This is a genomic window from Serratia sp. CC22-02, from assembly GCF_900182895.1.
Classification (GTDB): domain Bacteria; phylum Pseudomonadota; class Gammaproteobacteria; order Enterobacterales; family Enterobacteriaceae; genus Serratia; species Serratia nevei.
The window spans coordinates 629,249-744,108 of record NZ_FXUD01000002.1; the positions used below are offsets into that span (position 1 = coordinate 629,249).

The window sequence follows — 114,860 nt, forward strand, 5'->3', positions numbered from 1 at the left end:
CCCGCCGTTAAACCGCCGGGATCAGGACACGTGCTGCAGGAATTCCTGCAGACGCGGGCTTGGCGGATGGTTGATCAGATCGTGCGGGTTGCCGTCTTCGGCAATCCGGCCCTTATCGATAAAGATCAGGCGCGACGCCACTTTTTCGGCAAAGCCGACTTCGTGGGTGACGATGACCATCGTCATGCCTTCCTCGGCCAGATCCTGCATCACCTTCAGCACTTCGTGGCGCAGCTCCGGATCGAGCGCGGAGGTCGGTTCGTCGAACAGCATCATTTTCGGCTTCACCGCCAGCGCGCGCGCAATCGCCACGCGTTGCTGCTGGCCGCCCGACAGTTCGGACGGGTAGTGGTGGGCACGCTCCGCCAGACCGACCTTGGCCAGCAGCTCGCGCGCCAGCTTTTCCGCATCGGACTTCTTCGCGCCGCGCACGCGGATCGGGCCGAAGGCGACGTTTTCCAGCGCCGTCAGGTGCGGGAACAGGTAGAACTGCTGGAACACCATGCCGGCTTCCTGGCGGATCAACCGATCGTCCACTTTCGGATCGTTGGCTTTCAGGCCGTCGACGATCAGATCGCCGCTGGTGACTTCTTCCAACTTGTTGATGCAGCGCAGCAGGGTGGATTTACCGGAGCCCGACGGCCCGATGATCACCACCACTTCGCCTTTGTCGATCTTCAAATCGATGTTGTGCAGCACCTGGGTTTGGCCAAAATGCTTGGAGACGTTTTTAAATTCAATCACAGGATTTTCATCCTTCTTTCCAGACGACGCAGCACGAAGCTCAGCACCAGGGTAATAATCAGATAGATAACCGCCACGGCGCTCCAGATTTCCAGCGCGCGGAAGTTACCGGCAATAATTTCCTGACCCTGACGGGTCAGCTCCGCCACGCCGATCACGATGAACAGCGAGGTGTCTTTGATGCTGATGATCCACTGGTTGCCCAGCGGCGGCAGCATGCGGCGCAGCGCCAGCGGCATAATGACGTAGCGGATGGTTTCGCGGCGCGACAGGCCGAGCGCCAGGCCGGCCTCGCGGAAACCGTTATGAATCGACAGCACCGCGCCGCGGGTGATTTCCGCGATGTAGGCGCCGGAGTTGATCATGATGGTTACCACCGCCGCGGTGAACGGATCGATGCGCAAGTCGCTAAATGCCATCGGCAGGGCGAAGTAGATGAACATCACCTGTACCACGATCGGCGTGCCGCGAATTACTTCGATAAACACCAACGCGATGTGGTTGGCGATCCAACCGCCGTAGGTGCGGGCAAAGCCGGCGACGAGGCCGATGATCAGGCCGCCAATCAGACCGAGGACCGAAATCCACAGGGTCATTTTGGCGCCCTCTAACAAGATAGGAATGGCGGGCCAGATGGCGCTCCAGTCGAACTGCATGATATTTCTCCCGGTGATCCCAAACGTGGGTATCAGATACAACGAAGCGCAGGGGGTTAAGCGACCCCCTGTGCTTAAGTTAATAGCTTGCCAAATTCACAGCTTACTTAGGTTCGGTGCCGAACCACTTCTTGTAGATCTCGTTATAGGTGCCGTTCGCGCGCAGGGTTTTCAGCGCACCGTTCACCTTCTCGCGCAGCTCGTCGCTGCCTTTAGGGAAGGCGATGCCATACTGCTGTGCTTCCAGCGAATCGCCTACGGTTTTGAACTTGCCGGCGCCGGCCGTCTTAATGAAGTATAGGATGTTTGGCGTGTCGTGCAGCACCGCATCGGCGCGCTTGGTGCCCAGTTCCATGTAGGCGTTGTCGATGTTAGGGAACTGGCGCAGATCCTTGGTTTTGATGTGCTGCTTGGCGTAATCCACCGAGCCGGTGCCGCTCTTCACCGCCACCACTTTGCCGTTCAGATCGTCGATGCTTTTCACGCTGTTGTTGTCGGCGTTGACCATCACCAGCAGGCCGCTCTTGTAGTAGCCGTCGGAGAAGTCGATGGCTTTTTTGCGCTCATCGGTGATGGTGATGCCGGCCAGCGCCAGGTCGACGTTTTTGGTCTGCAGCGCCGGAATGATGCCGCCGAAGTCCATCGGTTTCAGGGTGTAGTCCAGCTTCAGCTCTTTGGCGACGGCGGCCCACAGGTCGATGTCGAAGCCGACGTATTTGTCGCCTTGTTTGAACTCAAAAGGAACGAAAGCGGTGTCGGTGGCGACCACCAGTTTGTCTGCTGCGTGGGAACTTACGGCAAAGGCCAGAGAGAGTGCGGCCAGGGAGACTTTAAAAATCGACTTCATGAGAGGAATTCCTGTACAGGTTGCGGATTACCCATTTTTTATATTGCAGTTGGTGCCATGAAAAAATCGTGCCATGTTTTCAACTACTATAAAAACAAAGAGTTAGTGCGTGATGTTGTGCCGGAAAGGCGAATTGTTATGGTTATGCACCAAGGTGAGGCACCAAAATGGTGCGTAAGAATTATCTTGGTGCACGGGGCTATCATTAACCAAATTTTGGCTGTGAAACAACCGTTCTTTAACGTTTTTGCTTCAATATTGATAACTAACTCTAACTTTCATGATGCACTGACGGTGCAAGCGGGGCCGCGAGGGCACAAAAGGGAGAGCAGATAATGCTAGCGCAACTGGCTGTCTTTGCTGCCGCGCCGATTGTACAGGCTGGCGGCCGCATGTTTTTTGTCTTGTTCGGTCTGGCAGGCGAGGCAAAAACGCACGCCCGTTAACGCCTTGCGGCGCGCCTCGGGGATCGCCTCTCCGCATTCCTGGCAATAGCGTTCGCTCTCGCCGTGCCCGAGCGCTTCACGCGCGCGCTGCACCGCATCGTCGACGGTGGAATCAATCTGATCTTGTACGGCGCCGTCCGCCGCCCAGCCGCTGGCCATCATTACCTCCTGACAAGGGAACCTTACCGTTTAATATGGGCCGTTTTTTGTACAATGCAACGGTCGCGCAAAAGAAAACAGGCCGGGCAAAGCCCAGCCTGTTCTGCCCGGAACGACGGGCGCTCTGCAACGCTTTCGCGTTATTCGATATTGGATTCGATGAACCACAGGAACTTGTCCAGATCGCGCGAGGCGGCGGTGAACATGTCGGCGGTGTCTTCGTCTTCCACTTCGGTAATCGCCTTGCGGATGTCATTCGCTACCGCGCCGTAGCGATCGGCCAGCGCTTTCAGGTGCTCCTGCACGCTGTGGATATTGGTCGGATAGCTTTTCAGCGGCGTGCGATCGTTGACCACCTGTACGGTGCCCAGTGCGACGCCGCCCAACTGCACCACGCGCTCGGCGAAGGTGTCCTGATGCTCGATGATGGCAGTGCGGAAGCCGTCCAGCATTTCATGGACCGCGATGAAGTTCGCGCCGCGCATGTTCCAGTGCGCCTGTTTGGTGATCAGCGAAAGATCGATAAATTGCACGACCTGATGGTTCAGCGCCTTGATGGCGGCCAGTTTGACTTTTTCGTCCAGATCGTTACGGGTATACAGCAGATCAGAAGATTTCGTTTTCACCAGTTTAGCGGTACTCATATCAGATATCCTCTTGATTAGTCGTTGTCCTATTTCGTTACGGGATCAATTATAGCAGGGGTATTTATTTTTGCCGTACGAAAATGGCTATTGCACAAATAGGATTAGCCTAATGGCAATATTTTAATGTGGCTTTTGTTTTTGATTAATGAAATTGATTTTTATTGGTTTTTTTGTTTTTTGTTGCAGGTTTATTATTTACCGCAGTGACGGTTTATCCCTGTTATTTTATTTTCATTGAGCATGCCGGCCTCAGAATAATATCCACTTTGTTATCGCGGTGTTAATTTTAAGCCTATTCAGATTGATAGCCGTAATTGATGCAGTTACAGTAGGGAGATTATCCCCTCTCTATGAGTGGCGAGTGATGAAAATTAACGTCGTCGGCACCAGCGGCAGCGGTAAAAGCACCCTGGCGCGTCAACTGGCGGAACGGCTTGACGTGCCCTATATCGAGATGGACAGGCTCTATTGGCGGCCCGAGTGGCAGGGAACGCCCGATGACGCATTCCTGGCGCGGCTTGAGCAGGCGCTGGCCGAAGCGGGCGAAGGCTGGGTGCTGGACGGCAACTACAGCCGCGCGCAGCCGATCAAGTGGCGCGAGGTCGACTATATCCTGTGGCTGGACTACGGTTTCGGACGCACGCTGTGGCAAGCCGTGCGCCGCGCGTGCCGACGCGCGGCCAGCAAACGTGAGCTGTGGCCGGGCACCGGCAACCGGGAAAGTTTTCGCCGTTCTTTCTTCAGCCGCGAGTCGATCGTACTTTGGACGATCCGCACCTACGCCAAAAATCGGCGAAAATACCTGGCGGAAATGGCCGGCGCCGGGCGCTGCTTCATACGCTTGCGCTCTCCCCGCCAGGCCGCCGATTTTTTACGGGCGTTGCCGCAGGGTCACAGCAGCAGGCGGTGATGGATCCTCACCACCGCTTTCTTGATGTGCTGCGGCCGCTGCCACAGGCAGCCGGTTTTGTGCGGCTCCATTTGGAAAAAGATCGCGAACATGCCGTGCGTCATGTGCAGCGTTTGCGGATGGCGTTTGATGTCCAGCAGCAGAAGGTCGCTATTTTCTGCGTGGGGCTGTTCGCGATGCCCGTCGCCCGCCAGACCGTATTCGATGCGCTCTTCACCGCTGATCAGCAGATGGAGCGCGATGTACTCCTGATGCATCTCGGCGCGCTTCTGCGCCGCCGGCGTAGTGGTCAGCGTCATGACATCCATAAAGATGTTATCGCCGTCGATCGGGTGATGGCCCGGGGCCAGTTCGGGCAGGTCGCATCGACGCAACTCGGTCAGGGTTGAAACCAGCGCCGGCGCGAGTCCGCGGCCGAAGCGTGGGTTGAACAGGCTGTTGTGAATCACTGTTATTCTCCATGTGAGCGAAAGTCCAAAGTGCCTGCGGTACAGGCTAAGGGGAAGTATGCCGACTTGTCACGAGGAAAACAGTTAACCCGCCTGCATTCCGGCGTTGCGGTCGGCAGGCGGGTTGGCGATCAGGAAAGGCTTTCGAGGCGCGGTTTAGGGCGGATGGTCAGGGCGGAGCCCATGGAGGCGGCGATGATGGCCGCCAGCGCCAGCCATTGCACGCCGCTCAGGTGTTCGCCGAGGAACAGCATGCCGGACAGCGCCGCCATGGCCGGTTCCAGGCTCATTAAGGTGCCGAAGGTGCGCGCCGGGATTTTGGGCAGCGCGATGATCTCCAGCGAATAAGGCAGCGCGGTGGAGAGGATCGCTACCGCCAGCGCCACCGGCAGAATATCGAGGTTGAACAGCACGCTGCCGGTTTGCCAGGCGCCGATCGGGCAGAACACCAGCGCGGCGATCAGCGAACCGAGCGCCACCGTGCCGGGGCCGTGATCGCCGCCGGCCTTCTGGCCGAAGATGATATAGACCGCCCAGCAGGCGCCGGCGCCGAGCGCGCAGGCGGCACCGAACGGATCGATCCCCCCCACGCCGTGGCCGAGCGGCAGCAGGAACCACAGCCCGGCGATCGCCAATGCCACCCAGAGGAAGTCGATCGGCCGCCGCGAGGAGAACATGGCCACCGCCAGCGGGCCGGTAAACTCCAGCGCCACGGCGATGCCGAGCGGCACGGTGCGCAGCGACAGGTAAAACAGGTAGTTCATCGCGCCGAGTGACAGGCCGTAAATCAGCAGCGGCAAGCGGCTGCCGGCGGCGAGGCGCATGCGCCACGGGCGGAAGATGATGAACAAAATCAGGGTGCCGATGAAAAGGCGCAGCGTGGTGATGCCTTCCGCGCCCACGATCGGGAACAGACTTTTGGCCAACGAGGCACCGCTCTGGATAGACACCATGGCGATGATTAACAGACAGATAGGCAGCAGCGCGGAGGGCGCTCTGCCGGAAGTAGGTAACGACATCCTTAACGGGCCTTTTATGCGCCGTTCCTCAGCCTTGAGAAAACGGTCGAAACGGGGATGCGAGCAGTGTAAATGAAATGCGAAAATCTGTCTGAGAAAAGCGCGCATCGCGGTGAAATCCGCCGATCCTCGGATGAGATGTGGCGGATTTGGTCAAAAAGTGCGCTTTTTCTTAAGAATTATCTGGATATTAAATAGGTGATTTTTGTCACAGAAAGCCGTAGAATACGGCCGAAAATAGAGCGAAAAGAAGAAGATACACTGTTCTTGAAATCTTCTGTTACACGATATAAAGCATTAGACACTCATTTCAAGGCAGAGTTTCACGCTAATTTTTGTTATATTTTCAAAGCATGAACAAATGGATGTACTTAATAATAAAACGCGTTTGAGGTGGTTATGAAAAAAATTGCATGTCTTTCCGCAGTAGCAGCTTGCGTATTAGCAGTTAGCGCAGGTACCGCATTCGCTGGTCAGAGCACCGTATCCGCTGGCTATGCGCAGGGTGATTTCCAAGGCGTTGCTAACAAGGCCGACGGTTTCAACCTGAAATACCGTTACGAGTTCGACAACAACCCACTGGGCGTAATCGGTTCCTTTACCCACCTGGAAAAGGACGGTTCTCAGGACGGTTTCTACAACAAAGCTCAGTACAACTCTATCTCTGCCGGTCCAGCATACCGCATCAATGACTGGGCGAGCATCTACGGTCTGGTTGGCCTGGGTTACGGTAAATTCACTACCAACGCTCAGAACGGTACTTCTCGTCACGACACCGCTGACTACGGCTTCACCTACGGTGCCGGTCTGCAGTTCAACCCAATCGAGAACGTTGCCCTGGATGTCGGTTACGAGCAGAACCGCATTCGTAGCGTTGACGTTGGCACCTGGAACGTTGGCGTAGGCTACCGCTTCTAAGTGTGTTCGTGCCTGCGGGCATGAACCTGCGGCAGATTTTGCCGCACCGATAAAAAATCCGCCTCCGGGCGGATTTTTTTTATCTGTTATCGGCCGCCTCGCCCCGTCGGCTGCGTTGAAAAGCGTGCGCTGCGGGCATCGCGCTCATAGCCTTGTGGTTCGGTCAATAGCCCGTACAGCTCGGGGCGGCGTCCGTAAATCCAGCGGCGGCCGGTGCTGAGCGGGATCAGCGTCAGATCGAGTTCGGCGCTGACCATCCGGTCTTCCGCCGCCCAGGTCTCTGCCACGATGCGGCCGTAAGGATCGAGGATCATCGCGTTGCCGGTGCGTATCTCATCGTCATCGCGGCCCACGCCGTTGCTGAACAGCAAGAACAGCCCGTTGTCGTGAGCGCGCGACGGTAGCCAGCGCATCAGCCAGCCGCGGCCGTGTTCGCCGCGAAAGGCGGCTTCTATCGCCTGCGGATCTTCCGCACGCCGTTGCCACAGCGCCTGCGGGATCGGCTTCATGCCGTGCGGGCTGCGCGAATGGGTGCCGCCGGTCTGGTGCGGGGCGATCAACACCTCCGCACCCAGCAGCGCCGTGGCGCGCACATTCTCCACCAGATTGTTGTCCCAGCAGATCAAGACGCCCACGCGCACGCCCCAGGGGGTATCGAACACCGTGTAGCGGTCGCCGCTGGCGATAGCCGGGTGTTCGAAGGCGTGCAGTTTACGGTGCACATGCAGCTCGCCGTCCGGCAGACAAACGGCATAGGCGTTGTAGCAACGGCCGTCGTCGCCCAGCTCGATCAGCCCGACGCCGATCGCCATGTTGTAACGCTCCGCCAGCGGGCGAATGCGCGCCAGAGAAGGGCTGCTCGCGATCGGCTCCGCCAGCGCGCGCACCTCGGCGTCGGACAGATGGCGCACGTGCCAATAGCCGGTGATGCACATTTCCGGGAAGGCCAGCAGCTGTATCTGCTGCTCGGCCGCCTCCGTGATAAAGCGTTCCATGGTCGACAGGTTGTAATTCTTATCGTTGGCGCGATGCTGGAATTGCACCGTGGCGGCGCGAAGTGAAGGGGTCATGGTGTCTCTCCGGTTGGGGTCTGCGTTGATTACAGCAGGTGGATTGATTACTGTATAATCAATTAAATTCCCTATTCGATAACCTGATGGAATGGATATAAAACAACTGCGCGCCCTGGTGGCGCTGGCCGAACAGGGCAACTATCGGCAGGCGGCGAGCCTGCTGTGCATCAGCCAACCGGCGCTGAGCAAGCAGATTCAAGCGCTGGAAACCCAGCTCGGCGTTCGGCTGTTCGAGCGTGGCCGACAGGGGGCGGTGCTCACCGCCGGTGGGCAGCGGCTCTACCCGGAGGCGCAGGCGCTGGTGGAACAGTACCAGCAGTTTCAGCGGCGCGCCCGGCGGGTAGCGCTCGGGGAAGCGGGGCGGCTGGCGCTGGGATTTGGCCTCTCCAGTTTTCATCTGGCGCCGCAGCTGGTGGCCGCCTTTCGCCAGCGTTTTCCCGAGGTGGTCATTGGGCTGGAGGACATGCCGTCGGAGCGGCAGTATCAGCTGTTGCTGCAGGGCGAGTTGCAGGCGGGGTTCGTGCGCTTACCGGTCACTACGCCGCTGTGCGGCGTGGCATTGCTGAGCGACCGGCTGGTGCTGGCCGCGCCGGGCGCGCTGGCGCTGCGGGCCGACGACCTGATGGCGCGTTTCAATCAGCTGCCGCTGTTGCAGCTGACGCCGAAACGCGGGCGCGGGCTGAGCGATCAGTCGCTGCGGTTTATCGCTGCTCACCGGTTGACGCCGAACGTGGTGCAGCAGGCCGGCGATATCCAGACGCTGCTGGCGCTGGTCGCCGCCGGCGTTGGCGTCGCGCTGTTGCCGCACAGCATCACGCACATCGCACCGGTTGGCATCGACATTCTGCCGCTGAGCGGCGAAGAGACGGAGTGGCAGGTCGGTATCGCCTGGGATCCGCAGCGCGCGGACGCGCTGCGGGACAACTTCATTCAGACGGCGTTGGCGGTGCAACGCGCTTAGGCATTCAAAGCGGGCAGTGCATCACGACGATCGGGCTCTGGTGATACTCGCTGCGGTGGCTTTCGCAGAAACCGACCTTTTTCGCCAGCGCCAGCGAAGCCTGGTTTTCCGGCGAGATGATGCAGACGGTTTTCTCGCCCGGCAGGTGCGTTTTACCCCAGGCCAGCGCCGCCCGCAGTGCCTCGGTGGCGTAGCCTTTGCCGTGCGCCGAGCTCACCAGCGTCCAGCCCATTTCCGGCGCATCGAGCGCCGGGGTAATGTCGCGAAGGAAGTTGGAAAAGCCGATGCTGCCGAGGTACTCGCCGCTCAGTTTGTCACGCACTGCCCAATACCCGTATCCCAACAGCGCCCAGTGGCCGACGTAGCGCATCAGGCGCCCCCAGGAGTCCTCCCGGTCGCGCGGCGTGCCGCCGATGTAGCGCACCACCTGCGGATCGGCCCACAATGCGGCCAGCGACTCGAAGTCGTCCAGCGTGTGCGCGTCCAGCCGTAGACGTTCGGTGATAAGCGTTGGCGCGGTGTTGATTACGGTCATGTTGCTGCTCCTGCACAGGGTGAAAGGCGATGAAAAACAACGGCGTTCAGTATGCCAGAGAAATCACATCGCCAGCCACAACGGCCGGGTGAACAGAAAGCCGCTCAAGACCGAGCAGGGTGGTCAGCTTCGTCCAGGTCTTGGGGCCAGCCGCCGCCGCACAAGAGGCCATCGAGCAAGCGGGGCTTGGGTTGCTGACGGCAGGGGAAGAGGAAATACGAACCGGAATCAGGATGAAAGTTCGCTATCGATGCCACTGGCGGGCGCTTCACTGGCTTCAGCACCGCCGCGTTCACGCCATTCGCGGCGCCTTTGTTCCCACCACTCTTCGTGGAAGGCCCGCATTTCTTTCAGGCGCTGTTCCTTAACGTGTTGCTGGTCAGTATGGGAGGTTATGGGGGGTACGCGGGATTTCGATGACATAGAGGCCGTCCTTTACAAACTCTACTTTGTATAAATAATGCCCTGTATGAGCGTATTTTTTCAACAAAAAATCATAAATTTTAGCCAATGCTGGCCTTAACGGTGCGCTGAAGATGATCCTGGCATGATACTGATAGGCAAACTTGAGAAGGGTTTCCCCGATTCCAGCTACGAATAAGCGTTCGCGTTGAAGAAGGGTGTAATACATTGCGGTATAGGTATCGAAAGCTGAGCGCTGATGCCTGTTTGCGTCGCTCAGCGCCTTAACATCATAAAACTCCAGAGAGAAAGCATTATTGAGGAGAGCCGTCTCCACATACACTGGGGCAAACCAATGGTGCATGCTTTGCCCAATTTTCTTGAAATCCAAATGATAGACGGCCGTTTTACCATCACCTTTTCTTACTGCAATCTGATACCTGTAGGTGTCTGCTATCCCTGTGTGTGACTCCCTCACATCAATCTCCATGATAAAATCCTTTTTACTATTATTTTTCCTATAGTTATCTCCGTTGTGACGAACAGATTATTAACCGCGGCGGAGAAGATCCTCCAGCCGCCGATGAGGCTTATGCGCAGCGCTGCGCAAAACTAAATGCCGCTGAACCAGTTGTAGCCCTGATCCTCCCAATACCCGCCTGGATTGACGTCGCTGACGAAGATCGCGGCGATATGTTTGGCGTTTTTGAACCCCAGCTTGGTTGGCACCCGCAGCCGCAGCGGGTAACCATAGTCCGCCGGCAGCGCCTTGCCGCCGAAATCCAGCGCCAGGATGGTCTGCGGGTGCAGCGCGGTGGCCATGTCGAGGCTGGAGTAGTAGCGATCGGCACATTTGAAGCCGACGTAACCGGCATTCAGATCCGCGCCGACGTGCTGCAGAAAGGTGCGTAGCGGCACGCCGCCCCATTGGCCGATCGCGCTCCAGCCCTCAATGCAGATCAGACGCGTGATCTGGCTTTGCTGCGGCAGCCGCTGCAGCTGTTCCAGCGTCCAGGGGGCTTTTTTCTCCACTTTCCCGGCGACCTCAAGCCGGTAGCCGGCGAGATCGATCTCGGGGACGTTGTATTCCGGGTAAAACGCGTTGAAAGGGAAAGGGTGGGTAATCTGATCGGGCCGGTAAGTTTGCGCCAGCCGCTGGCCGCTGAACAGCCAGGCCTGCACCCGGTCGTTCCAGCGCGACATGGCCCACAGCACCTTATCCACCCGATCGCCGTCTTGCAGGTTGCAACCGGTGAGCATGGCGATACCGCCCAGCGTCAGGCCGGAACGCAGCATCAGGCGGCGCTGCAGATTGACCAACTGCTTTTCTTGGTCCGGTTCCAGTTTTGGCGCGGTTGCCCGCGGCTTTTTCTCATTCATGTTTGCCACCCGTTATCATCGCCCACAGCGTTTTGGGCACGACGATCACCATAAAGACGTGGATCGCCACGAACAGGCCGATGCCGGCCATGGCGAAGAAATGCACGTAGCGCGCGAAATCGAAGCCGCCAAACAGGGCGACCAATCCCTGCAGCTGAACCGGCTTCCAAATCGCCAGCCCGGACAGCACCAGCAATAGGCCCAGCGCCAGTACGCCGAGGTACATCAGCTTCTGAATGGCGTTGTAGTGGCCATGCCGGTGGCGCAGGCGCAGCGTTAACGCCAGCCAGATATCCTGCCGCAGCGCGCCGACGCGCAGCGGCAACAGATCGCGGCGAAAATGGCCGCTGAACAGGCTCCACAGCAAATAGCAGACGGCGTTGAGCGCCAACAGCCACATCACCGCCAAATGCCAACCAATCGCGCCGCCCAGCCAACCGCCCAGCGTCATCTGTGGCGGAAAGCGGAAATCGAACAGCGGCGAGGCGTTATAGATCTCCCAACCGCTCATGAACATGCACACCATGGCGAACAGGTTGATCCAATGAGTGATTCGAACCGGCCAGCGATGCACCGGCCGCGACGCGTTGGTTTTCATGGTTTTCTCCGGTTACATCGGCGGCACGGTGCCGTCTTTGCCGGCGGAGATGCGGGTGGCGATGCGCTCGCCCTTATCGTTGACGGCGGAGAACAGCACGATGTGCACGCCCGGCTTCAGCAGGCTCAAATCGCCCGGATCCAGCGTCACGATCGGCACGTCTTCCGGCACGACGACGGTTTTCTGCTGGTTGCCGTAGGTGACGGTCAGGGTACGGCCGTTGGATTTCACCAGTTTGCCGACGGTGCCGTTGGTCATGGTGTCCACTTTGCCGTCGGCGGATTCCCAGGCCGAGTGCCCTTCGCCGGTGCCGCGCAGGCTGGCGGCGAATACGTGCACCTCCAGCGCTTTGAGCGTGCCGTCCGGCTGCGGCACGGCGGCGGTGCCGATAAAGCTGTCCGGTTTGATGTCGTCCAGCGTGGCTTTGGACACGCTGAGCACTTTGGTCTGATCGTTCAACTTGACGCTGAGTGTCTCGCCTTTGCGATCGGTCAGCTGCAGATTGCCGTCGGCCACCTGGCTGATGGTACCGCGCAGCGGCGCGATAACTTTGCCCGGCGTTTGGGCGGCGGCGGCCAAGCCGCTGGACAGCAGCAAGGTGGATAACAGTAAACCGGCTATACGATGACGGGTAATCATAACGTTCTCCTGAAATGAGTTTGCCGGTTAAGCATGGTTGAGCCATTGGGTCAGCGCCATGGCCGTTTGATGACATTAATGTCATCAAGTTTGTCCGCCGAAGCTGCTAGTATTTTTGCAGACGTAACGAGGTGGCGAGCATGCGAATACTGGTAGTTGAAGACGATATCGGCACAGGGGATTACCTGAAGAAAGGGCTGGGGGAAGCGGGGTACGGCGTCGATTTGGCGCGCAACGGCACCGACGGGCTGTTTCGCGCGTTGGAGCAGGATTACGATGCGATCGTGCTCGATGTGATGCTGCCGGGGCTGGATGGCTGGCAGATTATCGAGGTGCTGCGCAAGAAAAGCGACGTGCCAATTCTGTTTCTCACCGCCCGCGACGGCGTGCAGGATCGCATCCACGGCCTGGAGCTGGGCGCGGACGATTATCTGATTAAACCGTTTTCGTTTACCGAACTGGTGCTGCGTTTGCGCACCTTGCTGCGCCGCGGGCCGGCGCGCGAAGCCGATCATTACGCCATCGCCGATCTGCAGCTGGACGTGCTGCGCCGCCGGGCGGTGCGCCAGGATCAGGTGATCCCGTTGACCAACAAGGAGTTCATGCTGCTGCATCTGCTGGTGCGGCGCGAGGGCGAAGTGCTGTCGCGCACGCAAATAGCCTCTCAGGTGTGGGACATGAATTTTGACAGCGACACCAATGTGGTGGACGTGGCCATCAAACGCCTGCGCGCCAAAATAGACCGGCCGTTCGACGTCAAGCTGATCCACAGCGTGCGCGGCATCGGCTATGTTTGCGAGCCACGCTCGTGAGCGGGCGCACGTCACGTCGGCCGGTATCGCTGACGCTGCGCACCGCCACGCTGTTCGCACTGGTGGCCGCGTTGGTGGTGAGCGGGACGGGCGGGTATCTGTTTAGCGCCATGCGCCAGGAAATGACGCTGCGCAGCGATCTGCAGGTGACGGGGCGCGTAGAGTATTTCCGCCATCTGCTGGGGCAGCGCTTTCCTTTGGCTCGCCTGACCGCCAATAACGGCCTGTTTGAAAACATGCTGGGCAATGAACAGGACGTGCTGATTTTCCAAATCCCGGGACAAAAACCGCTCATCAACGTGAACCCGGCCGGGGTGGCATTGCCGCCGATCGTGCCGACGCCGGCCGGCCAGGCGCAGACGTTGGCCGCCGTGCGCGGCGGGGAAACGGCGCAGGGGGTGCCGCTGCGCGCGGCTTCAGCGATGGTGCGCCTGGAAGACGGCAGCCTGTTGCAGATCTCCGCCGCGCATGTGATGGTCAACGAACAGAAGATGCTGGCGCGCTACCTGTGGCGCATCGTCGCGGCGGTGGCGGTGGCTTTCCTGCTGATTGCGCTCCTGGGGTATGGGGTCATGCGCCGGGGATTGAAGCCGTTATGGCGCATGGCGGCGCAGGCGGCGCAGATTGCGCCCAATACGCTGTCGACACGCCTGAGCGAGCAGGGGGCGCCGAAGGAGTTGCAGCAGCTGACCCGTTCATTCAATGCGATGCTCGATCGGTTGAATGAAGGCTATCAGCGGCTGACGCAGTTTTCCGCCGATCTGGCCCATGAGATCCGCACTCCGGTAGGGGCGTTGATGGGCCAGTGTCAGGTGGCGCTTTACCAGCCCCGCAGCGTGGAGGAGTACGAAACCCTGCTGTCGAACAATATGGATGAGCTGGAGCGCATTTCCCGCATGGTGGAAAATATCCTGTTCCTGGCGCGCGCCGGCGAGGCGCAGTCTGCGCTGAACTACAGTCGGCTGGATGTGGCGCTGGAGCTGCGGCGGGTGGCGGATTATTTCGAGGGGCTGGCGGAAGAACGCGGCATCGCGCTGAGCTGCGCAGGTGAGGGAACGCTGAAGGCGGACGCGATGCTGTTCCAGCGCGCGTTGAGCAACCTGGTGGCTAACGCGGTACGTTATGCCGACGAGAACAGCCGGATCGTCCTGCGGGCTGAACGGCGCGCCGATGCCTGGTGGGTACAGGTTATCAATCAGGGGCCGCCGATCGCGCCGGCACAGCTGGAAAAGCTGTTCGATCGCTTCTATCGCGCCGATCCCGCGCGCAGCGCCGGCAATCATGCCAGTGGGCTGGGGCTGTCTATCGTGCGCGCCATCATGACGCTGCACGGCGGTGAAGTTCGCGCGCAGTGTTCCGATGGCCGGGGTTCTGCTTGCTTGACCTTTAGCCTGATATTCCCCTCATCAGTTCAATGAGCTACCGCGAATGTTTTCGCCTGTTGCGAAAAACGCGACAGGCGCCATTCGTAAGTTTTTCCTTTCATTATTGTTTCCCACCGCCTTGGCTGAACCCAAAATTTAACATTTGCGACGCGGCAAACGCGTTAATTCATCGGGCTAATGCGGATGGACTGCGGTCTGTGATTACGCTCAACATTCACGTGTTATTATTTTTTTATTAAAATTTAGTTCTGCGGTCTTTTTTTGAGATGATTTTCCTTAAAATTTATAATTTGCGACACAAAAAACTAACTTTGTGGTTTTTGGCGCGTCAATATATCAATGAATGAGGTGATTGGTTAACCTTTGGTTATGGTTTGCAAGAAAAATCCTATATAAACGATGGTGAGGTGACAAAGCGTATTTCGTGGCGTTAATTGAGTGGTTTTTCTTGCCTGTGCTTGGGTATTTTCGCGAATTACCTGATTAAATATTTATTTAATATTTCATTAACATTTGACGCCAAACTATAAATGATCGCTATAGTGAAAACATGTGAATAAAATGAAATATAGATTTAATGACCATATTCTCTTTGACGCAGACACCAGAACCCTTAGCCCAACAGATTTTTCTGACGATCCCATATCCATATCCAGTCCTTCCAAACGGTTGTTGTTGCTGTTGATTGCCCACCATGGCGAGGCCGTAGGGCGTGAACTGATATTCAAGAAGGTCTGGGACGATTACGGCATGGTGTCCAGCAATAATAATCTTAATCAGTGCGTCAGCAAATTGCGTCGGGTGATTAAAAACCTTGGCGTCGAGGATGAGGTCATTGTTACGGTTCCTAAAGTGGGCTTTATGTTGCGTGATGAGATTACCATCGAGTCTTATGAGGACGCGGAAGATATTCACGACGCGGAGCCTGCCGCGGCTGTGCCGGGATCTGCGTCCGCAGCGGCGGTCAATCCGGCGTCCGACACCGTCATCGACGGGGCCTCTTCTCATCTTGGTTATTCCCGCCGTGGGTGGCTGATGTTCAGCGCGATGGTTCTGGGGGGGATCCTCATGGCTATTGCTGTCACGGCCTATTTCAGCGGCTCGGGGGCCCGGCAGGAGAGCTACCTGGGAAAGTCGGGCAACTGTAAGGTTTTCATGTCGTTGCCTGATGCCTCGGCGACGGTCAACGCCAGCCTGAATCGGGACATTCTGGCTTACGCCGCGCACCAAACGGGAGAATGCAGCGGCGATGAGTTTTTGCTGGTGGTGCGCAGCAATCAGGTCAGGGCTTACATTTCCGGCATTTCCCGCTTATTCCTGCTGCGTTGCAAGATCTTGCGCGAACATAAAATGGAGATCTGTTCAGGATTGGAAAGCGACAATGCCGAGTTTATTAATTGACCATTGATCGCCGCTGCCCAACGCGATTGAAGGGCGGTGGATATGACAAAAATATTACAGTGTTGAAATAGAACGTTCGACTTTCATTTGGCGGGTTGCCGTGTGGCGCTTACGAGAGGTATTTCCCTTTCTCTACCGCTTTCTACCTCATTATGGTGATTATGTATGGTTAAAGCCGATTTCGGTGATGCGCTGCTATTTTTTGAACCCAGCTATTTAGTGAGAAGAGGAATGGAAGCATTTCTCGTTACCCAATCAAGTGACAGCTATTTTATCGACACTTTGAGGGAGCTGGAAGGGGTATTGAAAGAGGGAAAGCCTCGCGCGCTTATTATGGAGTTATATCATCAGAGAGAATATTTGTATGATGTATTACGATTCGTTCTGACGGCAAAAAATGTTTGGCCGGAAATTCCCTTGGTGATTTTCACCGCGGTAGAACACCCCGGTATATTAGCGTTGTTGGCGGCGGATGCGCGCATAGCGATAGTGGCAAAGGAGGAGCCATTGCATTGCCTGAGTGACGCCATTGCGGCTGCAGGTGAGTTCTCCGGCTATCGTTCCCCGCATATTCGCGCCCGGCTGGTGCATTCGGCAGCCGCATTATCTGACAGTGAATGGCGAGTTTTGGCCATGATGGTTGCCGGTGCATCTCCAGGCAGCATCGCCAACGTGACCCGGCGGAGTTACAAAACCATAAGCTCCCATAAACTGAATATTATGCGAAAACTGGGCCTCAATCAGGCCGGCTTTATGCGGCTTATTCTTTCCCTGAGAACCCGATACCCTTCCTGACACAGGGCGAGAAGCCCCCCTTTTTCTCTACAGCGGCCGATCTGGATTGGCTGCTGCCCCCTGCGTAAATCCAATCAATCTTTTCCCTCAGCGAACAACGCCGGCGCTGAAATTTTGCACGGCCATGGGAAGGGCGAACAGAGCGTACTTGTGGTTAAACAATAACCGCCTTGCAGGGGTTAAACCACAATGTGATTGTGCTTTCATCAAAGGCTTAACCCGCTTTTTAATGTGATTGATGGGGGTTAAAACATTAATTGCGGGATTTAAATCTAAATATTTGAACTTTAATAGTTAATGATTCTTTTTTGATCGGCCGGGGATATTCTTGTGGCGTCAAGCAGACTGGCTAAACGCAGTGATGCAAACGGCTGGCTGAGAATGGACGAAAGAAAGAAAACATATTCAACATTGAAGGGAGTTATACCATGAAGAAAATGACACTGGCTCTGGCGATCGTTTCCGCCTTTGCAGCGGTCAGCACTGCTCAAGCCGCCGACGTTACCGCTCAGGCGCTGGCAACCTGGTCTGCGACCGCCAAGAAAGACACCACCAGCAAACTGGTTGTGACGCCGATTGGCAGCCTGGCCTTCAACTATGCAGAAGGCATTAAGGGTTTCAACAGCCAGAAAGGCCTGTTTGACGTCACCGTGGAAGGCGATACCACGGCCACCGCTTTCAAACTGACCTCAAAACTGGTCTCCAATACGCTGACTCAGCTGGATACTTCCGGTTCTACGCTGGAAGTCGGGGTGAACTATAACGGTGCGGTGGTCGGGAAAACGGCTGAAACCACCATGATCGACACCACCGCCGGCATTTTGGGCGGCAATCTGAGCGCCCTGTCCAACGCCTACAACCAGGCCGGCCGCACTAGCGCGCAGGATCAGTTCACCTTCAGCATCATCGGCGCGACGTCAAACGGCACCACCGCCGTCACGGATTTCAGCACGCTGCCGGAAGGTATCTGGAGCGGCGACGTCAGCGTCGAGTTCAACGCGACCTGGACTTCCTAATCCCCCGAACGATCTGCATCTGGCAGGGGGGAGACCTCCTGCTATTTATCGCTCATCAACGCCAGTGGAATATCGCAATGACACGCTTTTCTCTCGCCGTCACCCTGATGTTAATGCTGCTGCGGCCGGCTTTGGCGCTCGATGTGGGTGAGATCAGCGCCTTCATGCCTGGCGACAGCGCGCGCCTGAGCAAGGAAATCAAAAACACCACCGACAGCGGCCGGCTGGTGACCATCAAGATCGAACGCATTTCCAGTCCCCTGGCCTCCGGCACGGTGATCCCGATGAGCAGTCGGGATGAAATGCTGCTGTCGCCCGCCAGCCTGATCTTGCCGGCCAACGCCAGCGATGTGATCCGCTTTTACTACAAGGGGCCGAATGATGCCCAGGAGCGTTACTACCGCATCGTTTGGTTCGATCAGGCGCTGAGCGAGGCGGGGCAAAATTCGGCTCGGCGTAATGCCGTGGCCACCACGTCGGCGCGCATCGGCACCATTTTGGTGGTGGCGCCTCGGCAGGATCGCTTCGCCTATCAGTTCGCCAACGGACGGATCAAAAACACCGGCAACGCCACGTTCAAAGTGGTGGCCTACGGCAATTGCAGGAACAAGCAAGACGGCAGCGACTGCAAGGAAAACTATTTTGTGATGCCGGGGAAGGATCGCGCCTTCAGCAAGGTTGACGTCAACGATAAAAAAGGACGCGTCGCGCTGTGGCACGGCGAACAGTTTATCCCGGTGAAGTAATGCGCGCGTTATCCACGATGGATGCAAAACAATCACGCAAGGAGTGGCATGTGAACGCTGTGCTGTTGAGAACGCTTTTGGCTGCCGGTGCGCTGGCGCTCCCGACGCTGTTGCCTGGCCGTATGGCGATGGCGGCCGGTTTGACGCAGATTAACGGCGTGCTGATCCCGCACACTTTCAGCCTGGCGTTGCGCGAGGGGATGAGTATTCCGCTGTTGTTGCATTATGAAAAGAGCGATGGCGTCAAAGACGACAGCCGCATCGGCCATGCCTTTCTCTACCTGGATCAGGACAGGCTAAAGATTCGTCGGGTGACGCTGGAGGATAACGACGACGGCGCCCGGCTGACGGCGGCGATTGCCGGCCAGCTGCAGGCTTTGCAGGATGCGCCATTCGATCGGCAGCAGCATATCCGGATCGCGGACGACGCCTGGCTGGCGCTGGATTTCCGGCAGCTCAACCTGCAGCTGGTAGTGAAGGAATCCGCGTTGGGGACGGTGCTGCGCGCCCGCTCCAGCGACATCGGCGCGTCCAGCGTGGATGCCGTAAGCAGCACGCTGGATTATAACCTCGGGGTCTACGATAACCGGGCCCGCGCCAGCGAAGGCAATACCTCCAGTTATTTATCGCTCAACAGCGTCACGGCGTTGCGTGAACACCACGTGGAGTTGAACGGTTCCATCTACGGTATCGGCAGCGGCGATGAAAACGCCACGCTGTACAAAGCAATGTACGAGCGTGATTTCGCCGGCCGCCGTTTCGCCGCCGGCATGCTGGACAGCTGGAATCTGCAGTCGCTGGGGCCGGTCACGACCATCAACTCGAGCAAGATTTATGGCCTGTCCTACGGCAACCGCGCCAACTCGACGGTATTCGATAATTCCCAATCGCTGACGCCGATCGTGGTTTTTTTCCCCTCGGCCGGCGAGGTGCATCTGTCGCGCGACGGGCGGCTGCTCAGCGTACAAAACTTCACGATGGGCAACCATGAAGTGGACACCGGCAGTTTGCCCTACGGTATCTATGACGTAGAGGTGGAGGTCGTGGTCAACGGCAAAGTGGTCGATAAACGCATGCAGCGAGTGAATAAATTGTTCAGCCCCAATCGCGGTGCGAATGAGCCGCTGGCCTGGCAATTCTGGGGCGGGATGCTGCGCATGGACGACTGGCGCGGCGAACGGGAACGCCACCGCCCGGCAAAGGACTCTTATTTGCTTGGCGCTTCGGCTACCGGCAATCTGCAAACGCTTAATTGGGCGCTGTCGGGGTATTCGTTTGACGGCAACGCCGTCGGCGAGAGCCGCGTCAGCCTGCCGGTGACCGAGTCGATTCAGATCAACCTGCAAAACATGGCGGCCTCCGATCGCTCCTGGAGCCTGGTCAACAGCGTCAGCGCCGCGTTGCCCGGCGGCTTCAGCAGCGTATGGATCAATCAGGAGAAAACGCAGATTGGCGATCGTCTGTTGCAAAATGACGCCTATAACCGCGCCGTTGGCGGCAGCCTTAATCTGGGGGCGCTGTGGTCTCCGCTGGGCACCCTGAGCGCCAGCTACAACGACGATAAGAAGAACGACAGTCACTATTACAACGCCGACTATTACCAGAACATCTTTACCGGCCGCTTCGGCACGCTGGGCGTCCGGGCGGGCGTGCAACGCTACAACAACGGCAGCAGCAACGCCAATACCGGCAAGTACATCGCGCTCGATTTTTCACTGCCGATGGGCAACTGGCTCAGCGCCGGCGTTTCCAATCAAAACGGTTACACCACCGCCAACCTGGCGGCGCGCAAGGACATCAAGGACGGGCCGATCCGCACCCTGGGCGCCAACCTGTCGCGGGCGATTTCCGGTGATACCCGCGGCGACAATCGCTTCAACGGTGGTGGCTATGCGCGCTTCGACACCAAGTATTCGGCCGGCACGCTCAACGTCAGCAGCTCCGCCGACGGCTACGTTAACAGCAGCCTGACCGCGAGCGGCAGCATGGGTTGGCAAGGGCGTGATATTGCCATCAGCGGCCGCAACGAAGGCAACGCCGGGATTATCTTCAATACCGGCATTGAAAACGACGGCCTGCTGACCGCACGGGTTGACGGCCGGATGGTGAAGCTGAGCGGCAATAAGAATTACCTGCCTTTGTCGCCTTACGGTCAGTACGACGTTGAGCTGATGAACAACAAAAACTCGGCGGAGAGCTTCGACATCGTCACCAAGCGCAAGAGCAAACTCACCCTGTATCCGGGCAACGTGGCGGTGATCTCGCCGGAGATAAAACAGATGGTGACGGTGTTTGGCCGCATCAAAGCGGAGGACGGCACGCTGCTGGCCAACGCCTATATCAAGAACCATATCGGCCGCACCCGCACCGATGAGAAAGGCGAATTTATCATGGACGTCGACAAGAAATTCCCGGTTATCGATTTTACCCACGGCGGCAATCAGACATGCGAAGTGGATTTGGATCTCAGCAAGGCGCAAGGCGCCGTGTGGGTCGGCGACGTGATCTGCACCGGGCTGAAAACCTATGCAGGCAATATGTCATCCGGGGAGTCTGACCATGAGAGCTAACGTTGCGCTGTTGTTGTTGGCGCTGGTCGCCCCCGCGCTGCAGGCGGCGGTCAGCCAGACCAACTGGCCGGATGCGGCGGTCATGAAATTTGTCTTCGTGGAGAACAACGCCGACGACAACTTTTTCGTCACGCCGGCCGGCGGGCTGGATCCGCGCATGACCGGCGCCAATAAGTGGACCGGGCTGAAATACGGCGGTTCCGGCACCGTCTATCAGCAGAGCCTGGGGTACGTGGATAATGGTTACAACACGGGGCTGAATGCCAACTGGCGCTATGACATGTGGCTGGAAAATGCGCCGATAAAGAATCCGTTCCTCGGCCTGCGCTGCATCAACTGGTATGCCGGTTGCAATATGGATACCAGCTTGATTCTGCCGCAGACCACCGACGAAAAGGGATTTTACGGCGCCGTGGTTACGCCCGGCGGCGCAAAATGGATGCACGGCATGATGTCGCCGAGCTTCTATCAGTATCTGAAGCAGATGGCGGCGGGCGAAGCTTTCAGCATGCAGATCAACGGCTGCCAAACGTCGGTGGCTTATGACGCCGCGGCCGGCGGCCGCTGTCGGGATCAGGCCAGCGGCAGCTGGTACAAGCGGACCGTCACGCACAGCAAGGCGGCCCACCTGCGCTTTATCAATACCAACGCCGTATCGGAGGTGTTCGTCAACAGCGATGGGGTGCCGATCATCGGCGAGGGCAATGCCGATTGCAAGAACCAGACCATCGGCGCTCGCTCAGGCATCATGTGCAAGATGGTCAGCTACGATTTGCAGACCGACGGCAGCGTGAGCAATACCTCGATTCATATTTTCCCGGCGATTAACCATGCGGCGCTGTCCTCAGCGGTGAACGCCGCCGATCTGCAGTTCAGTCTGAACGGCAACACCTGGAAAAACACGTCGGGCACCGGCAGCTACTATACGTTTAACGAGCTGAAGAGCAGCAACGCCGTCTATGTGTTCTTCTCCAGTAACTTCTTCAAACAGATGGTCGCGCTGGGGATTTCCGACAGCGGCACCCGCGATCTGATCAATTTCCGTTTTCAGAACACCACCTCGCCGGAGTCGGGATGGTATGAGTTTTCCACTTCAAACCAGCTGATTATCAAGCCGCGCGATTTCAGCATCAGCATTATTTCCGATGATTACGACAACAGCCCACACCGTGAAGGCTATGTCGGCCCGGCGGAGCCGGCGCTGGAGTTCGGCTACTTCGTGACCACCAGCGGCAAAACCGCCGCCGATCAGGTGAGGGTGATGGCGACCGGGCCGACTCAGGCGATCAATGGGGTGAACTATTGCCTCTTTTCTTCTGCGGATAACACTACCCAGGTGCCGTTCCCCGCCACACTCGGCATCACCACCAGCACCAACGGTCAGCAGAGCTTCGCCGCCGGCTGCGATGGCCAGTGGCACGACATGACCAATGCGCTCTGGAGCAGCACGCCGTGGAATGATATCTCCGGTGAAGTGGGGGTGCTGAACAAGACCCGCGTGACCTTTAGCATTCCGATGAACAATCCGATCTCGCTGAGAACCGTCGACGGCAACGGTTGGTATGGCGACGTCAGCGCCGCCGGTGAAATTCATGTCGAAGCCACCTGGCGCAACATCAATTAAGGGCAGGGCGTGAAACTTGTGCTGATAGGGTTGCTGTGTTTGTCCTTTCCCTTTACCGCCGCCGCAATCAATGTCGGTACCCTGACGTTTGCCATGGATCAGGATCGCTCATTCACCGCCAAACGGGTGTTGAATAATAACCGCAGCGCGCGCCTGTATCAGGTGAGCATTCGCGCCATCGATCGGCCGGGAGAGCGCGAGGTGCGCAGCCGGCCGGCGGACGGCGAGCTGCTGTTCGCGCCGCGCCAGCTGACGCTGCAGGCCGGGCAGGCGGAGTACTATAAGTTTTTCTATCGCGGGCCGCAGGATAATCGCGAGCGTTATTACCGGGTGTCATTTCGCGAAGTGCCGACCCGACTGTTCGAGCCGGGGCCGCGTCGGGGTGCCGGCGTCAACCTGGAGCCGATCGTGGTGATGGACACCATTCTGGTGGTGCGCCCGCGTCAGGTAAACTTTGCCTATCGGCTCGATACCCAGCGCGGTACGCTCACCAACACCGGCAACACCTACTTCAAGTTCCTGCTCAAGCCGGGCTGCAACAGCACGGATGAAGAGGGCGTCACCGAATACCTGCGCCCCGGCGATACGCTGACCCATGCCGGTATTCGGCTGAAGGGGCAGAAATTTATTATCTATAACGACAAATTTATCAGCGTCGATCGCAGCTGCCTCGATTAACGCGGCGGAATGGCAAAGCGGAAGCAGGCGCCGCTTTGCGCTTGTTCGATCAGCTGAATATCGCTGTCGTGCAGCTGCAGAATGCGCCGCACGATCATCAGGCCCAGTCCGCCGGAAGGGCGCCGGGCGCCGCTCAGGACAGACGGGCGCACGAACAGATCGGCGCGCAGCGTCTGCGGAATGCCGGGGCCGCTGTCGCTGACCTGCACCATCACTCGATCGTCCTGCCGCCACAGCCGCACGCCGATGTCGCCGCCGGGCGGCGTATGGCGAATGGCGTTGTCCAACAGGTTGGTCAGCACCCGCTCAATCATGCTGAGATCGGCGAACACCGGCGGAATGCCGGGGGGAATGTCGGCGTGCAGCCGCTGGTTGCGCGCCTCCGCCGCCAGCTCGAACTTTTGGAACACGTCCTGCAACAGCTCGCTGAGGGAAAAAGGCTCTTTCTGCGGTTTCACCACGCCGTACTCCAGCCGCGCCAGCTCGAACAGCTCCTGCGCCAGCTTGCCCACTTTGCGGCTCTGCGCCAGCGCGATCTCCAGATAGCGCCGCCGATCGGCTTCGCTCAGGGTGGCGGCCTTGACCGACAGCGTCTCCAGATAGCCGTGCAGCGAGGTGAGCGGGGTGCGCAGATCGTGCGAGACGTTAGCGATGAACTCACGCCGCAGCCGATCCTGCTGCGCCAGCGTTTGCCACTGTTCGGCAAGGCGCTGCGCCATGCGGTGGAAGGCCTGCTGCAGCTGGCTGACTTCGTCGCGCCCGGCCCGTACCGCCGGCAGCGCCGCGTAGGCCTGCACCGCCTCGATGCCGCCGCTGTCCAGCGCGCTGACCTGCCGGGTCAGGCGACGGATAGGGCGCGTTACCCAATAAAACGCGAAGCCGCCGGCCAGCAGGCTGAACAGCACCATCAGCCCGGAGGTCCACAGCGCCATCCTGACCGCCGAGTTGAACTGGGCGTTGCTGGCCAGCGCCGTGTACTCTTCGCCGAGCAGCACCACGTACAGATAGCCCTCGATCCGGCCATCGACCTTAAGCGGCGCGACGCTGAACACCTTGCGCCCGTCCACGCTGCGCGGATCGTCGCCATACACCGGCATCGGCGCGCCACCGAGCAGCGCCTGCAGCGGCGGCAACGCGACCCGCTGCCGCTTCAGATGCCCGGCCGGCGCGGCGTTGCCGATAATCGCGCCCTGCTTGTCGAGCAGGTAAACCTCAACGCTGGGGTTCACCGCCATCAGCTGATCGAACAGGGTATGCACCGCCTGCGGATCCGGCCCGTTCACCCCCAGCAGCGGGTTGCTGTCGGCGATATGCTGCGCCAGGTTGCCGGACAGGCGCTGGATCACCGCCTGGCTGTACTGGGTGCTGCTGCGCACCTGCATCCAGCCGGAAAAGGCGCAGCCGATGACGATCAGCAGCGCGAAGATCAGCGTGAGGCGTTGCGCTAACGTAAGGTTTTTCATGGCTCACTCTTGCGGCGCGGCCGCGAATTTATAGCCCATGCCCCACACCGTGAGGATGCGCTCGGGTTCCGCCGGGTTGCGCTCGATCTTGATGCGCAGCCGGTTGATATGGGTGTTGACGGTGTGCTCATACCCCTCGTGCTGATAGCCCCAAACCTGATTCAACAGGCTCAGGCGCGAGAACACCTGGCCCGGGTGTCGGGCGAAAAAGTACAGCAGGTCGAACTCGCGCGGCGTCAGCTCGACCGGCTGCTGGTGCAGGTGCACTTCGCGGGCGATGGGGTCGATGGTCAGATCGTTGAAGCTGAGCACGCCGGCGTCCATGCGCAGGTTGCGGCTCATCGCTTCCTGGCGGCGAAACAGCGCCTTGACCCGCGCCACCAGCTCCAGCATGGAGAAGGGCTTGGCCAGATAGTCGTCGGCGCCCAGCTCCAGCCCCAGCACGCGGTGCACCTCGCTGGAGCGCGCGCTGGTGATGATGATTGGCGTGTAACGCGTCATGGTGCGCGCCCGGCGGCAAATCTCCAATCCGTCCACGCCCGGCAGCATCAGATCGAGGATGAGGGCGTCCCAGCCGCCCTGTTCCAGCATCGCCATGCCCCGGTTGCCGTCGGCGGCGTGGCTGATGGCGTAACCCTCGTCGCGCAGATGCAGCTGCAGCAGTTCGGCGATGTCGCCGTCGTCCTCGACGATCAAAATTCGTTTTGGCTTGTCCATTCTCATTACCGCTGATTGCCCGTTTCTCTCTGAAGTCTACACAACCCCCACCGGCGGAGTTATCACATTTTATTTAACTTTGCGTGAGGTCTTGGGGAACAAATCCGGGGAATACTCGGCTCATCGCCTCATTGGTCGCCAGGAGTTCGCATGAGCCTCACTCTCACCCCGGAACAACGACAGACGGTGCATCCGCTGTGGCTGCGGTTGACGCATTGGCTGAATGCGCTGGCGATGCTGATCATGGTGACCAGCGGCTGGCGCATCTACAACGCCTCGCCGCTGTTCAACTTCAGCTTTCTCAATGAGCTGACGCTCGGCGGTTGGCTGGGCGGCGCGCTGCAGTGGCACTTCGCCGGCATGTGGCTGTTCGGCGTCAACGGGCTGTGCTACCTGCTGATCAACCTGGCCAGCGGGCGTTTCAAACGCAAGTATTGGCCGCTCAGCCCACGGCAGTTTCTCGCCGATATAGGTGCCGCGCTGCGCGGCAGGCTGCAACACGCCGACCTGCGCCACTACAACATGGTGCAACGCGTGGCCTATCTGTCGGTGATGATCCTCGGCGTGATGAGCGCGCTGTCCGGGCTGGTGCTGTGGAAATCGGTGCAGTTTCCGCTGCTGCGCACGCTGCTCGGCGGTTATGAGGCGGCGCGCTATATCCACTTTTTCGCCATGTCGGCGCTGGTGGCCTTCGTCGCGATTCACCTGGTGATGGTGGCGCTGGTGCCGCGGACGCTGCTGGCCATGCTGCGCGGACGCTAAGGAGTGAATGATGGAAAAGGATAAACAGATCATGACGATCATTGAAGGGCAGGCGATCGTCAAAGAAGCGCAGCGGCTGTTGAGCGCGCCTTCGCGCCGCCGCTTTCTGCGCAACGGCCTGACGCTGGGCGGCATCGCCATGCTCACCGGCTGCGATCTCAGCGATAACGCCAACGTCGAACAGGCGCTGAGCCGCATCTCTCGCTTCAACGATCGGGTACAGGGCTGGCTGTTCAATGGCGATCGCCTGGCGCCGGTCTACCCGGAATCGATGATCACCCGGCCGTTCCCGTTCAACGCTTTCTACGCCGAGGAGGACGCGCCGGACATCAACGGCGACGACTACCGGCTGGAGGTGGCGGGACTGGTGCAGGACAAACGCGCCTGGAGCCTGCCGCAGCTGCACCGCATGGCGCAGGTCAGCCAGGTGACGCGCCATATTTGCGTCGAGGGCTGGAGCGCCATCGGCAAGTGGGGCGGCGTGCCGTTCGCGACCTTTCTCAAGGCGATCGGCGCGGATCTGAGCGCCCGCTACGTCAGCTTCAAATGCGCCGACGATTACTACACCAGCATTGACATGGCTACCGCGCTGCACCCGCAGACGATTATTGCGCTGACCTATGACGGCCAGATCTTGCCGCGCAAGTACGGCTACCCGATGAAGCTGCGCATGCCGACCAAGCTGGGTTACAAGAACCCGAAACACATTCAGGTGATCGAGGTCACCAACCGCTTCCCGGGCGGTTACTGGGAAGACCAGGGTTACAACTGGTTTGGCGGCAGCTGAGGCGGCCGCCGGCCATTCTCCGGCACCCCGGTGCCTTTGACATGACGGAAGGAAATACCATGAAAAAGTTATTCGCAATGATGATGTGCAGCGCGTTGATGCTGGGCGTGGCCGGCGCCAACGCCGCCGATGGCATGAGCAAAGACGCGATGAAAAAGGACGGTATGAGCCAGATGTCGCACGACGGCATGGCCAAAGACGGCATGAAGAAAGCGTGCATGGGCAAGGAGTGCATGAAGAAAGACAAGATGGGCAAAGACGCGATGAAAAAGGATGGCATGGCGAAAGACGGTATGGCCAAAGACGGCATGAAGAAAGACGAAATGAAGAAGGACGCGATGGGGCACTAAGCCGCCGTACCCCGCGGCCGCAAGCGGGCGATCCGCGGCGGCCGTGGGCAACATAAGGAGAGAGGATGATGCTGGCGACATGGCTGCGGCGCTTTCAGCGCTCGAACGGGGACGTTATCTTTATGCGCGCGGCGCTGGTGGTGATCTTCGCCGCCTTCGGTTACGCCAAGTGGTTTGATTACGAGGCGCAGGGGCTGGTACCGCTGATCGGCAACAGCCCGCTGCTGAGCTGGATGCATCAGGCGTTCGGCATCCGCGGCGCCAGCTATGCGCTGGGCGTTGCCGAGTGGAGCTTCGGTTTGCTGCTGCTGGCGGGATTCTGGTCACGGCGGCTGGGGTTGCTGGGGGCGATCGGTTCGACGGTGACCTACCTGACCACGCTGACGCTGATCTTTTCCACGCCGGGGGCCTGGGAGCCTTCCGCCGGCGGTTTTCCGGCCATGGCCGGCGCCACCAGCTTTTTAATCAAGGATCTGGTGTTGCTGGCCGGTTCCCTGGTGCTGCTGAAAGCCGACTTGCCGGCCGAGCAGGCATAAAAAAGGGCGTAGCCTGGCTACGCCCTCTCGTGATTTATCGACCATCACATATCCGGGAAGGTCAGGGTGCCCCCCGGCGCTTCGCGATGAATGTGCAGGAAGTTCAGGTGCTTCTCGTACTGGTCGAGGATATCGCCAATCACCTGTTCCTTGCTGTAGTCCATCAGGTCGTTGCCCTGGGTGCCTTCCATCAGGAAGGTTTCCAGCCGGTAGTAGTGCGACTTGCCGGAGCGGGCGCGGTAGGTGAAGCCCGGCACCGAGTAGCGCATAGGCCAGATCTGATAGATAAAGTTCTGTTCCTCGCCCAGGCGCACCAGCAGCTCCAGGTGGTTCAGACGCTCGTCTTCGGTCGGCGGCACTTCGCTGAACTCCACTTTCGCGCCGCGCAACTCCAGCTCGCGCGCCACGTCCTGCATCGCCGGACGGCAGACTTTATCCAACATTTTCTGCGTGTACTGGGTGCCCGGGTAGTTCATCACCCGCGACAGACGCTGTTTCCAGTTGAGCACGTCGTGGCTGGAGACCGGCACCGGCGCCAGGGTACTGAGCGCACTGGCCTTGCGGTAGTCTTCCACCCGCAGCGATTTGTACAGCCCGGCCATCACGAAGAAGATCACGAAGCTGAACGGCAGGCCCATGATCACCGTGGTTTTCTGCAGCGCCGGCACGCCGTCGGTCATCAGCATGCCGATGGTCAGCAGGCCGATGGCCACCGACCAGAAAATCCGCAGCCAGTTCGGCGCATCATTATTGATGTCGGCCAGGCGCGAGGTGAAGTTGCCCAGCACCAGCGAGCCGGAGTCCGCCGAGGTGACGTAGAACAGCAGGCCGGTGATGGTGGCCACCGAGGCGCTGAAGGTGAAGCCGGGGTATTGCGCCAGCAGACTGTAGAAGCCGCGCTCCGGGAACTGCATCACTTCCTGCGCAAACTCGGCGTTGCCGTGAATGATCTGGTACAGCGCGCTGTTGCCGAAGATAGACAGCCACAGCAGGGTGAACACGAACGGTATGATCAGCGTGCCGACCACGAACTGGCGAATGGTGCGCCCGCGCGAGATTCGCGCCAGGAACAGGCCGACGAACGGCGACCACGCCACCCACCAGGCCCAGAAGAACAGCGTCCAGTTGTTCATCCACTCCACCGGCCGATCGAAGGCGAAGCTGTTGAGCGTCATGCCCATAAAGCGATTGACGTAATCGCCGACGTTGAGCACCAGCGCGTTGAGCAGGAACTCGGTGTCACCGAAGAACAGCACGAACAGGATCAGGCCCAGCGCCAGCAGCACGTTCAGCTCGGACAGGATGCGGATGCCCTTGTTGACGCCCGAGGTGACCGAGATGGTGGCCATGATCACCGACAGCAGGATCAGCGAGCCCTGCACCGTCAGGTTTTCCGGGATCTCGAACAGCACCTTGAGGCCGTAGTTGAGCTGCACCACGCCGATGCCCAGCGTGGTGGCGATGCCGAAGATGGTGCCGAGCACCGCGGCGATGTCCACGCTGTGGCCGATCGGGCCGTTGATGCGCTTACCGAAGATCGGGTACAGCGCCGAGCGGATGGTCAACGGCAGATTGTAGCGATAGCTGAAGTAGCCGAGGGCGATGCCCATCAGCGCATACATCGACCAGCCGGTCAGGCCGTAGTGGAACAGCGTCCAGACCATCGCCTGGCGCGCGGCTTCCAGCGTTTGCGCGTCACCTTCCGGCGGCATCATGTACTGGGTTACCGGCTCGGCGACCGAGAAGAACATCAGGTCGATGCCGATGCCGGCGGCGAACAGCATCGCCGCCCAGCTCATCAGGCTGAATTCCGGCTTGGACTGCTCCGGCCCGAGCTTGATCGAACCGAAGCGCGAAGCGGCGATAAACACCACGAACACGATGTACAGCGTCGCCGCCAGCAGGTAGTACCAACCGAAGGTGGCTGACACCCAATTCAGCGTGCGGGTGATCCACTGCCCGGAGAAGTCGGTGAAAAAGATGGTCATCAGCGAGAAGGCCAGGATCAGCCCCGCCGAGGTGAAGAAAACCACAGGGTTGAGGCGGTCCTGCTGCGGTTTGGAGGAGGTTTCGTGGGTTGTCATCGTCATCCTCTGAATTGAGAAAATCGTGCCGCTCCGCATTTCGGGGCGCGTTGGCCTCTGAAAAACGGGCGAATGAAGGCGGCGGCCGTCTCCGTAGAGGAGGGCCTGAATGATGCCGCTTTCGCCTGTTAATGAAGCGCCGGCGCGCTTCGCGGCGGGAACCGCTTACAGCCACTGATTTTGGTCAGATTCGTTAATTACCTCACAAAAATCAGCCAGTTCCACAACCAGATAGTACAAATTTTTAACCAGGCGGCAATAAAATATATGCAATTTTTATTGAACGTTCAATCAAAAAAAAGTTTAATAGTCCTCATGATGACCTGAATCACGGGCGAAACGGCAGTGAAATTTGCCCGCTGAGATAAGGCCGAAGTCGGTTTTGTGAGAGTCGAAATATGCCAAAGGTAGGAATGCAGCCAATCAGAAGGCAGCAGTTGATTGATGCCACGCTCGCCGCGGTAAACGAAGTGGGAATGCATGACGCCACCATCGCGCAGATCGCGCGGCGGGCCGGCGTTTCCAACGGCATCATCAGCCATTATTTCAAGGACAAGAACGGCCTGCTGGAAGCCACGATGCGCTATCTGATCAGCCATCTGGGCGAGGCGGTGAAGCTGCGCTTGCAGGCGCTGACCGATAACAGCCCGGCGGCGCGGCTGCAGGCGATCGTCGCCGGCAACTTCGACGACAGCCAGATCAACAGCGCGGCGATGAAGACCTGGCTGGCCTTTTGGGCCAGCAGTCTGCACCAACCGCAGCTCAACCGGCTGCAGCAGGTGAACGGCCGCCGGCTCTATTCCAACCTGTGCGCCGAGTTTCGCCGCGTCATGCCGCAGCCGCAGGCGCGGTTGGCGGCCAAGGGGCTGGCGGCGCTGATCGACGGACTGTGGCTGCGCAGCGCGCTGCGCGGCTCGGCGTTCAATCAGTCGCAGGCGCTGGCGCTCACGACCGAATACATCACGTTCCAACTCCGGGGGCAGACGCCGCCCGGAGGATAACCCAAGGAGATCCTATGTCCCGTTTTGGCTTGCAGAAGCTCTATATTCATGGCGCCTATGTAGACAGCACCGCTGGAAAAACCTTCAACGCCATTAACCCGGCGAACGGCGAAGTTCTGGCTGAAGTCCAGGCCGCCGGCGCTGAAGACGTCGATCGTGCGGTGGCCAGCGCGGCCAGCGGGCAGAAGGTGTGGGCGGCGATGACGGCGATGGCGCGTTCGCGCATCCTGCGTCGCGCGGTGGATATTCTGCGCGAGCGTAACGATGAGCTGGCGGCGCTGGAAACGCTGGATACCGGCAAAGCGATGTCGGAAACCACCGCGGTGGACATCGTCACCGGCGCCGACGTGCTGGAGTATTACGCCGGCCTGATCCCGGCCATTGAAGGCGAACAGATCCCGCTGCGCGAAACCTCATTCGTTTACACCCGCCGCGAACCGCTGGGCGTGGTGGCCGGTATCGGTGCCTGGAACTACCCGATTCAAATCGCGCTGTGGAAGTCCGCGCCGGCGCTGGCGGCGGGCAACGCGATGATCTTCAAACCGAGCGAAGTCACGTCGCTGACGGCGCTGAAGCTGGCGGAAATTTACACCGAAGCCGGCCTGCCGGACGGCGTGTTCAACGTGGTGACCGGCAGCGGCGCGGAGGTGGGGCAGTACCTGACCGACCATCCGGGCATCGCCAAAGTCTCTTTCACCGGCGGGGTGAAAACCGGCAAGAAGGTGATGGCCAACGCGTCGGGGTCGACGCTGAAGGAAGTCACCATGGAACTGGGCGGCAAGTCGCCGCTGATTATTTTCGACGACGCCGATCTGGATCGCGCCGTCGATATCGCCATGATGGCCAACTTCTACAGCTCCGGCCAGGTGTGCACCAACGGCACCCGCGTCTTCGTGCCGGCGGCGCTGCAGGCGCAGTTTGAGGCGAAAATCCTCGAGCGCGTGAAGCGCATTCGCCTCGGCGATCCGACCGACCCGCAGACCAACTTCGGGCCGCTGGTCAGCTTCGCGCATATGGAGTCGGTGCTGCGCTTTATCGAGAGCGGCAAGAACAGCGGCGCGCGCCTGCTGTGCGGCGGCGAACGCGTCACCCACGGCGAATTCGGCAAGGGCGCTTACGTGGCGCCGACGGTATTCAGCGACTGCCGCGACGACATGGAAATCGTGCGCGAGGAGATCTTCGGGCCGGTGATGAGCATTCTCAGCTACCAGAGCGAAGAGGAAGTGGTGCGCCGCGCCAATGACACCACCTTCGGCCTGGCTGCGGGCGTGGTGACCAACGATCTGGCTCGCGCACACCGCGTGATCCACCAGCTGGAAGCCGGTATTTGCTGGATCAACACCTGGGGCGAGTCAGCGGCGGAAATGCCGGTCGGCGGCTACAAGCAGTCCGGCGTTGGCCGCGAGAACGGCCTGACGACGCTGGAGCACTACACCCAGATCAAATCGGTGCAGGTCGAGCTGGGCGAATACGCCTCGGTATTTTAACTATCCCCGTCGTCTTTCAAGCTACAGCGTTGTTGGCTGCGAGCGCAGACCCCAGTCACTTACTTGAGTAAGCTCCTGGGGCTCTGCGCCCTTGCCGCCTAGCTGTAACTCGAAATCCATAGGGGATATATCTTTTTCGCATCCAAAACTGCCTTGTTATATTCAGCATGCGGAATTCAAGCCATTCGCATCATTCAGGCATACGAATATTTAGGAGATAATGAATGGAATTTGACTACATCATTATCGGTGCCGGTTCCGCCGGCAACGTGTTAGCCACCCGATTGACCGAGGATGCCGACGTCAGCGTCCTGCTGCTGGAAGCCGGCGGCCCGGATTACCGGATGGATTTCCGTACTCAGATGCCGGCCGCGCTGGCGTTTCCGCTGCAGGGCCGCCGCTATAACTGGGCGTATGAAACCGATCCTGAGCCGCACATGAACAATCGCCGGATGGAATGCGGCCGCGGCAAAGGGCTGGGCGGTTCGTCCCTGATCAACGGCATGTGTTACATTCGCGGCAACGCGATGGACTTCGATAACTGGGCCAAGGCGCCGGGTCTGGAAGACTGGACCTATCTGGACTGCCTGCCGTATTTCCGCAAGGCGGAAACCCGCGATATCGGCCCGAACGATTATCACGGCGGCGAGGGCCCGGTGAGCGTCACCACGCCGAAAGCCGGCAACAACGAACTGTTTCACGCCATGGTGGAAGCCGGCGTGCAGGCGGGTTACCCGCGCACCGACGATCTGAACGGCTACCAGCAAGAAGGCTTCGGCCCGATGGATCGCACCGTGACGCCGAAAGGGCGCCGCGCCAGCACCGCCCGCGGTTATCTGGATCAGGCGCGTTCGCGGCCGAACTTGAAAATCGTCACCCATGCGCTGACCGACCACATCGTGTTCGACGGCAAGCGTGCGGTGGGCGTTAACTATTTGCAGGGCGACAGCAATCAGCTGACCCACGCCAAAGCGCGGCGCGAAGTGTTGCTGTGCGCCGGCGCCATCGCCTCGCCGCAGATCCTGCAGCGTTCGGGCGTCGGCCCGGCGGCGCTGCTGAAAAGTCTGGATATCAACGTGGTGCACGATCTACCGGGCGTCGGGGAAAACCTGCAGGATCACCTGGAGATGTACCTGCAGTACGCCTGTAAGAAACCGGTGTCGCTGTACCCGGCGCTGCAATGGTTCAACCAGCCGAAGATCGGCGCGGAATGGCTGTTCAACGGCACCGGCATCGGCGCCAGCAACCAGTTCGAGGCCGGCGGTTTTATCCGCAGCCGCGCAGAGTTCGCCTGGCCGAATATTCAGTATCATTTCCTGCCGGTGGCGATTAACTACAACGGCAGCAACGCGGTGAAAGAGCACGGCTTCCAGGCGCACGTCGGCTCGATGCGTTCGCCGAGCCGCGGCCGGGTGCAGGTGAAATCGAAAGATCCGCGCCAGCACCCGAGCATTCTGTTCAACTACATGGCGACCGAGCAGGACTGGCAGGAGTTCCGCGACGCTATTCGCATCACGCGCGAGATCATGGCGCAGCCGGCGCTGGACGAGTACCGCGGCCGCGAGATAAGCCCGGGGCCGGAGGTGCAGACCGACGAGCAGCTGGACGCTTTCGTGCGCGAGCACGCCGAAACCGCCTTCCACCCGTCCTGCTCGTGCAAGATGGGCGAGGATGAGATGGCGGTGGTCGATGGTCAGGGCCGGGTGCACGGCATGGAAGGATTGCGGGTGGTGGATGCGTCGATCATGCCGCTGATCATCACCGGCAACCTGAACGCCACCACCATCATGATCGCCGAGAAGTTAGCCGATCGCATTCGCCAGCGCGCGCCGCTGCCGCGCAGCACCGCCGACTATTACGTCGCCGGCGATGCGCCGGTGCGCAAGCAGTAACCGATACGCCCTCTCGCCGTTGAGGGGGAGGGCCGCCGTAGCAAGCAACCCCTCTCCATATGCTCTTCCCCAAGGCGAGGGGGCAACTCCCTTTTATTCCTTATCCCATCATGCCGCCGGCAGCGAGATCGCCTGATCGAAACTGGTGGGCGTCGCCATACGCCACATGCGGGCATAGAACTCGCTTTTGATCTCCGGCTGCAGCAGCGCGCCCGGCTCCAGGTAGTAATAGATATCGGCGTACACCTTGATCTCGGTCGGCGTGATGCGGCGCAGCATATGGTGCGAGGTCAGCTGCTCCGGGCGGCTGACGCCGGCCGCCGCCAGCATGTCCGCCAGCGCTTTCACCGTATTTTGATGGAAGTGGTAGACGCGTTCCGCCTTGTTCGGCACCACCAGCGCCTTTTGCCGCAGCGGATCTTGCGTCGCCACGCCGGTCGGGCAGTGGTTGGTGTGGCAACTTTGCGACTGGATGCAGCCGACGGCGAACATAAAGCCGCGCGCCGAGTTCACCTAGTCGGCGCCGAGCACCAGCACGCTGGCGATGTCGAAGGCGCTGATGATCTTGCCGCTGGCGCCTACCTTGATCTGGTCACGCAGGCCGCAGCCTACCAGCGTGTTATGCACGAACAGCAGCCCTTCGCGCAGCGGCATGCCCATATAGTTGGAAAGCTCGAGCGGCGCGGCGCCGGTGCCGCCTTCCTTGCCGTCTACCACGATGAAATCCGGCAGGATGCGGGTGTGCAGCATCGCCTTGACGATGGCGACAAACTCCCACGGATGGCCGATGCACAGCTTGAAACCGACCGGCTTGCCACCTGACAGCTCGCGCAGCTGCTGGATGAAATGCATCATTTCCAGCGGAGTGGTGAAGGCGCTGTGCGACGCCGGCGAGATGCAATCGACCCCTTCCGGCACGCCGCGGGTGGCGGCGATTTCCGCATCCACCTTCTTCGCCGGCAGAATGCCGCCGTGGCCGGGTTTGGCGCCCTGGCTGAGCTTGATTTCAATCATTTTCACCTGCGGGCTTTGCGCCTGTTCGGCAAAGCGCCGCGGATCGAAATGGCCGTCGGCGGTGCGGCAGCCGAAATAGCCGCTGCCCAGCTCCCACACCAGATCGCCGTTGTTTTCCCGGTGATAGCGGCTGATGCTGCCCTCGCCGGTGTCGTGGTAGAAATTGCCCTTGGCCGCGCCGAGGTTGAGCGCGCGGATGGCATTGGCGGAGAGCGCGCCGAAGCTCATGGCCGAAATGTTGAAGATCGACGCGGAGTAGGGCTGGCGGCAGTCGGCGCCGCCGATGGTGATGCGGAAACTGGTTGGGTCGGCGGCTTCCACCGGCCGCATGGAGTGGCCGATGCACTCATAGCCGGTTTGATAGACGTCCAGCAGGGTGCCGAACGGCTTGTCGCCCATCTCGTTTTTCGCCCGGCGATACACCAGCGTGCGCTGGGTGCGCGAAAACGGGATCTCTTCATTATCCTGCTCGAGGAAATACTGGCGCAGTTCCGGACGGATGAATTCGAAGAAGAAACGCAGGCGGCCGATGATCGGGTAGTTGCGGCAGATGGCGTGGCGCTGTTGCGTGAGATCGTAGATACCCAGCACCATCAAGCCACCGCAGGCCAGGGCCGGCAGCCAGAACCACGGATGGTTGCGCATCATGATTAAGAAAACCAGGGTGAGCAAGATGCTCAGCACAAAGCAGGTGTAGCGGCTGAATAAGGACGACTTCATAACATCTCCTGATGTTTATTTTAATCCACACGACATGACTCACGGATAATCCGTGTGCAAATCGTAGCCAACAGGAGAGGATGTTGTGTGTCTGTTGCTGCTTTGTCGCTGGTTGTTACATTAATTTAACTTGGCGGGGGCGAGCCGGTTGCCGCGCGGCGTACCGCGCAACAAGCCAGGGCAGGTTATTTGCCGGCGACGAAGATGGTGCTCATGCTGCGCAGCCGCAGCTTTTTCATCGCGCTGTATTTCTGCGAGAAGATGGTTTTTGGGTGCGTACCGCGCTTTTCCGCAATGTGCAGCAGGCTGTCGCCGCGCAGCAGATTGAAGATAACGTCGCTTTCCGCCGGGCTGAGCTCGCGGGTTTTCTGCACTCTGATGCCGCCCGGTTCTTTGCTTTCCAGCAGCCGCTGGATTTTTTCCTGCAGCGAATAAAGCGGAATGCGGGTGGAGACCAACTCGACGGAAATCCCCAGGATCGACAACAGTTTCACCACGCGCTCGTCGTCATAGAACACCAACAGGCGCGTTTTGCTGTTGTACTGCTGGTGCAGGGACACCAGGCTTTCGATCACGTTGACGCTCTGTTCGAGGTTTTGCGAGGTGAAAATCAGCGCGATATCGTGCTTGGTGATCTTCTCTGCTTTGGCGCCGCCGTGCATGAAATCGGAAAACAGGCGGATATCGTACGCGCCGTAGTGTTTCTTCAGCAGCACCGACAGGCCAACATAGCTGTACTTACACTCACTAATCACAAGAACGTTGTTTTTAGACATAGGGCAAACACCAATACCGAGTTAAAAGTATTCAGCTGTAAGAAGCGAGTTCAAATCCTTGATGCTGGATTCCTTCCACAGCTTTCCCTGCAGTGCGTAATATGGCATTTCATCCAGCCATTTCTTGTGTTCGGGAGTTTCAACTCCTTCGATAATTACCTTGTAATGATTAAGGTAAAAGAAGCGCAGTAACGCGCGCATCAAGCCCTCGCCGCCGGACTTTTTCATGAAGTCCCAAAGCAGAAAACGGTCGAGCTTAACGAAGCGGAACTGGCTGTTGTACAACGCGGAAAAACCCGCATAGCCAGAACCAAAATCATCGAGCCAAAATGAATAACTATTCAATGACGGATCGCCGTGCACGCGATCTTTCACCAGCCGGGTTGAATTCTCGCTGATCTCGAAATGAATACAGCGCATAGCGTTAATTCTTTCGGCAAAGTGAGTATTCGCCAGCGATTGCAGGGAATAATCGTCAACATTCAAAGTGGCTATCACTTGGTTTTCATGAAACCAGTGTTTGTATTTATCGATCAGATTGATCTGATCCATCAAAATCTCAATCCGAGTGGCACTGTCGGCGTGGCGAAAGAACTGTTCAGGAGAAAAATGGGCATATTCGCTATTAAACGTAAAGCGAGACAGACATTCAACGGCCAGCAATTGTCCCGATTTCGCGAACATTGGCTGAAAAACATAATTAATGCCGTTATTTTTCTCTCTGAAAGAACCGCTCATTTCCCAATCCTTGGATTGATATTTAACTTGTTGATTTTAAATGATTAAAAAGAAAGTTACTCCGGGTTTATTGGTAAATTTCTTATTTAAAACGTCAGGATGGCCGAAGCGTGTCGACAGACCATTTAACGCGTAATTCGTGCCAAAGTCCAAACGTCGCAATCTGTTACTAAATGTAAATATTCGGGATAATATTCTGATTTTCAGGCCTTAATGCAAAATCTTGAACTCTGCAGCTTTCCCAAACACAGATTATTCCTATTCATATGAATCGTCAACATCGATCGATAGGTATCCGCCGATAGTTTATTCCTATCAAGAGGGGCCTTATGAATGTTTTAAACGATTTAACATTAAGAATATGCTTAGTCTATATTTCGTCCGGCAATGAGTTCATCGAGGCAACGCTCCTTTTCAGCAAGGGAGTGCTATCGCTGAGTGTATGCTCAGTGGCGGCAATATATATATAAGCCCGCCACTGAATCGATTATTTTATTGTTCTATGGAGCTGGAAATGAAAAAAGTATTATTGCCTTTGGCTGCCCTGGTATTGTCTGCAACTGCTTCCAACGCAATGGCAGCAAGCGGCACTGTTAAATTCACCGGTGAAATCAAACAGTCTACCTGCCAGGTAACTAGCGATACTCAGAATAAAGAAGTTTACCTGGGTACTTACCCAACTTCTGCTTTCCAAAACGTGGGTGACAAATCTGCATCTAAAGCTTTCCAGATCTCTCTGGAAAAATGTGATGCCGGCGATTACAGCCTGCGCTTCGACGGTAACACCGTTGCCGGCAACCCAGACCTGCTGTCCGTAAGCAACGTGGGTGGCACTGGCACTGCAGCTACCGGCGTGGGTATCGAAATCACTGACAACAACGGCAAGCCATTCGCTATCGGCGACGGTTCCAACATCAAAGACGACGTAGCGAAAGTCACCATCGCTGCTGACGGTAAAGCGACCTTCAACCTGCAGGCTCGTTACCGTTCATTCGCTGCAGTGACCGCGGGTCTGGCTAACGCCACCAGCCCGTTCACCATCGAATACAAATAATCGTCTTTCAGGACACACACGGCCAAGGATGGCCCGTAGAGGAAACCGATGAAAAAGTTCTTTGCTGCTCTGCTGATGCTGGGCGCCTTTAACAGCTACGCCGGTATCCAGGTAGATGCCACTCGCGTGATTTATAAAGGCGATGACAAATCCGCCTCGCTGCCAATCCATAACGATGCTTCAGAAGCTTATATGGTGCAGACCTGGCTGGACACCGGTGACAGAAACCAAGTGCCGAAAAATCTGCCTGTCGTTGTCGTTCCACCGATTCTGAAATTGGACGCCGCTAAAACTGCAGTTCTGCGCTTTATCTATTCCGGTACGGGTTTACCTCAGGATAAAGAAACTCTGCTGTGGATTAACGTGCAGGAAATTCCACCGGCACCGAAGCAGGAAAACGTGCTTCAGGTTGCGGTGCGTACCCGAATCAAACTTTTTTACCGGCCGGTGGCGTTGAAAACGACGCTGGACGAGCAAGTACAAAACTTGCGTTGGCAGCGTGAAGGTTCACGTCTGCAAGTGATTAACGATGGCCCGCTGCATATCACCTTTGGGGCGCTGCATTTGAAAAACAGCGCGGGCAAGACCGTGGATGTGGACGCCAATATGGTGAACCCGAAAGATCGCTTATCGATCAACATCCCGGCGGGCGTCAGCGTCGGCAACAAGATTGCTTTCAGTTATATCAACGATTTTGGCGGTAGAACGGAAGTCAAGGACGTTCCAGTACAATAAGAGAGACAGGGAATGGCAAATCAACGAAAAGTAGCAGGCGGAACGACGCGGCTGACACAGCTGATCCGAATTGCAATCATTGCCGCCAGTGCGCCGATGTTATGGAGTGAAGCGGCGCTGGCAGAGTTTAACATGTCGTTTATTCACGGCGATGAAAACCTGAGCAACGCGGAAGCGGTCGCCCAGGGCGATGCTTTGCAACCGGGCGTTTACCCATTCGACATCTACGTCAACCTGACTCAGGTCGATCATAAGGATGTTACTTTTCGTCAGGCTAAAGGCCAGGCCGCGTCTCAACCCTGCCTGAAAGTTGAAGACCTGCGCAACTACGGCATCAAACTGCCGGAAACGCTGCAGGCCGGCAGCTGCGTTGATCTGCCTGCGTTGATTAAAGACGCCACCGTCAGCTATGACGCGGCGGTGCAGCAGATCAACATTTCCGTGCCTCAGACCATGATGGATCTGAGCGCTATCGGCGCGATCCCGCCAAGCATGTACGATGAAGGCATCAACGCGCTGTTCGCCAACTATAACTTCAACTACAACAAGAACAGCTATCGCCGAGATGACGCCGACGACAGCGAGTACATGTTCCTCGCGTTGAACAGCGGCCTTAACCTGGGCAGATGGCGCCTGCGCAACAACTCCACCTGGGACAAACAGAGCGGCAGCAGCAGCAACTGGACTAACGTCTCTTCCTGGGCCGAGACCGACATCGTGCCATGGCGCAGCCGTTTGGTGATGGGGCAGGCGAGCACCAACAACAGCGTGTTCAACAGCTTCCAGTTCCGCGGGGTGCAACTCTCCAGCGTTGACGACATGCTGCCGGACAGCCTGCGCGGTTATGCGCCGGTGGTGCGCGGCGTGGCGGCAACCAACGCCCGCGTCGAAATTCGCCAGAACGGTTACGTCATCTACAGCACCAACGTCGCGCCGGGTCCTTTCGAGATCCACGACGTCTATCCGCATACCAACAACGGTGACCTGCAGGTCACCGTGAACGAGGCCGACGGTTCGCATAAAACGTTCAGCGTCGCCTACTCTTCCGTGGCCAACATGCTGCGAGAAGGCATTTGGAACTTCCAGCTGACTGCCGGTAAATACCACACCGGCGATGGCGGTTATCAGCCGAAGCTGATCCAGGGCACCGCGGCATACGGCATGAACTATGGCCTGACGCCGTTCGGCGGCGCCATCATCGCCGAACACTACCGTTCCGCCGCCGTGGGTATCGGTAAGAGCCTGGGATCGTGGGGTGCCATCTCCGTGGACGGTTCGATCTCCGATACCGAGCTGGCGAACGGCGATCGCAAACAGGGGCAGAGCTTCCGTTTCCTGTACTCCAAGTCGCTTAACCAGATGGGTACCAACTTCCAGTTGGCGGGCTATCGCTATGCGACTTCCGGTTATTATGATCTCAGTGATGCGGTCCAGGAGCGCAACCGCTGGCGCAACGGCTTTTATGCCAACGATTATTGGGATCCGAACGATCTGCAACCGGGCCAGCCTTCCTGGAGCAACAACCAGAAACGTACCCGATACACTGCGCGCTACGGCAACAAACGCGAACGCGTCGAGCTGTCGCTCAGCCAGCAGCTGTGGGCGGGCGCCAGCCTGTACGCCAACGTGAGCCACCAGAACTACTGGGGCGTGTCCGGCAACGATCGCACGATTCAGCTGGGCTACAACGATGGCTTCAAGCGCATTTCCTACGGCGTTTATCTGCAGGATACGCGCGGCCAGTACGGTTATTCCGATCGCAGCGTGAACTTCACGATGTCGATCCCGCTGGATTGGGGACAGAACAACAACTCAACCACTGCCAACTTCAGTGCGGCGCACAGCAAGCAGAGCGGCGACAGCTACTCGACCGGTATCAGCGGCACCATGCTGGACGACCGTCGCATGAACTACTCGGTCTCCACCGGGCATACGCAGTCCTCCGGTCAGAGCAGCAACCTGAACCTGGGCTACAGCAGCAGCATCGGTAACATCGACGGTAGCTATGCCTATAGCTCGAAATACCGTCAGGAAGGGCTGGGCCTCTCCGGTGGCCTGCTGGTGCACTCCGGCGGCGCGACCCTGACGCAGCCGTTGCAGAACACCATCTTGCTGGTGGAAGCGAAAGATGCCAAAGGCGTGCGTCTGGAAAACCAGCCGGGCGTGACCATCGACCGCTTCGGTTATGCAGTGGTGCCGTCGGCTACCGCTTACCGCTACAACTATGTTGCGCTGCGTACCGAAGACTTCGGCCCGGGCCTGGATGTGCCGGTGGCCAGTAAACAAGTGGTCCCGACCGAGAAATCGGTGGTGAAGGTGAGCTTCGATACCTTCAAGGGCGTCAGCCTGCTGATTCACGCTCGTCTGGGTGATAACGGCTATCCGGCCATCGGTGCCGGCGTGTTCAACGAGTCCGGCCGCAACAGCGGTACCGTGGGCCTGAACGGCGCGACCTATGTCTCCGGGGTGAAAGCGGGTGAAAAACTGACGATCAAATGGGGCCCGAAAGCCGACCAGCAATGCGTACTGCCGATCCCGGTGAACGTGGGCGACAAACAAGTGGCCATGGGATATCAGGAACTGACCCTGCAATGCCAAAAACTGTAAGGTACACCATGAACTTGAGCAAATTAGCACGTAACACACTTCTGTCGGTGGTGGGGCTGGCCGGGTTGGCGATGGCGCAACAGGCGTCGGCGATGCAGTGCCGCTTCGGCAACTCGACCGGCAATAGCAAGCCAACCGGCAGCGTGACGCAGGATATTGACGTCGGCCGTCCGATCGTGCTGGCCGCCAGCGACTTTGTGGCGGGCAACCTGATTTGGCGTTCGCAGAACTTTACCTCCACCTTTACCTGCTGGGATACAGATAGATTCCCACAGGGGGAAAACGCCTACATTTACTGGAACCCGCAAAACTCGTTCGGGGCGCTGGATAAATCGTTGTCTATTGGGGTGTCTATTAATGGCATCGACTATGATTCGGTCAACCTGCTGCAAAGCGGCAAGACGCCGACCGGTCCAAATCTGGGGCCGGGTACGATCCGCACTAACGGCAGAAGCCCGGCTGCGCCGCAGGCGGTGACGGCCACCTATTCGGTGTATATCAAGGCTACCGGGGTGAAACCGCCGGCGGGCAACTTCCAGCCGCTGGCGCGCGCGTCGCTGTTCCAGATTGACGGCGTGGGTGGCCTGAACGCCACCAAAGACAGCAACTTTAACGCCTATATCAAGGGGCTGGACAAGATCCGCGTGATCCAGTGCAACCCGCAGATCACCGTGTTGGCCAACAACGGCGCCAGCGTTGATTTCGGCGTGCTGACGACTTCCAGCGCCAAAACTGGCACTATCGCCAAGCAGGTGCCGTTTGATATCAAGGCCAGCCTGAGCGGCGGCGAATGTGCCGGCCAGTCTTTGCAGGCCAGTTTCAGCAGCACCAACGCCGATCCGTCAGACAACACGCAGATCCTGCCGACCACCAAGCCGGGCGTAGCGATCTTCCTGACTCAGCAGCGTGATACCAATAAAAAACCGATCCCACTGCAAACCAACGTGGATTTCGGCGGCGTGCTGCAGGATAAGCAGAACGAAGTGAAAGAGACCTTTATCGCGAACCTGAAGTGGTTGACCAATACGCCGAAGACCGGGGTGTTCAACGCAACCGCCAACGTCGACGTCACCTTCAAATAATCCGGTGTCGCTTCAATAAAAAAGGGGGCAGTTCTCGCGAACTGACCCCTTTTTTGTGCCTTATGCCGTGCCGATTAACGCAGCCCCATCCAGCTGGTGCAGACGCCTTCCGGCGGCTTGCCCGCATACCAACGAGGCAGCGTAGGGGCATCGTGGCGCGGTTCGGCCTCCGCCTCTACCGGCTGCGCCGGCCATTCCGCGACGTCCCAGCGGGTGGTGCGGCGATAGACTGCCGGGGTTTTGCCAAACTGTTTCTTGAAGGCGCGTGAGAACGAAGGCTGAGAGTCGAAATGGTATTGCAGGGCGATATCCAGGATCGGGCGTGGGCTGGAACGCAGCGCCTGCGCCGCCTGCGAAAGACGCCGCTCGCGGATATAGCTGCCGAGCGCGTGGCCGGTGGTGCTGCGGAACATGCGCTGCAGGTGCCATTTGGAGTAGCCCGATTTGGCGGCGACGTTATCCAGCAGCAGCGGCTGGTCCAGATGAGTTTCAATCCAGTCTAGTAAATCGTGAATGATATTGACGCGATCCATGGTTTTAGTTCTCCCGCAAAAACGACATTCAGGTCACAGTGACTTAGCTTAATTATCCAAGAATATGCTTTGATAATAGGCGTGAGTGCGCCGTTACGCAAGGGTAAACCGGGGGTAAAAAGGTGGCCAAAAATGCTCTTTGAACGGCAGGGGGATAAAAGAAAGGCCGCATAAAGCGGCCTTTTCAGCAGGAAACGAGTGGAAAATCAGTTAGTTTCCGGCTTCACTTCAATGTAGTTCAGACCCAGTACGCTGCTGGTGTAGCCGCGGATCTTGTTGGTCATCTCGATATCGCCGTTCAGCTTGTGGCCGTAGGACGGGATGATCTCTTTCAGCTTGCTCTGCCATTCCGGCGTCGCCACTTTGTCTTTGAACACGGTTTCCATCAGGTGCAGCATGATTGGCGCAGCGGTGGAAGCGCCCGGCGAAGCGCCCAGCAGAGCGGCGATGCTGCCGTCTTCAGAGCTGACGACTTCGGTGCCGAACTGCAGCACGCCGCCTTTATCTGCGTCTTTCTTGATGATCTGTACGCGCTGGCCTGCGGTCCACAGCTTCCAGTCTTCCTGCTTGGCGTCCGGGAAGTACTCTTTCAGCGCGGCGAAGCGATCGTCGTCGTTCATCATCAGCTGGCCGACCAGGTATTTCACCAGATCGAAGTTATCCAGACCAACGTGGGTCATCGGCATCAGGTTCGAGGTGCTCAGCGAGTGCATCAGATCGAACAGCGAACCGTTCTTCAGGAACTTGCTGGAGAAGGTGGCGAACGGCCCGAACAGCAGCACGCGCTTGCCGTCCAGCATGCGGGTATCCAGGTGTGGCACGGACATCGGCGGCGAACCTACGCTGGCCAGGCCATACACTTTGGCCAGGTGCTGGTTGGCGATCGCCGGGTTGGTGGTGACCAGGAACTGGCCGCCGACCGGGAAGCCGCCGTAGCCGTCGGCTTCTGGGATGCCGGATTTCTGCAGCAGGGTCAGGGACGCGCCGCCGGCGCCGATGAACACGAACTTGGCGTTAACGGTGGTTTCTTTACCGTCGCGGTTCAGATCGGCAACGGTCACGCTCCAGGTCTGGTCGGCGTTGCGCTTGATGTCGCGCACTTCGTGGCTCAGGTTCAGCTTGAACTTGTCGCTGGTGCTCAGCGCGTCAACCAGCTGGTGGGTGATCACGCCGAAGTTAACGTCGGTACCCAGCGGCATGCGGGTCGCGGCGATTTTCTGCGCCGGATCGCGGCCGTTCATCACCAGTGGCGCCCACTGTTTGATTTGCGCAGGATCTTCGGAGTATTCCATGCCGCGGAACAGGGTGCTGTGCTGCAGCGCCGCGTAGCGTTTACGCAGGAAGTTGACGTTGTCGTCACCCCACACAAAGCTCATGTGTGGCACGCTGTTAATGAAGGATTTCGGATCTTTCAGGACAGCGTTCTTCACCTGATAAGACCAGAACTGGCGGGAGATTTCGAAAGACTCGTTGACCTTCACCGCCTTGCTGATGTCGATGGTGCCATCGGCTTTTTCCGGCGTGTAGTTCATTTCGCTAAAGGCGGAGTGGCCGGTACCAGCGTTGTTCCAGCCGTTGGAGCTCTCTTCCGCCACGCCGTTCATGCGCTCGTACATGTCGATGGTCCAGGTCGGCTCCAGCTCATGCAGATAGGTACCCAAGGTCGCGCTCATGATGCCGCCGCCGATCAACACCACGTCGACGGTTTTATTCTTCTCTTCAGCCGCTGCCTGCTGCGTAACGCTAAACAGGCTGAGACTGAAAATCAGGACGAGTAATTTTCTCATTGAATTAAATCTCTTGTGTGTAAATTCTACTCATTGCAGGTGAAAGAATTTAGCGGGAGTTACCCTGGAAAATAATGAAGCCGACCGCCCGGCGTGAGCCGATAGGCAGCGATAATGCCTTTTTGTTAATAGGGTTTTTAACGAAAAGTGAACTATTGCAGGCCGTCCGGATGCAAATTGATCGGTTCACGTTACTGGCGGGGTATTATTGTTTGCGAGAATGTTAAAAACTACTTTTGTAACTAAAAAAAATGAATATAAGCAAAAAACGGCCGGTTGCTGTCGCAGGAATAAACAGAGAGGGGAGAAAGGCCGTATAACCGCGTTATTTTCAGGGGTTAATTGTCGCGCAATTAAACGTTATTTCGTTATCACACAATAATTGCGGTTAAATTGCAAATACGCATCGGTAACCAATAATAAATGGCCGCCGTTGCGGGCGGCCAGGATTCACAAGGCGGTTACTTGATGCCCATCGCATCGCGCATGGTGAAGAACAGATCGGTCTGATCGGTCAACCCCACCACATTGGCGGCGTGCGGGCCATAGGCCGCGACGCGCAGCTGGGTGCCGGTGTGCCCCTGCGATTCTTCTTCCGAGTTGCCGTAGCTGAGGGTCATCGGCGCGCCGTCTTTGGTGGTCAGTGTCTGGGTCAGGCCCGGCGCTTTGGCGTCGGCGGCGACGATCTGGCTGGAGTGCGCGTGGTCGGCGGTGACGATCACCAGCGTGTTGCCGTCGGCGCGGGCGAAGGCCAGCGCTTTTTGCACCGCTTCGTCCAGATCGACGGTTTCACCAATCTGCCCGCACGGGTTGGCGGCGTGATCCTGCTTATCGATCGACGCGCCCTCTACCTGCAGGAAGAAACCGTTCGGGTTGTCTTTCAGCAGCGCGATCGCTTTTTCGGTCATCGCCGCCAGCGTTGGCGTGGCCGCGGTGCGCGCCGGGTTGTTTTCGCAGGTTACCGCCGGCTTGTCGAGGTTGCCGTGATAGCTGGCTTTCGGCCCCAGCCAGCGCACCGGCATGTTGCCGTCGGCGAACAGGCCCAGCAGCGGTTTTTGCTGATTGGCCAGGGTAACGGCCTGCAGTTCATCCGCATTGCTCACCCACTGGTAACCCTGCGCTGCCGCCTGGTCCTTCAGAGATTTTCCTTGCCATTCGCCGCTTTTCGCCAGTTGGTTGAAGGATTTCGCGCCGCCGCCCAGCGTGACGTCGGCGCGGGTTTTCAGCAACTGCTCGGTGATGGAGCCGCGGCCGCCGTTTTCCAGCGCGTTAGCAGCGCATTTCTCGCTGGTTTCCTCCGGGCCGTAGCATTTGCGCGAGGTGACGTGCGACACCAGCGCCGCCGGCGTAGCGTCCTGCAGTTCGGCGGTGGAGACGTTGCCGGTGGCCTTGCCGGCCGCTTTGGCGATCTCCAGCAGCGTTGGCTGGTCTTTGCCGTTCACGTCCACGCCGAGCGCGCCGTTATAGGTTTTCACCCCGGTGGCCCAGGCGGTGGCGGAGGCGGCGGAGTCGGTTACGTAATCCGGTTTGTGGGTTTTCTTGTCCAGCGAGTAGTGGGTGTATTGCCCGGTCAGCGGCAGAGCGTCGATACCCTTGAAGTAACCGCCTGCGCCTTCGGCGTAGTTACGCGCGGCGGTGATCTCGGAATCCCCCATGCCGTCGCCAATCAGCAGGATCACGTTTTTCACCGTTTTGTCCGACAGCGACGCCTTCAGCGCGGCGGTCTGATCGCCGGCCAGACGACGGGCACCGCCCGGCTCGGTGAGGGTGCCGCGCGCGGCGCGCTCGGTCAGGCCATCGGCATTGGCCGAGGTTTCCGCCGCGATGGCGGAAGAACAGAGCAGGGCGGACAGCACGGCGCCGGCGATCAGGGATACAGCAGGTTGCATGGGGTAAGCTCCTTGTCGTAATACAACAATGTAAATAACATCAAATTGTTACGTAAGGAGAGTAGAGCAGAGGGATGACAATTTTATGACAGCGAAAGACGGGATGGCCCGGCGGCCACCCCGTTTGGCGTCAGGCCGCGCGCGCCGGGATAGACAGCCCGCGCTGCACCGCCGACCGCGCCAGACCTCGCTCCAGCCACTGCGCGACGCGCGGGAAACTGTCGAACTCCACCAGCTCGCGCGCCTCATAAAAGCCGATCAGGTTACGCACCCAGCCCAGCAGCGAGATATCGGCGATGGTGTAGTCCGCGCCCATGATCCAGTCGCGGCCTTCAAGGCGCGTTTCCAGCACGCCGAGCAGGCGTTTCGATTCGTTCTTGTAGCGCTCCAGCGGCCGTTTGTCTTCATACTCGCGTCCGGCAAACTTGTGGAAGAAACCGAGCTGGCCGAACATCGGGCCGACGGCGGCCATCTGGAAGAACACCCACTGAATGGTTTCATAACGCTGCGCCGGATCCTGCGGCAGGAAACGGCCGCTCTTTTCCGCCAGGTAGAGCAGAATGGCGCCGGATTCGAACAGCGGCAGCGGTCGGCCGCTGGGGCCATCGGGATCGATGATCGCCGGGATCTTGCCGTTCGGGTTCAGCGCCAGAAATTCCGGCGTCCAGGTTTCGTTGTTGCCGATGTCGATCAGGTGCGCTTCATAAGGCAGGCCGATCTCTTCCAACATGATGGATACTTTGACGCCGTTCGGCGTCGGCAGGGAATAGAGCTGCAGCCGTTCCGGGTGCTGAGCCGGCCAGCGTTTGACGATCGGGAATTGGGTGGAATCGAGCATGGAAACTCCTCGGGTTGGCGGGGTCGCTTAAGCGTACCCCTTGAGTATTGCAGTAAAACTACCCCGCCGCCGGGTTACACCGTGAGCTCAAAATGTGCGGCCAGCGCTTTTTTACCGGCGGGAGTCAGCTGCAGCTCGCGGCTGTCGAGCCGGCGGACGATCCAGCCGCGTTGAATAAAGGCGGCCAGCAGCGCGGCGCCCAGTGCGCCACCGAGGTGAGATCGGCGTTCGCTCCAGTCCAGGCAGCCGCAGGCGAAGCGGCGGCGGGTGGGGGCGGGGGAGCAATCGACGCCCAGCCGCGCCAGCGCGGCCTGACCGACGTCGCTTAACCGGTAGTCTTCCTCACCGCTCAGCCAGTTCAGCGCATGCAGCCGATCGTGCAGCTTCACCGCCACCTCGCCCGCCATGTGGTCGTAGCAGGTGCGGGCATATTGCAGCGTGGTGGGCGTGCTGCTTTTCACCGACGGGCGCGGTACGCCCGCCAGCGCCATCAGGCCTTCCAGCGCTTCGGCCACCGGCTGACCGGCCAGCCGGAAATAGCGATAGCGCCCCTGTTTGACGCAGGCGATCAGCCGCTGCTCCAGCAGTTTCGCCAGATGCGCGCTGGCGGTGGACGGGGCGACCTCGACCGCCGCGCTGAGCTCGGTGGCGGTGTAGGCGCGCCCATCCATCAACAGGCACAGCATGCGTGCCCGGGTGCGGTCGGCGATGGCGGCGCTCAACGCCGCTAAACGATCTTCTATGTCGATGTTATGCATACTTCGAGGTTAGGCGAAGTATGACTGCGCGTCCAGCGCTAGCCTGTGGTTATCGCCATCTGGTACCGAGGGAGAAAACCATGTCCGTATGTCCTTATGCCGCCGCGCTCGCCGCCGAGCCGCAGATGCACTATCGCGCCTTGCCGCCCCTGAGCTGGGATAGCGCATGGCAATGTTGGGTGGCCACTACGCCGCAGTGGGTGAGGGAAGCGCTGCTCAATGCCGATCTCGGCGTGCGGCCGGCCGATGAGCCGGTGCCGGCGGCCTTGCTGGAGACGCCGATGGCGCCGCTTTTCGCCGGGCTGGCGCGAATGCGCGACGGCGAGGAGCATCGCACGCTTAAGGCGGCGCTGCAGCGGGCGTTAGCTTCCTGCGACGATACTCTGATTCAGCAAACCGCGGCACTGTGCGCGGCGCGGTTAGCGTCAAAGGCCCCCGAGGCGGCGGCGATCACCCGCTTTAACTACGGGTTGCCGGTCTGCACCCTCGGCGCATTGTTGGGCGCGCCTGAAGCGCAGTGGCAACATCTTATCGACGACAGCCTGGACTTTGTCCGCTGTATCGCGCCCGGCGGCACGCAGCAGCAGCTGGCACGCGGCATTGCGGCGGCGCAGCGGCTCTGTGCCCGGCTGGCGACGGGGAATGGCGTGCTGCGCCAGGCCCTGGTGCGGGAGATCGGCGACGCCCGGCTTGTGTCGGCCAATGCGCTCGGCCTGCTGTTTCAGGCCTGTGAGGCGACGGCGGGCTGGCTCGGGCAGGCGTATTTGCTGGCACGGCAGAACGGCGAAGTGGACACCGCGCTGGATCGGGTGCGGGCGCTGACGCCACCTATCCAAAACACGCGCCGTTTCGTCTTACGCGAGACGCAGCTTGCCGGTTGTACGCTGCGCGTGGGGCAGACCGTCTTGCTGTTGCTCGGCACCGACGGCGAACTGGCCTTCGGCGCAGGGGCACACCGCTGCCCGGGCGAACGCTGGGCGAGGATTATCGCGCGCTGCGGCGTGGCGCATCTGTGTTCGCTGAATATTGATGAGCGGGCGTTGGAATCGGTGCGGTGGCGCCATTCCTACAATGCACGCGTACCTGAGTTTTACCGTTGAGAGGAAACGATAATGATCGCCGTGATTTTTGAACTGCAGGCCGCCGACGGGCAGCGTGATACCTATCTGGCGCTGGCGGCAGAGCTGAAGCCGCTGCTGGCGCAGATCGACGGATTCATTTCCATCGAGCGCTTTCAAAGCCTGGCCGATCCTGCGCGCCTGCTGTCGCTCTCCTTCTGGCGCGACGAGGCAGCGGTGCAGCAGTGGCGCAATCTCGAGCAGCACCGGGCGGCGCAGGCGCGCGGCCGTGGCGAGGTGCTGGCGCAGTATCGGCTGCGGGTGGCGGAGGTGGTGCGGGACTACGGGTTGGAGAAACGCGATCAGGCGCCGCAGGATAGCCGTGGCTATCACCGCACCTGAAGAAAGCCCGCCGGCGGCGGGCTTTCTTCGTCCGTTATTTCGCTTCGCTGCCCACCTTCATCGCCCCGGCGTAGCTGGCGCCCATCCCCCAGGCAGCGCCGTGGTCGCGGGCGATCTGCAATACGCCTCCCGCCGTGGCTTTGCGGCTCCAGTCCTGCTGCCATTCCAGCATCAACGCCACCCAGTTGATGGGCGTGGCGCCCGCCTGTATCAGGCGCTGCATGGCGTTGTTTTGGCTGTCTGGCGTAATGTCGCCGGTGACGTCCGACAGAATATAAACCTCATATCCCTCGCCCAGGGCGGACAGCGCCGGCAGCATCACGCAGCTGGCGGTCCACAGCCCGCCGATGATGATTTTCTTGCGGCCGGATTGTTTGATCAGATCCACCACGCGCCGATCCTGCCAGACGTTGATGGCGGTGCGATCGTACACCTGCAGGTCCGGGCGTGCCTGCGTCACCGGCTGGAATACCGGCCCGGCGAAGCTTTTGGCGTTGGCCGAGGCCAGAATGGTCGGCACGTTGAACACCTTGGCGGCCTTGGCGATACCGGTGGCGTTATTCACCAGGTTGGTTTGGTCGATAGAGGAAATGGTCATGCCGAACATGTCCTGCAGATCGACCAGCAGCAGCAGACTGTTCTCGGCCGTCAGCGGCTGCACATAACCCGCCTGGCGGCTGTCGGCGGCGGGGGATTGCGCCAACGCGGCGACGGGGGCGGCGGCGGCGCTCAGGCCGAGCATCAGGGCGAACAGGGTCTTTTTCATTATTAACTCCATGATTATCAGTAGATTAAATTCACTTCCCACTCAGGGAAGCGGTTGAATAAAGTCTACTGAGGTTGTTGAGGTTAATAATCTGTGTTTTATTGAATTTATAATTAACCAATAGGACATAATGTGGACGTGCTACTGACGATGCGCGCCTTTCGCCGCGTGGTTGAGCGCAACAGTTTTTATAAGGCGGCGGAGGATCTGGCGATCACGCCGGCGGCGTTGAGCAAGCAGATTAAGCAGTTGGAGAGCCGGTTGGGTACGCTGTTGCTGGTGCGCACCACCCGCAGCATGAGCCTGACCGAAGCCGGGCAGCTCTATTACCAGGAAGCCTGTCGGTTGCTTGGCGAGTTTGACGCGCTGGAGCAGACGGTTGCAGCCAGTGCGCAGCAGGTCTCCGGCACGCTGCGGGTCAATGCGCCGCTCTCGTTCGGCCTGACGGTGCTGTCGCCGCTGCTGCCGCCGTTTATGCAACGCTACCCGCAGCTGCAGGTGGAACTGACGCTGGACGACAGGGTATTGGACGTGGTGGCGGCCGGTTTCGATATTTCCTTGCGCATTCGCCGACGGCTGCCGGATTCTTCCCTCAGCGCCCGAGCACTGGGTGAAGTGCACCAGCGAATTTGCGCCGCTCCCGACTATTTGGCACAGCACGGCGTGCCGCAAACGCCGAATGACTTGCCGCGGCACAGCTGTCTGGCCTATTCCCTGGCGGAAAGGCCGGGGCAGTTGCAGTTCACCGCCGGCGAGGAGAGCCTGAGCGTGACGTTCACTCCCCGGTTGATCGCCAACAACAGCCTGATGCTGCGGGACATGCTGGTGGCGGGACTGGGCATCGGTTCGCTGCCGTCGTTCGTGGCGGATCCCGAAATCGCCGCCGGCAGGCTGGTGCGGCTGTTCCCTGAACAGATTGCCGAAGCGCATCAGGTCTTCGCGGTTTACCCGACGCGCCGGCATGTGCAGCAGAAAGTGAGTTTATTCACCGAGTTTGTGCGAGAACAGGGATTGATGACGGCGAATTGACAACGGCGCGCGGTTGTCATATTCCTTAGTTATGAAAAGATCCTATCGCCCATTCGCGCAAATTATTATCACCCTTCTCCAAAGGGTGGGATAGCGCGTGTGTCGCCAATAAAAAACCCGCCGGCAAGGCGGGTTTTTTTATCCCCTTCCGGCAACGACCGGAGAACGGCATGAAAACCTACCCTGCAGTTTTACACCTGATGTGCGGCAAGGCCGGCGCAGGCAAATCGACGCTGGCGCAGCGTTTGGCGCAGCAACCGCAAACGCTGTTGCTGGTCGAAGATGCGTGGCTGGCGACGCTGTATGAACAGGAGATGGCCAGCCTGCAAGACTATGCGCGCTGTTCCGAACGGTTACGGCGGGCGCTGGGCGGGCACCTTGTTCAGCTGCTGCGCGGCGGCTGGTCCGTGGCGCTCGATTTCCCGATGAATACGCCGGACAGGCGGCGCTGGGCCAAAGCGTTGGCGGAGGAAGCCGGCGTCGCGCACTGCCTGCATTTTCTCGACGTCAGCCATGCGCAGTGCCTGAGCCGGATAACGCTGAGAAACGCGCGCGGCGAGCATCCGTTTACACTGAGCGAAGCGGAGTTTGAGCGCCTGGCACAGTACTTTGTTCCCCCGACGGAAGAGGAAGGGATGACCGTCTTGCGTTATGGCGAACAGAACTGAAAACCGGCGCCATGACGGCGCCGGCAATAGGGTTAGGATTCGGCGTTAAACGCGTTGTGGAAGGCGACTTCCGCACACGGCAGCGCGCCCTGGAAGGCGATGGCGCGGAAGTAGTCTTGCGGCACGCCCGGCAGGGTCAGCGCGGTCTGCGCCTGGAAGCCGAAACGGCCGTAATAGTTCGGATCGCCCAGCACCACGCAGCCTGCGGCGCGCCGTTCCTGCAGCTCGGCCAATAGCTGGCGGATCAGCCGGCTGCCGATCCCCCGGTTCTGACTGGCCGGCAGCACCGACACCGGCGCCAGCCCGTACCAACCGGCGGTGCCGTTGCTGAGTATGACCGGCGAGACGGACGCGTGCCCGATCGGTGTGCCATTGTGCTCAGCGACCAGCGACAGGGTGAGAGCGCCTGCCGCACGCAGCGCGTTGACGATAAACTGCTCGGTGTGGCTGCTGTGTTCGGCATGCAGGAACGCGGCGGCGGTCAGGGTGGCGATGGCGGCGATGTCGGCCGGCGTTTCGTGGCGTAAAGTGATGTTCATGGTTGTATCCTGATTAAATAAGGCTGAGCCGACCGGGCTACCTGCCCGGCCGGTATCGATGATTAACGGTTATCCAGCTGCGCACGCACGGCCTTGAGCCCGGCGAAGGTGACGCGATAAGGGCGCCCCTGGCGAGAGAGGATCAGGCGTTTGGTTTTGAGTTTGGTGAAGACGGCCAGCGAGCAGTCGGCCAGGCCGAGCCCTTCGCGGGTGTAGCATTCGACGTGGGTGACGCGACCGGCGTCGTTGCGGGTGAAGGCGATATAGCCGCCTTTGGCCAACACGTGCAGCACGCGTTGTTCCGCTTTGGAAATGTTCATGTTGGGAGATCCTGTAATAACCCCAGATACGCGCATCCCCGCGCAAACGCGCGTCGGATACGTCAGAGTCCCTCGCCATACGGCAAGGAAGCGACTATCGGGTGGTTACAATCTCCAACATACAGGCCTCGGGCAGTGAAAAACGCCAGGACGGCGTTTCAGCGCAGTTAATGTAGCCAATGGCCGGTTGGCTGTCAATTTGCCGGCGGCGCGGGCCGCCGGCGCAAGGCCAATCAGAAAGGCTTGGTCGGCAGGTACTTGCCGTCCAGGGTGATCACCGCGCGTTCGCCGCCGTCCGGATCGGCGACCTTTTTGATATCCAGCTTGAAGTTGATGGCGCTGATGATGCCGTCGCCGAACTGCTCGTGCACCAGCGCTTTCAGCGTGGAGCCGTAAACCTGCAGCATTTCATAGAAGCGATAAATGGTCGGATCGGTCGGCACGCCGCCGGGAATGCTGCCGCGCAGCGGGATGGTTTGCAGCAGCAGCACCGCCTCTTCGTCCAGCCCCAGCTTGGCCGCTACCGTGCGCGCCGCCGGTTCCGGCAGCGCATGCTGCCCCAGCAGCGCGGCGGTGACGAACGCCAGGCTGAGACCGGTGCCCTCGGCCAGCGCGTCGAAAGTCAGGTTATGGCGGATCTTGGCGGCCATAATGGTGTCGGTGAGCGCTTCGCGCGGGGCGGCGTTATGCAGAGAGTGTGTCATGTTAGCTCCTTTTGTTGGCTTAAAAACGGGCGATCGCCGGGGTGGCGGTCACGTCGGGATGGGTGGCGAGCGGCACGAAGCGGCGGGTTTCGCCGTCCAGCGCCTCGATAGCGCCGCTGGCGATGTCATAGACCCAGCCGTGCAGCGTCAGGCGGCCCTGATCCAGCGCCAGGGCGACGGAAGGGTGCGTTTTGATGTTGTTGAGCTGGGCGATGACGTTTTCGCGCACCATCGACGCGACCCGGGCCTCGTCGGAGGCGTGCGGATAAGCCTGATTGACCGCCTTCGCGGAATCGGCGTAACGCAGCCAGCCGGCGACCGTCGGCAGGTGCTCCAGACACTGGCAGGTGGCGATGGCGGTCATCGCGCCGCAGTCGGAATGGCCGCAGATCACGATATCCTCCACGCCCAGCGCGGCGACGGCGTACTCGACCGAGGCGGTAACCCCGCCGGGTTCGGGGCCGAAAGAAGGCACGATGTTACCGGCGTTGCGGATCACGAACAGATCCCCCGGCTCGCGCTGGGTGACCAGCTCCGGTACCAGGCGGCTGTCGGAACATGAGATAAACAGGGTGCGCGGGTTTTGGCGGGTCGCCAACTGCTGAAACAGCGCCGTGCGTTCAACAAAGGCTTCGCGCTGGAACTTCAGGAAGCCTTCAATGACCTCTTTCATCCGTTTCTCCATTGGGTGTCGTTATGCGATGGCGGCATGATGAACGCTTCTGGCTATAGGGTCTAAGACCCATTTATAATGCTGGCTATAGGTTTTACTAATAGCTGAGGCGCTATGCTGCTGCGACACATCCGTTATTTTCTGGCCGTTGCCGAACAGGGCAACTTCACCCGCGCCGCCGAAGCGCTGCACGTCTCGCAACCGACGCTGTCTCAACAGATCAAGCAGCTGGAAGACACACTGGGGGCGCCGCTGTTCGATCGCAGCGGCAGAGCCGTGCGCCTGACCGACGCCGGTGAGGCGTGGATGCGCTATGCGCGGCTGGCGCTGCAAGATCTGGACGCCGGCGCGCGGGCGATCCATGACGTGGCGACGCTGGCGCGCGGCCATTTGCGGCTGGCAATGACGCCGACCTTCACCGCCTATCTGGTGGGGCCGACGATCGATGCGTTCTACCGCCGCTACCCGGGGATTACCCTGAGCATTGAGGAGATGGCGCAAGAGCGAATTGAGGCGCTGCTGGCGCAGGATCGGCTGGATCTGGGCATCGCCTTCGAGATGGCGCAGTCGGCGGAGGTAGAAGCGACGGCGTTGTTCAGCGAGACGCTGGAGCTGATGGTCGGCGCCGACCATCCCCTGGCGTCTCATCGCCGGCCGCTGACGCTGGCGGAGTGGCAACATCTGCCGCTGGCCTTGCTGAGCGGCGACTTCGCCACGCGGCAGTTTATCGATCGCTACTGCACGCAGCTGGGATTTCGGCCGCAGGTGGCGGTGGAGGCCAACGCGCTGGGCGCCATCGTCGAGATCGTGCGGCGCGGGCAGCTCGCCACGCTGCTGCCGGCCGCCATTGCGCGCGAGAACCGGCAGTTGAAAAAAGTGGCATTGGCCAACGCCATGCCGGTGCGGCAGGCGGTGTGGCTGCAGCGCAAAGGCGCTTACCGCAGCGCCGCCGCGCAGGCGTTTATTGCCGTCTTGCAGGAACAGGGCGTTACGCCAACGCCCCCCAGCGCTGCGTCATCCCCAGCAGATGCACCAGCCCGAAGCCGAGGCAAATCAGCGAGCTGACGACGATAAAGCGCTGGCTGCGGCCGGTATCGCGCAGGGCGAAGGGGCCGGCGACGCCGCGCAGCAGGTAGATGAAGGTAATGATAAACAGCGCGGGCCGCAGCAGCGGCAGCGGCGCGATCAGGCCCGCGCCGGAAAGCGCATACAGCGACCAAATAAACAGCACCAGCGCGATACCGGCGGTGACGACGGCCGGGAACTTTTTACCCGCTTCCGCCGCCTTAATGAAGCGATCGCCGGCGCCGCATAGCCGGTAGCCGCGCGGCCCGGCGGCGATCACCCAGATATGCAGCAGCGCGGCGATGGCGCTCAGCGCGGCGCCGATCAGCAGCGCGGTGTTATAGAGGTGCGGCATGGTAGCGCTTCCCTGTCAGAAAAGTGGTTGGCATGAAGCGTAGACCAGAAAAGGCGAATTAACCGAACGTAACAGGGAAGAGGAGCAAGTAATGAGACTGGCGACGGGTATGCTGAGCGCATTGGCGCTGTGGAGCGGGCTGGCGATGGCGCAACCTGCGGCGCTGACGCTGCCCAGGGAAGACGGTTCGAGAATTCATTACTATCTGGACGCCGCGGTGCCCGGGCAATCGTCGGCGGCGCTGTTGGTGATCCTGCAAGGATCGGATTGCAACAGCGTGCGGCATATCCGCCTGCTGGCGCCGTTGCGGCAGGTGTTACCCGCCGCAGACCTGCTGACGGTGGAGAAATACGGCATCGACGACCGGTTGCCGTACCGCGAAGAAGTCCCGCGGCAGGATTGCCCGGATGCTTTTGTGCAGCATGACACGCCGCAGCGGCGGGTGAGTGATGTCACCCAGGCGCTGCAGGCGGTGATTGCGCGCAACGGCTATCAAAAGGTCGTGGTGCTGGGAGGCAGCGAAGGGGCGGTGATCGCCAATCTGGTGACGGCCTCCTCGGGCCGGATTGACGCCACCCTCGCGTTCAGCGGTGGCGGGCGCCGGTTTATCGACGACGTGCGCCACAGCGCTGCCGGCGCGCCGAAGGAAGAGGTGGCCGGGCTGAACGCATTTTTACAGCAGGTGATGACGGAGCCGCCGTTCCCCCTGAACGCCAGCGATCATGGCTATGACTGGTGGCATGGCATGCTGAACATCGATCAGCTCGCCACCCTGCGCAGCATCAAGACGCCGGTGCTGATCGTGCAGGGCGACCAGGATCGCGCCGTTTCGCCAGGTGCGGTCGGGAAAATGATCGGCGAATTGCGGGCCGACGGTAAAACGAATATCACCTACCTGAATTATCCGGCATTGGACCATGTGATGCGGCGTGAAAATGGCACCAGCGAGATGGCGCGGGTGGTGGCGGACATGCGCGACTGGCTGGAGAAAACGCTGCGCTGACCGGCCACCCATGGGCCTTACTCGGTGTGGCGCTCCCGGAACAGCAGAGTGGCTATCAGGCTGACGGTCAGCATACCGGTCACGTACCACGCCGGCGCCAGCGGGTTGCCGCTGACATCCAGCAACCAGGTAACGATCAGCTGCGCCGAGCCGCCGAACAGCGTCACGCCGAAGGCGTAGATCATCGAGGTGCCGGTGGCGCGCACGTGGCGCGGCAGCGCCGAGACGATCAGCATGGTGCTGGACAGCATGTTGATGCCCAGCGCGCCGATCAGCAGGATGCGGAAGACGATCGCCAGCCACAGGGTTTGCGTGGCGCTGAGGAACCAGAAGGTTGGGTAAATCAGGATCAGTGCCGCAAAGATCGAGAACAGCAGCGGCCTTTTGTAATTCTGGATCCGATCGACATAGCGCCCGGCGTAATAGACCGCCACGATTTGCACCACGGAGGCGATGCAGCTGAACAGATAGGCGGTCGGGCCGGCGATGCGGTAGGTCTGCATCATGTAGGTCGGCATGTAAAGCAGCACCACATAAACCATCACGGTGCCGGACATGATGACCAGCACACCCAGCAATAGGTCTTTAGCATGGTTGCTCACCAGAGCCCATACCGGATTCAGCGGTACCCGCGCACGATCCGGCTGTTCGCCGCTGTAGGTCTCTTCCAGGTGCTTACGGATATAGACGCCGACGGGAATGATCAGCAGGCCGATGATGAACGGCACGCGCCAGCCCCAGGCATACAGCGCCTCTTCCGACAGAAAATAGGTGAGCGCCAGCCCGCAAGAGGCGCCGAGCAGGGCGCTGACGCCCTGGCTGATCGCCTGCCAACTGACGAAAAAGCCGCGCTGATTGGCCCCGGCGGACTCCAGCAGTAGCGTAGTCGCTGAGCCCACTTCACCGCCGGCGGCGAAGCCCTGAATCAGGCGACCGACTACGATCAGCACCGGCGCCAGAACGCCGATTTGCGCATGGGTTGGCGCGAAGGCAATCAGGGCGGTGCCGACGCCCATCAGCACGATGGTCATCAGCATGGCGGCCTTGCGGCCGATCCGGTCGGCATAGGCGCCCAGCACCATGCTGCCCAGCGGGCGCATGATAAAGCCGACGCCGAACACCGCCACCGACATCAACAAAGAGCCGTAGGCGCTGTCGCTGGGAAAATAGAGTTTGCCGATGATGGCGGCAAAGAAGCTGTATACGGTGAAGTCGAAAATCTCCAGGCCGTTGCCCAGGCTGGCGCCGACAATGACTTTGTAATTTACCGCGCCTTTCTCTGCCGTTTGGCTTTTGGGCAAGGTTTTTTCAGCAGTGTTCATCGTTATCTCTCGCGATAGGTGGACGGTGTGTTGTTATTATTTTCTGGCCGTGGTGGCATTATCCGGGACGGCGATAACCGCCGCCCGAAGCGGCAACAGAATGGCAACGTCTCCTTTACATATACTTGTATGTACAACCCTGTGCAATATGAGGGCGGTTAACGGGATAACGCGGGTTTGATTTTTTTAAGATTTTGTATTTATATGTTTTTTTTGAATTTATAACGTGTGGCAGTGAGGTGATTTAGTGCCGATTTAGTGAGCTGTAGCGCATTAATCATCGAAAAAATCCTGGCATTTAAGAAGGGGGTCACAAAATGTCGCGTATAGCAGAATATGTGGCGATAGTCGGCAAGAAATAGAATTAAATAGAAGTGTGTTGACTGTATCAATGATTCTCAAGAGGTATTCAGGTGCGATTTATTCTTACCTGGTGCGGTATCTGGCGAGAATGTATTTCATTTTTTATTTTAATTAATACCGATAATTAATATGTTTTGTGAATTTGTTCGAGCTATTGTACGGTTTGCTGAGCGAAGCCTCCCCGTGACCTTTCATCGGTATTATCCAACGCAGGTATGATTCATCCGTCGGCGCCGCTCAAAATGTCACCAAAACTTCCCGCGATCTCTGCACCCCGTTGTGGCATAATGCGCGCCAAATCACATTCCCTATGTATAAAGAGCGAGCGCTGTGTTAAGCACCAACAACATCACCATGCAGTTCGGCAGCAAGCCGTTGTTTGAAAACATCTCTGTTAAATTCGGCGGCGGCAACCGTTACGGCCTGATCGGCGCCAACGGCTGCGGCAAGTCCACCTTTATGAAAATCCTCGGCGGCGATTTGGCGCCGACCGGCGGCAACGTGTTCCTCGATCCGAACGAGCGCCTGGGTAAACTGCGTCAGGATCAGTTTGCCTTCGAACAATACAGCGTGCTGGACACCGTGATCATGGGCCACACCGAGCTGTGGGCGGTGAAGGAAGAGCGCGACCGCATCTACGCCATGGCGGAGATGAGCGAGGAAGACGGCTATAAAGTGGCCGATCTGGAAGTCGCCTACGGCGAGATGGACGGTTACACCGCCGAAGCGCGCGCCGGCGAACTGCTGCTTGGCGTCGGTATTCCGGTGGAACAGCACTACGGCCCGATGAGCGAAATCGCGCCGGGCTGGAAGCTGCGCGTATTGCTGGCGCAGGCGCTGTTCTCCGATCCGGAAATCCTGCTGCTCGACGAACCGACGAACAACCTGGACATCGATACCATTCGCTGGCTGGAGCAGGTGCTGAACGAACGCAACAGCACCATGATCATCATCTCGCACGACCGTCACTTCCTGAACATGGTCTGCACCCACATGGCGGATCTGGACTACGGCGAACTGCGCGTTTACCCGGGCAACTACGACGAATACATGACCGCCGCCACCCAGGCGCGTGAACGTCTGCTGGCCGACAACGCCAAGAAGAAGGCGCAGATCAACGAGCTGCAATCGTTCGTCAGCCGCTTCAGCGCCAACGCCTCCAAATCCAAGCAGGCCACCTCGCGCGCCCGCCAGATCGACAAGATCCAGCTGGAAGAAGTGAAGGCCTCCAGCCGCCAGAACCCGTTCATCCGTTTCGATCAGGACAAGAAGCTGTTCCGTAACGCGCTGGAAGTGGAAGCGCTCACCAAGGGCTTCGACAACGGCCCGCTGTTCAGCAAGCTGAACCTGATGGTGGAAGTGGGTGAGAAGGTTGCGGTGCTGGGCGCCAACGGCATCGGTAAAACCACCTTGCTGAAAACGCTGGTGGGCGACGCGCAGCCGGACAGCGGCACCGTGAAGTGGTCGGAAAACGCCCGCATCGGTTACTACGCGCAGGATCACGAATACGAGTTCGACGATACCCTGACCGTGTTCGACTGGATGAGCCAGTGGAAGCAGGAAAAAGACGACGAGCAGGCGGTGCGCAGCGTGCTGGGCCGTTTGCTGTTCAGCCAGGACGACATCAAGAAGAAAGTGAAGGTGCTGTCCGGTGGCGAGAAGGGCCGCATGCTGTTCGGCAAGCTGATGATGCAGCGCCCGAATATTCTGGTGATGGACGAACCGACCAACCACCTGGATATGGAATCCATCGAATCGCTGAACATGGCGCTGGAGATGTACGAAGGCACGCTGATCTTCGTCTCCCACGACCGTGAGTTCGTCAGCTCGCTGGCGACGCGCATTCTGGAAATCACCCCGAACAAGGTGATCGACTTTACCGGCAACTACGAAGACTATCTGCGCAGCCAGGGCATCGTGTAACCCTCGCGGCAACGCATCAGGGCGGGAATTATCCCGCCCTTTTTTTATCCGTCATTCCCCGCCGCACACCTCGCAGTGCGGATCCTTCGGCAGTTTCATCTCGCGGAACTGCATGCTCATCGCATCGAACATCAACAGCTTGCCGCGCAGCGGCTGACCATAGTCGGCCAGCAGCTTGATGGCTTCCATCGCCTGCAGGGTGCCGATAGTGCCGACCAGCGGCGCCATCACGCCCGCTTCGACGCAGGTGAGAGCGCTGTCGCCGAACAGCCGGCTCAGGCAGCGGTAGCAGGGCTCGCCCGGTTGATAGGTGAACACGCTGAGCTGGCCTTCCATGCGGATCGCCGCGCCGGAAACCAGCGGCCTCTGCTGCGCGTGGCACAGGCGGTTCAGGGTGTCGCGCGCCGCCACGTTGTCGGTGCAGTCCAGCACCAGATCGCAGGCGGCGATCTCTGCCGCAACCGCCTCATCTTCCAAACGGCCGTCGATCGCGTCGATGCGGATATGTGGATTGATGGCGCTCAGTTCCTGCCTGGCGGAGGCGACTTTGCTCTGGCCGATGCGAGCGTCGCGGTGCAGGATCTGGCGCTGCAGGTTGGAGAGCGAGACGGTGTCGAAATCCACCAGTACCAGATGGCCGACGCCGGCCGCCGCCAGGTAAGGCGCGGCGGCGCAGCCCAGCCCGCCCAGCCCGGCGATCAGCACGCGGGCGGCCTTCAGCTTCTCCTGGCCGTCGAAGTCAAAGCCGCGCAGCACGATCTGGCGGTTGTAGCGCAGCGCTTCGGCGTCGGTCAATTCCGGCAGCATGCTCAGCTCCTCAGCAGGGCGTTGAACGGCTCGATCTCCACCGTTTCGCCTACCGCCACCGAACCGCGTTCGCGCTCCAGCACGATGAAACAGTTGCCCTGGCTGTAGGAGCTGAAGACGTGTGAGCCCTGGTGGCCGGTGGTGCTGACCTCCAGTTCGCCCGCGGCGTTGCTGCTGAACACGCCGCGCTGGAAATCGAGGCGGCCCGGCGATTTCTTCAGCGGCGTCAATGCGCGCGCCCGCAGGCGCGGCGGCAGGCGCCAGTCGCTGTGGCCGGCCAGCTTCGCCAGCAGCGGCTGCACCAGCTGGTAGAAGGTCAGGGCGGCGGAAACCGGGTTGCCCGGCAGGCCGCAGAACCAGGCGTGGCCCAGCTTGCCGAAGGCGAAGGGTTTGCCGGGTTTGATCGCCAGCTTCCAGAAGCTAACCTGGCCCAGCTCGTCGAGCATCTGTTTGGTGTAGTCGGCCTCGCCGACCGAGACGCCGCCGCTGCTGATGACCACGTCGGCCTGGCTGTCCGCCCGTTCGAAGGCGGCGCGCAGCGCATCGCGATCGTCGCGGATAATGCCGAGATCGAGCACCTCGCAGCCCAGCTGTTCCAGCATCAGGCGCACCGCGAAACGGTTGGTGTCGTAGATTTGGCCCGCCTGCAGCGGCTGGCCGACCGGCTGCAGTTCGTCGCCGGTAGAGAACACCGCCACCTTCAGCTTACGCATTACCTGCACCTCGGCGACGCCAAGCGAAGCCAGCAGCGGCAGCTGCGCGGCGCCCAGCTTCACGCCGGCCGGCAACACGCTCGCGCCCCGGCGAATGTCTTCACCCGCCAGACGGATATTCTGGCCGGCTTCAACCGGCGCGGTAAAACGCACGCCCTGGTCGCTCACCTCGGCCTGCTCCTGCATGACCACCGCGTCCGCCCCGGCCGGGATCGGGGCGCCGGTCATGATGCGCACGCAGCTGTTGGCCGGCCATTGGCCGTCGAACGGCGCACCGGCGAAGGCCTTCCCGGCGACCGGCAGCGGCGCATTGGCCGCCAGGTCGGCGAGGCGCAGCGCATAGCCGTCCATCGCCGAGTTGGCGAACGGCGGCACGTCGAGCGGCGAGACCACCGGCGCGGCGGTGATGCGGCCGGCGGCGGCGGTCAGGGCAACGGATTCGGTCTGCTGCAGCGGGGCGATCTGCCCGAGCATTTTTTCCAGCGCTTGCTCCAGGGAGATGAGATCGGAAGTATGGCAATGATCCATAAAGGGAACTCCGTAATCAGGGTGCGCTAAAATAGCGACAAAGTGCGGGTATTATGGCAGAGAACGCCGGGGGGGAGAACGGGTTATGCTTGCCATCTTTCGTACTGCGGCGCCGGGGCGAACGGGTATAAACTGCGCAAAACAGAGGAGAATCATGATGCATAAACAGGTTATCGAGTTCTGGTTCGACGAGATCGAACCGATCATGTGGTTTAAAAAGGACGACGATTTCGATCGTCTGCTGCACAGCCGTTTCGGCGAAATCTGGCGGGCAGCGGCGGCGGGGGAGCTGGCGCACTGGCGCGACACCATCGAAGGGCGCCTGGCGGAGGTGATCGTGCTCGATCAGTTCAGCCGCAACCTGTTCCGCGGCACGCCACAGTCGTTCGCCTGCGACGGCATGGCGCTGATCCTGGCGCAGGAGGCGATCCGCAGCGGCGAGTGCGAACGGCTGAGCCGCGAGCAGCGTGGCTTCCTCTATCTGCCGTTCATGCATTCGGAATCGCCGCTGATCCACCAGCAGGCGCTGGTGCTGTATACCGAGCTCAACAACGGCGACCAGCTGGAGTTCGAGCTGCGGCATAAGGCGATCATCGATCGTTTCGGCCGCTACCCGCATCGCAATGCGATATTGGGGCGCACCAGCACGCCGGAAGAAGAGGCCTTTTTACAACAGCCTGGATCAGGCTTTTAATCGTTGGATCATCTGCGCCCGGCCGGGGGAAAAACAGCAGGCCGGGCGCCGCAATAAGCGTTATTCAGCGCGAACGTTTATTTCCTTACGCCATGCCGCTATTTCCGCACGTGAAATTACCAATAATCTCAGCCGCAGGATCGGCGGTTTGCCGTTTTTTATAACCTGCTGTTTTTATTCCAATAAGCTATTTCAAGGTGCGAAACGGTCTAAGCGCGCTACGCTAAAAGCGGGGCGTGGACGTTATGCTGTACTTCCACTGCAGGACTAAATAGAGTCGAAAAAGACTGAATAATAATGATACCGCGCTCAGCTTATTCGCTGCGCAACGGCGGGATTAACACAGGGTGTCAGGCAAATGAGCAAACCAGTGATTGCCATTCATGGCGGCGCGGGCGCAATTACCCGGGCGGCGCTGAGTGCGGAAAAAGAACGGCTGTATATCCAGGCACTGTCCGAGATCGTGGCCGCCGGGCAGGCGATACTGGCGCAGGGCGGCAGCGCGCTGGACGCGGTGACCGAAGCGGTGCGGCTGCTCGAAGAGTGCCCGCTATTCAACGCCGGTAAAGGATCGGTGTTCACTCATCAGGGCACCCACGAGCTGGACGCCTGCGTGATGGACGGCCGCACCTGCGATGCCGGCGCCGTCGCCGGCGTCAGCCGCATCCGCAACCCGGTGCTGGCGGCGCGCGCGGTGCTGGAAAACAGCGAACACGTGCTGTTTGCCGCTGAAGGCGCCGAGAAGTTTGCCGCGGCCCACGGCCTGGAACTGGTCACCCCCGATTTCTTCTTTACCCAGGAACGTTTCGATCAGCTGCACCGGGCCCAGGCGGAGCAGGGCCGGGTATTGCTCGATCACGACGGTGCGGCGCAGGCCGGCGAGCCGCTCGATCCCGATCGGAAATTCGGCACCGTCGGCGCGGTGGCGCTGGATGCGTTGGGCAACCTCGCCGCCGCCACCTCCACCGGCGGCATGACCAACAAGCAGGACGGGCGGGTAGGCGACACGCCGATCATCGGCGCCGGCTGCTATGCCAACAACGCCACGGTGGCGGTCTCCAGCACCGGCACCGGTGAAATCTTCATGCGCGGCGTGGCGGCCTATGACGTCTCCGCCCTGATCGAGTATGGCGGCCTCAGCCTGCAGGCCGCCAGCGATCGGGTGGTGATGGAGAAGCTGCCGGCGCTCGGTGGCAGCGGCGGCATGATCGCCGTCGATCGCCACGGCAATCTTGCGCTGCCGTTCAACTGCGAGGGGATGTATCGCGGTTTTGGCTATGTCGGCGATGCGCCGTCCGTCGGGATTTACCGCTAAGCGTTCACCGGGAGGGTGCATGACCGACGTTTCACTTCGACCCGCCGCTGGCGGCGGGCCGTCATTGCCGCCGCAGCGGGTGCTGACGGTGCGCGATCTGAGCATCAGCTTTCCTCAACCGGACGGCGCCGTGGCAGCGGTGCGTAACCTGTCGTTCGATCTCGATCGCGGCGAGACGCTGGCGATCGTCGGTGAGTCCGGCTCCGGCAAATCGGTGACTTCGCTGGGGCTGATGCGGTTGGTGGAGCAGGGCGGCGGGCGCATCGTCGGCGGCGGCATGACGCTGCGCCGGCGCGACGGCGCGCTGCTCGATCTCGCTCAGGCCTCGCAGAGCACGCTGCGCACGGTGCGCGGCGCCGACATGGCGATGATCTTCCAGGAGCCGATGACCTCGCTCAACCCGGTATTTCCGGTCGGCGAGCAGATCGCCGAATCGCTGCGCCTGCATCAGGGCATGGACCACCGCAGCGCGCGCCAGGAGGCGCTGCGCATGCTCGATCTGGTGCGTATTCCGGAGGCCAAAGAGGTGCTGGGGCGCTACCCGCACCAGCTTTCCGGCGGCATGCGCCAGCGGGTGATGATCGCCATGGCGCTCTCCTGCAAACCGGCGCTGCTGATTGCCGATGAACCCACCACCGCCCTCGACGTCACCATTCAGGCGCAGATCCTGCAGCTGATCCGCGTGCTGCAACAGGAGATGCAGATGGGGGTGATCTTCATCACTCACGACATGGGCGTGGTGGCGGAGATCGCCGATCGGGTGCTGGTGATGCGCCGCGGCGAACAGGTGGAACAGAATCGGGTGCGCGAGCTGTTTGCCGCGCCGCAACAGGCCTATACCCGGGCGCTGTTGGCGGCGGTGCCGAAGCTGGGGGCGATGGCCGATCGGCCGCTGCCGGCGAAGTTTCCGCTGCCGGGCAGCGAGGAGGATACGGCGCCGCAGGATACCGTACCGCCAGACGCTACGCCGATCCTGCGAGTGGAGCATCTGGTTACGCGCTTTGATCTGCGCGGTGGACTGTTCAATCGGGTCACTCGCCGGGTGCACGCGGTGGAAAACGTCAGTTTCGATCTTTACCCCGGCGAGACGCTGGGGCTGGTGGGCGAGTCCGGCTGCGGCAAGTCCACCACCGGGCGCTCTCTGCTGAAGCTGGTGGACAGCCAGAGCGGCACTATCACCTTCGCCGGGCGGCGGATAGACCAATTGAAGGGGCCGGCGCTGCAGCACCTGCGGCGCGATATTCAGTTCATCTTTCAAGATCCTTACGCCTCGCTCGATCCGCGCCTGACGGTCGGTTTTTCCATCATGGAGCCGCTGCTGGTGCACAACGTGATGCGCGGCCGGGAGGCGGAGCAACGGGTGGCCTGGCTGCTGGAGCGCGTCGGCCTGCTGCCGGAGCATGCGCGCCGCTACCCGCACGAATTTTCCGGCGGCCAGCGCCAGCGTATCTGCATCGCGCGTGCGCTGGCGCTGAACCCGAAAGTGGTGATCGCCGACGAGGCGGTCTCGGCGCTGGACGTGTCGATTCAGGCGCAGATCGTCAATCTGTTGCTCGATCTGCAGCGCGAGTTCGGCATCGCTTTTCTGTTTATTTCACACGACATGGCGGTGGTGGAGCGCATCAGCCACCGGGTGGCGGTGATGTACCTCGGGCAGATCGTCGAGATCGGCCCACGGCAGGCGGTGTTCGACAATCCGCAGCACCCCTACACCCGCAAGCTGATGGCGGCGGTGCCGGTGGCCGATCCCGCTCATGCCCACAAACGGCAGCCGCTGCCGGCAGATGAGATCCCGAGCCCGGTGCGCGCGCTGGGCGATGAACCCGTTACCGCACCGCTGGTGCAGGTTGGCGCCGGGCACTTTGTCGCCCGCCACCCGATCGCCGGTGCTTTTTAAAGACCTCAGGAGAGACAAGCGACATGAAGCACACATTCAAACGCAATGCGCTGTTGGCCGCCGTACTGCTGGCGGCGGGAACCGGCCCGGTCTGGGCGGCGAAGGACGCGGTGATCGCCGTGGCCTCCAATTTCACCACCCTCGATCCTTACGACGCCAACGACACGCTGTCGCAGGCGGTGGCCAAGTCTTTCTATCAGGGGCTGTTCGGCTTCGACAAGGACATGAAGCTGGTGAACGTGCTGGCGGACAGCTATGAGGTCAGCAAAGACGGCCTGACCTACACGGTCAAACTGCGCCAGGGGGTTAAATTCCACGACGGCACCGCGTTCAACGCCGAGGCGGTGAAGGTAAACCTCGATCGCGCCAGCAACCCGGACAGCCACCTCAAGCGCTACAACCTGTTCAAGATGATCGACAAAACCGAGGCGGTGGACGCCAATACGGTGAAGATCGTGCTGAAGGCGCCGTTCTCGGCGTTCGTCAACAACCTGGCGCACCCGGCGGCGGCGATCATCTCGCCGGCGGCGCTGAAGCAATACGGCAAAGAGATCGGTTTCCACCCGGTCGGTACCGGGCCGTATCAGTTCGTGACCTGGAACCAGACCGATTTCGTCAAGGTGAAGAAGTTCGACGGCTACTGGCAGCCGGGGCTGCCGAAGCTCGACAGCATCACCTGGCGCCCGGTGGTGGATAACAACACCCGCGCGGCGATGCTGCAGACCGGCGAGGCGACCTTCGCCTTCCCGATCCCTTACGAGCAGGCCAAGGTGCTGGAGGGCAACGCCAAGTTGGACGTGGTGGCAGCCCCGTCTATCCTGCAGCGTTACATCAGCATGAACGTCACCCAAAAGCCGTTCGACAACCCGAAGGTGCGCCAGGCGCTGAACTACGCCATCAACAAGGACGCGCTGATCAAGGTGGCGTTCGCCGGTTACGCGGTGCCGGCGGAAGGCCCGGTGCCGCCGGCCATTGACTTCGCCGCCCGCTATAAGCCGTGGCCGTACGATCCGGCCAAGGCGCGCGAGCTGCTGAAAGAGGCCGGCTACCCGAACGGCTTCACCACCACGCTGTGGTCTTCCCACAACCACAGCACCGCGCAGAAGGTGCTGCAGTTCACCCAGCAGCAGCTGGCGCAGGTGGGGGTGAAAGTGACGGTGACGGCGATGGATGCCGGGCAGCGTGCGGCGCAGGTGGAGAGCGTCGGGGTGAAGGACACCGGGGTGCGGCTGTTCTACACCGGCTGGTCGGCCTCGACCGGGGAAGCGGACTGGGCGCTGTCGCCGCTGTTCTCTACCCAGGCGGCGCCGCCGAAGCAGTTCAACACCGCGTTCTACAGCAACCCGCAGGTGGACAAGGATCTGACCGACGCGTTGGCGACCACCGATCGCGCCGAGAAGCAGAAACTGTATCAGGACGCGCAGGATCGCATCTGGGCCGACGCGCCCTGGATCTTCCTGGCGACCGAACGTCTGTTGTCGGCCAACAGCAAACAGCTGAGCGGCTTCTACGTGATGCCGGATACCTCGTTCAACTTTGATAACGCCGATCTGAAATAAGGCGCCCATCCCCGCCTGCGGCCAAGCGGCGGCGGGCGGGGGAAGGAATGAGATGCTCAATTATTTTCTGAAACGACTGCTGGGCCTGATCCCGACGCTGCTGATCGTGGCGGTGCTGGTGTTCCTGTTCGTCCACCTGTTGCCGGGCGATCCGGCGCGGCTGGCGGCGGGGCCGGAGGCCGACGAGGCGGTGGTGCAGCTGGTGCGCAAGGATTTGGGGCTGGATAAGCCGCTGCCGCAGCAGTTCGCGCACTTCTTCGTCAACGCGCTGCGGGGCGACTTCGGCATCTCGATGGTGTCCAAACGCCCGGTGAGCGAAGAGATCGCCTCGCGCTTTATGCCGACCTTCTGGCTGACCGTCACCAGCATGCTGTGGGCGGTGGCGTTCGGCTTGGCGATCGGCGTGGTGTCGGCGGTGTGGCGCAACCGCTGGCCGGATCGCCTCGGCATGACGCTGGCGGTGTCGGGGATCTCGTTCCCGGCCTTTGCGCTCGGCATGCTGCTGATGCAGGTATTCTCGGTCGAGCTGGGGTGGCTGCCGACGGTGGGCGCCGACAGCTGGCGGCACTACATTCTGCCTTCGATCACCCTGGGGGCGGCGGTGGCGGCGGTGATGGCGCGCTTCACCCGCGCTTCGTTCGTCGAGGTGCTGCAGGAGGACTACATGCGCACCGCGCGCGCCAAGGGCGTGCGGGAAAGCGTGGTGGTGATGAAACACGGCCTGCGCAACGCGATGATCCCGGTGGTGACCATGATGGGGCTGCAGTTCGGCTTCCTGCTCGGCGGTTCGATCGTGGTGGAGAAGGTGTTCAACTGGCCGGGGTTGGGGCGGTTGCTGGTGGACTCGGTGGAGATGCGCGATTACCCGGTGATCCAGGCTGAGGTGCTGCTGTTCTCGCTGGAGTTCATCCTGATCAACCTGCTGGTGGATATGCTGTACGCGGCGATCAACCCGGCGATTCGTTATCAATGAGGACGCGGCATGATTAAGCATTGGCGGCGCAACGCCGCACTGAAGGCGATGCCGCTTATCGACCCCAACGCGGTACGCACGCCGTGGAGCGAGTTTTGGCGGCGTTTTCGTCGCCAGCGGGCGGCGCTGGTCGCCGGCCTGCTGGTGCTGCTGCTGATTGCGGCGGCGCTGCTGGCGCCTTATCTGGCACCGTTCGATGCGGAAAACTATTTCGATTACGACCGGCTGAACGAAGGGCCTTCGCTGATGCACTGGCTGGGCGTGGATTCCCTCGGGCGCGATATCTTCAGCCGCATCCTGATGGGCACGCGCATTTCGCTGGCGGCCGGGGTGTTCTCGGTGCTGGCGGGCGGGGCGATCGGCACCCTGCTGGGGCTGCTGGCCGGCTACTATGAAGGCTGGTGGGATCGCCTCACCATGCGCGTCTGCGACGTACTGTTTGCGTTTCCCGGCATTCTGCTGGCGATCGGCGTGGTGGCGATCATGGGCAGCGGCATGGCCAACGTGATCGTTGCGGTGGCGATCTTCAGCATTCCGGCCTTCGCCCGCCTGGTGCGCGGCAATACGCTGGTGCTGAAGCACCTGACCTATATCGAATCGGCGCGCAGCATCGGCGCCTCGGACTGGACCATCATCCTGCGGCACATCCTGCCGGGCACCCTGTCTTCGATCGTGGTCTATTTCACCCTGCGCATCGGCACCTCGATCATCACCGCCGCCAGCCTGTCGTTTCTGGGCCTGGGCGCCCAGCCGCCGACGCCGGAGTGGGGGGCGATGCTCAACGAGGCGCGCGCCGATATGGTGATCGCGCCGCACGTGGCGATCTTCCCCAGCCTGGCGATATTCATCACCGTGCTGGCCTTCAACCTGTTGGGCGACGGATTGCGCGATGCGCTCGATCCGAAACTGAAGGGGTGAGGGTATCGCTGAATTGGCATACCCCTGTTTACGAGTATAATTGATGAAAATTTGACCCGCGTATATTACAGGGATGAGGTATGGATATGGCAAATAACAATGTGACGAAAAAGACAGTCAACGTAACCATCGATCGCGACCTTTTCCAGCGCGCAAAATCCCTGGGCGTCAATGTGTCATCCGTATTGACAGACGCATTGAGCGTCCGTGTCAGGGATATTGAGATTCAACAGTGGCGCGAGCAAAATCGCGCGGCGTTAGAAGAACTTAATCGTATCACTGAAGAAAATGGTTTGTTGTCTGATGAATATCGGACATTTTGAATATGCAGTTTACCGTATATGACAATACGTATCCGGCATCAGCCTATCCCTACTTACTGGACGTTCAAAGCGATCTTATTGATGCCTTCTCGACCCGGTTAATGATCCCTCTTTATGCATTGGATAACGTCAGGGTTAAAATTTCTGCACGCCTGTGCCCGGAGATTGAGGTAAACGGCGAAAAGTTTCTCGTTATGACCCATGAGATGGCTGCCGTACGTATTTCACAGCTCGGCAAGGCCGTTGGTAATGCCAATGAGCACAGGAATCAAATAAAGCTGCCATCGATTTTCTGATTGATGGTTTTTAAATAAATCCGGGCGTTTTATTAACCGCCCGGATTTTTTTTATTAACGGAACAGGTGCTCGGCGTGGAAGCGCAGGTGATCCTCCACGAAGGTGGCGATGGTGAAGTAGCTGTGATCGTACCCCGGCTGAATGCGCAGCGTCAGCGGCCAGTCGCGCTGGCGCGCCAGCTCCGCCAACCGCGCCGGCTGCAGCTGGTCGGCCAGGAACTGGTCGTCGTCGCCCTGGTCGATAAGGACCGGCATTTTTTCCGCGCCGCTGGCCAGCAGATGGCAGCTGTCGTACTGCAGCCACTGGCTTTCGTCGCTGCCCAGATAGGCGGTGAACGCCTTGCGGCCCCACGGCACCTGGCACGGGTTGACGATCGGCGCGAACGCCGATACCGAGCGGAAGCGCTGCGGATTGCGAAACGCCATCATCAGCGCGCCGTGGCCGCCCATCGAGTGGCCGAAGATCGACTGACGATCGCTGACGCTGAAATGCTGTTCGATCAGCGCCGGCAGTTCGGCGCTGATGTAGTCGTACATGCGGAAGTGGCGATCCCACGGCGCCTGGGTGGCGTTCAGGTAGAACCCGGCGCCCTGGCCCAGATCGTAGCCTTCGTCGTTCGGCACTTCGTCGCCGCGCGGGCTGGTGTCCGGCATCACCAGCACCAGACCCAGCTCGGCGGCGATGCGCTGCGCGCCGGCTTTCAACGTGAAGTTCTCGTCGTTGCAGGTCAGCCCTGACAGCCAGTACAGCACCGGCGGCGGGTTGTCATCGCGCGGCGGCGGCAGGTAGATGCTGAATGTCATGTTGCAATTCAGGCTCTGCGCCGCGTGGCGATAGCGCTGTTGCCAGCCGCCGAACATGCGGTGCTCTTCGAGAAGTTCCAATGACAGCGTCATCTCTGCCTCCTGGCTTATTGGTCGAAGTGGATGACGGAACGGATCGATTTGCCTTCGTGCATCAAATCGAACGCTTCGTTGATCTGCTCCAGCCCCATGGTGTGAGTGATAAAGTCGTTCAGCGCGAATTCGCCGTCCAGATAGCGCTCGACGATGCCCGGCAGCTGCGAACGGCCCTTAACGCCGCCGAACGCCGAACCACGCCAGACGCGGCCGGTGACCAGCTGGAACGGACGGGTCGAAATCTCTTCGCCGGCGCCTGCGACGCCGATGATCACCGATTCGCCCCAGCCCTTGTGGCAGCACTCCAGCGCGGAACGCATCACGTTGACGTTGCCGATGCACTCGAAGGAGAAATCGACGCCGCCGTCGGTCAGCTCGACGATCACTTCCTGAATCGGCTTGTCATAGTCTTTCGGGTTGATCAGATCGGTGGCGCCCAGCTTGCGGGCCAGATCGAACTTGCTGGTGTTGATGTCAATGCCGATGATGCGGCCCGCGCCGGCCATCTGTGCGCCGATGATCGCCGACAGGCCGATGCCGCCCAGGCCGAAGATCGCCACGGTGTCGCCCGGTTGCACTTTGGCGGTGTTCATCACCGCGCCCATGCCGGTGGTCACGCCGCAGCCCAGCAGGCACACTTCTTCCAGCGGCGCTTCCTTGTTGATTTTCGCCAGTGAGATTTCCGGCACCACGGTGTACTCGGAAAAGGTGGAGGTGCCCATGTAGTGGAAGATTGGCTTGCCGTCCTTGAAGAAGCGAGTGGTGCCGTCCGGCATCAGCCCTTTGCCCTGGGTGGCGCGGATCGCCTGGCACAGGTTGGTCTTGCCGGATTTACAGAATTTGCACTCGCCGCACTCCGGGGTGTAGAGCGGGATCACGTGATCGCCGACCGCCACGCTGGTGACGCCTTCACCGACCGCTTCCACCACGCCGCCGCCCTCGTGGCCGAGGATCGCCGGGAACACGCCTTCCGGATCTTTGCCGGACAGGGTGTAGGCGTCGGTGTGACAAACGCCGGTGGCGACGATCCGCACCAGCACCTCGCCTTTTTGCGGTGGCATCAGCTCGACCTCTTCGATCTTCAGCGGCTGGTTCGGGCCCCAGGCAACGGCGGCGCGGGTTTTGATCATCTCCATCATAGTCTCCTCAGTGGTTTTCTTTTTAAATCAGGCGATATCGACAACGTCTGATAAATCGTTGGGGGTGCTTTCATCAACAGCGGCGGTTTCCGTCTGTTCAATAATCAACTCTTTCAGCGCGCGCACGTTCGGCCCGAACGCGTCGCGGCGCCACAGCAACCAGGTGGCGGTGTCGGCCACGTCCGGCGGCAGGGTGTGAACCCGGACCCGCTCATGGCCCGGCAGCAGGCTCAGCACCGAATGCGGGATCATCGCCAGCCCGGCACCGCTGGCGACGCAGGCCAGCATGGCGTGATAGGACTGGATCTCCATAATTTGCCCCGGCCGCGCGCCTTCGCGCTTGAACCAGGCCTCCAGCCGCAGGCGGTAGGAGCAGCTGGCGCGAAAGGCGAACAGCGTTTCGCCATTGGCGTCTTTGGCGCTGTGGATCGGCGCGTGATCGAGACAGGAAATCACCACCATATGTTCAGGATAGGCGATGCAGCCGTTCAGCTCGTCATAGGGTACCGGGCCGTCGACCAGCGCCGCGGCCAGCGTGCCGGCGCGCACCCGATCGGCGATTTCGCCGGAGGTGCCGGTGGTCAGCGACAGCGAAACCTGCGAGAAGCGCTGGTGGTAAGCCGCCAGCAGCGAGGGCAGGCGGGTGGCGGCGGTGCTCTCCATCGAGCCGAGGGCGAAGTTGCCCGCCGGTTCGCCGGCGTGGGTGATGCTCATCGCCTCATCGCTCAGTGCCAGGATGCGGTTGGCGTAGCACAGAAAGTTATGGCCCATCGGCGACAGGCGCAGGCGCTGTTTTTCGCGGATAAACAGATCGGCGCCCAGCTCCTGCTCGAGCTGGCGCAGCCGGGTGGTCAAATTCGACGGCACGCGGTGCAGCTGCTCGGCGGCGCGGGCGACCGAGCCGGTTTCCGCCACGCAGCAGAACATGCGAAGCTGGGTCAGATCCATAATATTCTCGTTTCGTGATGAACTTGATAACTATTATTCAGTTTTTGTGAGTTTAATACTGCGGCATGATACTGGCAACTTTCTTTTAACCTTTTGGATACCGGTATGGCTTTACGTATTGCCTTGAGCGGTTTTGCCGCGCTGATCGTCGCGATGGGCATTGGCCGCTTCGCTTTCACTCCCCAGGTGCCGCTGATGATCGCGGAGCACCAGTTCAGCCTCACCGGCGCCGGGCTGGTGGCGGCGATCAACTATTTGGGCTACCTGTGCGGCGCCTACGACGCGATGCGCGCCACGCGCCACGTCGAGCGGCGCCTGTGGTTGGGCGTATGGGGCGCGATGGCGCTGACGCTGCTGTCGGCGCTGGCGCAGGATGAATGGACGCACGGTGCGCTGCGCTTCGTCATCGGCTGGGCCAGCGGTTGGGCGATGGTGCTGGTGGCGGCCTGGACCAACGAGCGGTTGGCGCACTACGGCCGGCCGGCGCTGAGCGCGGCGGTGTTCGCCGGGCCGGGCGCCGGCATCTTCCTCAGCGGCATGCTGGCGGTGGGCATCAACACGCTGGGGCTGACGGCAGCGCAGGCCTGGCTGGTGTATGGCGGGCTGGCGCTGGTGTTGGTCGGAGGGATTAGCGCCTTTCTGCCGCGCAGCGGCGAGCTGCATCGCCCGGACGTGGCCCCGGAGCCGCTGCTGCTGACGCCGGCGCTCAAACGCCTGGTGTGGAGCTACAGCCTGGCCGGGTTCGGCTATATCCTGCCGGCGACGTTCTTGTCGCAGATGGCGGCGGCACGTTTTCCCGGCAGCCTGTTCGCGCAGTTCGTCTGGCCGGTGTTCGGCGGCGCGGCGGTGCTGGGGATCGTTATCGGCATTTTGACTCGCCATCGGCTGACCACCCAGAGCCGGCTGGCGATCACGCTGTGGATACAGGCGCTGGGCGTGCTGAGCGCCGAAGTGGTGCCGGGCGTGGCCGGCCTGGCACTCGGGGCGTTGCTGACCGGCGGCGGTTTTCTCTGTGTGGTGCAGCTCGCCCTTCAGCACGGCCGTGAACTGGCGCCGCGCCATGCGCGCTATATGGCCGGGTTGCTGACCACCGGTTATGCGATCGGCCAGCTGGTTGGGCCGATGCTGTCGGCGCTGTCGACCGCCATGACCCATCGGCTGGAGCCGGCGTTGTACGTGGCGGTGGCGGCGCTGTTGGTGGCCGGTGCGCTGGTGGTGAATACCCCGGCGCGGCGGCTGGCGCAAAAAACGGCGATGCGCTGATTAAAATCCATACAAAAAGCGTGGGATCCCGCAGCCGGCCTGATTGTGCTAAATGCGAATATTTCACCTGCGGATGAAGCACTATCACTGGATAATCGCCGCGCTCTCATCTACAGTGGGGGCAAAATCTTGACCGGGTTCACGTTATCCATCACGAAAACTCTGCCGTCACGAGAGCAAGCAATTCGCCGGCCGCACGCCCTACCAGGCCGCCGGCGGGTTCCGTCCGCAGGAGAACAAGTACATGACATCATTAAGTAAAGAAGCCGCGCTGGTGCATGCGGCGCTGGAAGAGCGTGGTCTGGAAACGCCGCTGCGCGGGGAAGTGCTGGATCGCGAAACGCGCAAGCGCCGCATCAAAGAGCACATGACCGAAATCATGCAGCTGCTGAATCTCGATCTGTCCGACGATAGCCTGGCGGAGACGCCGCATCGCATCGCCAAAATGTATGTCGACGAGATCTTCTCCGGGCTGGACTACGCCAACTTCCCGAAAATCACCGTCATCGAGAACAAGATGAAGGTGGATGAGATGGTGACGGTGCGCGATATTACGCTGACCAGCACCTGCGAGCACCACTTCGTGACCATCGACGGCAAGGCCACCGTGGCCTATATCCCGAAAGACTCGGTGATCGGCCTGTCGAAGATTAACCGCATCGTGCAGTTCTTCTCCCAGCGTCCGCAGGTGCAAGAGCGCCTGACCCAGCAGATCCTCGTGGCGCTGCAGACGCTGCTCGGCACCAATAACGTGGCGGTATCGATCGATGCGGTCCATTATTGTGTCAAGGCGCGCGGCATCCGCGACGCGACCAGCGCCACCACCACCACCTCGTTGGGGGGGCTGTTCAAGTCCAGCCAGAATACCCGTCAGGAGTTCCTGCGCGCGGTGCGTCATCACCAAGGGTGATGGCATTGCGGGGCGACCCGCACGACGACAACAGGCGCCTGCGGGCGCCTTTTTCATGAGCGGAAGACAGCGATAAAAAATGAACAGTCACCCTCTGCCGCGCATCGCCACGCTGGACTGCGTGCGCGGCATCGCCATTCTCGGCATTTTATTGCTGAACATCAGCGCCTTCGGCTTGCCGAAGGCCGCCTATCTCAACCCGGCCTATCTGGGCATGCCGTCGTCGCGCGACGCCTGGACCTGGGCGCTGCTCGATCTCTTCGCCCAGGCCAAGTTCCTGGCGATGTTCGCGCTGCTGTTCGGCGCCGGGCTGCAAATGCTGCTGCGGCGCGGCAAAAGCTGGATCCGCGCGCGGCTGTCGTGGCTGGTGCTGTTCGGCCTCGCGCACGCCATCTTCCTGTGGGACGGCGATATTCTGCTGGCCTACGGGCTGATCGGCCTGGTGTGCTGGCGCATGATCCGCGAAGCCAAAGAAACCTTCCAGCTGCTGAAAACCGGCGTGGTGCTCTATCTGATCGGCGTAGCGGTGCTGCTGCTGCTCGGCTTCGTTTCGCATGGTGAGCCGGGCAGCTTCTGGCAGCCGGGCGTGGCGGAGCTGCAGTACGAGAAGTTCTGGAAGCTGCAGGGCGGTTTCGAAGCCTGGCGCAGCCGCGCCGATCTGCTCTCGTCCAGCCTGCTGGCCATCGGTGCGCAGTATGGCTGGGAGCTGGCGGGGCTGATGCTGTTCGGCGCCGGGCTGATGCGCAGTGGCTGGCTGCGCGGCAGTTATTCCTCCGGTTATTACCTGCGGCAGGCGGCGTGGTTGCTGCCGCTTTCGGTGCTGATCCAGCTGCCGGCGGTGGCGCTGCAATGGCAGGTCCACTGGGACTATCGCTGGAGCGGTTTCCTGCTGCAGGTGCCGCGTGAGCTGGGCGCCCCGCTGCAGGCGATGGGCTATCTGGCGCTGTGCTACGGTTTCTGGCCCGCGCTGTCGCGCATGCGCATCGCCCACTGGCTGACCCTGGTGGGGCGCATGGCGCTGAGCAATTACCTGCTGCAAACGCTGATCTGCACCACGCTGTTTTATCGCTTCGGCCTCTATGAGCAGTTCGACCGGCTGCAGCTGTTGGCGTTCGTGCCGCTGGTCTGGCTGGCCAACCTGGCGTTTTCCGCACTGTGGCTGCGTTACTTCGCTCAGGGGCCGATGGAATGGCTGTGGCGCAAGCTGACGCAGCTGGCCGCCGGCGCAGCGGAACCCAAAACGCAGAAGTGAGCGCCAGCCGGCAGGTTAAAAAAATGTATGTAAACGTTTTCTTTCCTGTGACGTAATTCACGCGAGCAGCGGGTCAATCGGGGTAGGATAGCGCCACCGGCCACTACCCCGATTTCAGGATCCCGCATGCCTCCAGTTCATCCGATCACCATTCGCGACGTGGCGAAACGCGCCGGGGTCTCCGTGGCGACCGTCTCCCGCGTGCTGAACCACAGCGCGCTGACCAGCAAGGAGACGCGTGAGCAGGTGCTGCAGGCGGTGGCGGAGCTGGGCTATCGCCCCAACGCCAACGCGCAGGCGCTGGCGACCCAAAGCAGCGATACCCTGGGCGTGGTGGTGATGGACGTCTCCGACCCGTTCTTCGGCGCGCTGGTGAAAGCGGTAGACACGGTGGCGCAGAAACACCACAAATACCTGCTGATCGGCAACAGCTATCATCAGGCGGACAAAGAGCGCCACGCGATCGAAGTGCTGATCCGCCAGCGCTGTAATGCCCTGATTGTCCATGCCAAAGCCCTGAGCGACGCCGAGCTGATCGGCTTTCTGGAGCAGGTGCCGGGCATGGTGCTGATCAACCGGATTATCCCCGGCTATGAGCCGCGCTGCGTCGGGCTGGATAACGTCTGCGGCGCGGAAATGGCGATGCGTCTTTTGCTGTCGCAGGGCCATCGGCGCATCGGTTATCTGGGCTCCAATCACCCGATCGAAGACGGGCCGCTGCGCCAGCAGGGCTATGCGCAGGCGATGGCCGCCGCCGGGCTGGCCACGCCCGACAACTGGCGCGCCTACGGTTCGCCGGATCTGCAGGGCGGCGAGGCGGCGATGGTGGAACTGCTGGGGCGTAACCTGCAGCTGAGCGCGGTGTTCGCCTACAACGACGCCATGGCCGCCGGCGCCATGGCGGTGCTGAAAGAAAACGGTATCACAGTGCCGCAGCATTTCTCGCTGATCGGCTTCGACGACATCCCCATCGCGCGTTACACCAGCCCCAAGCTCACCACGGTGCGCTATCCGATCGTCTCGATGGCCACGCTGGCGACCGAGCTGGCGTTGCAGGGCGCAGCAGGCCTGGCGGAGCCGCAGGCCGCTCATCTGTTCATGCCGACGCTGGTACGGCGCCATTCTGTCGCCCCCTGGCAAAGTGAGGCGACGGTCACTCTCTGACGATTTAATCTTGTGTAACCGTTTTCAATCTGTGAGAAAATTCACAGAATATTAACATCGCGCCGTCTATGCTCTAGGCGTTTTCTGGCGCAAAGGCCCTTGCCGCTGCAACCTTTACCTCGCGCTGACACAGCATTTCTCGGAAATAACAAGATCCACGGACGACAGGTGTTGAGTGGAAATCGCCTGGCCTGGGGTGTGCGCACTGCCGGGGACCATTGGCTCAAAGACGAGTAATACCCTACACAGAACCGGAGACTGACAATGAATAAGAAGGTTTTCACCCTGGCCGCCATGGCCGCAGCCATGATGTTTGGCGCCGCAGCCCATGCTGACACCCGTATTGGCGTCACGATTTACAAGTACGACGACAACTTCATGTCGGTGGTGCGCAAGGCTATTGAGAAAGACGCCAAGGCTTCACCGGACGTCACCCTGCTGATGAATGACTCGCAGAACGACCAGTCCAAGCAGAACGATCAGATCGACGTGCTGCTGGCCAAGGGCGTGAAAGCGCTGGCGATCAACCTGGTCGACCCGGCCGCGGCGCCGGTGGTTATCGATAAGGCGCGCGCAAACGATATCCCGGTGGTGTTCTACAACAAAGAACCTTCCCGCAAGGCGTTGGACAGCTACGACAAGGCGTATTACGTCGGCACCGATTCCAAAGAATCCGGCGTGATCCAGGGCGAGCTGATCGCCAAACACTGGAAAGCCAATCCGGCCTGGGATCTGAACAAAGACGGCCAGATCCAGTATGTGCTGCTGAAGGGCGAACCGGGCCACCCGGATGCCGAAGCGCGCACCACCTACGTGGTGAAAACGCTGAACGAAAAAGGCATCAAGACCCAGCAGCTGCAGATGGATACCGCGATGTGGGATACCGCGCAGGCGAAGGACAAGATGGACGCCTGGCTCTCCGGCCCGAACGCCAACAAGATCGAAGTGGTGATCGCCAACAACGACGCCATGGCAATGGGCGCGGTGGAAGCGCTGAAAGCGCACAACAAGACCAGTATCCCGGTGTTTGGCGTCGATGCGTTGCCTGAAGCGCTGGCGCTGGTGAAATCCGGCGCGATGGCGGGCACGGTGCTGAACGACGCCGACAACCAGGCGAAAGCCACCTTCGAGCTGGCGAAGAACCTGGCGGCGGGCAAACCGGCCACCGAAGGCACCCAATATAAAATCGAAAATAAAGTCGTGCGTATTCCTTACGTCGGCGTAGATAAAGACAACCTGTCTCAGTTTGTTAAATAAGAATTGAGATCCCGCTAAGACCCCGCCGGCGGCGCCAACACCAGGAATACCGCCGGCGGGGATGTTTACGACTGCAAGATCGTTAAGCCAGGTGTATTTATGGCCGATAGCTCACGCGAATTTCTGCTGGAAATGACGGATATCTGTAAGTCATTTCCCGGCGTCAAAGCCTTGGACAATGTCAATTTACGCGTCCGCCCGCACTCGATTCACGCCCTGATGGGGGAGAACGGCGCGGGTAAATCGACGTTGCTGAAATGCCTGTTCGGCATTTACAAAAAAGACAGCGGCAGCATTGTGTTTCAGGGCCGGGAAATCGATTTCAAGAGTTCGAAGGAAGCGCTGGAGCACGGCGTTTCCATGGTGCACCAGGAGCTGAACCTGGTGCTGCAACGCACCGTGATGGACAACATGTGGCTGGGGCGCTACCCGACCAAAGGCCTGTTCGTCGATCAGGAAAAAATGCTCAAAGACACCCAGGCGATCTTCGACGAGCTGGATATCGACATCAACCCGCGCGAAAAGGTGGGCAACCTGTCGGTGTCGCAGATGCAGATGATCGAGATCGCCAAGGCGTTCTCCTACGACGCCAAAATCGTCATCATGGATGAACCGACCTCTTCGCTGACGGAAAAAGAGGTCAATCACCTGTTCACCATCATCCGCAAGCTGAAAGAGCGCGGCTGCGGCATCGTCTATATCTCGCACAAGATGGAAGAGATCTTCCAGCTGTGCGACGAGATAACGGTGCTGCGCGACGGGCAGTGGATCGCCACCCAGCCGCTGGAAGGGCTGGATATGGACAAGATCATCGCGATGATGGTCGGCCGTTCGCTCAGCCAGCGCTTCCCCGACAGGCAGAACACGCCGGGTGAGGTGATCCTCGAGGTGAAGAACCTGACGTCGCTGCGCCAGCCCTCGATCCGCGACGTTTCCTTCGATCTGCACCAAGGCGAGATCCTCGGCATCGCCGGGCTGGTGGGCGCCAAGCGCACCGATATCGTCGAGACGCTGTTCGGCATTCGCGAAAAGGTGGCGGGCACCATCAAGCTGCACGGCAAGGCGATCGACAACCACAGCGCCAACGAAGCGATCAACCACGGTTTTGCGCTGGTGACCGAAGAACGCCGTTCCACCGGGATTTATGCCTACCTCGACGTGGGCTTCAACTCGCTGATCTCCAATATCCGCAATTATAAAAACAAGCTCGGCCTGCTGGATAACGCGCGGATGAAGAGCGACACCCAGTGGGTGATCGACGCCATGCGGGTGAAAACGCCGGGGCATCACACCCATATCGGCTCGCTGTCCGGCGGCAATCAGCAGAAGGTGATCATCGGCCGTTGGCTACTGACGCAGCCGGAGATCCTGATGCTGGATGAACCGACGCGCGGCATCGACGTGGGCGCCAAGTTCGAGATTTATCAGCTGATGACCGAACTGGCGAAGAAGGGCAAGGGGATCATTATCGTCTCGTCCGAAATGCCGGAGCTTTTGGGGATCACCGACCGTATTTTGGTGATGAGCAATGGTCAGGTTGCGGGCATCGTTAACACCAAACAGACCTCGCAAAATGAAATCTTACGTCTCGCCTCCCTGCACCTTTAAGGATCGGAATTATGAACGCGCTAAATAAAAAAACCTTATTTACCTATTTCAAGGAAGGCGGCATTTACGTGGTGTTGCTGGTGCTGCTGGCCATCATCATCATTCAGGATCCGACTTTCCTCAGCCTGATGAACCTGAGTAACATCCTGACGCAGTCTTCGGTGCGCATCATCATCGCGCTGGGCGTGGCGGGGCTGATCGTGACCCAGGGCACCGACCTGTCCGCCGGGCGGCAGGTGGGGCTGGCGGCGGTGGTGGCGGCCACGCTGCTGCAGTCGATGGATAACGTCAACAAGGTGTTCCCGCACATGGAAACCTGGTCGATTCCCCTGGTCATCCTGCTGGTGTGTGCGGTCGGCGCGGTGATTGGCCTGGTTAACGGCCTGATTATCGCCTATCTCAACGTGACGCCGTTCATCACTACGCTGGGCACCATGATCATCGTCTACGGCATCAACTCGCTGTATTACGATTCGGTCGGCGCTTCGCCGGTCGCGGGCTTCGATCCGAAGTTTTCCACCTTTGCCCAAGGCTTCTTGCGCTTCGGCGACTTTAAGCTGTCGTACATTACCTTCTATGCGCTGATCGCCATCATATTCGTCTGGATCCTGTGGACCAAGACCCGCTTCGGCAAGAACATCTTCGCCATCGGCGGCAACCCGGAAGCGGCCAAGGTGTCCGGGGTCAACGTGCCGTTGAACCTGATCATGATCTATGCGCTGTCCGGCGTGTTCTACGCCTTCGGCGGCCTGCTGGAAGCGGGGCGCATCGGCAGCGCCACCAATAACCTCGGCTTTATGTACGAGCTGGATGCCATCGCCGCCTGCGTGGTGGGGGGGGTCTCCTTCGCCGGCGGGGTGGGTACGGTGTGGGGCGTGGTGACCGGGGTGATCATCTTCACCGTCATCAACTACGGCCTGACCTATATCGGCATCAACCCGTACTGGCAGTACATCATCAAGGGCAGCATCATCATCTTCGCCGTGGCGCTGGACTCGTTGAAATACGCCAAGAAGAAGTAGATTTATCTGCCTCGCAGACCACAAGGCCGGCCTATTGCCGGCCTTTGTTTTGGGCGTTTGCCGCGTCAGGGCTGTTTGGCTTTCTGCTTCTCTTCTTTCAGCTTGTGCTCCAGCTCCACCAACTGTTCCGGTGAAACTGCGGGATAGCCCTGGGCGTCTTCCGGCACGGTGTGCATGGCGGAGATCGGGATCAGCGGGCCAAGGAAGCGCGGTTCGCGCTTGAGGATGTACAGATCGGTCAGCGCGCCCAGGCGAGCGAAGATCTCGCGGGCGCGCACCGTCATCATGTCTTTCGGCGACGGCACCGCGTAGCACTGCGCCTGAATGCCCATGTGCAGGGCGATGAACAGCGCGCGCTCGCAGTGGAAGCGCTGGGTGATGATGATGAAATCGTTGGTGTCGAACACCTTGCGGGTGCGCACGATGGAGTCCAGGGTACGGAAACCGGCGTAGTCCAGCACGATATCGCTCGGCGCCACGCCGGCGGCGATCAGATCGCGACGCATGGTCATCGGCTCGTTATAGCTTTGCTGGGCGTTGTCGCCGCTCAGCAGCAGGTATTTCACCTTGCCGCTGTTATAGGCGTTGATCGCCCCCTGAATGCGGTAACGGTAGTACTGGTTGATCACCCCGGTGCGGTAATACTTGGCGGTGCCGAGCACCACGCCGACCTGGCGGTGCGGCAATTCCTGCAGTTCGTCGTAGACGTAAGGCGCGGTTTTCCAGCTGATCCAGCGATCCAGCGCAATAGCCGAACCCATCAACACCGCAATGATGATGAACAGGCTGATGATCAGGCGTTTCCACATGTTGTTGCCTTACGCGCGCCGGGCTGAAAAAGATGGATCAAGGCTACTTTACCTGACCGATCGACGCAAGACGCGAACCGCCTGAAGCACGCGCAACGCCGCATTTTTAGGCGGTTTTGTCGCACAAAAAAGCCCGGCGGAGCCGGGCTGGGTCAATTTAGCGCGCCAGTTAGAACGAGGTGCGCTTGTAGCTGCGGTACTGCGGCCGCCAGAAGTTGTGCTCGATGGCTTTCGACAGCGCGTCTTCGGAGGTGACGATCGCCACGCCCTGCAGCTGCGCCGCTTTACCCACTTCCATGGCGATGCACTTCGACACGCCCTGAATATCGTCGATATTCGGCAGCAGTGCGCCGTGGCCGTCGGTGGCCAGCGGCGAACAGTCCGCCAGTGCGCGGCTGGCGGCCATCAGCATGGCGTCGGTGACGCGGGTGGCGCCGGAGGCCAGCACGCCGAGGCCAATCCCCGGGAAGATGTAGGAGTTGTTGCACTGGGCGATCGGGTACAGCTGCTCTTTATAGCTCACCGGCGCGAACGGGCTGCCGGTCGCCACCAGGGCGGCGCCGTCGGTCCAGTTGATGATGTCTTCCGGGCGGGCTTCCACGCGCGAGGTCGGGTTGGACAGCGGCATCACGATAGGGCGTTCGCAGTGCTTGTGCATCTCGCGGATCAGCTCTTCGGTAAACAGCCCCGGCTGGCCGGACACCCCGATCAGAATGGTCGGCTTGGCGTTGCGCACCACGTCCAGCAGCGAGATGGCGTCGCTGGCGGTTTCCCAACCGGCCAGGTTGTCGCTCTTCTGTACCAGCTTGCTCTGGAAATCGAGCAGGTTCGGCAGTTTGTCGGTCAGCAGGCCGAAGCGGTCGACCATGAATACGCGGGCGCGCGCTTCGTCTTCGCTCAAGCCTTCGGACTTCATCTGCGCGATGATTTGCTCGGCGATGCCGCAGCCGGCGGAACCGGCGCCGAGGAAGGTGACTGTCTGATCGCGCAGCTGGCTGCCGGCGGCGCGGCTGGCGGCGATCAGGCTGCCGAGGGTGACCGCGGCGGTGCCCTGGATGTCATCGTTGAAGCAGCAGATCTCGTCGCGATAGCGGTTCAACAGCGGGGTGGCGTTGTTCTGCGCAAAGTCTTCGAACTGCAGCAGCACGTTCGGCCAGCGGCGTTTGACCGCCTGAATAAACTCTTCGACGAAGGCGTGGTACTCCTCGCCGGAGATGCGCGGATGGCGCCAGCCCATGTACAGCGGATCGTTGAGGCGCTGCGGGTTGTTGGTGCCGACGTCCAGCACCACCGGTAGCGTGTAGGCCGGGCTGATGCCGCCGCAGGCGGTGTACAGCGACAGCTTGCCGATGGGGATGCCCATGCCGCCGATGCCCTGGTCGCCTAGGCCGAGGATACGCTCGCCGTCGGTGACCACGATCACCTTGACGTTCTGCTTGGTGGCGTTTTGCAGCATGTCATCGATGCGATCGCGGTTCGGGTAGGAGATGAACAGCCCGCGCGCGCGGCGATAGATATCGGAGAAGTGTTCGCAGGCCTCGCCGACGGTCGGGGTGTAGATGATCGGCATCATCTCGCTCAGGTGCGAGTCCAGCAGGCGGTAGAACAGGGTTTCGTTGGTGTCCTGGATGTTGCGCAGGTAGATGTGCTTGTCGTTGTCGTTCTTGAAATCCTGGTACTGACGGTAGGCGCGTTCCACCTGTTCTTCGATGGTTTCCACCGCTTCCGGCAGCAGGCCGTGCAGGTTGAAGTGGCTACGTTCTTCCTCGGTGAAAGCGCTGCCTTTGTTCAGCAGCGGAAATTCCAGCAGAATCGGGCCGGCGTAAGGGATGTAGAGCGGGCGTTTGCTTTCGTATTCTAGTTCCATCAGTTTTACTCTTCACGTATCAGATAACTTTATTGCCGACGATCCTAAGAGATAAAGAGAAGATGTACAGCATTTGTTGCCAGATGATGAACCAGGTTGGCGTAATTATCGACAATCAAATGATTTTTTAACTAAAGAAAGTCTCTCTGGCGGCGTTGGGGCATTGTATTTGGCGGGCGGGGCTGTTAGCGGCGGAACCGGATGGCTCCGCCGTGGTGCGCTTAGAACGCGGCGCGGCTGACGTTTTGGCAGCCCAGTGCCGCCAGCGTGGCGCGGGTGGCGTCCCACTGGCTGAGGATTGCCTCTTGCGGTTCGACCAGCACGGCGCGGCGGATGTTCAGGCAATCGCCGCCGGAGAGGTTCAGCAGGATCAGCGCGGCCTGCAGCGGCGGCAGGCTCGGGTTGAAGGCGGCGTTTTCTGCATAGCGGCCGGCGTAGAGGTTACCGTCCTGCGTTTCCAGCGCCACGCCGCTGTGGGCGTTGCTGTACGGTGCGTGGCTCTGATTGGCCGCCGCCAGCGCCGCCTGCGTCAGCGCATCGTCCAGCGCCAACCGATGGCCGTGATCGACCTTGTCCATCAGCAGCGAAGCGATATCCAGATCTTTCGGGCCGAAGGCGTCCGGCAGATAGTCCGCCAGCGTGGCCGGCGCGCGGCCCGGCAGACGGATCTGCAGTTCGCCGCCGCTGTTCAGTTCATTCATAAACTGACGGCAGTGGCCGCACGGCGTGTAGTTGACGGTGACCGAGGCCAGCGCCGGCTCGCCGCGCAGCCAGGCATGGGTAACCGCGCACTGTTCCGCATGCACGGTTTGCTGCAGCGGTGCGCCGCTGAATTCCATATTGGCGCCGAAATAGAGGTTGCCACTTTGCCCGCGTGCGATGGCGCCGACGTGGAAGTGCGATATCGGGGTTAACGAGCAGGCCGCCGCCAGCGGCAGCAGCGCGAATGCCAGCGCGTCATCGTCCAACCCGCAGCCTGTGCGGATCGCCGCAGCTTGCTCGGCCGTGAACATCGCCGGAAAGTCAGGCGCGTCCAGATAGGGCCGCAGGGCGGATTGCAGTGTCGCAGGCAGTGCGCTGAACGCGGTGTGAAAACGCGGATGCATAGAAAGTCTCTCTACAGGTTAACGGGATAACATTCTAGGCAGGCCAGAGACATTAAAGTGTGATTAATGTCTCTTAATTGGTGAAATTAATGCAATGAGATACATAAATGCGAGATGTATCGCATGTTTCACCCTGTTCAACCAAACAGGTGCAGCAGCACCGGGAACAGGAACGGTGCCAGCAGCGAGGTGATGATGCCGCAGATCACCAGCGCCAGCGAGCCGAAAGCGCCTTCCTGGTAGTCCATCTCCGCGCAGCGTGCGGTGCCCAGAGCGTGGGATGCGGTACCCATCGCCAGACCGCGCGCCGAGTGGGTGGTGATTTTCAACAGGTTGAACAGCGTATGGCCGAACACGGCGCCGAGGATACCGACGAAAATGACGCAGACCGCGCTGATCGCCGGAATGCCGCCGAGCGAGTCCGCGACGGCCATGGCGATCGGCGTAGTGACCGATTTCGGCAGGATAGAGGCGGCGATTTCCGGCGTGGCGCCTAGCCACAGGGCGATGGCGCCGCCGCTGATCATGGCGGTCAGGCTGCCGATGAAGCACACCGCGATAATCGACTTCCAGCGCGCGCGGATCTGGTGCAGCTGTTCATACAGCGGGAAGGCCAGCGCGACGACCGCCGGCTGCAGCAGATCGTTGAGGATTTTGCTGCCCTGAAAGTAGCGCTCATAGGGGATGCCGGTGAGCAGCAGCAGCGGGATGATCACCGCCATGGAAACCAGCAGCGGGTTGAGCAGCGGCATGTTCAGCTTGCGCGCCAGCCAGCGCGCGGCGAAATAGACCGCCAGCGTCAGCGGCAGCGACCACCAGATTTCATGGATCATGGGTTGCCCTCCGTGTCATCGGGCTTACCGGCGATGCGGCGCTCGCGGTGAAAATAGTGTGAGGTATAGCCGACCACCACCAGCACCATCAGCGTGCTGATGAGGCAAGAGATAACCAGTGGGCCCAGATGCGCGACGATCTGGTCGTAGTATTTCATCACCCCGACGCCGATCGGCACGAACAGCAGCACCATGTAGCGGATCAGCAAATGGCAGCCGGGTTTAACCCATTTGGCCGGCAGGATCTGGGTAGAGAGCAGGGCGAACAGCAGCAGCATGCCGAGGATGCTGCCGGGAATGGCGAACGGCAGCAGCGCCGCCACTGCGTTGCCGACGAACAGACAAAGGTAGATGAGGAGCAGGGCTCTCAGGTATTTCCAGCACAGTGTGAGCACGTTGGCCATTGTCTTTTCCCGTTTAACCGATGCATTCATCATACAATTAAACTGTGAGCCATGCCACAGATCGCACCATGAATTCTCGCTATGGATGCCATGCCCGTTCGGCGGGTTGACAGCCCGCAATCGCCGGTACGCGTGGTTTCAGCGCGTGTCTTCGGCGGTTGCCGCCGCGTGTTCCGCCAGCCGGTGGCCGAGGAAGAAAAACAGCAGGCTGAGCAGCGCGGCGACGATCAGCATCACGAACATCAACGGCGGCGCAGCATAGCTGAGCAGCACCCCGCACAGCACCGGGTTGATGGCGCCGCCCAGCGCGCTGAGGTTCTGTACCCCATAGTAGCTGCCTTTCAGGTGCGGCGGCGCGATAAAGTCGATGAACATGTATTCCACCGGGATAACGATGATTTCGCCGAGGGTAAACACCGCCATCGCCGCCAGCCACAGCCAGACCGTCTGGCCGGCCACCATAAAACCGAGCAGCCCGACGATGAAAAACAGCGTGCCCAGCGCCAGCCAGCGCAGCATGTTTTCCTGACGCATGCCGCGGCTGAGCAGGTATTGCAGGGCGATGACGATGCTGGCGTTGACGATCATCACCAGCCCGATGATTTTGTAGGCGAACTCGGCGCTGGAGACGGTGATCAGGTACTGCGACAGATAGCCGGTGAACTGACCGAACACGACGGCGCCCAGGGTACTGCCGAGAGTGAAGTAGATCAGCCGCCGATCGCTACGCAGGATAGTCACCGTCTGGCGGAAGTTGGGGAGCGCCGCGGGGGCGGCGGCTAGCGTTGCGCGCTGTTCCCGACCGCGCAAGCGCAGGCTTAGCGTCGCCACCGTCGCCAGCGCCAACCCACCCGACAGGTAAAACGGCAGCAGTGGGCTAAGCCCGGCCACCAGAACGCCGAGCGCAGAACCGATCGCCCAGCCGACGTTGACCAGCGTGTAGTTGATTGAAAAAGCCTTGATGCGCTGCCCGACCGGCAGCCAGTCGGCGAAGCAGGCCTTAATGGTGATGCTCAGCACAGAATAACAGGTATGCAGGATCGCCAGCACCACGATCACGCCGCCGGGGCGCGGGATCCAGGGAAGGGCGAAGAAGCTCAGCGCAAACAATAAAATCGACAGCAGGATCAGGCGGTTCTTGCTGAATTTGTCCACCAGATAGCCGCCGTACAGGCTGGCAAGGATGCCGAGGGTCAGGCTGACGCCCAGGATCACGCCCACGCTCTTCGGCAGCAGATGGAAATGCTCGGTGAGATAGATGGTAATGAACGGCAGCGTCACGCCGCGGCCGATGGTCAACACCAGCGAACTGGCCAGCAGCATGTTAATCAGCGAGGGGAATCCCTTCATTCGAAGCCTGTGTATGCATACAGTTATTGGGCAATGCAGATAACATAGCGTATTTTGGCGAGGACGGAAGGGGAAAGCCGAAAATTAGTTTAAAAACAGAGGCTGCGTCGGCAGCCTCGTCAAAAACAGCATTATTTACCGTGTTCGGCCTGCAGCGTGGCGAACCACGGCTGCACGAAGTCGCTGCTGCTGCCCCAGCCGGGGATGATCTTCGCCAGCCCGGCGACGTTGACCGGCCCCGGCTGCGCCAGCAACAGCGCCTGCGGAATGACCGTCGCTTTGAACTGATAGCTGTCCGGCGTGCTTTCACCGGCAATCTTGTTGGCCACCAGGCGCAGGTTGACTGCACCGATAAGTTTCGGATCCACCGCCACGCTGACCTGCCACGGGCTGCCGGCTTCGCGCATCAGTTGTAAGTCCTGGTTGGAGATATCGATGCTGTACAGCTTGATCTCGGTGCGGCCGTTCTCTTTCAATGCCTTGTAAGCGCCCTGGGTGAAGGCGTCCCAGGTGCCCCAGATGGCGTCGATCTTGCCTTTCGGGTATTTCGCCAGCACCGCGCCCACTTTATTGGCGGTATCGCCCTGTACGTCGGAGGAGACCGCGCCGATCGATTCCAGCTCGTGAATGCCCGGATGCTGTTTCAGCAGCTGCTGATAGGCGGCCTGGCGGCGTTCCATCGGCGGGAAGCCGGCTACCCAGAGTTTGATGATGTTGGCCTGGCCGTTGAAATCCTTCACCAGCTGGCCGAAGGAGGCGTTGGCCAGCGAAGCGTCGTCCTGCTGCGAGACGGTGACGCCGGGAACGCTGCCGCTGACGTCGGTATCGAAAGCCGCGACGGCGATGCCGGCCGCCGCGATGCGTTTGACCAACTCGGTGGAATAGGGGGCTCGCCCCTGCGAGAGAATGATGCCGTCATATTTCTGGCTGATAGCCTGGTTGACGAAGTCCTGGAAGCGCGCGTCGTCGCCGTTGCTGAGGAAGGTGTCCACCTTGAAGCCCAGCTTGCGTCCTTCCTGAATGGCGCCCGCCAAAAATTGCGTGGTGTTGTCGTCGGATCCGAGGTTGCGGATCACCGCGATGCGCACCGGCCCCTGATGCTGAGCGATGGCGGCCGGCACGGCGGCGTTTTCTGCCGCCTGCAGCGGCAGGGCGGCCAGCAGGCTGAGGGCGAGCAGCGAAGTCTTGAGATTTCTCATTATTATAGGCTCCAAAAAAGCGGGTAAACGGTCCCGGTGAAGGTCTGTTATAGCAGTCTTTCTGTCTGGACGTCTATTTGTTGTTGCGGAGCATCATAGCGAGATGCGGCAGGCGAGGGAATCAGAGCGGTTATGACTTTTTCTTACTGTTTATAACGTCGGGTTTGAGGCATTAAAAAAGGGCCGAGCAAGCTCGACCCTTGATGTAACGCGCCGGCGCGGTTACTTGACCTGCATACCAGGCTGCGCGCCGCTGTCCGGGCTCAGCAGGAAGATCTCTTTCCCGCCGGGGCCCGCTGCCATCACCATGCCTTCCGAAACGCCGAAGCGCATTTTGCGCGGCGCCAGGTTAGCGACCATGATGGTCAGGCGGCCTTCCAGCGTTTTCGGATCCGGATAAGCGGAGCGAATGCCGGAGAAGATCTGGCGTGATTCGCCGCCCAGATCCAACTGCAGCTTCAGCAGTTTGTCGGAGCCTTCGACAAAGTCGGCGCTTTTGATCAGGGCGATGCGCATGTCCACCTTGGCGAAGTCGTCAAAGGTGATGGTTTCCTGAATAGGATCATCGGCCAATGGACCGGTCACCGGCTTGGCGGCGGCCATGTCTTCTTTCGAGGCGTTGACCATTTCGCTGACCTTGTCCAGATCGATGCGGTTGAACAGCGCTTTGAATGCGTTCACCTGGTGGCCCAGCAGCGGCTGCGGGATTGCGTCCCAGCTCAGCTCGGCGTTGAGGAACGCTTCGGCGCGTTCGGTCAGCGAAGGCAGCACCGGCTTCAGGTAAGTCATCAGCACGCGGAACAGGTTGATGCCCATCGAGCAGATGGCCTGCAGATCGGCGTCGCGGCCTTCTTCCTTCGCCACCACCCAAGGTGCCTGCTCATCCACGTAGCGGTTGGCCAGATCGGCCAGCGCCATGATTTCGCGGATCGCGCGGCTGAACTCGCGGCCGGCGTAAGCTTCGGCGATGCTCTGCGCCGCGTCGACGAAGGTCTGGTACAGCGCCGGATCGGCCAGGCTGTCGGCCAGCTTGCCGCCGAAGCGTTTGTTGATAAAGCCGGCGTTACGTGACGCCAGGTTCACCACCTTGTTGACGATGTCGGCGTTTACGCGCTGCACGAAGTCTTCCAGATTGAGATCGATATCATCAATGCGTGAAGAGAGCTTGGCGGCGTAGTAATAGCGCAGGCAGTCGGCGTCCAGATGCTGCAGGTAGGTGCCGGCCTTGATGAAGGTGCCGCGCGATTTGGACATTTTGGCGCCGTTCACCGTCACGTAGCCGTGCACGAACAGGTTGGTCGGTTTGCGGAAGTTGCTGCCTTCCAGCATCGCCGGCCAGAACAGGCTGTGGAAGTAGACGATGTCCTTGCCGATAAAGTGATACAGCTCGGTGGTGGAATCTTTGCGCCAGAACTCGTCGAAGTCCAGATCGCCGCGCTTGTCGCACAGGTTCTTGAAGGAGCCCATGTAGCCGATCGGCGCGTCCAGCCAGACGTAGAAGTATTTACCCGGCGCATCCGGGATCTCGAAGCCGAAGTAAGGCGCATCGCGGGAGATGTCCCACTGCTGCAGGCCCGATTCGAACCACTCCTGCATCTTGTTCGCCACCTGCTCTTGCAGCGCGCCGGAGCGCGTCCACGCCTGCAGCATTTCGCTGAAGGCCGGCAGGTCGAAGAAGAAGTGCTCGGAGTCGCGCATCACCGGCGTCGCGCCGGAAACCACGGACTTCGGATCGATCAGTTCCGTCGGGCTGTAGGTGGCGCCGCACACTTCGCAGTTATCGCCGTATTGATCCGGCGATTTGCATTTCGGGCAGGTGCCCTTCACGAAACGGTCCGGCAGGAACATGCCTTTCTCCGGATCGTACAGCTGAGAAATGGTGCGGTTCTTGATAAAACCGTTTTCTTTCAGGCGGCTGTAAATCAGGGTGGACAGCTCACGGTTTTCATCGCTATGGGTCGAATGGTAGTTGTCATAGCTGATGCCAAAGCCGGCGAAATCCTGTTGGTGCTCCTGGCTCATCTCCGCGATCATTTCTTCCGGTTTCACGCCCAGCTGCTGCGCTTTCAGCATGATCGGCGTGCCGTGCGCGTCGTCCGCGCAGATGAAATGCACTTCGTGGCCGCGCATTCGTTGGTAACGCACCCAGATATCCGCCTGGATGTGCTCGAGCATGTGGCCGAGATGGATGGAACCATTTGCGTACGGTAGCGCGCACGTCACCAATAATTTTTTCGCGACTTGAGCCATAGTGAGAACTTGCTTTCTGTAATGAATAAAAGGGCCTTCGATGTTAACCGATCGCGCCCTTCGCTGCTAGGGCGGTTTCTTGCAGGTTATATGCGCCAGCGGCAGCGCAGTTCTGATATGCTTAGCCGGAAGCTACTCATTCAAAATCAAGGAGCCGGGATGAACGCAAAATCCCCTGAGCAGACCAACCCCGAAGTTCTGCGCGCCCTGGTGACCGGTGTACTGGCCGCCTTTGAACACCCGACGTTGAAAAACAACCTGACCGCATTGAAGGCCATTCATCACTGCGCGTTGCTGGACGATGTGCTGCATATCGAACTGACGATGCCGTTTGCCTGGCAGAGCGGTTTTGAAGCGCTGCAGGCGAGCGTCGGCCCCGAATTGCTGCGCGTGACCGGCGCTTCCGCCATCGACTGGAAGCTGAAACACGACATCACGACGCTGAAACGCGCCAACGGCCAGGCCGGCATCAAAGGCGTGCGCAACATCGTCGCCGTCAGCTCCGGCAAAGGCGGGGTGGGGAAATCCAGCACCGCCGTCAACCTGGCGCTGGCGCTGGCCGCCGAAGGGGCCAAGGTCGGTATTCTGGACGCCGACATTTACGGCCCGTCGATCCCCAACATGCTGGGTACCGAACATGAGCGGCCGACCTCGCCGGACGGTCAGCACATGGCGCCGATCGTGGCGCACGGCCTGGCGACCAACTCCATCGGTTACCTGGTGACCGACGATAACGCCATGGTGTGGCGCGGCCCGATGGCCAGCAAGGCGCTGATGCAGCTGCTGCAGGATACGCTGTGGCCGGATCTGGATTACCTGGTGCTGGACATGCCGCCGGGCACCGGCGACATCCAGCTGACGCTGTCGCAGAACATTCCGGTGACCGGCGCGCTGGTGGTTACCACCCCGCAGGATATCGCTTTGCTGGATGCCGCCAAGGGTATCGTGATGTTCGAGAAAGTGCATGTGCCGGTGCTGGGCATCGTGGAGAACATGAGCGTGCACATCTGCAGCAACTGCGGTCACCATGAGCCGATCTTCGGCACCGGTGGCGCTGAGAAGCTGGTGCAGAAATACCACAGCCGTCTGCTGGGGCAGATGCCGCTGCATATCTCGCTGCGCGAAGACCTGGATCGCGGTACGCCGACGGTGATCAGCCGCCCGGACAGCGAATTCGCCGAGATGTATCGCCAGCTCGCCGGCCGCGTGGCCGCGCAGATGTATTGGCAGGGCGAGGCGATCCCGACGGAGATTGCTTTCCGCGCGCTGTAATCTGCCTATGGCAATGCACGAGCCCGGCTTAAACGCCGGGTTTTTTTATGGGATGCGAGCAGGGTTGTGCAAATCCGCGCGGGTATAAGGACGTTCGATTTGCGCCAGCGTTTTGGCGATATGTTCCAGCAACCCCTGGGTGGGGGCCGGCTGACGCTGTCCCATCAGTGCCAACGGCAAGGCCAGCGCGATGACGAATTGCGGCCAGGAGAGGTGCGGGCGCGTTTTGCTCTGCTGCAGCCACAGGAACAGTGCGCTGGCCAGGTAGCCTAAAATTAGCCCGCTGATCACCTCGGATACCGAGTGAACGCGAATTTCCAGCCGCGACACGCCGATGGTGAAAGGCAATATCCACCCGGTCAACAGCGCGAGGCTGCGCACCGGATGGGAAAATCGGCCGGTCAACGCCCAGAGCAGCGGCGGCCAGATGCTGGCCGCGAGGGCCGAATGGCCGCTGAATCCGGTGAAATCATAGCGCTCGCTGCCGATGCCCCAGCCCATAAAGGCCAGTTTGGACAGGCAGACCAGCCCGCCGGTGAAGCCGAAGGTCAGCGCCCACTGCCAGCCTGCCGCGCGGGTGGCGGAAGACGTGAGCAGCAATAAAAACAGAATCAGCGCGCAGGGCAGCAGCAGCATGCTGTCGCCGAAAAAAGTCAAAAAATACCAATCCAGCACATCAATCTCCGATGAAGGGCCACGGGGAGCATAAGTCAGCGCAGGAGTGTATCTTGTTACCGCGCGTTGCCCTAGCCGTGAGATTCTTAAAATGCTGCAGTGCCGATAAGACGAGACAGCCCGAATTCGCCCGCCGTCGCGCAATATACAGTGGCGCAAACCCCGACGACTCCCTATAATTGTCGCGTTTTAGTTCCCCCCTTCACATTACGAAATCAGGTCTTTAATTTTATGACTGACAATCCGCATCAGTGCGTCATTATTGGTATAGCTGGCGCATCTGCCTCCGGAAAAAGCCTTATTGCCAGCACGTTGTACCGCGAACTCCGCGAGCAGGTCGGCGATGAGCACATCGGCGTTATTCCAGAAGACAGTTACTATAAAGACCAGACTCACCTGACCATGGAAGAACGGGTCAAAACCAACTATGACCACCCGAGCGCCATGGATCACAACCTGCTGTTCCAGCATCTGCAGATGCTGAAGGCCGGCAAGGCGATTGAACTGCCGCTGTACAGCTACACCGAACACACGCGCAAGAAAGAAACCGTCCATCTCGAACCTAAAAAAGTGATTATTCTGGAAGGGATTTTGCTGCTGACGGATATCCGCCTGCGCCAGGAGATGAACTTCTCGATCTTCGTCGACACGCCGCTGGATATCTGCCTGATGCGCCGCATGAAGCGCGACGTCAACGAGCGCGGCCGCTCGATGGATTCGGTGATGGCGCAATACCAGAAGACCGTGCGCCCGATGTTCCTGCAGTTTATCGAACCTTCCAAACAATACGCCGATATCATCGTCCCGCGCGGCGGCAAGAACCGCATCGCGATCGATATTCTGAAAGCCAAAATCAGCCAATTCTTTGAATAATGCCGCTTAATGGCCGGAAATGTGCATTTCCGGCCGGTGGCCAACTATTTGCACCCCGGCGTAGACCTTTCGCCCGTTGTGTGGCAATTTTTGTTTAGTGACGCGTTTTGATGGAGAAGAAAGACATGAGACTGTGCGACCGCGATATAGAAGCCTGGCTGGATAGCGAGAAACTGGTGATTTCCCCGCGCCCGCCGCTCGAACGCATCAACGGGGCCACAGTAGATGTCCGTTTGGGCAATCAGTTCCGCGTGTTCAGTGGCCATACCGCGCCTTTTATCGATCTTAGCGGGCCGAAAGACGAAGTCAGCGCCGCGCTGGATCGCGTGATGAGCGACGAGATTGTCCTGCCGGAAGGCGAGGCGTTCTTCCTCCATCCCGGCGAGCTGGCCCTGGCGGTGACGTTCGAATCCGTGACGTTGCCGGACGATCTGGTCGGTTGGCTCGACGGCCGTTCTTCTTTGGCGCGCCTGGGGCTGATGGTGCACGTGACCGCGCACCGTATCGATCCGGGCTGGCATGGGCGCATCGTGCTGGAGTTCTACAACTCCGGCAAGCTGCCGCTGGCGCTGCGGCCGGGGATGCTGATTGGCGCCTTGAGCTTTGAGCCGTTGTCCGGCCCGGCGGCCCGGCCATACAACAGCCGCCAGGACGCAAAATATCGCGATCAGCAGGGCGCAGTAGCCAGTCGAATCGACAAGGACTAACGGCGCGGGATGCACCGTCGGTGTGGCGCTGACAAGAGGGTGGCATGAGAAGATTACTGACGACATTGGCGATTTTACTGGTGGTCGTGGTGGCGGGGATGTCCGCGCTGGTACTGCTGGTCAATCCGAATGATTTTCGCGGCTACATGGTCAAAAAAGTCGAGCAGAAGAGCGGCTACCAGCTGACGCTCGAAGGCGACCTGCGGTGGCACATCTGGCCGCAGCTCAGCATTTTGGCCGGCCGCATGACGCTAACCGCACCGGGTGCCAAAGCGCCGGTGGTGAGTGCGGAAAACATGCGCCTCGATGTCAAACTGTTGCCGCTGCTGTCGCATCAGCTGTTTGTGAAGCAGGTGATGTTGAAAAACGCGGTTATCCGCCTCACGCCCGACAGCGAAGAGCACTCGCAGGTGGATGCCCCGATCGCACCCGCCGGTAGCGGTACTGACGCGGCAGACGCGGCCTGGAAGTTCGATATCGATAACCTTCGGGTGGTGGACAGCCTGCTGATTTGGCAGCGTGCCGATAACGAACAAATCAATGTTCGGGATATCAACCTCACCCTGCAACAAACGCAAAAACGCCAGGCGCAGCTGGAACTTTCCAGCCGGGTCAACCGCGATCAGCGTGACCTGACCTTCAGCATGGCGGCCGATGTCGATCTGCAGCAGTTCCCACGCCAGATTGGCGCCAAAGTGACCCAGTTCAATTACCAACTGGCGGGCGCGGATATTCTGAACGGCGGTATTCAGGGAGAGGGGAATGCGCAGGTGGTCTATCAGCAGACGCCGGCGCAGATTGCCGTCAGCCAGCTGAACGTCAGCGCCAATAACAGTCAGTTGACCGGCGATATCAGCGCCACGCTGGGGGCAGTGCCCGGCTATGTGGTGAACCTCAATTCGGCAAACCTCGATCTTGACGCGCTTTCCGGCTGGCAATCCAGCACCACGACCGCCGAGCAGCCCGCCGTGACTTCCGCGCCGGTGATCGCCAGCCAGGTTGACGATCGGCAGCAAAACCTGGAGGCGCTGCGCGATTTCACTGCACAGTTGAACCTGCAGGCGGCACAGGTAACCTATCGCGGTATGAACGTTACCCAGTTGGCCGTTACGGCGGACAACCAACGCGGCCTGCTGACGTTGCACAAGCTTGCCGGGCAATTGGCCGGCGGAGATTTCTCCTTGCCGGGAACGCTCGACGCGCGCGGCAATAAACCGGTGATAAGCGTACAACCGGTGCTGAATCAGGTTGAGCTCGGCACGGTGCTCAAGGCATTCGATATGCCGCAGATGCTCACCGGCAAGTTCAGCATGAAAGGGGATCTGACCGGCGATCGCCTCTCTTCACAGGCATTTGAGCGCCGCTGGCGCGGTACGGCGCAGCTTGCGATGCAGGATGCGCAGCTGCACGGCCTGAATATTCAGCAGCTGATTCAGCAGGCGGTGGCGCGTAATGATAACAGCGTACGTGGGCAAGACAGCTATCAGCGCTATACCGAAGTCAAAAGCGTCTCGGCGCAGGCCAGCCTGAGTCAGGGCACGGTCAAACTCAGCGGCCTGACGGCGGATTCGCCTTTGCTGGCGCTGACCGGCGCCGGCAGCATCGATATGCCGGGCAAACAGTGCGACATGGCGCTCAACGTGCGCGTCACCGGCGGTTGGCAAGGGCGCGGCGAGCTGATTGAGCAACTGCAAAAAACGCCGATCCCGCTGCGGGTCTATGGGCCTTGGCAACAGCTGAATTATCAACTGCAGGTCGATCAAGTGCTGCGCAAAACGCTGCAGGATCGGGCCAAGGATGCGTTGAACAAATGGGCTGAAAAGAACAAGGATTCGCGCGAAGGCCAGGATCTGAAGAAGCTGCTCGACAAGCTGTAATCTCCTCTGACGCGGGTCGCATTGTGGCCCGCGTCAATCTCGATGTTTCCCGCGATAATTTCTCTCCGTTACCTTGATGAAGGTCATGAAGACTCGCGCGCAGTTTGTGCAGAGTAAGGGACTGTTCTGCTATGACTATGCGCCTGAGCGCGAAAACATGACGAGTTGAGGAAACATGATAGAGCTTCTTATTGGCGCCGTAGTGGCGGCGGGCGTGGGCCGTTACATCATCAAAGGGTATTCCGCCACCGGCGTCTTGATGGTGGGCGGGTTACTGCTGCTCGGTATCAGCGCCCTGATGGGGAAAACGCTGTTGCCGTCCGGCGCGGCCTCTACCGGCTGGCGCGCGACCGATATCATCGAATACGTCAAGATCCTGCTGATGAGCCGCGGCGGCGATCTCGGCATGATGATCATGATGCTGTGCGGTTTCGCCGCCTACATGACGCATATCGGCGCTAACGACGTGGTCGTCAAGCTGGCCTCGCGCCCGTTGCAGATGATCAATTCGCCTTATCTGCTGATGGTGGCGGCATACTTTGTCGCTTGCCTGATGTCATTGGCGGTCTCTTCCGCTACCGGCCTCGGCGTGCTGTTGATGGCGACGCTGTTCCCGTTGATGGTGAACGTCGGCATCAGCCGTGGCGCGGCGGCGGCTATTTGCGCTTCGCCGGCGGCGATTATTCTGGCGCCGACCTCTGGCGACGTGGTGTTGGCGGCCAAGGCGGCGGAGATGCCGCTGGTGGACTTCGCGTTCAAAACCACGCTGCCGATCTCGATTGCCGCCATCGTCTGCATGGCCGTGGCGCACTTTTTCTGGCAGCGCTATCTCGACAAAAAGAACAATGAACAGCATCACATCATGGACGTCAGCGAAATCAACACCCACGCGCCGGGGTTCTATGCGATTTTGCCGTTTACGCCGATCCTCGGCGTGCTGATTTTCGACGGAAAATGGGGGCCGGAGCTGCATATCATTACTGTACTGGTCGGGTGCATACTGTTGGCGGCCGTGATCGAGTTTGTGCGCAGTTTCAGCGCCAAACAGGTATTCAGCGGCCTGGAAGTGGCCTATCGCGGCATGGCGGACGCTTTCGCCAGCGTGGTGATGCTGCTGGTGGCCGCGGGTGTATTCGCGCAGGGGCTGAGCACCGTTGGCTTTATCAGCGGCTTGATCGGGCTGGCACAGTCGTTCGGCACCGGCGGTTTGATCATGATGTTGGTGCTGGTGGTGATCACCATGCTGGCGGCCATGACTACCGGTTCCGGCAATGCGCCGTTCTATGCGTTTGTCGAACTGATCCCGAAACTGGCGGCGCAGATGGGCGTGAATCCGGCCTATCTGGTGATCCCGATGCTGCAGGCGTCTAACCTTGGCCGCACGCTGTCGCCGGTCTCCGGCGTGGTGGTGGCGGTTTCCGGCATGGCGAAAATCTCGCCGTTCGAGGTGGTGAAACGCACTTCGGTGCCGGTGATTGTCGGGTTGGTGGTGGTGATCGTGGCGACCGAGCTGTTGGTTCCCCAGTAAAAGAAAGGCCGGGCGATGCCCGGCCTCAATGCTAAACCTCGTAGTCCTCCGGTGGGGGAGGCGGGGTGATCTTCACTTTCAGAATGCGGTGGCTGTTAACCTCCAGCGGTTCGAACAGATAGTCACCGATCTTGATTTGCTCGCCTTCTTGCGGCACACGCTGGCTGTGTTCCATCAGCAGCCCCGCCAGCGTGTGGTATTCGCGTTTTTCTTCCAGCGGCATCGGCAGGTACAGCACCAGATCTTCCAGCGGCATATAGCCGTTGGCAATCCAGCTGCCGTCTTCGTTTTGCTGAATGTCATGGCGTGCGTCCACCTCTTCGCCGGCCTCCGGCAGATTGCCGGCGATGGTTTCCATCACGTCCGTCAGGGTGACGATACCTTCGACGGAACCGAACTCGTCGACCACAAAGGCAAAGTGCGTCTGCGCCTGGCGGAACTGTTCCAGGGCGCTTAACAGCGTGAGCTGTTCCGGGAAGATCAGCGGTTGGCGTATCAGCGCGCGCAGATCCAACGGCGCCTGCGCCAACTGCTGTTTGAGGACGTCGATAGTATGGATAACGCCCAGCGGTTCGTCGCTGGCGCTGCTTTCCACCACCACGATGCGCGTGTGCTGATTACGCTCCAGCAATTGCGTCAGTTTTTCCTGCGGATCGTTCAGCTCGAGGTATTCGACGTCGTGACGCGAAGTCATGATGCTGCTGACTGTGCGCTGCGCCATGCCCAGCACGCGTTCGATCATGCGCCGCTCTTGTTGATTGAAGATCTCGCCGTTTTCGCTGTCGCTGTCCGCCAGCAGGTTGGCGGAGTGGCTGTCGACCTCCGCTTCTTCGTGTTTACCACTCAGCATGCGCAGTACCGCCTCGGCGGTGCGCTCGCGCAGTGGCCGCACCTTCGACAGGAAGCGCCGGCGGTTGAACTGTGCCAGTTGGTTCAATGCTTCGATCATCACCGAGAAGCCGATCGCCGCGTAGAGGTAACCTTTCGGAATGTGGTAGCCGAAGCCTTCCGCCACCAGGCTGAAGCCGATCATCAGCAGGAAGCTCAGGCACAGGATAACGATAGTCGGGTGAGCGTTGACGAAGCGCGTCAGCGGCTTGCTGGCCAGCAGCATCAGGCCGATGGCGATACACACCGCGATCATCATCACCGCCAGGTGGTCGACCATGCCGACTGCGGTGATCACCGAGTCGAGCGAGAAAACGGCATCCAGCACCACGATCTGCGCCACTACCGGCCAGAAACGCGCGCCTTTGCGTGTGCCGTGCTGCTCTTCATCCTTGCCTTCCAGCCGCTCGTTCAGCTCCATGGTGGCTTTGAACAGCAGGAATATCCCGCCGACCAGCATGATCAGATCGCGGCCGCTGAAGGGGTGCTCCGCAACGATGAACATCGGTTTGGTCAGCGTCGCCAGCCACGAGATGGAGGCGAGCAGCGCCAGACGCATCACCAACGCCAGCAGCAGGCCGACGACTCGAGCCTTATCTCTTTGTTGTTTTGGTAGTTTATCCGCCAGAATGGCGATGAAGACAAGGTTGTCTATACCCAGAACGATTTCCAGCACGACCAAGGTGGCCAGGCCGGCCCAAATTGTTGGATCAGCGATCCATTCCATACGCCCAATTTCACCTGTAAGTTCTACGGCTTATGCCGCAGGGGAATGATGGGCGCTGAGGCGGCAAAATTCAACTTTAAAACAGTGAAATCCACATGTTTACACGGTTTCCCCGCCCGCGATTGAGGGGGAAACAATGGGTAGGTTCAGGTAGGCGCCTCAGCGTGGCAAAGTCAAGCCGATCGATGACAATAACGATTTTGGCGCCGTGTACGGAGTTTGTCGATAAAGTGGTCATAACTATATTTTTTAAAATCAAGGTGTTATGCACGTTTTTCACAGCTACACTTAATTGCTCGGTAAACCCATAGTAGTCTTATTCTGAAAAGGACTCACAGGGGGGATCTTAGACTTGTGTCGTTAGAACAATAGTATAAGAATCTTAACCATGAAATGGGGGGGAACAATAACATCTGGTTATAAAAAGACCCAATTTTTTGTGATTATGTGAACCAAATTGCAGAAGTATCATGGTGCTGAATCCTGTTCATAGAAAAGTGTGATTAAGATTCAGTCGATAGACTAGGCGAGCGTGATTCAGTGCTTTGGTAGCTGCAAGCCAAGGGCGGTAGCGTGGGAGCGATGCGGTGCGAGGGTTCATTAGGCATGTTTTTTAAGTAATCCATTGATTTTTTATATTAAAATGTCAATTTTCGCACCTCATCATCTGGCGTTCATGCGAGATAGCCTGCCCTGGGAAATTTCATCGTTGTGCGAGGGGGATTTACACTTTTCTTCTCGACAAGTCCGACAGGATAATCGGAGTCGCTGAGTTCAAAATAATAATGTCAGAAAAACAGGCGGCATTTGGCTCTCGTACCGTTATCCTCTCGCCATTATTTACATTTTTGAGCGGAGCAGATATTTCCCGCATATACAATTTCGATGAATTTACCATAGTGATAAAAATGTAATGGAAAAACTGAAAGAAAAAACAACCAGAGGCCTGAAATGGAGTGCGCTGGAACGAGTGATGGCGCAAGGAGTGCAGCTTTGCGTAATGCTGATTTTAGCGCGAATGCTGGGGCCGACTTCATTTGGTCTGGTTGGCATGTTAGCGGTGTTTATTGCCGTAGCCCAGGTCTTTGTCGATAGCGGCTTCAGTGCGGCATTGATACGCAAACCGGAACGTAGCGAGGCCGATGTTGCCACTACCTTCTATTTTAATATCACGGTGTCGTTGGTTTGTTATGCCGTGCTGTATTTCAGTGCGGATAGCGTGGCCAGATTCTATAATCAAAGTGAGTTATCTTTATTACTGAAAGTGCTGGGGCTGGCCGTTATCTTTAACTCATTCCTGGTTATTCCCAGAACCAATCTGACGATCGCGATGGATTTCAAATCGCAGGCGAAAATTTCAATTTTAAGTGTGTTGGTGAGTGGTACGATTGCGTTGTTCTTGGCTTGGAAAGGCTACGGCGTATGGGCCTTAGTCGCGCAGACCTTGCTCGCGTCGCTAACCAGCGTAGTGATGTACAATATTATTTCCCCATGGAAACCTAAAGATCGGTTCTCTTTTGAGTCGTTTCGTTATCTTTTTGGTTTTGGTAGCAAGTTGCTTTGTTCATCGTTATTGGAAACGATCTACAATAATATTTATCAGCTCATTATCGGTAAGCATTTTTCGCCGAATTATGTCGGGCAATTTACGCAGGCTAATCAACTCGCCAGCGTACCTGCAATGACGGCGACAACCGTGATCCAGCGGGTTACCTTTCCCATGTTTAGCCACATGCAGAGCAGCCCGGAAAAAATGGATCAGGCCTATTTACTGACGTTAAAACTGGCGGCTTTCGTCATTTTCCCGCTATTGTCGATATTGTGTGTTGCTTCGACGCCGTTGCTGACCTTGATATTGGGTGTAAAGTGGATTTATGCCTCTCATCTTTTATCGATTTTATGCATTGGCTACCTGCTATATCCTATTCATGCGATAAACTTGAATATACTGCAAGTCAAGGGGCGTTCGGACCTGTTTCTAAAGCTTGAGGTTATCAAGAAAGTGTTGGGTGTGGCGATTTTGTTGGTCACTATGCAAATCAGTATCACGGCTATGTGTATAGGCATTGTGCTTCACTCATATCTTTCTTTGATTATCAATACTTACTATACAAGCCAGCTTACGCAGATTGGCCAATTGACTCAATTTAAAGCTTTATGGTCATTGTGGTTAGGTTCTGTTATGAGCGCTGCAAGCGCGTTTTATCTTAACCAGGCATTTGTTTTTTCGTTGCCTGTTGAGATCTTTATCGCGATATGTATTCCGGCTATTCTCTATATAATGTATTCGGTACTATTCCAAAGAGATTTGCTGAAGATTATCTTCACTGCAGTAAAAAAATAAACTCACGATAAGGATTAGCATGAAAAAGAATATTCCTGTAACACAGCCATTTCTTCCTGAGCTTGGCGAATTTGTCCCTTATCTGGAGGAGATCTGGTCAAATCGCTGGCTAACCAATAATGGTCCATTTCATCAACGACTGGAAAGTGAGCTTTGCGATTATTTAGGCGTTGAGCATATTTCTCTATTCAATAATGCGACCATCGCTTTGATTACGGCGCTTCAGGCATTGCGTATTTCTGGCGAAGTGATCACCACCCCTTACTCCTTTGTTGCGACTGCTCACTCTATTCTTTGGAATGGTTTGACGCCTGTTTTTGTTGATATCGACAGCGATAGTTACAATATCGATCCTAAAAAGATTGAGGCGGCAATTACGCCTCGAACCTCTGCAATCATGCCTGTGCATTGCTATTCTAATCCTTGCGCCGTTGAAGAGATTCAAAAGATTGCAGATAACTACGGTTTGAAGGTTATTTATGATGCTGCGCATGCCTTTGGTATAAACTACAAAGGTGAGAGTCTGCTGAGATATGGTGATCTTTCTATCTTGAGTTTCCATGCCACAAAAGTATTTAATACTTTTGAAGGTGGAGCGATCATCAGCCCTGATGCAAAAACCAAGCAACGTATTGATCGCCTGAAAAACTTTGGTATTGCTGATGAATTGACGGTAACGGCTCCTGGAATTAATGGGAAAATGAGTGAGATCAATGCAGCCTTTGGTTTGGTACAGCTGAAGTATATCGATCAAGCAATCAAAAAGCGCAAAGAGATTGATGAAAAATACCGTCAAGTGCTGTCGACAGTGAAGGGCATTACGCTGTCCAAATTGTCACCTGACTCCAATAGTAATCATTCTTATTTTCCCGTTCTGATCGAGAAAGAATTTCCACTCACTCGTGATGAGCTCTATGATAAGTTGAAGAACAACAATATTCTCTCTAGGAAATATTTTTATCCATTAATCAGTAATATGCCAATGTACCGCGGCTATGCCTCCGCTGCTCCTGAGAATCTGAAGCATGCGAACACCATCTCTGATAAGGTGCTGTGCCTGCCTATTTTCGATGCGCTGGAAGATGACGATCTGAATCTGATCATTACTTTGATCAGGGAGTGCTAGATCCGAAGGGCACAATTATAACTCTATATTATAAGATTAAATGTGCCCATGAATTGAACGTAGATGATAATTATATGGCAAAAAATTTATAAAGGGTAAGGAATGAAGTATTTAATTGTTGCCACGTCATATGATGAAAATAGCGGTGGCGTCATTGCTTTACACAAATTATGTCATGTGATTAATTCTCTCGGTGGTGAAGCTTATTTGCATCCGCGCGTAACCGAATCTCGCGCGGATTTTAAAAGCATGTTAAGAGCCGCCAAGTCCTTCTTGCGAGTGAGCTTCGGTAAATATAATACTAATCCTTCTTTTAATACGCCAGTTAAAAGACGAATCACTAAAAAAGAGCTGGAAGATTTTTGCGTAGTTTATCCTGAGAACATTAGCGGTAACCCTATCGGGGGCAAACAGGTTGTCCGTTGGTTTCTGCATCACCCTGGCTATCATTCAGGCCAGGTAAACTATTTTTCAGGTGAGTTGTATTTTTCATACGATTCCTTTGGCAGCGACTTCGCCATCCATGGTTCGAAAACCTCTGAGCATCCTCTGCGCGTCACGCACTTCTTTGACGAATATTATAATGATATTGGTACAGAGAAAGAGCGAACGGCTGTCGCCTACTGTTTACGTAAAGGTAAAGACCGTGAGATGGTTCATGATGTGGACCGTTCAACGTTGATTGACGGCCTCTCTCACCGAGAAGTGGCCTCTATTCTGCGGCGTTCTGATATTTTTGTCAGCTACGATCTTTATACGGCATATAGCTGGTTTGCCATTATGTGTGGTTGTGTACCGGTTATTATTCCTCAACCAGGGCTTAGTATTGACGAGTGGTATCCCAACTCACAGTCTAGATTGGGATTTGCTTATGGCTTTGACCAAATAGAACAGGCCAGAGCGGAGATGGAATCAGCGAAGAAAAACTTGAAAAACAAAGAAATTGAAACGATAGAAAACGTTAAGGTATTTTTGGCAGAAGTTGAAAACTATTTTTCAAAATGACCTTTTGCAGAAATAACGGTTAGTTGAATTTCATGCTGTATATAATTTGGAGGCTGAATTGATTTTGTTCTCCAGAATTAACGTTCGTTGGATGTTATCGGGGGCGGGGAATACATGAATGATTTTTATGAATGATTTTGTAACGGCTTTGCAGCAAAAGGGCGACAGATTGAGTATCTTCTTTAATTCAATTCGTTCGGATGCTAAGTAGTCTTATTCCTAAAAATCTCTTCATGGCGATGTAAGCCTTGTATCAGTAAGTTAATCGTATAAGAATTTGGTGCATATTTAGAGATGACATCACTTATCGAGGCGATAATACAAAATAGCCGTTTGCTGAACTGCAAGAAAGCGGCGCTGACGATGTTTATGTAATTACGTCAGTTACCTGGCTGAGAGCATGTTGCCATAGCATATTGGCCATGAAAGCCGAGGGCGGTAGCGTGCCTGGAACGTCGGAGCAAGCGCTTTCGGTTTTTTGCGCGCAATGAGGGAGTGAGTTGCCTAACCGGGTTTCCGACGCTGTGGTGGACCTTTGGCAGGTGTTGAACATGTATCTAGAACGGGGTTATGGGTAGTGAAGAACATTCTTTTTGTTATGCCGATTTTAGGACTGACTGGTGCGGATCGGGTTATTTTCACCTTATTGAACAACCTGGACAGAACGCGCTTTCGCCCAATGTTGCTGCTGTACAAAAATGATCCAAGCCTGAACGTGCTGGTCAAAGAGCTACGCCCGGACGTCGAAGTGACGTATCTGAACATCTCCGGGCGGGCCAGATTCTCTTTCCCAAAAATTTTGACCGGGATCCGGCGAGTCTGCCGGGAAAAAAATGTCAGCACGCTGTTCATCAGTTCAGGAACATCCAATGCGGTTATTTCACCTTTCTTGTTCCTGTTCGGCAAGCGAGTGAAAACAATTGCGCGAGAGTCGAACTTGCCGAGTTTGTTTGAAAAGAGCGCGATCGTTAAGTTTCTCTATCAGTACAGTTACAAGAATTATGACAAAATCGTCGCGCAAAGTGATGATATGCGTGAAGATTTGATTAAAAACTTCCAAATTCCTGCCGATAAGATAGTTAAAATCAACAACCCCCTCGATTATCGCTATATCAACGCATTATCGCAGCGGGACGGTGAACCATGTTTCAACGAGAACAAGATTAACCTGTTGAGCATTGGGCGACTGACATACCAAAAAGGTTTCGATTTACTGCTGAACGAATTCGCCAAGGTCGACGATCCGCGCTATCACCTGACTATTATCGGTGAGGGGGAGGACAAGGCCGCTTTACTTGCCTTACGTCGGCAGTTGACGTTGGAGGAGCGGGTTACTTTTATCGATAGCACGGATAATCCGTATCGCTTCATGCGGCAGGCTGACGTGTTTATTTCGAGTTCTCGTTGGGAAGGATATCCAAACGTCGTCATTGAGTCGCTGCTGTGCGGTACGCCTGTTTTGGCTAACAACTATCCGGGTGGAATCAACGAAATCATCGACAGTGAAAACGGCCAGGTTTGCGATCTGACCCGAGATTTTTCGTCGGCTCTCAAGCATGTCAGCGGTTTGCGGGATGTGAGTTTCGACGTGAAAAAGGTTGATGAAATTTTCAATAAATATAATGAGCTGGTTGATTAAAAGGCGATTTTAGCCGCGTGCACCTATGGCGGGCGCGGTGTGCGGAATCATTTGTGCATAGCCAACGGGTTCGGTTGACGCCAATCCGCTGCGCAGGCGGTGAGCCTTCACCTTTGCAGGCCGCCGGAAATTGCACCCTACATGTCTCATTTGGATAGAAACTATGCAAAAAAGAATCAAAGCCGTAATCCCTGTTGCAGGATTGGGAACCCGAATGCTTCCCGCCACAAAGGCGATTCCGAAAGAGATGTTGCCTGTCGTCGATAGGCCCTTGATTCAATATATTGTGGACGAGTGCGTTGCGGCAGGGATCCGAGATATCATTTTGGTCACCCACTCGTCGAAAAACGCGATTGAAAACCATTTTGACACTTCTTTTGAGCTGGAGGCGATGCTCGAATCCCGCGTCAAACGCCAGCTGTTGAAAGAGGTTCAGTCGATCTGTCAGCCAGATGTCACCGTTATGCAAGTGCGCCAAGGGCAGGCAAAGGGGCTGGGGCATGCGGTGCTTTGCGCTAAACCTATGGTGGGCGACGACGCTTTCGTGGTGGTCTTACCCGATGTTTTGCTTGATGATACGACGTGTAATCCGCTGCGTGATAATTTGGCCAAAATGATCTCGCGTTTTGAGCAAACCGCAGTAAGCCAGATTATGGTTGAACCCGTGCCGGAACAGGATGTATCAAAATATGGCGTGGTTGACTGCGGCGGCGTTGAATTGAACGCCGGAGAGAGTGCGGCCATGTCAGCCATTGTGGAAAAACCGGAGCGCGACGTTGCCCCCTCCAATCTGGCCGTCGTGGGGCGTTACGTGTTGTCTGCCGACATTTGGCCGTTGTTGGAAAAGACCCCGCCCGGGGCCGGCAATGAGATCCAGTTGACCGATGCGATTGCTATGTTGATGCAACGGCAAAAGGTAGAAGCTTTCCATATGAGCGGTAAATCACATGATTGCGGCGACAAACTGGGTTATATGAAAGCATTTGTGCAGTACGGCGTGCGCCATGCGTCGGAAGGGCAAGCCTTCAATCAGTGGTTGAAGCAGAAAATTAAAGGCTAATTTAGTGCCTGCCGTACGACGGCTCAATAGGTTAAAGGTAAATTCGATGACGACATTGAAAGCGGTTATCCCCGTAGCAGGGCTTGGCATGCGGATGCTGCCAGCGACGAAAGCTATTCCTAAAGAAATGTTGCCAATAGTCGACAAGCCACTCATTCAGTATATCGTTGGAGAGTGTGTGGCGGCGGGGATCAAGGAAATTATCCTGGTCACGCACTCTTCCAAGAATGCGATCGAAAACCATTTCGATACCTCTTTCGAACTTGAAGCCATGCTCGAAGCCAGGGTGAAAAGGCAACTGCTGGACGAAGTGCAGTCCATTTGCCCGAAAGGCGTTACGCTTATGCATATCCGTCAAGGGCAAGCAAGGGGGTTGGGGCATGCGGTACTGTGCGCCAAACCGCTGGTGGGCGATCACCCTTTTGTCGTCGTTCATCCGGATATCTTGTTGGACGATGCCACCTCGGATGCCAAAAAAGATAACCTTGCCCACATGATCGCGCGTTTTGAAACGACGGGCGTTAGCCAGGTGCTGGTGCAGGAAATGGATGCCGCTCTTTTGCGGAATTACTCTGCGGTGGCGTGTGAAAATCCGGATCTGCAGCCGGGAGACAGCAGTCGCATGCTCTCCATCATCGAAAAACCGGAGCCTGAAGTTAAACTCAGCTCAAATTTTTCCGCAGTAGGCCGATATGTTTTATCCGCGGACATCTGGCCAGTATTGGAAAGGACGGCACCTGGTGCTTGGGGGCGCATACAGCTCACCGATGCCATTTCCGGACTGCTCCGGGATAAAGCCATCGATGCGGTGCGCCTGGTGGGGGAGTCGTTTAACTGCGGCGAAAAAATGGGTTACCTGAGGGCGTTTGTCAGCTACGGGCTACGCCACCCTGTGCAGGGGGAAGCGTTTCGCAAATGGCTGGCGGAATTCGTAGCGTAAACGTTTTTGTCTGCTCAATGTACAGGGCCCTGCCAAAGGCAAAAAGTGATAATGGCCCCGTCGAAGCGGGGCGCTGTGGCTGAGGGCCATTTTTGAGCGTGAAGCATCGTGGCGGCATTAGCCGGATAGATGATACGATCAGAGAAAACCATCTAACGGTTATGGAATATGAAAATATCAGACTATAAATTACACTTGGCGGCGGTTGTTTTTCTCTTTTTATTCACGTTTTCGGGTGTCTTTTCCATTATCGCGGTTAAATTCGATAACCCGTTGATAAAAATATGGAAAGAGATTCTGATCATCGTGCTTTTCACGGCTTGCACGTTATTCGTATTTATGAAACGGAGCATAAATATCAGAAAGGTTTTGCTGCTCTTGATCTTTCTTATGCCATTTTTGGTTATTTATCTTATACTTACGATAGATTCCAATCGTCTTCTGGTTGCTTATCAGATTAAGAATGACGTAGTGCCATTTCTGTTTGTCGCTGCAGTTGCATTTATCGTCAATAGCCGAGAGTCAAAAGAGCATATCTATCTGAAGATGGTTAAGGTCGTCATTATCACCGGCATGATCAACTCAGTGTTCGTGTACTTTGAAAGCGCATTCTCTTCGCTCTTCATGTCGGTCCTCGCCATAGATGATATGAACAATGCCGGCGGCGCATCTGGCGTACGTCTTGATAATACGCTATGGGGACTTCGGGCGATGGGAACCATGACATCGTTCATCAACTCTGGCACGTTGATATTTTTCGCCATTGTTTGTCTCCTGGAAACCAAGTTGTACCGCGGTTGGAAGAAATTGGTCATGTTTGCCATGCTCGTAGCGGCAATGGTGCTGACGACCTATAAAACGACATTGCTGGCGATTGCGCTGTATTTTGGCGTAAAAGCGGTATATATGATGTTTAGCCGCGTGCGCGGCGCAAAAATGATCTATTTCTTTGCCACCGTTGTGGTGTTCACGGCGATGACCTACGTCTTTAACAGCATGGACGTCTATAATAAACTCGCCTTCACGCGGTACAAGGATGTGGCTTATAACTCTATCTACATTCGTGTTTTACAACATGCTGATATTATCAGGGATATGGAGGGTCGTGGCCAGTTCTACACCGGGTTGGGCGTTGGCGTAAACGGGACTTCAGGGCCGAGTGAAGATCTAAAGGTGAACAGTAAGGCGCTGGATAGCACTTACATTTACATCATGAGCAATTATGGCTTTATTGGCGTGTTTATCTATGTCTCCACGGCGTTCCTCATCTTGCTCTACCTGTGCCTCCAGGGGCGTGAGAACGATAATATCGCGATTGTTCTTTTATTCTACTCATTGTCGGTTGAGTTCTTTACCAACAATATTTTCGCCAATTTCCCCTGTAACTTGCTCATGTATACGCTGGTGTATCTTTCGATGATTTATTGCCGGCCGCAGGTCGTCAGGGAGAAAAAAATGCCGGCGATAAAAAGTGCTCCTGGGAACATGTTGGGGGCGTAATGTAAACCGCCTGCATGCGGGCGGTGTTGTTGATGAGGGAAGGCCTTTTTGTGAGAATAAACAGGTATCTTTCTTCATCAATACCCTTTACCTTTTGGCGTGGCAGCTACTCGCAAGCGGGGTGCTACATAAGAAACATCTGGACAGATGTTCCGGCCACTCCCTGACGCGCCATTTTCCTTTATCTGAAATAACTGATGGTAGTAAGTAGACATGAGAAAAATGAAAACTAAGCGAGTCGCCGTTCTGATCGCTAGTGCGCTGCTCGCTGGTTGTACTATCGCTCCTGGACAGCATCTTAGTACCAGCAACAAGGATGTTGTCCGACAGCAGGATGAAGATTTCGATCTCAACAAGCGGGTCAACGTTTATCCGATGACGCCAAAGCTGCTCGAGAGTTTGCGCGGCAAGCCGGTGATCGCCCAAGCGAACCCGCAGCTTGATCGTGAGCTGAAAGCGCATCAGTACCGGATCGGCATCGGCGACGTATTGATGATTACCGTATGGGATCACCCTGAGTTGACGACGCCGGCCGGTACTTACCGCAGCGCCAGCGATAGCGGCAACTGGGTCCATGCGGACGGCACCATTTTCTATCCGTACATCGGCAAGGTAAAGGTGGTGGACAAAACCGTGGTGGAGATCCGGCAGGATATCGCCAATCGCCTGGCCAAATATATTGAAAGCCCACAGGTTGATGTCAGCATCGCGGCTTTCCGTTCACAGAAAGTCTACGTGACAGGTGAGGTGAAAACCTCGGGTCAACAGCCTATCACCAATATTCCTCTGACCATTCTGGATGCCATCAATGCCGCCGGTGGTTTGACGGAAAATGCCGATTGGCGTAATGCGGTGTTGACCCATAACGGCAAGGAAATCCCTATTTCGCTGCAGGCTTTGATGCAGAACGGCAACTTGCAGGAAAACCACCTGCTTTATCCTGGTGATATTCTCTATGTTCCGCGCAACGACGATCTGAAAGTCTTTGTGATGGGCGAAGTTAAGCAGCAATCCACGCTGAAAATGGATCGTAGTGGCATGACATTGACAGAAGCGTTGGGTAATGCCTCCGGCGTTGATCAGGCCATGTCGGATGCGACCGGTATTTTCGTCATCAGACCGCTGCGTGGCAGACAGCCAGAAGGCAAGATTGCCGATATTTATCAGTTGAACGCCAGCGATGCGACGGCGATGGTATTGGGAACCGAGTTCCAGCTACAGCCATACGACATTGTTTATGTTACCACCGCACCAATAGTTCGCTGGAACCGCGTTATTACTCAACTGGTGCCGACCATTGCAGGTGTTCACGATATGGTTGAAACCGTGCGTTATATCAGGAGCTGGCCGCAATGAAGTTTGATTCCATTCTGGTCATTTGCGTTGGCAATATTTGCCGCTCGCCAACGGGAGAGGCGCTGTTGCGTCAAATGCTTCCCGGCAAGAAAGTGGCCTCGGCAGGATTGCAGGCGGTTGTGGGAGAAGGCGCCGACGCTAATGCGAAAATCACAGCCGAAAAGCATGGGATATCGCTGGACGGACATGTCGCGCGTCAACTCACATCAGCACTATGCCGTGAGTATGATTTGATATTGGTGATGGAAAAACGTCATATCGATATGGTCGGCAATATCGCTCCGGAAGTCAGAGGAAAAACCATGTTGTTCGGCCATTGGATGGGGCAGCAGGAAATCGATGACCCCTATCGGAAAAGTTTGGAGGCCTTTGAATATGTTTATCAAATGTTGTCCAACTCTGCGAGTAAATGGGCCAAAGTGCTAGCTTCCTAATACGAGAATTGTTATGTCAGAAAAGAATAAATTGCCTAGTGGTTCTGCAGAGAGGCCTGAAGAAATCGACTTGCGCCGCCTGCTGGGGGAACTGGTAGACAACAAGTGGCTGATTGTCGGCATCACCAGCCTGTTTAGCGTGTTGAGCTTGCTGTACGTTTTATTTGCGACACCGGTATATGAAACGGATGCATTGGTACAAGTAGAGCGTAACGTTGGCAATACGCTATTGACGGATATTTCTTCCATTCTTCCAGACAGTCAACCGCAAAGTCAGGCTGAGATTGAACTGATTCAGTCACGAATGGTAATGGGAAAAACGATTCAGGATCTTGGCCTCGAAACGAGCTCCGTGGTGAAGTATTTCCCCATTTTCGGCCGCGGTTGGGCTCGATTGATGGATGAAGAGCCGGCCAAGATCGCCTTATCGCGCTTGGTAGTGCCGGAGAAGTGGTTGAATATTCCGTTGGAACTCACCGTTGGCAAAGAGGGGCAGTATCAGCTTACTGCGGATGGTTCAACTGTGCTGAATGGCAAAATTGGCCAGTTGGCGTCAGGCAATGGTTTCACTTTACTGGTCAGCGATATTGATGCGGATGTCGGCACTACTTTTTATGTCATCAAACGCACCCCGCTCAATGTCATGCAGGAAATGTCCAAAAACCTGACGGTTGCGGATAAAGGTAAGGATACCGGCGTACTTGGGCTGACCTATACGGGGGACGATCCGGTACTGATTCAAAAAATTCTGAACAGCATCGCGCAAAACTATTTGCAGCAGAACGTTGAGCGTAAATCGGAAGAAGCCGGTAAGAGTCTGAAATTCCTAGAGCTGCAACTGCCTAAAGTTCGCGAGCAACTGGAGATTGCGGAAGACAAGCTTAATAGCTATCGCCAGCGAAAGGATTCGGTCGACATGTCGCTTGAAGCCAAATCGTTGCTGGATTCGGTTGTTGGTGTCGAATCGGAGCTGAATCAGCTCACCTTGAAAGAAGCCGAAATTTCGCAGCTATATACCAAGGACCACCCGGCATATAAAGCGTTGATGGATAAGCGACAGACGCTTACCAATGAACGGGATCGCTTTAATAAGCGCATTAGCACTATGCCGGCGACGCAGCAGGAAATTCTGCGTTTGACTCGTGACGTTCAGGCTGGGCAAGAAATTTACATGGAGCTGCTGAATAAGCAGCAAGAGTTGAGCATCAGCAAAGCCAGCACTATCGGTAACGTTCGCATTGTCGACAGTGCGATCACGTCGCCAAATCCGGTATCGCCGAAGAAAACGTTGATGATCCTGTTATTCACCTTCCTGGGCGCTTTGATCTCCTCGGGGGTGGTATTCCTGCGTGCATTGTTGCACAAAGGGATCGAAACGCCGGACGAGCTTGAGGAGTTGGGAATTAGCGTTTATGCCAGCATCCCTATTTCTGAGACTCAGCAGAAAAAGGATATGCTGTTCAGCCGCAGCAAAGGACGCTCCAAACATAGTGACATGCTGTTGGCATTGGCAAACCCGGCTGATTTGGCGGTGGAGTCGATTCGTAGCTTGCGCACCAGCTTGCACTTCGCCATGTTGGAAGCGAAGAATAATGTGCTGATGATTTCAGGGGCATCGCCAGAAATTGGTAAGACATTCGTATGTAGTAACCTTGCTGCCGTGATTGCCCAATCCGGGCTGAAAGTATTGCTGGTAGATGGCGATATGCGCCGTGGCCGTGTGCATGAGGTCATGCATGTGTCTAACGATAAAGGGCTGTCGGCCGTGTTGTCCGGGCAAGTTCCTATGGAGGAAGCGCTGTGCAAAACGGAAGTCGCTAACCTTGACTTCATTCCGCGTGGCAAGGTGCCGCCAAACCCTTCGGAACTCCTGATGCATCAGCGTTTCAGCCAGCTACTATCCTGGGCGCAACAGCACTACGATCTGGTGCTGGTGGATACACCACCGATTCTGGCGGTAACCGATGCTTCTATTGTGGGGCGTCATGCTGGTACCAACATGATGGTAACTCGCTTTGGTGTGACGACGCAGAAAGAAGTTGAGGTGAGCATGTCTCGCTTTGAAAACAGCGGCGTAGAGATTAAAGGGGTTATCTTCAACGCCATCGTGAAGAAAGCCAGCAGTTACTACGGCTATGGTTATTATAATTATGGTTACGAAAGCAAGTCAGAATAAGCTAGAGAAATAACCCACGCCCCGCAGTTCATACTATGGCCTGCGGGGCTGCTTTCTCATGATTTCATATAATAGATTAAAATCTTGATTTTATAAGTTTATTATATGTGATTATTTTTTATTTGTTGTTAATTATGGTTTCGATTTTCGCAAGGACAGATTATGCTTTATATTAATGCACGTTTTTTGGCGCAAGATCTTACGGGCGTCCAGCGTTTC

Annotated in this window: 106 protein-coding genes and 1 pseudogene (1 of these 107 cut by a window edge); 61 read left to right on the top strand and 46 right to left on the bottom strand. The window is 58.5% G+C overall.

Features of this window, described 5'->3' with window-relative positions:
- Window positions 1-21 precede the first annotated feature (21 nt).
- The 5 genes from glnQ to dps all read right to left on the bottom strand — a co-directional run bounded on the left by glnQ (window position 22) and on the right by dps (window position 3,496).
- On the bottom strand, window positions 22-744 hold the full coding sequence (gene glnQ, locus QOL81_RS09925) for a glutamine ABC transporter ATP-binding protein GlnQ (RefSeq protein ID WP_004939230.1): 723 nt from the start codon (window positions 742-744) through the stop codon (window positions 22-24).
- Complete coding sequence (gene glnP / locus QOL81_RS09930) at window positions 741-1,400, bottom strand: glutamine ABC transporter permease GlnP (RefSeq protein WP_019454487.1); 660 nt, start codon at window positions 1,398-1,400, stop codon at window positions 741-743. The genes glnQ and glnP overlap by 4 nt, the downstream gene beginning before the upstream one ends.
- A 103-nt stretch (window positions 1,401-1,503) precedes the next feature.
- Window positions 1,504-2,247, bottom strand: a complete 744-nt coding sequence (gene glnH / locus QOL81_RS09935; RefSeq protein ID WP_038880498.1) for a glutamine ABC transporter substrate-binding protein GlnH — start codon at window positions 2,245-2,247, stop codon at window positions 1,504-1,506.
- Between the two features lie 338 nt (window positions 2,248-2,585).
- Window positions 2,586-2,852, bottom strand: a complete 267-nt coding sequence (locus tag QOL81_RS09940) for a DksA/TraR family C4-type zinc finger protein (protein WP_038880495.1) — start codon at window positions 2,850-2,852, stop codon at window positions 2,586-2,588.
- Window positions 2,853-2,992: 140 nt separating this feature from the next.
- Entirely contained in the window at window positions 2,993-3,496 is a 504-nt protein-coding gene (dps, locus tag QOL81_RS09945; RefSeq protein WP_004939215.1) for a DNA starvation/stationary phase protection protein Dps, read from the bottom strand.
- 367 nt (window positions 3,497-3,863) lie between these two features.
- Here dps and QOL81_RS09950 point away from each other — a divergent pair, with 367 nt between their 5' ends.
- On the top strand, window positions 3,864-4,409 hold the full coding sequence (locus QOL81_RS09950) for an AAA family ATPase (RefSeq protein WP_283439832.1): 546 nt from the start codon (window positions 3,864-3,866) through the stop codon (window positions 4,407-4,409).
- Here the strand turns inward: QOL81_RS09950 and nanQ are convergent.
- Together nanQ and rhtA are read right to left on the bottom strand one after the other, a co-directional pair.
- Window positions 4,391-4,858, bottom strand: coding sequence for an N-acetylneuraminate anomerase (nanQ, locus tag QOL81_RS09955; protein WP_047728217.1), 468 nt, complete (start codon window positions 4,856-4,858; stop codon window positions 4,391-4,393). The genes QOL81_RS09950 and nanQ overlap by 19 nt on opposite strands.
- A gap of 131 nt (window positions 4,859-4,989) precedes the next feature.
- Entirely contained in the window at window positions 4,990-5,877 is an 888-nt protein-coding gene (gene rhtA / locus QOL81_RS09960; protein WP_038880488.1) for a threonine/homoserine exporter RhtA, read from the bottom strand.
- 399 nt (window positions 5,878-6,276) lie between these two features.
- Here rhtA and ompX point away from each other — a divergent pair, with 399 nt between their 5' ends.
- A complete protein-coding gene (ompX, locus tag QOL81_RS09965; RefSeq protein WP_019454480.1) occupies window positions 6,277-6,795 on the top strand; it encodes an outer membrane protein OmpX in 519 nt (172 codons plus the stop codon).
- An 86-nt stretch (window positions 6,796-6,881) separates the two neighbouring features.
- Here the strand turns inward: ompX and QOL81_RS09970 are convergent, their stop codons facing one another.
- Window positions 6,882-7,865, bottom strand: a complete 984-nt coding sequence (locus tag QOL81_RS09970) for a nitrilase family protein (RefSeq protein WP_047728214.1) — start codon at window positions 7,863-7,865, stop codon at window positions 6,882-6,884.
- Window positions 7,866-7,956: 91 nt separating this feature from the next.
- Between QOL81_RS09970 and QOL81_RS09975 the strand changes: the two genes are divergently transcribed.
- The gene (locus tag QOL81_RS09975) at window positions 7,957-8,829 is read left to right on the top strand and encodes a LysR family transcriptional regulator (protein ID WP_197827212.1); all 873 of its coding nucleotides are present in this window, start codon (window positions 7,957-7,959) and stop codon (window positions 8,827-8,829) included.
- A 4-nt stretch (window positions 8,830-8,833) separates the two neighbouring features.
- Here QOL81_RS09975 and QOL81_RS09980 read toward each other — a convergent pair whose 3' ends face one another.
- From QOL81_RS09980 to QOL81_RS10000, 5 genes are all read right to left on the bottom strand, one after another.
- Window positions 8,834-9,364: a GNAT family N-acetyltransferase gene (locus QOL81_RS09980; protein ID WP_055312084.1), complete on the bottom strand. Its 531-nt coding sequence runs from the start codon at window positions 9,362-9,364 to the stop codon at window positions 8,834-8,836.
- A gap of 379 nt (window positions 9,365-9,743) precedes the next feature.
- Window positions 9,744-10,256, bottom strand: coding sequence for a hypothetical protein (locus tag QOL81_RS09985; RefSeq protein ID WP_169318177.1), 513 nt, complete (start codon window positions 10,254-10,256; stop codon window positions 9,744-9,746).
- A gap of 122 nt (window positions 10,257-10,378) precedes the next feature.
- Window positions 10,379-11,146, bottom strand: a complete 768-nt coding sequence (locus QOL81_RS09990; RefSeq protein WP_070914010.1) for a molybdopterin-dependent oxidoreductase — start codon at window positions 11,144-11,146, stop codon at window positions 10,379-10,381.
- Window positions 11,139-11,744: a cytochrome b/b6 domain-containing protein gene (locus QOL81_RS09995; protein WP_063988827.1), complete on the bottom strand. Its 606-nt coding sequence runs from the start codon at window positions 11,742-11,744 to the stop codon at window positions 11,139-11,141. The genes QOL81_RS09990 and QOL81_RS09995 overlap by 8 nt, the downstream gene beginning before the upstream one ends.
- A gap of 12 nt (window positions 11,745-11,756) precedes the next feature.
- A complete protein-coding gene (locus tag QOL81_RS10000; RefSeq protein ID WP_060421289.1) occupies window positions 11,757-12,383 on the bottom strand; it encodes a hypothetical protein in 627 nt (208 codons plus the stop codon).
- Between the two features lie 140 nt (window positions 12,384-12,523).
- Between QOL81_RS10000 and QOL81_RS10005 the strand changes: the two genes are divergently transcribed.
- The 9 genes from QOL81_RS10005 (at window position 12,524) to QOL81_RS10045 (ending at window position 23,410) form a co-directional block, all read left to right on the top strand.
- Entirely contained in the window at window positions 12,524-13,195 is a 672-nt protein-coding gene (locus tag QOL81_RS10005) for a heavy metal response regulator transcription factor (protein WP_033650568.1), read from the top strand.
- Window positions 13,192-14,613 (top strand): heavy metal sensor histidine kinase, encoded by a 1,422-nt coding sequence (locus QOL81_RS10010; RefSeq protein WP_060421292.1) that lies wholly within the window; start codon window positions 13,192-13,194, stop codon window positions 14,611-14,613. Before QOL81_RS10005 ends, QOL81_RS10010 begins: the two co-directional genes overlap by 4 nt.
- Before the next feature lie 528 nt (window positions 14,614-15,141).
- On the top strand, window positions 15,142-15,981 hold the full coding sequence (locus tag QOL81_RS10015) for a winged helix-turn-helix domain-containing protein (RefSeq protein ID WP_102984061.1): 840 nt from the start codon (window positions 15,142-15,144) through the stop codon (window positions 15,979-15,981).
- A gap of 165 nt (window positions 15,982-16,146) precedes the next feature.
- Complete coding sequence (locus QOL81_RS10020) at window positions 16,147-16,776, top strand: helix-turn-helix transcriptional regulator (RefSeq protein ID WP_283439799.1); 630 nt, start codon at window positions 16,147-16,149, stop codon at window positions 16,774-16,776.
- A 428-nt stretch (window positions 16,777-17,204) separates the two neighbouring features.
- A complete protein-coding gene (gene ecpA, locus QOL81_RS10025) occupies window positions 17,205-17,792 on the top strand; it encodes a common pilus major fimbrillin subunit EcpA (protein WP_004939148.1) in 588 nt (195 codons plus the stop codon).
- A 77-nt stretch (window positions 17,793-17,869) separates the two neighbouring features.
- A complete protein-coding gene (locus QOL81_RS10030) occupies window positions 17,870-18,538 on the top strand; it encodes an EcpB family pilus assembly chaperone (RefSeq protein ID WP_038880871.1) in 669 nt (222 codons plus the stop codon).
- Window positions 18,539-18,555: 17 nt separating this feature from the next.
- Window positions 18,556-21,108, top strand: coding sequence for a CS1-pili formation C-terminal domain-containing protein (locus QOL81_RS10035; RefSeq protein WP_283439800.1), 2,553 nt, complete (start codon window positions 18,556-18,558; stop codon window positions 21,106-21,108).
- A complete protein-coding gene (gene ecpD / locus QOL81_RS10040; protein ID WP_060421304.1) occupies window positions 21,098-22,732 on the top strand; it encodes a fimbrial adhesin EcpD in 1,635 nt (544 codons plus the stop codon). The genes QOL81_RS10035 and ecpD overlap by 11 nt, the downstream gene beginning before the upstream one ends.
- Window positions 22,733-22,741: 9 nt before the next feature.
- Window positions 22,742-23,410, top strand: a complete 669-nt coding sequence (locus tag QOL81_RS10045; protein WP_060438937.1) for a fimbrial biogenesis chaperone — start codon at window positions 22,742-22,744, stop codon at window positions 23,408-23,410.
- Here QOL81_RS10045 and QOL81_RS10050 read toward each other — a convergent pair.
- Both QOL81_RS10050 and QOL81_RS10055 read right to left on the bottom strand, forming a co-directional pair.
- A complete protein-coding gene (locus tag QOL81_RS10050; RefSeq protein ID WP_060421310.1) occupies window positions 23,407-24,873 on the bottom strand; it encodes a sensor histidine kinase in 1,467 nt (488 codons plus the stop codon). The genes QOL81_RS10045 and QOL81_RS10050 overlap by 4 nt on opposite strands.
- A 3-nt stretch (window positions 24,874-24,876) precedes the next feature.
- Window positions 24,877-25,590, bottom strand: coding sequence for a winged helix-turn-helix domain-containing protein (locus tag QOL81_RS10055; RefSeq protein WP_047728196.1), 714 nt, complete (start codon window positions 25,588-25,590; stop codon window positions 24,877-24,879).
- Window positions 25,591-25,740: 150 nt separating this feature from the next.
- Between QOL81_RS10055 and QOL81_RS10060 the strand changes: the two genes are divergently transcribed.
- The 4 genes from QOL81_RS10060 to QOL81_RS10075 all read left to right on the top strand — a co-directional run bounded on the left by QOL81_RS10060 (window position 25,741) and on the right by QOL81_RS10075 (window position 28,025).
- Window positions 25,741-26,352 (top strand): cytochrome b/b6 domain-containing protein, encoded by a 612-nt coding sequence (locus QOL81_RS10060; protein WP_033653385.1) that lies wholly within the window; start codon window positions 25,741-25,743, stop codon window positions 26,350-26,352.
- A gap of 10 nt (window positions 26,353-26,362) precedes the next feature.
- Window positions 26,363-27,139, top strand: a complete 777-nt coding sequence (locus tag QOL81_RS10065) for a molybdopterin-dependent oxidoreductase (RefSeq protein WP_070914007.1) — start codon at window positions 26,363-26,365, stop codon at window positions 27,137-27,139.
- 59 nt (window positions 27,140-27,198) lie between these two features.
- Window positions 27,199-27,489: a pentapeptide MXKDX repeat protein gene (locus QOL81_RS10070; protein WP_049272450.1), complete on the top strand. Its 291-nt coding sequence runs from the start codon at window positions 27,199-27,201 to the stop codon at window positions 27,487-27,489.
- A gap of 65 nt (window positions 27,490-27,554) precedes the next feature.
- Window positions 27,555-28,025 carry a YkgB family protein gene (locus tag QOL81_RS10075; protein ID WP_033637683.1) on the top strand — a complete coding sequence of 157 codons (471 nt, stop codon included), beginning with the start codon at window positions 27,555-27,557 and terminating at the stop codon, window positions 28,023-28,025.
- 44 nt (window positions 28,026-28,069) lie between these two features.
- Here the strand turns inward: QOL81_RS10075 and QOL81_RS10080 are convergent, their stop codons facing one another.
- Window positions 28,070-30,109, bottom strand: coding sequence for a choline transporter (locus tag QOL81_RS10080; RefSeq protein ID WP_060421320.1), 2,040 nt, complete (start codon window positions 30,107-30,109; stop codon window positions 28,070-28,072).
- A gap of 398 nt (window positions 30,110-30,507) precedes the next feature.
- On the opposite strand from QOL81_RS10080, the gene betI reads away from it, so the two are divergent.
- The 3 genes from betI to betA all read left to right on the top strand — a co-directional run bounded on the left by betI (window position 30,508) and on the right by betA (window position 34,489).
- Window positions 30,508-31,110 (top strand): transcriptional regulator BetI, encoded by a 603-nt coding sequence (gene betI, locus QOL81_RS10085; protein ID WP_038880897.1) that lies wholly within the window; start codon window positions 30,508-30,510, stop codon window positions 31,108-31,110.
- A gap of 14 nt (window positions 31,111-31,124) precedes the next feature.
- Entirely contained in the window at window positions 31,125-32,597 is a 1,473-nt protein-coding gene (betB, locus tag QOL81_RS10090) for a betaine-aldehyde dehydrogenase (protein WP_197757566.1), read from the top strand.
- Between the two features lie 224 nt (window positions 32,598-32,821).
- Window positions 32,822-34,489 carry a choline dehydrogenase gene (betA, locus tag QOL81_RS10095; RefSeq protein WP_060421324.1) on the top strand — a complete coding sequence of 556 codons (1,668 nt, stop codon included), beginning with the start codon at window positions 32,822-32,824 and terminating at the stop codon, window positions 34,487-34,489.
- 108 nt (window positions 34,490-34,597) lie between these two features.
- Here betA and QOL81_RS10100 read toward each other — a convergent pair.
- The 3 genes and pseudogenes from QOL81_RS10100 to QOL81_RS10110 all read right to left on the bottom strand — a co-directional run bounded on the left by QOL81_RS10100 (window position 34,598) and on the right by QOL81_RS10110 (window position 37,737).
- Window positions 34,598-36,223 (bottom strand): annotated as a pseudogene (locus QOL81_RS10100) (FMN-binding glutamate synthase family protein).
- Between the two features lie 185 nt (window positions 36,224-36,408).
- On the bottom strand, window positions 36,409-36,999 hold the full coding sequence (locus QOL81_RS10105) for a LuxR family transcriptional regulator (RefSeq protein WP_004939094.1): 591 nt from the start codon (window positions 36,997-36,999) through the stop codon (window positions 36,409-36,411).
- Between the two features lie 21 nt (window positions 37,000-37,020).
- A complete protein-coding gene (locus QOL81_RS10110) occupies window positions 37,021-37,737 on the bottom strand; it encodes an EAL domain-containing protein (RefSeq protein ID WP_033637688.1) in 717 nt (238 codons plus the stop codon).
- A gap of 514 nt (window positions 37,738-38,251) precedes the next feature.
- On the opposite strand from QOL81_RS10110, the gene QOL81_RS10115 reads away from it, so the two are divergent.
- The 4 genes from QOL81_RS10115 to QOL81_RS10130 are packed head-to-tail and all read left to right on the top strand — an operon-like array spanning window position 38,252 to window position 43,215.
- On the top strand, window positions 38,252-38,791 hold the full coding sequence (locus QOL81_RS10115) for a fimbrial protein (RefSeq protein WP_060421329.1): 540 nt from the start codon (window positions 38,252-38,254) through the stop codon (window positions 38,789-38,791).
- Window positions 38,792-38,839: 48 nt separating this feature from the next.
- Window positions 38,840-39,526, top strand: coding sequence for a fimbrial biogenesis chaperone (locus tag QOL81_RS10120; protein WP_038880905.1), 687 nt, complete (start codon window positions 38,840-38,842; stop codon window positions 39,524-39,526).
- A 12-nt stretch (window positions 39,527-39,538) separates the two neighbouring features.
- Window positions 39,539-42,133: a fimbria/pilus outer membrane usher protein gene (locus tag QOL81_RS10125; RefSeq protein ID WP_060421332.1), complete on the top strand. Its 2,595-nt coding sequence runs from the start codon at window positions 39,539-39,541 to the stop codon at window positions 42,131-42,133.
- 14 nt (window positions 42,134-42,147) lie between these two features.
- A complete protein-coding gene (locus tag QOL81_RS10130; RefSeq protein WP_369819303.1) occupies window positions 42,148-43,215 on the top strand; it encodes a fimbrial protein in 1,068 nt (355 codons plus the stop codon).
- A 74-nt stretch (window positions 43,216-43,289) separates the two neighbouring features.
- On the opposite strand, the gene QOL81_RS10135 is transcribed toward QOL81_RS10130, so the two are convergent.
- The 5 genes from QOL81_RS10135 to QOL81_RS10155 form a co-directional block, all read right to left on the bottom strand.
- A complete protein-coding gene (locus QOL81_RS10135) occupies window positions 43,290-43,748 on the bottom strand; it encodes a helix-turn-helix domain-containing protein (RefSeq protein ID WP_019454454.1) in 459 nt (152 codons plus the stop codon).
- A gap of 206 nt (window positions 43,749-43,954) precedes the next feature.
- The gene (locus tag QOL81_RS10140) at window positions 43,955-45,535 is read right to left on the bottom strand and encodes a malate:quinone oxidoreductase (RefSeq protein WP_047728189.1); all 1,581 of its coding nucleotides are present in this window, start codon (window positions 45,533-45,535) and stop codon (window positions 43,955-43,957) included.
- Window positions 45,536-45,996: 461 nt separating this feature from the next.
- Window positions 45,997-47,424 carry an alkaline phosphatase gene (gene phoA / locus QOL81_RS10145; protein ID WP_033646822.1) on the bottom strand — a complete coding sequence of 476 codons (1,428 nt, stop codon included), beginning with the start codon at window positions 47,422-47,424 and terminating at the stop codon, window positions 45,997-45,999.
- Between the two features lie 130 nt (window positions 47,425-47,554).
- Complete coding sequence (locus QOL81_RS10150; RefSeq protein ID WP_283439801.1) at window positions 47,555-48,262, bottom strand: glutathione S-transferase N-terminal domain-containing protein; 708 nt, start codon at window positions 48,260-48,262, stop codon at window positions 47,555-47,557.
- 74 nt (window positions 48,263-48,336) lie between these two features.
- Window positions 48,337-49,020, bottom strand: a complete 684-nt coding sequence (locus tag QOL81_RS10155) for an ArsR/SmtB family transcription factor (RefSeq protein WP_060421342.1) — start codon at window positions 49,018-49,020, stop codon at window positions 48,337-48,339.
- 80 nt (window positions 49,021-49,100) lie between these two features.
- On the opposite strand from QOL81_RS10155, the gene QOL81_RS10160 reads away from it, so the two are divergent.
- Together QOL81_RS10160 and QOL81_RS10165 are read left to right on the top strand one after the other, a co-directional pair.
- Complete coding sequence (locus QOL81_RS10160; RefSeq protein ID WP_060421343.1) at window positions 49,101-50,120, top strand: cytochrome P450 family protein; 1,020 nt, start codon at window positions 49,101-49,103, stop codon at window positions 50,118-50,120.
- A gap of 12 nt (window positions 50,121-50,132) precedes the next feature.
- A complete protein-coding gene (locus QOL81_RS10165; protein WP_060421344.1) occupies window positions 50,133-50,480 on the top strand; it encodes an antibiotic biosynthesis monooxygenase family protein in 348 nt (115 codons plus the stop codon).
- Between the two features lie 34 nt (window positions 50,481-50,514).
- Here the strand turns inward: QOL81_RS10165 and QOL81_RS10170 are convergent, their stop codons facing one another.
- Window positions 50,515-51,246, bottom strand: coding sequence for an isochorismatase family protein (locus QOL81_RS10170; protein ID WP_047572149.1), 732 nt, complete (start codon window positions 51,244-51,246; stop codon window positions 50,515-50,517).
- A gap of 132 nt (window positions 51,247-51,378) precedes the next feature.
- Between QOL81_RS10170 and QOL81_RS10175 the strand changes: the two genes are divergently transcribed.
- Both QOL81_RS10175 and QOL81_RS10180 read left to right on the top strand, forming a co-directional pair.
- A complete protein-coding gene (locus QOL81_RS10175) occupies window positions 51,379-52,275 on the top strand; it encodes a LysR family transcriptional regulator (RefSeq protein ID WP_169318182.1) in 897 nt (298 codons plus the stop codon).
- A 170-nt stretch (window positions 52,276-52,445) separates the two neighbouring features.
- Window positions 52,446-52,943, top strand: coding sequence for a P-loop nucleotide/nucleoside kinase family protein (locus QOL81_RS10180; RefSeq protein WP_100396887.1), 498 nt, complete (start codon window positions 52,446-52,448; stop codon window positions 52,941-52,943).
- A 32-nt stretch (window positions 52,944-52,975) separates the two neighbouring features.
- On the opposite strand, the gene QOL81_RS10185 is transcribed toward QOL81_RS10180, so the two are convergent.
- The 4 genes from QOL81_RS10185 to QOL81_RS10200 all read right to left on the bottom strand — a co-directional run bounded on the left by QOL81_RS10185 (window position 52,976) and on the right by QOL81_RS10200 (window position 55,179).
- On the bottom strand, window positions 52,976-53,482 hold the full coding sequence (locus QOL81_RS10185; RefSeq protein ID WP_283439802.1) for a GNAT family N-acetyltransferase: 507 nt from the start codon (window positions 53,480-53,482) through the stop codon (window positions 52,976-52,978).
- A gap of 62 nt (window positions 53,483-53,544) precedes the next feature.
- The gene (locus QOL81_RS10190; protein ID WP_004939031.1) at window positions 53,545-53,802 is read right to left on the bottom strand and encodes a YjhX family toxin; all 258 of its coding nucleotides are present in this window, start codon (window positions 53,800-53,802) and stop codon (window positions 53,545-53,547) included.
- 233 nt (window positions 53,803-54,035) lie between these two features.
- Window positions 54,036-54,506: a cyanase gene (cynS, locus tag QOL81_RS10195; protein ID WP_038880935.1), complete on the bottom strand. Its 471-nt coding sequence runs from the start codon at window positions 54,504-54,506 to the stop codon at window positions 54,036-54,038.
- Between the two features lie 19 nt (window positions 54,507-54,525).
- The gene (locus tag QOL81_RS10200) at window positions 54,526-55,179 is read right to left on the bottom strand and encodes a carbonic anhydrase (RefSeq protein ID WP_048233124.1); all 654 of its coding nucleotides are present in this window, start codon (window positions 55,177-55,179) and stop codon (window positions 54,526-54,528) included.
- Between the two features lie 114 nt (window positions 55,180-55,293).
- Here QOL81_RS10200 and cynR point away from each other — a divergent pair, with 114 nt between their 5' ends.
- On the top strand, window positions 55,294-56,244 hold the full coding sequence (gene cynR, locus QOL81_RS10205; RefSeq protein ID WP_070913999.1) for a transcriptional regulator CynR: 951 nt from the start codon (window positions 55,294-55,296) through the stop codon (window positions 56,242-56,244).
- On the opposite strand, the gene QOL81_RS10210 is transcribed toward cynR, so the two are convergent.
- Entirely contained in the window at window positions 56,168-56,599 is a 432-nt protein-coding gene (locus tag QOL81_RS10210) for a hypothetical protein (RefSeq protein WP_033637706.1), read from the bottom strand. The genes cynR and QOL81_RS10210 overlap by 77 nt on opposite strands.
- 91 nt (window positions 56,600-56,690) lie before the next feature.
- Here QOL81_RS10210 and QOL81_RS10215 point away from each other — a divergent pair, with 91 nt between their 5' ends.
- Window positions 56,691-57,602, top strand: a complete 912-nt coding sequence (locus QOL81_RS10215) for an alpha/beta hydrolase family protein (RefSeq protein ID WP_283439803.1) — start codon at window positions 56,691-56,693, stop codon at window positions 57,600-57,602.
- 17 nt (window positions 57,603-57,619) lie between these two features.
- Here QOL81_RS10215 and QOL81_RS10220 read toward each other — a convergent pair whose 3' ends face one another.
- Complete coding sequence (locus QOL81_RS10220; RefSeq protein WP_283439804.1) at window positions 57,620-58,924, bottom strand: MFS transporter; 1,305 nt, start codon at window positions 58,922-58,924, stop codon at window positions 57,620-57,622.
- A 693-nt stretch (window positions 58,925-59,617) separates the two neighbouring features.
- Here QOL81_RS10220 and QOL81_RS10225 point away from each other — a divergent pair.
- Window positions 59,618-61,210: an ABC-F family ATPase gene (locus QOL81_RS10225; protein WP_033637709.1), complete on the top strand. Its 1,593-nt coding sequence runs from the start codon at window positions 59,618-59,620 to the stop codon at window positions 61,208-61,210.
- 51 nt (window positions 61,211-61,261) lie between these two features.
- On the opposite strand, the gene moeB is transcribed toward QOL81_RS10225, so the two are convergent.
- Both moeB and moeA read right to left on the bottom strand, forming a co-directional pair.
- On the bottom strand, window positions 61,262-62,017 hold the full coding sequence (gene moeB / locus QOL81_RS10230) for a molybdopterin-synthase adenylyltransferase MoeB (protein WP_070913996.1): 756 nt from the start codon (window positions 62,015-62,017) through the stop codon (window positions 61,262-61,264).
- Between the two features lie 2 nt (window positions 62,018-62,019).
- Window positions 62,020-63,258, bottom strand: coding sequence for a molybdopterin molybdotransferase MoeA (gene moeA / locus QOL81_RS10235; protein WP_047728154.1), 1,239 nt, complete (start codon window positions 63,256-63,258; stop codon window positions 62,020-62,022).
- A gap of 157 nt (window positions 63,259-63,415) precedes the next feature.
- On the opposite strand from moeA, the gene QOL81_RS10240 reads away from it, so the two are divergent.
- The 8 genes from QOL81_RS10240 (at window position 63,416) to QOL81_RS10275 (ending at window position 71,233) form a co-directional block, all read left to right on the top strand.
- Window positions 63,416-63,952: a DUF924 family protein gene (locus QOL81_RS10240; protein ID WP_060421380.1), complete on the top strand. Its 537-nt coding sequence runs from the start codon at window positions 63,416-63,418 to the stop codon at window positions 63,950-63,952.
- A 358-nt stretch (window positions 63,953-64,310) separates the two neighbouring features.
- Window positions 64,311-65,267, top strand: a complete 957-nt coding sequence (locus tag QOL81_RS10245; protein ID WP_283439805.1) for an isoaspartyl peptidase/L-asparaginase family protein — start codon at window positions 64,311-64,313, stop codon at window positions 65,265-65,267.
- Between the two features lie 19 nt (window positions 65,268-65,286).
- Window positions 65,287-67,164, top strand: coding sequence for a dipeptide ABC transporter ATP-binding protein (locus QOL81_RS10250; RefSeq protein WP_283439806.1), 1,878 nt, complete (start codon window positions 65,287-65,289; stop codon window positions 67,162-67,164).
- Window positions 67,165-67,187: 23 nt separating this feature from the next.
- On the top strand, window positions 67,188-68,723 hold the full coding sequence (gsiB, locus tag QOL81_RS10255) for a glutathione ABC transporter substrate-binding protein GsiB (protein WP_060421388.1): 1,536 nt from the start codon (window positions 67,188-67,190) through the stop codon (window positions 68,721-68,723).
- 52 nt (window positions 68,724-68,775) lie between these two features.
- A complete protein-coding gene (gsiC, locus tag QOL81_RS10260; RefSeq protein WP_038880960.1) occupies window positions 68,776-69,696 on the top strand; it encodes a glutathione ABC transporter permease GsiC in 921 nt (306 codons plus the stop codon).
- A gap of 9 nt (window positions 69,697-69,705) precedes the next feature.
- On the top strand, window positions 69,706-70,614 hold the full coding sequence (gene gsiD, locus QOL81_RS10265; protein WP_049233469.1) for a glutathione ABC transporter permease GsiD: 909 nt from the start codon (window positions 69,706-69,708) through the stop codon (window positions 70,612-70,614).
- Window positions 70,615-70,694: 80 nt separating this feature from the next.
- Window positions 70,695-70,937, top strand: a complete 243-nt coding sequence (locus QOL81_RS10270; protein WP_078061989.1) for a type II toxin-antitoxin system CcdA family antitoxin — start codon at window positions 70,695-70,697, stop codon at window positions 70,935-70,937.
- A 2-nt stretch (window positions 70,938-70,939) separates the two neighbouring features.
- Window positions 70,940-71,233 carry a CcdB family protein gene (locus tag QOL81_RS10275; RefSeq protein ID WP_373270214.1) on the top strand — a complete coding sequence of 98 codons (294 nt, stop codon included), beginning with the start codon at window positions 70,940-70,942 and terminating at the stop codon, window positions 71,231-71,233.
- 54 nt (window positions 71,234-71,287) lie between these two features.
- Here QOL81_RS10275 and fghA read toward each other — a convergent pair whose 3' ends face one another.
- Genes fghA through ptrR form a run of 3 tightly spaced genes read right to left on the bottom strand, consistent with a single transcriptional unit; the run spans window position 71,288 to window position 74,220 of the window.
- On the bottom strand, window positions 71,288-72,130 hold the full coding sequence (fghA, locus tag QOL81_RS10280; protein ID WP_015377214.1) for an S-formylglutathione hydrolase: 843 nt from the start codon (window positions 72,128-72,130) through the stop codon (window positions 71,288-71,290).
- Window positions 72,131-72,144: 14 nt separating this feature from the next.
- Entirely contained in the window at window positions 72,145-73,269 is a 1,125-nt protein-coding gene (locus tag QOL81_RS10285) for an S-(hydroxymethyl)glutathione dehydrogenase/class III alcohol dehydrogenase (protein WP_038880962.1), read from the bottom strand.
- A gap of 30 nt (window positions 73,270-73,299) precedes the next feature.
- Window positions 73,300-74,220, bottom strand: coding sequence for a putrescine utilization regulator PtrR (ptrR, locus tag QOL81_RS10290; RefSeq protein WP_016928453.1), 921 nt, complete (start codon window positions 74,218-74,220; stop codon window positions 73,300-73,302).
- A gap of 105 nt (window positions 74,221-74,325) precedes the next feature.
- Between ptrR and QOL81_RS10295 the strand changes: the two genes are divergently transcribed.
- The 7 genes from QOL81_RS10295 (at window position 74,326) to mglC (ending at window position 82,696) form a co-directional block, all read left to right on the top strand.
- Window positions 74,326-75,483, top strand: coding sequence for a YbfB/YjiJ family MFS transporter (locus QOL81_RS10295; RefSeq protein ID WP_070913993.1), 1,158 nt, complete (start codon window positions 74,326-74,328; stop codon window positions 75,481-75,483).
- 244 nt (window positions 75,484-75,727) lie between these two features.
- Window positions 75,728-76,393, top strand: a complete 666-nt coding sequence (folE, locus tag QOL81_RS10300) for a GTP cyclohydrolase I FolE (protein ID WP_004938969.1) — start codon at window positions 75,728-75,730, stop codon at window positions 76,391-76,393.
- Window positions 76,394-76,472: 79 nt separating this feature from the next.
- Window positions 76,473-77,645, top strand: coding sequence for a DUF418 domain-containing protein YeiB (yeiB, locus tag QOL81_RS10305; protein WP_283439807.1), 1,173 nt, complete (start codon window positions 76,473-76,475; stop codon window positions 77,643-77,645).
- A 126-nt stretch (window positions 77,646-77,771) separates the two neighbouring features.
- Complete coding sequence (gene galS / locus QOL81_RS10310) at window positions 77,772-78,809, top strand: HTH-type transcriptional regulator GalS (protein ID WP_038880975.1); 1,038 nt, start codon at window positions 77,772-77,774, stop codon at window positions 78,807-78,809.
- Window positions 78,810-79,073: 264 nt separating this feature from the next.
- Window positions 79,074-80,066 (top strand): galactose/glucose ABC transporter substrate-binding protein MglB, encoded by a 993-nt coding sequence (gene mglB / locus QOL81_RS10315; protein ID WP_038880978.1) that lies wholly within the window; start codon window positions 79,074-79,076, stop codon window positions 80,064-80,066.
- A gap of 99 nt (window positions 80,067-80,165) precedes the next feature.
- On the top strand, window positions 80,166-81,674 hold the full coding sequence (gene mglA, locus QOL81_RS10320) for a galactose/methyl galactoside ABC transporter ATP-binding protein MglA (RefSeq protein ID WP_033637724.1): 1,509 nt from the start codon (window positions 80,166-80,168) through the stop codon (window positions 81,672-81,674).
- A gap of 11 nt (window positions 81,675-81,685) precedes the next feature.
- Window positions 81,686-82,696, top strand: a complete 1,011-nt coding sequence (mglC, locus tag QOL81_RS10325; protein ID WP_004938953.1) for a galactose/methyl galactoside ABC transporter permease MglC — start codon at window positions 81,686-81,688, stop codon at window positions 82,694-82,696.
- A 65-nt stretch (window positions 82,697-82,761) separates the two neighbouring features.
- Here the strand turns inward: mglC and sanA are convergent, their stop codons facing one another.
- The 8 genes from sanA to metG form a co-directional block, all read right to left on the bottom strand.
- Window positions 82,762-83,505, bottom strand: a complete 744-nt coding sequence (sanA, locus tag QOL81_RS10330) for an outer membrane permeability protein SanA (RefSeq protein WP_004938948.1) — start codon at window positions 83,503-83,505, stop codon at window positions 82,762-82,764.
- Window positions 83,506-83,674: 169 nt separating this feature from the next.
- Entirely contained in the window at window positions 83,675-85,372 is a 1,698-nt protein-coding gene (locus tag QOL81_RS10335; protein ID WP_004938945.1) for an NAD-dependent malic enzyme, read from the bottom strand.
- 221 nt (window positions 85,373-85,593) lie between these two features.
- On the bottom strand, window positions 85,594-86,478 hold the full coding sequence (gene cdd / locus QOL81_RS10340) for a cytidine deaminase (protein ID WP_060421403.1): 885 nt from the start codon (window positions 86,476-86,478) through the stop codon (window positions 85,594-85,596).
- Window positions 86,479-86,615: 137 nt separating this feature from the next.
- Window positions 86,616-87,311, bottom strand: coding sequence for a CidB/LrgB family autolysis modulator (locus QOL81_RS10345; RefSeq protein ID WP_019454415.1), 696 nt, complete (start codon window positions 87,309-87,311; stop codon window positions 86,616-86,618).
- Window positions 87,308-87,715, bottom strand: a complete 408-nt coding sequence (locus QOL81_RS10350) for a CidA/LrgA family protein (RefSeq protein ID WP_060421408.1) — start codon at window positions 87,713-87,715, stop codon at window positions 87,308-87,310. The genes QOL81_RS10345 and QOL81_RS10350 overlap by 4 nt, the downstream gene beginning before the upstream one ends.
- 138 nt (window positions 87,716-87,853) lie before the next feature.
- Window positions 87,854-89,065, bottom strand: a complete 1,212-nt coding sequence (locus QOL81_RS10355; protein WP_070913992.1) for an MFS transporter — start codon at window positions 89,063-89,065, stop codon at window positions 87,854-87,856.
- 131 nt (window positions 89,066-89,196) lie between these two features.
- Window positions 89,197-90,264: a sugar ABC transporter substrate-binding protein gene (locus tag QOL81_RS10360; protein ID WP_060421413.1), complete on the bottom strand. Its 1,068-nt coding sequence runs from the start codon at window positions 90,262-90,264 to the stop codon at window positions 89,197-89,199.
- A 222-nt stretch (window positions 90,265-90,486) separates the two neighbouring features.
- Window positions 90,487-92,514: a methionine--tRNA ligase gene (gene metG, locus QOL81_RS10365; protein WP_070913991.1), complete on the bottom strand. Its 2,028-nt coding sequence runs from the start codon at window positions 92,512-92,514 to the stop codon at window positions 90,487-90,489.
- A 159-nt stretch (window positions 92,515-92,673) separates the two neighbouring features.
- Here metG and apbC point away from each other — a divergent pair, with 159 nt between their 5' ends.
- Window positions 92,674-93,786, top strand: coding sequence for an iron-sulfur cluster carrier protein ApbC (gene apbC, locus QOL81_RS10370; protein WP_038880999.1), 1,113 nt, complete (start codon window positions 92,674-92,676; stop codon window positions 93,784-93,786).
- A gap of 45 nt (window positions 93,787-93,831) precedes the next feature.
- On the opposite strand, the gene QOL81_RS10375 is transcribed toward apbC, so the two are convergent.
- Window positions 93,832-94,461 (bottom strand): phosphatase PAP2 family protein, encoded by a 630-nt coding sequence (locus QOL81_RS10375; protein WP_060421419.1) that lies wholly within the window; start codon window positions 94,459-94,461, stop codon window positions 93,832-93,834.
- Window positions 94,462-94,692: 231 nt separating this feature from the next.
- On the opposite strand from QOL81_RS10375, the gene udk reads away from it, so the two are divergent.
- From udk to dcuC, 4 genes are all read left to right on the top strand, one after another.
- Window positions 94,693-95,334 carry a uridine kinase gene (udk, locus tag QOL81_RS10380; protein WP_004938922.1) on the top strand — a complete coding sequence of 214 codons (642 nt, stop codon included), beginning with the start codon at window positions 94,693-94,695 and terminating at the stop codon, window positions 95,332-95,334.
- A gap of 125 nt (window positions 95,335-95,459) precedes the next feature.
- On the top strand, window positions 95,460-96,041 hold the full coding sequence (dcd, locus tag QOL81_RS10385; protein WP_019454407.1) for a dCTP deaminase: 582 nt from the start codon (window positions 95,460-95,462) through the stop codon (window positions 96,039-96,041).
- A 44-nt stretch (window positions 96,042-96,085) separates the two neighbouring features.
- Window positions 96,086-97,918, top strand: coding sequence for an outer membrane assembly protein AsmA (gene asmA, locus QOL81_RS10390; protein WP_060421423.1), 1,833 nt, complete (start codon window positions 96,086-96,088; stop codon window positions 97,916-97,918).
- 175 nt (window positions 97,919-98,093) lie between these two features.
- A complete protein-coding gene (gene dcuC / locus QOL81_RS10395) occupies window positions 98,094-99,446 on the top strand; it encodes an anaerobic C4-dicarboxylate transporter DcuC (RefSeq protein WP_060421426.1) in 1,353 nt (450 codons plus the stop codon).
- A 31-nt stretch (window positions 99,447-99,477) separates the two neighbouring features.
- Here the strand turns inward: dcuC and QOL81_RS10400 are convergent, their stop codons facing one another.
- The gene (locus QOL81_RS10400) at window positions 99,478-101,061 is read right to left on the bottom strand and encodes a TerC family protein (protein WP_060421430.1); all 1,584 of its coding nucleotides are present in this window, start codon (window positions 101,059-101,061) and stop codon (window positions 99,478-99,480) included.
- Between the two features lie 913 nt (window positions 101,062-101,974).
- Here QOL81_RS10400 and QOL81_RS10405 point away from each other — a divergent pair.
- The 11 genes from QOL81_RS10405 to QOL81_RS10455 form a co-directional block, all read left to right on the top strand.
- Window positions 101,975-103,405 carry a lipopolysaccharide biosynthesis protein gene (locus QOL81_RS10405; protein ID WP_060421433.1) on the top strand — a complete coding sequence of 477 codons (1,431 nt, stop codon included), beginning with the start codon at window positions 101,975-101,977 and terminating at the stop codon, window positions 103,403-103,405.
- Between the two features lie 19 nt (window positions 103,406-103,424).
- On the top strand, window positions 103,425-104,531 hold the full coding sequence (vioA, locus tag QOL81_RS10410; RefSeq protein WP_060421435.1) for a dTDP-4-amino-4,6-dideoxy-D-glucose aminotransferase VioA: 1,107 nt from the start codon (window positions 103,425-103,427) through the stop codon (window positions 104,529-104,531).
- Window positions 104,532-104,633: 102 nt separating this feature from the next.
- On the top strand, window positions 104,634-105,536 hold the full coding sequence (locus tag QOL81_RS10415; RefSeq protein ID WP_072265453.1) for a hypothetical protein: 903 nt from the start codon (window positions 104,634-104,636) through the stop codon (window positions 105,534-105,536).
- A 577-nt stretch (window positions 105,537-106,113) separates the two neighbouring features.
- Window positions 106,114-107,175: a glycosyltransferase gene (locus tag QOL81_RS10420; RefSeq protein ID WP_230200976.1), complete on the top strand. Its 1,062-nt coding sequence runs from the start codon at window positions 106,114-106,116 to the stop codon at window positions 107,173-107,175.
- Window positions 107,176-107,338: 163 nt separating this feature from the next.
- Window positions 107,339-108,235, top strand: coding sequence for a UTP--glucose-1-phosphate uridylyltransferase GalU (galU, locus tag QOL81_RS10425; RefSeq protein ID WP_060421444.1), 897 nt, complete (start codon window positions 107,339-107,341; stop codon window positions 108,233-108,235).
- A 46-nt stretch (window positions 108,236-108,281) separates the two neighbouring features.
- Entirely contained in the window at window positions 108,282-109,175 is an 894-nt protein-coding gene (locus QOL81_RS10430) for a sugar phosphate nucleotidyltransferase (RefSeq protein WP_060421447.1), read from the top strand.
- Between the two features lie 168 nt (window positions 109,176-109,343).
- Window positions 109,344-110,675 carry a hypothetical protein gene (locus tag QOL81_RS10435; RefSeq protein ID WP_060421450.1) on the top strand — a complete coding sequence of 444 codons (1,332 nt, stop codon included), beginning with the start codon at window positions 109,344-109,346 and terminating at the stop codon, window positions 110,673-110,675.
- A gap of 213 nt (window positions 110,676-110,888) precedes the next feature.
- Complete coding sequence (locus QOL81_RS10440) at window positions 110,889-112,031, top strand: polysaccharide export protein (RefSeq protein ID WP_046897001.1); 1,143 nt, start codon at window positions 110,889-110,891, stop codon at window positions 112,029-112,031.
- Window positions 112,028-112,465 (top strand): arsenate reductase/protein-tyrosine-phosphatase family protein, encoded by a 438-nt coding sequence (locus QOL81_RS10445; RefSeq protein ID WP_283439808.1) that lies wholly within the window; start codon window positions 112,028-112,030, stop codon window positions 112,463-112,465. The genes QOL81_RS10440 and QOL81_RS10445 overlap by 4 nt, the downstream gene beginning before the upstream one ends.
- Window positions 112,466-112,478: 13 nt before the next feature.
- The gene (gene wzc / locus QOL81_RS10450; RefSeq protein WP_060421456.1) at window positions 112,479-114,641 is read left to right on the top strand and encodes a tyrosine-protein kinase Wzc; all 2,163 of its coding nucleotides are present in this window, start codon (window positions 112,479-112,481) and stop codon (window positions 114,639-114,641) included.
- 162 nt (window positions 114,642-114,803) lie between these two features.
- Window positions 114,804-114,860 carry the 5' end (the start) of a glycosyltransferase family 4 protein gene (locus QOL81_RS10455; RefSeq protein ID WP_060421459.1) on the top strand. The gene runs 1,017 nt beyond the window's last position, so 57 of the gene's 1,074 nt are visible here — the first part of the coding sequence; the start codon lies at window positions 114,804-114,806; its stop codon lies off the right edge, out of view.

Bases quoted from the DNA above. Each gene is read 5' to 3' on its own strand.
- cynS (WP_038880935.1), bottom strand. From the start codon at position 54,506: ATGACACACTCTCTGCATAACGCCGCCCCGCGCGAAGCGCTCACCGAC.
- dcd (WP_019454407.1), top strand. From the start codon at position 95,460: ATGAGACTGTGCGACCGCGATATAGAAGCCTGGCTGGATAGCGAGAAA.
- QOL81_RS10285 (WP_038880962.1), bottom strand. From the start codon at position 73,269: ATGGAGATGATCAAAACCCGCGCCGCCGTTGCCTGGGGCCCGAACCAG.
- gsiB (WP_060421388.1), top strand. From the start codon at position 67,188: ATGAAGCACACATTCAAACGCAATGCGCTGTTGGCCGCCGTACTGCTG.
- QOL81_RS09950 (WP_283439832.1), top strand. From the start codon at position 3,864: ATGAAAATTAACGTCGTCGGCACCAGCGGCAGCGGTAAAAGCACCCTG.
- QOL81_RS10060 (WP_033653385.1), top strand. From the start codon at position 25,741: ATGAGCCTCACTCTCACCCCGGAACAACGACAGACGGTGCATCCGCTG.
- galS (WP_038880975.1), top strand. From the start codon at position 77,772: ATGCCTCCAGTTCATCCGATCACCATTCGCGACGTGGCGAAACGCGCC.
- QOL81_RS10070 (WP_049272450.1), top strand. From the start codon at position 27,199: ATGAAAAAGTTATTCGCAATGATGATGTGCAGCGCGTTGATGCTGGGC.
- folE (WP_004938969.1), top strand. From the start codon at position 75,728: ATGACATCATTAAGTAAAGAAGCCGCGCTGGTGCATGCGGCGCTGGAA.
- ecpD (WP_060421304.1), top strand. From the start codon at position 21,098: ATGAGAGCTAACGTTGCGCTGTTGTTGTTGGCGCTGGTCGCCCCCGCG.
- QOL81_RS10170 (WP_047572149.1), bottom strand. From the start codon at position 51,246: ATGAAAAAGACCCTGTTCGCCCTGATGCTCGGCCTGAGCGCCGCCGCC.
- QOL81_RS10345 (WP_019454415.1), bottom strand. From the start codon at position 87,311: ATGATCCATGAAATCTGGTGGTCGCTGCCGCTGACGCTGGCGGTCTAT.
- ompX (WP_019454480.1), top strand. From the start codon at position 6,277: ATGAAAAAAATTGCATGTCTTTCCGCAGTAGCAGCTTGCGTATTAGCA.
- cdd (WP_060421403.1), bottom strand. From the start codon at position 86,478: ATGCATCCGCGTTTTCACACCGCGTTCAGCGCACTGCCTGCGACACTG.
- QOL81_RS10295 (WP_070913993.1), top strand. From the start codon at position 74,326: ATGGCTTTACGTATTGCCTTGAGCGGTTTTGCCGCGCTGATCGTCGCG.
- asmA (WP_060421423.1), top strand. From the start codon at position 96,086: ATGAGAAGATTACTGACGACATTGGCGATTTTACTGGTGGTCGTGGTG.
- mglA (WP_033637724.1), top strand. From the start codon at position 80,166: ATGGCCGATAGCTCACGCGAATTTCTGCTGGAAATGACGGATATCTGT.
- QOL81_RS10215 (WP_283439803.1), top strand. From the start codon at position 56,691: ATGAGACTGGCGACGGGTATGCTGAGCGCATTGGCGCTGTGGAGCGGG.
- apbC (WP_038880999.1), top strand. From the start codon at position 92,674: ATGAACGCAAAATCCCCTGAGCAGACCAACCCCGAAGTTCTGCGCGCC.
- QOL81_RS10430 (WP_060421447.1), top strand. From the start codon at position 108,282: ATGACGACATTGAAAGCGGTTATCCCCGTAGCAGGGCTTGGCATGCGG.
- glnP (WP_019454487.1), bottom strand. From the start codon at position 1,400: ATGCAGTTCGACTGGAGCGCCATCTGGCCCGCCATTCCTATCTTGTTA.
- glnH (WP_038880498.1), bottom strand. From the start codon at position 2,247: ATGAAGTCGATTTTTAAAGTCTCCCTGGCCGCACTCTCTCTGGCCTTT.
- rhtA (WP_038880488.1), bottom strand. From the start codon at position 5,877: ATGTCGTTACCTACTTCCGGCAGAGCGCCCTCCGCGCTGCTGCCTATC.
- QOL81_RS10360 (WP_060421413.1), bottom strand. From the start codon at position 90,264: ATGAGAAATCTCAAGACTTCGCTGCTCGCCCTCAGCCTGCTGGCCGCC.
- QOL81_RS10065 (WP_070914007.1), top strand. From the start codon at position 26,363: ATGGAAAAGGATAAACAGATCATGACGATCATTGAAGGGCAGGCGATC.
- QOL81_RS10120 (WP_038880905.1), top strand. From the start codon at position 38,840: ATGAAAAAGTTCTTTGCTGCTCTGCTGATGCTGGGCGCCTTTAACAGC.
- QOL81_RS10400 (WP_060421430.1), bottom strand. From the start codon at position 101,061: ATGGAATGGATCGCTGATCCAACAATTTGGGCCGGCCTGGCCACCTTG.
- mglC (WP_004938953.1), top strand. From the start codon at position 81,686: ATGAACGCGCTAAATAAAAAAACCTTATTTACCTATTTCAAGGAAGGC.
- QOL81_RS10190 (WP_004939031.1), bottom strand. From the start codon at position 53,802: ATGAACATTTCCAAAGCGGAACAACGCGTGCTGCACGTGTTGGCCAAA.
- QOL81_RS10135 (WP_019454454.1), bottom strand. From the start codon at position 43,748: ATGGATCGCGTCAATATCATTCACGATTTACTAGACTGGATTGAAACT.
- QOL81_RS10165 (WP_060421344.1), top strand. From the start codon at position 50,133: ATGATCGCCGTGATTTTTGAACTGCAGGCCGCCGACGGGCAGCGTGAT.
- dcuC (WP_060421426.1), top strand. From the start codon at position 98,094: ATGATAGAGCTTCTTATTGGCGCCGTAGTGGCGGCGGGCGTGGGCCGT.
- QOL81_RS10125 (WP_060421332.1), top strand. From the start codon at position 39,539: ATGGCAAATCAACGAAAAGTAGCAGGCGGAACGACGCGGCTGACACAG.
- betA (WP_060421324.1), top strand. From the start codon at position 32,822: ATGGAATTTGACTACATCATTATCGGTGCCGGTTCCGCCGGCAACGTG.
- QOL81_RS10415 (WP_072265453.1), top strand. From the start codon at position 104,634: ATGAAGTATTTAATTGTTGCCACGTCATATGATGAAAATAGCGGTGGC.
- QOL81_RS10275 (WP_373270214.1), top strand. From the start codon at position 70,940: ATGCAGTTTACCGTATATGACAATACGTATCCGGCATCAGCCTATCCC.
- vioA (WP_060421435.1), top strand. From the start codon at position 103,425: ATGAAAAAGAATATTCCTGTAACACAGCCATTTCTTCCTGAGCTTGGC.
- QOL81_RS09995 (WP_063988827.1), bottom strand. From the start codon at position 11,744: ATGAAAACCAACGCGTCGCGGCCGGTGCATCGCTGGCCGGTTCGAATC.
- QOL81_RS10355 (WP_070913992.1), bottom strand. From the start codon at position 89,065: ATGAAGGGATTCCCCTCGCTGATTAACATGCTGCTGGCCAGTTCGCTG.
- QOL81_RS09975 (WP_197827212.1), top strand. From the start codon at position 7,957: ATGGATATAAAACAACTGCGCGCCCTGGTGGCGCTGGCCGAACAGGGC.
- QOL81_RS10180 (WP_100396887.1), top strand. From the start codon at position 52,446: ATGAAAACCTACCCTGCAGTTTTACACCTGATGTGCGGCAAGGCCGGC.
- QOL81_RS10240 (WP_060421380.1), top strand. From the start codon at position 63,416: ATGCATAAACAGGTTATCGAGTTCTGGTTCGACGAGATCGAACCGATC.
- gsiD (WP_049233469.1), top strand. From the start codon at position 69,706: ATGATTAAGCATTGGCGGCGCAACGCCGCACTGAAGGCGATGCCGCTT.
- cynR (WP_070913999.1), top strand. From the start codon at position 55,294: ATGCTGCTGCGACACATCCGTTATTTTCTGGCCGTTGCCGAACAGGGC.
- QOL81_RS10055 (WP_047728196.1), bottom strand. From the start codon at position 25,590: ATGGACAAGCCAAAACGAATTTTGATCGTCGAGGACGACGGCGACATC.
- QOL81_RS09985 (WP_169318177.1), bottom strand. From the start codon at position 10,256: ATGGAGATTGATGTGAGGGAGTCACACACAGGGATAGCAGACACCTAC.
- QOL81_RS10220 (WP_283439804.1), bottom strand. From the start codon at position 58,924: ATGAACACTGCTGAAAAAACCTTGCCCAAAAGCCAAACGGCAGAGAAA.
- QOL81_RS10185 (WP_283439802.1), bottom strand. From the start codon at position 53,482: ATGAACATCACTTTACGCCACGAAACGCCGGCCGACATCGCCGCCATC.
- QOL81_RS10030 (WP_038880871.1), top strand. From the start codon at position 17,870: ATGACACGCTTTTCTCTCGCCGTCACCCTGATGTTAATGCTGCTGCGG.
- QOL81_RS10405 (WP_060421433.1), top strand. From the start codon at position 101,975: ATGGAAAAACTGAAAGAAAAAACAACCAGAGGCCTGAAATGGAGTGCG.
- betB (WP_197757566.1), top strand. From the start codon at position 31,125: ATGTCCCGTTTTGGCTTGCAGAAGCTCTATATTCATGGCGCCTATGTA.
- ptrR (WP_016928453.1), bottom strand. From the start codon at position 74,220: ATGGATCTGACCCAGCTTCGCATGTTCTGCTGCGTGGCGGAAACCGGC.
- QOL81_RS10445 (WP_283439808.1), top strand. From the start codon at position 112,028: ATGAAGTTTGATTCCATTCTGGTCATTTGCGTTGGCAATATTTGCCGC.
- metG (WP_070913991.1), bottom strand. From the start codon at position 92,514: ATGGCTCAAGTCGCGAAAAAATTATTGGTGACGTGCGCGCTACCGTAC.
- QOL81_RS10440 (WP_046897001.1), top strand. From the start codon at position 110,889: ATGAGAAAAATGAAAACTAAGCGAGTCGCCGTTCTGATCGCTAGTGCG.
- QOL81_RS09990 (WP_070914010.1), bottom strand. From the start codon at position 11,146: ATGAATGAGAAAAAGCCGCGGGCAACCGCGCCAAAACTGGAACCGGAC.
- ecpA (WP_004939148.1), top strand. From the start codon at position 17,205: ATGAAGAAAATGACACTGGCTCTGGCGATCGTTTCCGCCTTTGCAGCG.
- QOL81_RS10200 (WP_048233124.1), bottom strand. From the start codon at position 55,179: ATGAAAGAGGTCATTGAAGGCTTCCTGAAGTTCCAGCGCGAAGCCTTT.
- QOL81_RS10020 (WP_283439799.1), top strand. From the start codon at position 16,147: ATGGTTAAAGCCGATTTCGGTGATGCGCTGCTATTTTTTGAACCCAGC.
- QOL81_RS10005 (WP_033650568.1), top strand. From the start codon at position 12,524: ATGCGAATACTGGTAGTTGAAGACGATATCGGCACAGGGGATTACCTG.
- moeA (WP_047728154.1), bottom strand. From the start codon at position 63,258: ATGGATCATTGCCATACTTCCGATCTCATCTCCCTGGAGCAAGCGCTG.
- QOL81_RS10160 (WP_060421343.1), top strand. From the start codon at position 49,101: ATGTCCGTATGTCCTTATGCCGCCGCGCTCGCCGCCGAGCCGCAGATG.
- QOL81_RS10270 (WP_078061989.1), top strand. From the start codon at position 70,695: ATGGATATGGCAAATAACAATGTGACGAAAAAGACAGTCAACGTAACC.
- QOL81_RS10335 (WP_004938945.1), bottom strand. From the start codon at position 85,372: ATGGAACTAGAATACGAAAGCAAACGCCCGCTCTACATCCCTTACGCC.
- QOL81_RS10075 (WP_033637683.1), top strand. From the start codon at position 27,555: ATGATGCTGGCGACATGGCTGCGGCGCTTTCAGCGCTCGAACGGGGAC.
- QOL81_RS09940 (WP_038880495.1), bottom strand. From the start codon at position 2,852: ATGGCCAGCGGCTGGGCGGCGGACGGCGCCGTACAAGATCAGATTGAT.
- moeB (WP_070913996.1), bottom strand. From the start codon at position 62,017: ATGCTGCCGGAATTGACCGACGCCGAAGCGCTGCGCTACAACCGCCAG.
- galU (WP_060421444.1), top strand. From the start codon at position 107,339: ATGCAAAAAAGAATCAAAGCCGTAATCCCTGTTGCAGGATTGGGAACC.
- QOL81_RS10115 (WP_060421329.1), top strand. From the start codon at position 38,252: ATGAAAAAAGTATTATTGCCTTTGGCTGCCCTGGTATTGTCTGCAACT.
- dps (WP_004939215.1), bottom strand. From the start codon at position 3,496: ATGAGTACCGCTAAACTGGTGAAAACGAAATCTTCTGATCTGCTGTAT.
- QOL81_RS10035 (WP_283439800.1), top strand. From the start codon at position 18,556: ATGGATGCAAAACAATCACGCAAGGAGTGGCATGTGAACGCTGTGCTG.
- fghA (WP_015377214.1), bottom strand. From the start codon at position 72,130: ATGACGCTGTCATTGGAACTTCTCGAAGAGCACCGCATGTTCGGCGGC.
- QOL81_RS10250 (WP_283439806.1), top strand. From the start codon at position 65,287: ATGACCGACGTTTCACTTCGACCCGCCGCTGGCGGCGGGCCGTCATTG.
- mglB (WP_038880978.1), top strand. From the start codon at position 79,074: ATGAATAAGAAGGTTTTCACCCTGGCCGCCATGGCCGCAGCCATGATG.
- QOL81_RS10155 (WP_060421342.1), bottom strand. From the start codon at position 49,020: ATGCATAACATCGACATAGAAGATCGTTTAGCGGCGTTGAGCGCCGCC.
- QOL81_RS09970 (WP_047728214.1), bottom strand. From the start codon at position 7,865: ATGACCCCTTCACTTCGCGCCGCCACGGTGCAATTCCAGCATCGCGCC.
- QOL81_RS10080 (WP_060421320.1), bottom strand. From the start codon at position 30,109: ATGACAACCCACGAAACCTCCTCCAAACCGCAGCAGGACCGCCTCAAC.
- wzc (WP_060421456.1), top strand. From the start codon at position 112,479: ATGTCAGAAAAGAATAAATTGCCTAGTGGTTCTGCAGAGAGGCCTGAA.
- udk (WP_004938922.1), top strand. From the start codon at position 94,693: ATGACTGACAATCCGCATCAGTGCGTCATTATTGGTATAGCTGGCGCA.
- QOL81_RS09980 (WP_055312084.1), bottom strand. From the start codon at position 9,364: ATGACCGTAATCAACACCGCGCCAACGCTTATCACCGAACGTCTACGG.
- QOL81_RS10140 (WP_047728189.1), bottom strand. From the start codon at position 45,535: ATGAGAAAATTACTCGTCCTGATTTTCAGTCTCAGCCTGTTTAGCGTT.
- QOL81_RS10050 (WP_060421310.1), bottom strand. From the start codon at position 24,873: ATGAAAAACCTTACGTTAGCGCAACGCCTCACGCTGATCTTCGCGCTG.
- gsiC (WP_038880960.1), top strand. From the start codon at position 68,776: ATGCTCAATTATTTTCTGAAACGACTGCTGGGCCTGATCCCGACGCTG.
- QOL81_RS10110 (WP_033637688.1), bottom strand. From the start codon at position 37,737: ATGAGCGGTTCTTTCAGAGAGAAAAATAACGGCATTAATTATGTTTTT.
- QOL81_RS10435 (WP_060421450.1), top strand. From the start codon at position 109,344: ATGAAAATATCAGACTATAAATTACACTTGGCGGCGGTTGTTTTTCTC.
- QOL81_RS10210 (WP_033637706.1), bottom strand. From the start codon at position 56,599: ATGCCGCACCTCTATAACACCGCGCTGCTGATCGGCGCCGCGCTGAGC.
- QOL81_RS10000 (WP_060421289.1), bottom strand. From the start codon at position 12,383: ATGATTACCCGTCATCGTATAGCCGGTTTACTGTTATCCACCTTGCTG.
- QOL81_RS10350 (WP_060421408.1), bottom strand. From the start codon at position 87,715: ATGGCCAACGTGCTCACACTGTGCTGGAAATACCTGAGAGCCCTGCTC.
- QOL81_RS10105 (WP_004939094.1), bottom strand. From the start codon at position 36,999: ATGTCTAAAAACAACGTTCTTGTGATTAGTGAGTGTAAGTACAGCTAT.
- phoA (WP_033646822.1), bottom strand. From the start codon at position 47,424: ATGCAACCTGCTGTATCCCTGATCGCCGGCGCCGTGCTGTCCGCCCTG.
- QOL81_RS10015 (WP_102984061.1), top strand. From the start codon at position 15,142: ATGAAATATAGATTTAATGACCATATTCTCTTTGACGCAGACACCAGA.
- QOL81_RS10150 (WP_283439801.1), bottom strand. From the start codon at position 48,262: ATGCTCGATTCCACCCAATTCCCGATCGTCAAACGCTGGCCGGCTCAG.
- sanA (WP_004938948.1), bottom strand. From the start codon at position 83,505: ATGTGGAAACGCCTGATCATCAGCCTGTTCATCATCATTGCGGTGTTG.
- yeiB (WP_283439807.1), top strand. From the start codon at position 76,473: ATGAACAGTCACCCTCTGCCGCGCATCGCCACGCTGGACTGCGTGCGC.
- betI (WP_038880897.1), top strand. From the start codon at position 30,508: ATGCCAAAGGTAGGAATGCAGCCAATCAGAAGGCAGCAGTTGATTGAT.
- QOL81_RS10245 (WP_283439805.1), top strand. From the start codon at position 64,311: ATGAGCAAACCAGTGATTGCCATTCATGGCGGCGCGGGCGCAATTACC.